The sequence below is a fragment of the Amycolatopsis bullii genome (assembly GCF_014654205.1).
GTDB classification, from domain to species: Bacteria; Actinomycetota; Actinomycetes; order Mycobacteriales; family Pseudonocardiaceae; genus Amycolatopsis; species Amycolatopsis plumensis.
The window spans coordinates 1-115,343 of record NZ_BNAW01000020.1 but is presented as its reverse complement, the minus strand read 5'-3'; the positions used below and the strand labels follow the sequence as shown (position 1 = coordinate 115,343).

General features: G+C 71.0%; 94 protein-coding genes, 1 tRNA gene and 1 pseudogene (1 of these 96 running past the window's edge). 49 read left to right on the top strand and 47 right to left on the bottom strand.

Translation table 11 applies throughout. The features are described 5' to 3' along the window. The 8 genes in view from IE317_RS22700 to IE317_RS22665 are tightly spaced (at most 42 nt apart) and all read left to right on the top strand, a layout consistent with a single transcriptional unit that may run on beyond the window. Positions 1-753: the 3' portion of an amino acid deaminase gene (locus IE317_RS22700; RefSeq protein ID WP_191313222.1), read on the top strand. 546 nt of this gene lie to the left of the window's left edge; only the last 753 of its 1,299 coding nucleotides appear in the window; the start codon falls outside the window, past its left edge; its stop codon occupies positions 751-753. Beyond that, positions 753-2,348, top strand: a complete 1,596-nt coding sequence (locus tag IE317_RS22695; RefSeq protein ID WP_191313220.1) for an N-acyl-D-amino-acid deacylase family protein — start codon at positions 753-755, stop codon at positions 2,346-2,348. Before IE317_RS22700 ends, IE317_RS22695 begins: the two co-directional genes overlap by 1 nt. Then, positions 2,345-3,733: a GntP family permease gene (locus tag IE317_RS22690; protein WP_191313218.1), complete on the top strand. Its 1,389-nt coding sequence runs from the start codon at positions 2,345-2,347 to the stop codon at positions 3,731-3,733. Before IE317_RS22695 ends, IE317_RS22690 begins: the two co-directional genes overlap by 4 nt. 42 nt (positions 3,734-3,775) lie before the next feature. Beyond that, positions 3,776-4,906, top strand: a complete 1,131-nt coding sequence (locus IE317_RS22685) for a lactonase family protein (protein WP_191313217.1) — start codon at positions 3,776-3,778, stop codon at positions 4,904-4,906. A gap of 8 nt (positions 4,907-4,914) precedes the next feature. Beyond that, positions 4,915-6,198 (top strand): extracellular solute-binding protein, encoded by a 1,284-nt coding sequence (locus IE317_RS22680; RefSeq protein WP_191313215.1) that lies wholly within the window; start codon positions 4,915-4,917, stop codon positions 6,196-6,198. After that, complete coding sequence (locus IE317_RS22675; protein WP_373309094.1) at positions 6,198-7,145, top strand: carbohydrate ABC transporter permease; 948 nt, start codon at positions 6,198-6,200, stop codon at positions 7,143-7,145. The genes IE317_RS22680 and IE317_RS22675 overlap by 1 nt, the downstream gene beginning before the upstream one ends. Next, complete coding sequence (locus IE317_RS22670) at positions 7,136-7,984, top strand: carbohydrate ABC transporter permease (protein ID WP_191313205.1); 849 nt, start codon at positions 7,136-7,138, stop codon at positions 7,982-7,984. Before IE317_RS22675 ends, IE317_RS22670 begins: the two co-directional genes overlap by 10 nt. Before the next feature lies 1 nt (position 7,985). Continuing rightward, on the top strand, positions 7,986-9,353 hold the full coding sequence (locus IE317_RS22665; protein WP_191313203.1) for a beta-N-acetylhexosaminidase: 1,368 nt from the start codon (positions 7,986-7,988) through the stop codon (positions 9,351-9,353). Here IE317_RS22665 and erm read toward each other — a convergent pair. From erm to IE317_RS22645, 4 genes are all read right to left on the bottom strand, one after another. Next, positions 9,350-10,081 (bottom strand): 23S ribosomal RNA methyltransferase Erm, encoded by a 732-nt coding sequence (erm, locus tag IE317_RS22660; RefSeq protein WP_191313202.1) that lies wholly within the window; start codon positions 10,079-10,081, stop codon positions 9,350-9,352. The genes IE317_RS22665 and erm overlap by 4 nt on opposite strands. 211 nt (positions 10,082-10,292) lie before the next feature. Beyond that, a complete protein-coding gene (locus tag IE317_RS22655; RefSeq protein ID WP_191313200.1) occupies positions 10,293-12,041 on the bottom strand; it encodes a M64 family metallopeptidase in 1,749 nt (582 codons plus the stop codon). Positions 12,042-12,134: 93 nt separating this feature from the next. After that, positions 12,135-12,803, bottom strand: coding sequence for a response regulator (locus tag IE317_RS22650; protein WP_176171321.1), 669 nt, complete (start codon positions 12,801-12,803; stop codon positions 12,135-12,137). Further along, positions 12,800-14,374 carry an ATP-binding protein gene (locus IE317_RS22645; RefSeq protein WP_191313198.1) on the bottom strand — a complete coding sequence of 525 codons (1,575 nt, stop codon included), beginning with the start codon at positions 14,372-14,374 and terminating at the stop codon, positions 12,800-12,802. Before IE317_RS22645 ends, IE317_RS22650 begins: the two co-directional genes overlap by 4 nt. Positions 14,375-14,530: 156 nt before the next feature. Here IE317_RS22645 and IE317_RS22640 point away from each other — a divergent pair, with 156 nt between their 5' ends. Then, complete coding sequence (locus IE317_RS22640) at positions 14,531-15,874, top strand: cation:dicarboxylate symporter family transporter (RefSeq protein WP_191313196.1); 1,344 nt, start codon at positions 14,531-14,533, stop codon at positions 15,872-15,874. Between the two features lie 133 nt (positions 15,875-16,007). Here the strand turns inward: IE317_RS22640 and IE317_RS22635 are convergent, their stop codons facing one another. After that, positions 16,008-16,406: a winged helix-turn-helix transcriptional regulator gene (locus tag IE317_RS22635; RefSeq protein WP_191313194.1), complete on the bottom strand. Its 399-nt coding sequence runs from the start codon at positions 16,404-16,406 to the stop codon at positions 16,008-16,010. Positions 16,407-16,510: 104 nt separating this feature from the next. Between IE317_RS22635 and IE317_RS22630 the strand changes: the two genes are divergently transcribed. Beyond that, positions 16,511-17,950, top strand: coding sequence for a DHA2 family efflux MFS transporter permease subunit (locus tag IE317_RS22630; RefSeq protein ID WP_191313192.1), 1,440 nt, complete (start codon positions 16,511-16,513; stop codon positions 17,948-17,950). Positions 17,951-17,960: 10 nt separating this feature from the next. Here IE317_RS22630 and IE317_RS22625 read toward each other — a convergent pair whose 3' ends face one another. The 4 genes from IE317_RS22625 to IE317_RS22610 form a co-directional block, all read right to left on the bottom strand. Next, a complete protein-coding gene (locus IE317_RS22625; protein WP_191313190.1) occupies positions 17,961-18,404 on the bottom strand; it encodes an SRPBCC family protein in 444 nt (147 codons plus the stop codon). Between the two features lies 1 nt (position 18,405). Next, the gene (locus IE317_RS22620; RefSeq protein WP_191313188.1) at positions 18,406-19,122 is read right to left on the bottom strand and encodes an anti-sigma factor family protein; all 717 of its coding nucleotides are present in this window, start codon (positions 19,120-19,122) and stop codon (positions 18,406-18,408) included. Continuing rightward, positions 19,119-19,670, bottom strand: a complete 552-nt coding sequence (locus IE317_RS22615) for a sigma-70 family RNA polymerase sigma factor (protein WP_026469270.1) — start codon at positions 19,668-19,670, stop codon at positions 19,119-19,121. Before IE317_RS22615 ends, IE317_RS22620 begins: the two co-directional genes overlap by 4 nt. Positions 19,671-19,829: 159 nt before the next feature. Then, positions 19,830-20,333: a hypothetical protein gene (locus IE317_RS22610; RefSeq protein WP_191313185.1), complete on the bottom strand. Its 504-nt coding sequence runs from the start codon at positions 20,331-20,333 to the stop codon at positions 19,830-19,832. 223 nt (positions 20,334-20,556) lie between these two features. Between IE317_RS22610 and IE317_RS22605 the strand changes: the two genes are divergently transcribed. Continuing rightward, positions 20,557-21,093, top strand: a complete 537-nt coding sequence (locus IE317_RS22605) for a fibronectin type III domain-containing protein (RefSeq protein WP_191313183.1) — start codon at positions 20,557-20,559, stop codon at positions 21,091-21,093. 12 nt (positions 21,094-21,105) lie between these two features. Here the strand turns inward: IE317_RS22605 and uvrA are convergent, their stop codons facing one another. Further along, positions 21,106-23,958, bottom strand: a complete 2,853-nt coding sequence (gene uvrA / locus IE317_RS22600) for an excinuclease ABC subunit UvrA (protein WP_191313181.1) — start codon at positions 23,956-23,958, stop codon at positions 21,106-21,108. 89 nt (positions 23,959-24,047) lie between these two features. Next, positions 24,048-25,253: an acyltransferase family protein gene (locus IE317_RS22595; RefSeq protein ID WP_191313179.1), complete on the bottom strand. Its 1,206-nt coding sequence runs from the start codon at positions 25,251-25,253 to the stop codon at positions 24,048-24,050. 110 nt (positions 25,254-25,363) lie between these two features. On the opposite strand from IE317_RS22595, the gene IE317_RS22590 reads away from it, so the two are divergent. The 3 genes from IE317_RS22590 to IE317_RS22580 all read left to right on the top strand — a co-directional run bounded on the left by IE317_RS22590 (position 25,364) and on the right by IE317_RS22580 (position 27,949). Further along, on the top strand, positions 25,364-26,041 hold the full coding sequence (locus IE317_RS22590; protein ID WP_191313177.1) for an MBL fold metallo-hydrolase: 678 nt from the start codon (positions 25,364-25,366) through the stop codon (positions 26,039-26,041). 61 nt (positions 26,042-26,102) lie between these two features. After that, complete coding sequence (locus IE317_RS22585; RefSeq protein WP_191313175.1) at positions 26,103-27,338, top strand: hypothetical protein; 1,236 nt, start codon at positions 26,103-26,105, stop codon at positions 27,336-27,338. A gap of 125 nt (positions 27,339-27,463) precedes the next feature. Beyond that, positions 27,464-27,949, top strand: coding sequence for an AMIN-like domain-containing (lipo)protein (locus IE317_RS22580; protein WP_191313173.1), 486 nt, complete (start codon positions 27,464-27,466; stop codon positions 27,947-27,949). Between the two features lie 25 nt (positions 27,950-27,974). Here the strand turns inward: IE317_RS22580 and IE317_RS22575 are convergent, their stop codons facing one another. From IE317_RS22575 to IE317_RS22560, 4 genes are all read right to left on the bottom strand, one after another. Next, entirely contained in the window at positions 27,975-28,757 is a 783-nt protein-coding gene (locus IE317_RS22575) for a DUF1684 domain-containing protein (RefSeq protein ID WP_191313171.1), read from the bottom strand. 79 nt (positions 28,758-28,836) lie between these two features. Next, complete coding sequence (locus tag IE317_RS22570) at positions 28,837-29,775, bottom strand: hypothetical protein (RefSeq protein ID WP_191313169.1); 939 nt, start codon at positions 29,773-29,775, stop codon at positions 28,837-28,839. A gap of 231 nt (positions 29,776-30,006) precedes the next feature. Further along, positions 30,007-30,174, bottom strand: coding sequence for a hypothetical protein (locus IE317_RS22565; RefSeq protein ID WP_191313168.1), 168 nt, complete (start codon positions 30,172-30,174; stop codon positions 30,007-30,009). Between the two features lie 110 nt (positions 30,175-30,284). Further along, positions 30,285-30,989 carry a Crp/Fnr family transcriptional regulator gene (locus tag IE317_RS22560; RefSeq protein ID WP_191313166.1) on the bottom strand — a complete coding sequence of 235 codons (705 nt, stop codon included), beginning with the start codon at positions 30,987-30,989 and terminating at the stop codon, positions 30,285-30,287. Between the two features lie 75 nt (positions 30,990-31,064). Between IE317_RS22560 and rnhA the strand changes: the two genes are divergently transcribed. The 6 genes from rnhA (at position 31,065) to IE317_RS22530 (ending at position 37,602) form a co-directional block, all read left to right on the top strand. Further along, a complete protein-coding gene (gene rnhA, locus IE317_RS22555; protein ID WP_191313164.1) occupies positions 31,065-31,526 on the top strand; it encodes a ribonuclease HI in 462 nt (153 codons plus the stop codon). A 106-nt stretch (positions 31,527-31,632) separates the two neighbouring features. After that, positions 31,633-32,289 (top strand): hypothetical protein, encoded by a 657-nt coding sequence (locus IE317_RS22550; protein WP_191313162.1) that lies wholly within the window; start codon positions 31,633-31,635, stop codon positions 32,287-32,289. 48 nt (positions 32,290-32,337) lie between these two features. Beyond that, positions 32,338-32,718, top strand: a complete 381-nt coding sequence (locus tag IE317_RS22545; protein WP_191313160.1) for a YchJ family protein — start codon at positions 32,338-32,340, stop codon at positions 32,716-32,718. Further along, the gene (locus tag IE317_RS22540; protein WP_191313158.1) at positions 32,718-33,137 is read left to right on the top strand and encodes a hypothetical protein; all 420 of its coding nucleotides are present in this window, start codon (positions 32,718-32,720) and stop codon (positions 33,135-33,137) included. Before IE317_RS22545 ends, IE317_RS22540 begins: the two co-directional genes overlap by 1 nt. A gap of 46 nt (positions 33,138-33,183) precedes the next feature. After that, a complete protein-coding gene (locus IE317_RS22535; protein ID WP_191313155.1) occupies positions 33,184-34,413 on the top strand; it encodes a hypothetical protein in 1,230 nt (409 codons plus the stop codon). Between the two features lie 117 nt (positions 34,414-34,530). Continuing rightward, on the top strand, positions 34,531-37,602 hold the full coding sequence (locus IE317_RS22530) for a glycosyl hydrolase 2 galactose-binding domain-containing protein (RefSeq protein WP_191313153.1): 3,072 nt from the start codon (positions 34,531-34,533) through the stop codon (positions 37,600-37,602). Between the two features lie 47 nt (positions 37,603-37,649). Here the strand turns inward: IE317_RS22530 and IE317_RS22525 are convergent, their stop codons facing one another. Beyond that, positions 37,650-39,035 (bottom strand): carboxylesterase/lipase family protein, encoded by a 1,386-nt coding sequence (locus IE317_RS22525; protein WP_191313152.1) that lies wholly within the window; start codon positions 39,033-39,035, stop codon positions 37,650-37,652. Between the two features lie 54 nt (positions 39,036-39,089). On the opposite strand from IE317_RS22525, the gene IE317_RS22520 reads away from it, so the two are divergent. Genes IE317_RS22520 through IE317_RS22510 form a run of 3 tightly spaced genes read left to right on the top strand, consistent with a single transcriptional unit; the run spans position 39,090 to position 42,111 of the window. Continuing rightward, entirely contained in the window at positions 39,090-39,497 is a 408-nt protein-coding gene (locus tag IE317_RS22520; protein WP_191313150.1) for a nuclear transport factor 2 family protein, read from the top strand. A 33-nt stretch (positions 39,498-39,530) separates the two neighbouring features. Further along, positions 39,531-41,414: a Na+/H+ antiporter gene (locus tag IE317_RS22515; protein ID WP_229902855.1), complete on the top strand. Its 1,884-nt coding sequence runs from the start codon at positions 39,531-39,533 to the stop codon at positions 41,412-41,414. Between the two features lie 10 nt (positions 41,415-41,424). Next, positions 41,425-42,111, top strand: coding sequence for a histidine phosphatase family protein (locus IE317_RS22510; protein ID WP_191313147.1), 687 nt, complete (start codon positions 41,425-41,427; stop codon positions 42,109-42,111). Here IE317_RS22510 and IE317_RS22505 read toward each other — a convergent pair. Together IE317_RS22505 and IE317_RS22500 are read right to left on the bottom strand one after the other, a co-directional pair. Continuing rightward, positions 42,095-42,838, bottom strand: coding sequence for an ABC transporter permease (locus IE317_RS22505; protein ID WP_191313146.1), 744 nt, complete (start codon positions 42,836-42,838; stop codon positions 42,095-42,097). The two genes, IE317_RS22510 and IE317_RS22505, sit on opposite strands and share 17 nt — an antisense overlap. Before the next feature lie 17 nt (positions 42,839-42,855). Beyond that, complete coding sequence (locus tag IE317_RS22500) at positions 42,856-43,329, bottom strand: MmpS family transport accessory protein (RefSeq protein WP_191313144.1); 474 nt, start codon at positions 43,327-43,329, stop codon at positions 42,856-42,858. A gap of 155 nt (positions 43,330-43,484) precedes the next feature. On the opposite strand from IE317_RS22500, the gene IE317_RS45155 reads away from it, so the two are divergent. The 4 genes from IE317_RS45155 to IE317_RS22480 all read left to right on the top strand — a co-directional run bounded on the left by IE317_RS45155 (position 43,485) and on the right by IE317_RS22480 (position 47,575). Then, on the top strand, positions 43,485-44,546 hold the full coding sequence (locus IE317_RS45155; protein WP_191313142.1) for a helix-turn-helix domain-containing protein: 1,062 nt from the start codon (positions 43,485-43,487) through the stop codon (positions 44,544-44,546). A 106-nt stretch (positions 44,547-44,652) separates the two neighbouring features. Beyond that, positions 44,653-45,630, top strand: coding sequence for a LacI family DNA-binding transcriptional regulator (locus IE317_RS22490; protein ID WP_191313140.1), 978 nt, complete (start codon positions 44,653-44,655; stop codon positions 45,628-45,630). Positions 45,631-46,285: 655 nt separating this feature from the next. Beyond that, positions 46,286-46,867 (top strand): DNA-binding protein, encoded by a 582-nt coding sequence (locus IE317_RS22485; protein WP_191313138.1) that lies wholly within the window; start codon positions 46,286-46,288, stop codon positions 46,865-46,867. Between the two features lie 51 nt (positions 46,868-46,918). Continuing rightward, positions 46,919-47,575, top strand: coding sequence for an RES family NAD+ phosphorylase (locus IE317_RS22480; protein WP_191313136.1), 657 nt, complete (start codon positions 46,919-46,921; stop codon positions 47,573-47,575). On the opposite strand, the gene IE317_RS22475 is transcribed toward IE317_RS22480, so the two are convergent. Genes IE317_RS22475 through IE317_RS22465 form a run of 3 tightly spaced genes read right to left on the bottom strand, consistent with a single transcriptional unit; the run spans position 47,557 to position 50,909 of the window. Beyond that, on the bottom strand, positions 47,557-47,976 hold the full coding sequence (locus IE317_RS22475; protein ID WP_229902854.1) for an HAD hydrolase family protein: 420 nt from the start codon (positions 47,974-47,976) through the stop codon (positions 47,557-47,559). The two genes, IE317_RS22480 and IE317_RS22475, sit on opposite strands and share 19 nt — an antisense overlap. Next, positions 47,958-49,895 carry a S9 family peptidase gene (locus tag IE317_RS22470; protein WP_191313134.1) on the bottom strand — a complete coding sequence of 646 codons (1,938 nt, stop codon included), beginning with the start codon at positions 49,893-49,895 and terminating at the stop codon, positions 47,958-47,960. Before IE317_RS22470 ends, IE317_RS22475 begins: the two co-directional genes overlap by 19 nt. Positions 49,896-49,946: 51 nt before the next feature. Beyond that, positions 49,947-50,909, bottom strand: a complete 963-nt coding sequence (locus IE317_RS22465) for a TerC family protein (RefSeq protein WP_191313132.1) — start codon at positions 50,907-50,909, stop codon at positions 49,947-49,949. Between the two features lie 305 nt (positions 50,910-51,214). On the opposite strand from IE317_RS22465, the gene IE317_RS22460 reads away from it, so the two are divergent. The 3 genes from IE317_RS22460 to IE317_RS22450 all read left to right on the top strand — a co-directional run bounded on the left by IE317_RS22460 (position 51,215) and on the right by IE317_RS22450 (position 55,877). Next, positions 51,215-54,088 carry an alpha/beta fold hydrolase gene (locus IE317_RS22460; RefSeq protein WP_191313130.1) on the top strand — a complete coding sequence of 958 codons (2,874 nt, stop codon included), beginning with the start codon at positions 51,215-51,217 and terminating at the stop codon, positions 54,086-54,088. Further along, positions 54,085-55,008, top strand: coding sequence for an ABC transporter permease (locus IE317_RS22455; protein ID WP_191313128.1), 924 nt, complete (start codon positions 54,085-54,087; stop codon positions 55,006-55,008). Before IE317_RS22460 ends, IE317_RS22455 begins: the two co-directional genes overlap by 4 nt. Before the next feature lie 128 nt (positions 55,009-55,136). Further along, positions 55,137-55,877: an enoyl-CoA hydratase/isomerase family protein gene (locus IE317_RS22450; protein ID WP_191313126.1), complete on the top strand. Its 741-nt coding sequence runs from the start codon at positions 55,137-55,139 to the stop codon at positions 55,875-55,877. Here the strand turns inward: IE317_RS22450 and IE317_RS22445 are convergent. Further along, positions 55,874-56,374, bottom strand: a complete 501-nt coding sequence (locus IE317_RS22445) for an SRPBCC family protein (protein WP_191313124.1) — start codon at positions 56,372-56,374, stop codon at positions 55,874-55,876. The two genes, IE317_RS22450 and IE317_RS22445, sit on opposite strands and share 4 nt — an antisense overlap. A 225-nt stretch (positions 56,375-56,599) precedes the next feature. Between IE317_RS22445 and IE317_RS22440 the strand changes: the two genes are divergently transcribed. Next, positions 56,600-57,985, top strand: a complete 1,386-nt coding sequence (locus tag IE317_RS22440) for a S28 family serine protease (RefSeq protein WP_191313122.1) — start codon at positions 56,600-56,602, stop codon at positions 57,983-57,985. A gap of 59 nt (positions 57,986-58,044) precedes the next feature. Beyond that, the gene (locus IE317_RS22435) at positions 58,045-58,434 is read left to right on the top strand and encodes a VOC family protein (RefSeq protein WP_191313120.1); all 390 of its coding nucleotides are present in this window, start codon (positions 58,045-58,047) and stop codon (positions 58,432-58,434) included. A 387-nt stretch (positions 58,435-58,821) separates the two neighbouring features. On the opposite strand, the gene uvrB is transcribed toward IE317_RS22435, so the two are convergent. Together uvrB and IE317_RS22425 are read right to left on the bottom strand one after the other, a co-directional pair. Then, positions 58,822-60,978: an excinuclease ABC subunit UvrB gene (gene uvrB / locus IE317_RS22430; RefSeq protein WP_229902853.1), complete on the bottom strand. Its 2,157-nt coding sequence runs from the start codon at positions 60,976-60,978 to the stop codon at positions 58,822-58,824. A gap of 159 nt (positions 60,979-61,137) precedes the next feature. Further along, a complete protein-coding gene (locus IE317_RS22425; protein WP_191313118.1) occupies positions 61,138-62,574 on the bottom strand; it encodes a DUF5685 family protein in 1,437 nt (478 codons plus the stop codon). Positions 62,575-62,679: 105 nt separating this feature from the next. Here IE317_RS22425 and IE317_RS22420 point away from each other — a divergent pair, with 105 nt between their 5' ends. Beyond that, complete coding sequence (locus IE317_RS22420; RefSeq protein WP_191313116.1) at positions 62,680-63,213, top strand: DUF402 domain-containing protein; 534 nt, start codon at positions 62,680-62,682, stop codon at positions 63,211-63,213. Between the two features lie 12 nt (positions 63,214-63,225). Here IE317_RS22420 and coaE read toward each other — a convergent pair whose 3' ends face one another. Beyond that, complete coding sequence (gene coaE, locus IE317_RS22415) at positions 63,226-64,410, bottom strand: dephospho-CoA kinase (protein WP_191313114.1); 1,185 nt, start codon at positions 64,408-64,410, stop codon at positions 63,226-63,228. A 154-nt stretch (positions 64,411-64,564) separates the two neighbouring features. Here coaE and IE317_RS22410 point away from each other — a divergent pair, with 154 nt between their 5' ends. Together IE317_RS22410 and IE317_RS22405 are read left to right on the top strand one after the other, a co-directional pair. Beyond that, positions 64,565-64,807 carry a hypothetical protein gene (locus tag IE317_RS22410; protein ID WP_229902852.1) on the top strand — a complete coding sequence of 81 codons (243 nt, stop codon included), beginning with the start codon at positions 64,565-64,567 and terminating at the stop codon, positions 64,805-64,807. A 120-nt stretch (positions 64,808-64,927) separates the two neighbouring features. Next, positions 64,928-65,176, top strand: a complete 249-nt coding sequence (locus tag IE317_RS22405) for a hypothetical protein (protein ID WP_191313096.1) — start codon at positions 64,928-64,930, stop codon at positions 65,174-65,176. Positions 65,177-65,239: 63 nt separating this feature from the next. Here the strand turns inward: IE317_RS22405 and IE317_RS22400 are convergent, their stop codons facing one another. After that, complete coding sequence (locus IE317_RS22400) at positions 65,240-65,686, bottom strand: OsmC family protein (RefSeq protein WP_191313094.1); 447 nt, start codon at positions 65,684-65,686, stop codon at positions 65,240-65,242. A 164-nt stretch (positions 65,687-65,850) separates the two neighbouring features. On the opposite strand from IE317_RS22400, the gene IE317_RS22395 reads away from it, so the two are divergent. Further along, complete coding sequence (locus IE317_RS22395; protein ID WP_191313282.1) at positions 65,851-66,462, top strand: TetR/AcrR family transcriptional regulator; 612 nt, start codon at positions 65,851-65,853, stop codon at positions 66,460-66,462. 164 nt (positions 66,463-66,626) lie between these two features. Here the strand turns inward: IE317_RS22395 and rpsA are convergent, their stop codons facing one another. Continuing rightward, positions 66,627-68,126, bottom strand: a complete 1,500-nt coding sequence (gene rpsA, locus IE317_RS22390) for a 30S ribosomal protein S1 (RefSeq protein ID WP_003098851.1) — start codon at positions 68,124-68,126, stop codon at positions 66,627-66,629. Between the two features lie 319 nt (positions 68,127-68,445). Between rpsA and IE317_RS22385 the strand changes: the two genes are divergently transcribed. The 6 genes from IE317_RS22385 (at position 68,446) to IE317_RS22360 (ending at position 74,415) form a co-directional block, all read left to right on the top strand. After that, the gene (locus IE317_RS22385; RefSeq protein ID WP_191313092.1) at positions 68,446-69,297 is read left to right on the top strand and encodes a class I SAM-dependent methyltransferase; all 852 of its coding nucleotides are present in this window, start codon (positions 68,446-68,448) and stop codon (positions 69,295-69,297) included. Beyond that, positions 69,294-70,208 carry a GNAT family N-acetyltransferase gene (locus IE317_RS22380; protein WP_191313090.1) on the top strand — a complete coding sequence of 305 codons (915 nt, stop codon included), beginning with the start codon at positions 69,294-69,296 and terminating at the stop codon, positions 70,206-70,208. Before IE317_RS22385 ends, IE317_RS22380 begins: the two co-directional genes overlap by 4 nt. Positions 70,209-70,227: 19 nt before the next feature. Beyond that, positions 70,228-71,148, top strand: coding sequence for a GNAT family N-acetyltransferase (locus IE317_RS22375; protein ID WP_191313088.1), 921 nt, complete (start codon positions 70,228-70,230; stop codon positions 71,146-71,148). A 107-nt stretch (positions 71,149-71,255) separates the two neighbouring features. Beyond that, on the top strand, positions 71,256-71,951 hold the full coding sequence (locus tag IE317_RS22370) for an ABC transporter ATP-binding protein (protein WP_191313086.1): 696 nt from the start codon (positions 71,256-71,258) through the stop codon (positions 71,949-71,951). After that, positions 71,948-73,846, top strand: a complete 1,899-nt coding sequence (locus IE317_RS22365) for a YhgE/Pip family protein (protein ID WP_191313084.1) — start codon at positions 71,948-71,950, stop codon at positions 73,844-73,846. The genes IE317_RS22370 and IE317_RS22365 overlap by 4 nt, the downstream gene beginning before the upstream one ends. Then, entirely contained in the window at positions 73,843-74,415 is a 573-nt protein-coding gene (locus IE317_RS22360) for a TetR/AcrR family transcriptional regulator (protein WP_191313082.1), read from the top strand. The genes IE317_RS22365 and IE317_RS22360 overlap by 4 nt, the downstream gene beginning before the upstream one ends. Here IE317_RS22360 and IE317_RS22355 read toward each other — a convergent pair. Further along, positions 74,412-75,119 (bottom strand): AraC family transcriptional regulator, encoded by a 708-nt coding sequence (locus IE317_RS22355; protein ID WP_191313080.1) that lies wholly within the window; start codon positions 75,117-75,119, stop codon positions 74,412-74,414. The two genes, IE317_RS22360 and IE317_RS22355, sit on opposite strands and share 4 nt — an antisense overlap. An 86-nt stretch (positions 75,120-75,205) precedes the next feature. Here IE317_RS22355 and IE317_RS22350 point away from each other — a divergent pair, with 86 nt between their 5' ends. Next, positions 75,206-76,132 (top strand): NADP-dependent oxidoreductase, encoded by a 927-nt coding sequence (locus IE317_RS22350; protein WP_191313078.1) that lies wholly within the window; start codon positions 75,206-75,208, stop codon positions 76,130-76,132. A 229-nt stretch (positions 76,133-76,361) separates the two neighbouring features. Here the strand turns inward: IE317_RS22350 and IE317_RS22345 are convergent, their stop codons facing one another. From IE317_RS22345 to polA, 3 genes are all read right to left on the bottom strand, one after another. Continuing rightward, the gene (locus IE317_RS22345) at positions 76,362-77,963 is read right to left on the bottom strand and encodes a S1 family peptidase (protein WP_191313076.1); all 1,602 of its coding nucleotides are present in this window, start codon (positions 77,961-77,963) and stop codon (positions 76,362-76,364) included. A 102-nt stretch (positions 77,964-78,065) separates the two neighbouring features. Beyond that, positions 78,066-78,593 (bottom strand): EF-hand domain-containing protein, encoded by a 528-nt coding sequence (locus IE317_RS22340; protein WP_229902851.1) that lies wholly within the window; start codon positions 78,591-78,593, stop codon positions 78,066-78,068. A 102-nt stretch (positions 78,594-78,695) separates the two neighbouring features. Next, positions 78,696-81,437 (bottom strand): DNA polymerase I, encoded by a 2,742-nt coding sequence (polA, locus tag IE317_RS22335; protein WP_191313074.1) that lies wholly within the window; start codon positions 81,435-81,437, stop codon positions 78,696-78,698. A 62-nt stretch (positions 81,438-81,499) separates the two neighbouring features. Between polA and IE317_RS22330 the strand changes: the two genes are divergently transcribed. Continuing rightward, positions 81,500-81,940, top strand: coding sequence for a PaaI family thioesterase (locus tag IE317_RS22330; RefSeq protein WP_191313072.1), 441 nt, complete (start codon positions 81,500-81,502; stop codon positions 81,938-81,940). Positions 81,941-81,945: 5 nt separating this feature from the next. After that, the gene (locus IE317_RS22325) at positions 81,946-82,917 is read left to right on the top strand and encodes a LysR family transcriptional regulator (protein WP_191313070.1); all 972 of its coding nucleotides are present in this window, start codon (positions 81,946-81,948) and stop codon (positions 82,915-82,917) included. Here the strand turns inward: IE317_RS22325 and IE317_RS22320 are convergent. The 7 genes from IE317_RS22320 to IE317_RS22290 all read right to left on the bottom strand — a co-directional run bounded on the left by IE317_RS22320 (position 82,883) and on the right by IE317_RS22290 (position 89,898). Beyond that, positions 82,883-83,644: an alpha/beta hydrolase family protein gene (locus IE317_RS22320; RefSeq protein ID WP_191313068.1), complete on the bottom strand. Its 762-nt coding sequence runs from the start codon at positions 83,642-83,644 to the stop codon at positions 82,883-82,885. The genes IE317_RS22325 and IE317_RS22320 overlap by 35 nt on opposite strands. A gap of 163 nt (positions 83,645-83,807) precedes the next feature. Next, entirely contained in the window at positions 83,808-84,521 is a 714-nt protein-coding gene (locus IE317_RS22315; RefSeq protein ID WP_191313066.1) for an ABC transporter ATP-binding protein, read from the bottom strand. Next, on the bottom strand, positions 84,508-85,434 hold the full coding sequence (locus IE317_RS22310) for an ABC transporter ATP-binding protein (RefSeq protein WP_191313064.1): 927 nt from the start codon (positions 85,432-85,434) through the stop codon (positions 84,508-84,510). The genes IE317_RS22315 and IE317_RS22310 overlap by 14 nt, the downstream gene beginning before the upstream one ends. Next, positions 85,431-86,576 carry a branched-chain amino acid ABC transporter permease gene (locus IE317_RS22305; RefSeq protein ID WP_191313061.1) on the bottom strand — a complete coding sequence of 382 codons (1,146 nt, stop codon included), beginning with the start codon at positions 86,574-86,576 and terminating at the stop codon, positions 85,431-85,433. The genes IE317_RS22310 and IE317_RS22305 overlap by 4 nt, the downstream gene beginning before the upstream one ends. Beyond that, positions 86,573-87,583, bottom strand: a complete 1,011-nt coding sequence (locus IE317_RS22300) for a branched-chain amino acid ABC transporter permease (RefSeq protein WP_229902857.1) — start codon at positions 87,581-87,583, stop codon at positions 86,573-86,575. The genes IE317_RS22305 and IE317_RS22300 overlap by 4 nt, the downstream gene beginning before the upstream one ends. Positions 87,584-87,677: 94 nt before the next feature. After that, positions 87,678-88,859, bottom strand: a complete 1,182-nt coding sequence (locus tag IE317_RS22295) for a branched-chain amino acid ABC transporter substrate-binding protein (RefSeq protein WP_191313276.1) — start codon at positions 88,857-88,859, stop codon at positions 87,678-87,680. Positions 88,860-89,283: 424 nt separating this feature from the next. Next, a complete protein-coding gene (locus IE317_RS22290) occupies positions 89,284-89,898 on the bottom strand; it encodes an ANTAR domain-containing response regulator (RefSeq protein ID WP_086851473.1) in 615 nt (204 codons plus the stop codon). A 190-nt stretch (positions 89,899-90,088) separates the two neighbouring features. Here IE317_RS22290 and IE317_RS22285 point away from each other — a divergent pair. Further along, positions 90,089-90,162 (top strand) — tRNA-Leu (locus IE317_RS22285). Between the two features lie 156 nt (positions 90,163-90,318). On the opposite strand, the pseudogene IE317_RS22280 reads toward IE317_RS22285, so the two are convergent. Then, positions 90,319-91,320, bottom strand: a pseudogene (locus tag IE317_RS22280) (tyrosine-type recombinase/integrase); the annotation flags it as partial. A 35-nt stretch (positions 91,321-91,355) separates the two neighbouring features. Here IE317_RS22280 and IE317_RS22275 point away from each other — a divergent pair. From IE317_RS22275 to IE317_RS22265, 3 genes are all read left to right on the top strand, one after another. Next, the gene (locus IE317_RS22275; RefSeq protein ID WP_191313059.1) at positions 91,356-91,574 is read left to right on the top strand and encodes a hypothetical protein; all 219 of its coding nucleotides are present in this window, start codon (positions 91,356-91,358) and stop codon (positions 91,572-91,574) included. Between the two features lie 799 nt (positions 91,575-92,373). After that, positions 92,374-92,946, top strand: a complete 573-nt coding sequence (locus IE317_RS22270; protein ID WP_191313057.1) for a hypothetical protein — start codon at positions 92,374-92,376, stop codon at positions 92,944-92,946. 193 nt (positions 92,947-93,139) lie between these two features. Next, a complete protein-coding gene (locus IE317_RS22265) occupies positions 93,140-93,529 on the top strand; it encodes a hypothetical protein (protein ID WP_191313056.1) in 390 nt (129 codons plus the stop codon). Positions 93,530-94,560: 1,031 nt separating this feature from the next. Here IE317_RS22265 and IE317_RS22260 read toward each other — a convergent pair. The 8 genes from IE317_RS22260 to IE317_RS22225 form a co-directional block, all read right to left on the bottom strand. After that, positions 94,561-95,484 carry an NADP-dependent oxidoreductase gene (locus IE317_RS22260; protein WP_191313054.1) on the bottom strand — a complete coding sequence of 308 codons (924 nt, stop codon included), beginning with the start codon at positions 95,482-95,484 and terminating at the stop codon, positions 94,561-94,563. Between the two features lie 106 nt (positions 95,485-95,590). Beyond that, the gene (locus IE317_RS22255) at positions 95,591-95,986 is read right to left on the bottom strand and encodes a MerR family transcriptional regulator (protein WP_191313052.1); all 396 of its coding nucleotides are present in this window, start codon (positions 95,984-95,986) and stop codon (positions 95,591-95,593) included. Positions 95,987-95,995: 9 nt separating this feature from the next. After that, positions 95,996-97,045 carry a Dyp-type peroxidase gene (locus tag IE317_RS22250; protein ID WP_191313050.1) on the bottom strand — a complete coding sequence of 350 codons (1,050 nt, stop codon included), beginning with the start codon at positions 97,043-97,045 and terminating at the stop codon, positions 95,996-95,998. After that, positions 97,042-100,749 carry a S8 family serine peptidase gene (locus IE317_RS22245; RefSeq protein ID WP_229902848.1) on the bottom strand — a complete coding sequence of 1,236 codons (3,708 nt, stop codon included), beginning with the start codon at positions 100,747-100,749 and terminating at the stop codon, positions 97,042-97,044. Before IE317_RS22245 ends, IE317_RS22250 begins: the two co-directional genes overlap by 4 nt. Positions 100,750-100,886: 137 nt before the next feature. Beyond that, positions 100,887-101,498 carry a hypothetical protein gene (locus IE317_RS22240; protein ID WP_191313046.1) on the bottom strand — a complete coding sequence of 204 codons (612 nt, stop codon included), beginning with the start codon at positions 101,496-101,498 and terminating at the stop codon, positions 100,887-100,889. A gap of 34 nt (positions 101,499-101,532) precedes the next feature. Beyond that, positions 101,533-113,244: a DNRLRE domain-containing protein gene (locus tag IE317_RS22235; protein ID WP_191313044.1), complete on the bottom strand. Its 11,712-nt coding sequence runs from the start codon at positions 113,242-113,244 to the stop codon at positions 101,533-101,535. A 254-nt stretch (positions 113,245-113,498) separates the two neighbouring features. Then, positions 113,499-113,816 carry a hypothetical protein gene (locus IE317_RS22230; RefSeq protein ID WP_191313042.1) on the bottom strand — a complete coding sequence of 106 codons (318 nt, stop codon included), beginning with the start codon at positions 113,814-113,816 and terminating at the stop codon, positions 113,499-113,501. 54 nt (positions 113,817-113,870) lie between these two features. After that, the coding region (locus tag IE317_RS22225) for a helix-turn-helix transcriptional regulator (RefSeq protein WP_229902847.1) at positions 113,871-115,343 on the bottom strand (1,473 nt) is incomplete at its 5' end.

Below are 115,343 nucleotides of genomic sequence, written 5' to 3'. Positions count from 1 at the left end.
GACGGCGGCCGCACCGGCGTCCGCGACACCGCGACCGCGCTGGCGATCGCCGAAGCGGTCCACGCGAGCCCGGCGCTGCGCCTGCGCGGCACCGGCGGCTACGAAGGCGCGTTGTCGCACGACACCGACGAAGCCGCGCTCGCCAAGATCAGTTCCTATGTGGACGGCCTGCGTGAGCTCGCGATCTCGTTCGCGGACAAGGGACTCCTGAACGGGCAGATCATCGTCACCGCCGGCGGCAGCGCCTACTTCGACCAGGTCGCGAACGAACTGACGAAGCCGTGGCCGGACGGCCTCGACGTGCTGCCGGTGCTGCGCAGCGGCGCCTACCTCACCCACGACGACGGCTTCTACCGCCAGATCTCGCCGCTCGGCGACCACCCGCGCATCGACGGCGTCGACTCCTTCCGGCCCGCGCTGCGGGCGTGGGCGCAGGTGACGTCGAAGCCGTCGGACGAGCTCGCGCTGCTCACCCTCGGCAAGCGGGACGCGTCCTTCGACGAGGGCATGCCCGAGCCGCAGCTGCGCCGGACGCCGGACGGCCCCGCCGAACCCCTCGAAGGCCACGTCGTCGCGAAGATGAACGACCAGCACGCGTTCCTCACGCTGCCGCCGGGCTCGCCGGTCGAGGTCGGCGACTGGATCGGGCTCGGCCTCTCGCACCCGTGCACGGTGTTCGACAAGTGGCCGCTGCTGCCGGTGACCGCGGCCGACGGCGAGACCGTCGTCGACTACGTCCGGACGTGGTTCTGATGGACGTCGTCGTCCGGAACGCGCTGGTCGCCGACGGCACCGGTGCGCCGCTCGCCCGCCACGACGTCGGCATCACCGACGGGAGGATCGCGGACGTCGCGGACCCTGGCTCGCTCACCGGCGGCCGGACCATCGACGCCGACGGGCTCGTGCTCGCACCCGGGTTCATCGACATGCATTCGCACTCCGACCTGCAGCTGCTGGCCAACCCGGAGCACCCGGCGAAGATCACCCAGGGCGTGACGACCGAGGTGCTCGGCCAGGACGGCCTGTCGTACGCGCCGGTCGACGACGTCGTGCTCGACGCCCTGCGGCAGCAGCTCGCAGGCTGGAACGACGACCCGGCGGGGTTCGACTGGAACTGGCGGTCGGTCGGCGAGTACCTCGACCGGCTGGACCGGGGTATCGCCGTCAACGCCGCCTACCTCGTGCCGCAGGGCACGGTCCGGATGCTCGCCGTCGGCTGGGACGACCGCCCGGCCACGGACGCCGAGCTGACCCGGATGAAGGAACTCGTCGCCACCGGCCTGACCGAGGGCGCGATGGGGATGTCCTCGGGTCTCACCTACACGCCGGGGATGTACGCCGAGACGAGCGAGCTGGTCGAGCTGTGCCGGGTGGTCGGCGAGCTGGGCGGGTTCTACAGCCCGCACCACCGCAGCTACGGCAAGGGTGCCCTCGAAGCTTTCGCCGAGATGATCGACGTGTCGCGCCGCTCGGGCTGCCCGCTGCACCTGGCCCACGCGACGATGAACTTCTCGGTCAACAAGGGCAAGGCGCCCGACCTGCTGAAGCTGCTGGACGACGCACTCGACGACGGCTGCGACATCTCGCTGGACACCTACCCGTACCTGCCGGGCGCGACCTACCTGAGCGCGCTGCTGCCGAGCTGGGCGACCGAAGGCGGGCTGGACGCCACCCTCGCCCGCTTGTCCGATGTGGACGAACGTGAGCGGATCCGGTCCGAGATCGAAGAGTCCGGTTCGGACGGTGCGCACGGCGTCCCGATCGACTGGGACGCCATCGAAATCAACGGTGTCCGCAACGAGCACAACGCCCACCTCGTCGGGCACAGCGTTGCCGCGTCGGCGCGCACGCAGGGCATCGAACCGGCGAAGCTGTACTTCGACACCCTGCTCGACGAACGGCTCGGGACGTCGTGCCTGATGCACGTCGGGCACGAGGAGAACGTCCAGGCCATCATGCGGCACCCCACGCACACCGGCGGCAGCGACGGGCTGCTCGTCGGCGCCCGGCCGCACCCGCGGGCGTGGGGCACGTTCCCGCGGTACCTGGCCCGGTACGTGCGCGAGCTCGGCGTCCTGGACCTCGCCGAGTGCGTCGCCCACCTGACCGGGCGGGCCGCGCGGCGGCTGCGGCTGGCCGATCGCGGGCTGGTCCGCGCCGGGTACGCCGCCGACCTGGTGCTGTTCGACCCCGAAACGATCACCGACACCGCCACCTTCGAGGACCCGCGGCAACCGGCCACGGGCCTCACCCACGTCTTCGTCAACGGCGTCGCCGCCCTCGACGACGGAAGCCCCACCGGCGCCCTCGCCGGACACTCCCTGCGCAACCCCCGGAGAGCCGCATGATCCACTGGCTGCAACACACCACGGGCGGGCTGCTGACGCTCGCCGCCGTCTCGATCGCCGTCCTGCTGGTGCTGATCATCAAGCTGAAGCTGGAGCCGTTCATCGCGCTGATCGTCGTTGGCCTGCTGACGGCGCTGGCCGCCGGCCTGCCCGTCGGGACGATCGTCGGCTCGGCCCAGAAGGCGTCGGACTCCCTGCTGGAAAAGGGGTTCGGCAGCATCCTCGGGCACATCACGGCGATCATCGGCCTCGGCACGATCCTCGGCTCGATCCTGGAACGCTCGGGCGGTGCGAAGGTGCTGACGAGCGCGCTGCTGCGGTCGTTCGGCGAGAAGCGGGCGCCGCTGGCCATGGGTGTCGCCGGGTTCGTCTTCGGCATCCCGGTGTTCTTCGACATCGGCATCTTCGTGCTGGCCCCGCTGGTCTACGTCGCCGCGAAGCAGGGCGGCAAGTCGCTGGTGCTGTACGCGATGCCGCTGCTGGCCGGCCTGTCGATCACGCACGCCTTCCTGCCGCCGCACCCCGGTCCGGTGGCCGCCGCCGGGCTGCTGCACGTCGAGCTCGGCTGGATCATCCTCATGGGCCTGGCCTGCGGGATCCCGGCGTTCCTCATCGGTGGCGTGCTCTATTCGACGTGGATCGGCAAGCGCATCACGGTCGAGGTGCCCGAGGACATGGTGTTCGCCGAAGAGGAGGGCGAGCGCGAGGAGAACCCGCCGTCGCTGGGCCTGGTCGCGGCGATCATCGCGGTGCCGCTGGTGCTGATCCTGGCCGGCACGTTCGGCAGCATCTGGCTGCCGAAGGGCTCCGCGCTCGCCGGTGTCGCCGCGTTCATCGGGACGCCCGCGGTCGCGCTGACCGTCGCCGTGCTGCTCGCGTCCTGGCTGCTGGGGCTGCGGCGCGGGTTCACCGGCAAGGACCTCAACGAGCTGGCCGCCAAGTCGCTGCGGCCGGTGGCGATGATCCTGCTGGTCGTCGGCGCGGGCGCGTTCTTCGGCGCGGTGCTGTCGGCGACCGGGATCGGCAAGGCCGTGGCCGACTCGCTGCACGACGCCGGGCTGCCGGTGCTGCTCGCGGCGTACGTCATCAGCTGCGGCATGCGGATCGCGCAGGGCTCGGCCACCGTCGCCATCGTGACCACGAGCGGGATCGTCGCGCCGACCGTGGCCCAGCTCGGCTATTCGCAGATCCAGCTGGCGCTGCTGGTGATGGCGATCTCGGCCGGCTCGATCATCGCCTCGCACGTCAACGACGGCGGCTTCTGGATCGTTTCGCGGTACTTCAATCTCACCGTGCCGCAGACGCTGAAGTCCTGGACCGCGCTGGAAACCGTGCTTTCCCTTTCGGGATTCGGGGTTTCGGCATTGCTCATGGCCGTGGTCTAGACCATACTGGAGCCTATCACCGCCGAAACCCGTTGGGAGACAATGACGATGACCGGACTCACCCGTCGTACGTTCCTCGGCGCTGCGGCCGGCGCGGGCGCCGCCACCGTTCTCGGCAGCCAGGTCGCGTCGGCGGCCACCACGCCGAAAGGCTGCTTCGCCGGAGGAACCGTGTACATCGGCAGTTACACCAGCGGGGCGACCGGGCACGGGCTCGACGTCACGACCCGGTCCGGTGCCGCGCTGAACCCCGTCCGCACGGTGCCCGGCATCACCGACACCTCCTGGTTCGACCGCGGTGCCGACGGCAAGACGCTGTACGTGACCAACGAAGGCGACCCGAACGGGTACGTCTCGGCGCTGAACATCGCCGACCCCGCGAACCCGAGGCTGCTCAACAAGGTTTCGTCGAAGGGCGGCGCACCGACGCACCTCAGCGTGCACTCGAGCGGGAAGTACGTGCTGGCCGCGAACTACAGCTCGGGCAGCGTCGTCGTGCTGCCGATCCTGGCCGGCGGCAAGCTCGGGCCGGCCACGGACCTCGTCACCCACCACGGCGCCGAGCGGGACGCGCACGCGCACCAGGTCGTCAACGACCCGACCGGCCGCTGGGTGCTGGCGGTCGACCTCGGCGCGGACTCGGTGTACGTCTACGGCTTCGCCGCCGGGAAGCTTTCGCTGCACCAGCAGCTGAAGCTGCCGTCGGGTGCCGGGCCGCGGCACCTCGCGTTCGACCGCACCGGGAAGTTCGCCTACATCCTCGGCGAGCTGCGGGCGGAGGTGACGGTGGCGAGCTGGGACGCGGCCGCCGGGAAGCTGACGGCGCTCTCGGTCGTCCCGGCCGTGCCCGCCGGGAGCACCGGCGAGCTGTACCCGGGCGAGATCATCCTGTCGCGGGACGGGAAGTTCGCCTACGCCACCGTCCGCGGCCCCAACACGCTGGCCACCTTCTCCGTTTCCGGCGCCACGCTGAAGCTGGTGTCGACCGTGCCGACCGGCGGCAACTGGCCGCGGCACGTGGCGCTCGACCCGTCCGAAAGCTGGTTCTACGTCTCGAACCAGCGTTCCGGCACCGTCACCTGGCTGCCGCGCGACCCGGCCACCGGCCTGCCCGGCGCGGTCGCCGGGAGCCTCGCCGTCGGCAGCGTCAACTCCGTCTACTTCGCCTCGTGAGGTTCACCATGAGACTGCGCCGCACCCTGCCCGTCGTCGCCGGGCTGGCCCTGCTGGCCGGCTGCGCCCCCACCCAGTCCGCCCCCGCGGGCGGCGGCGGGGACGACAAGACCGGCACCGTCCGAGTCTGGCTGTTCGACGAAGCCAACCGCGCGCCGAAGGAGGCCGCGGTCAAGGAAGCGATCACCGAGTTCAAGGCGGCCCACCAGGGCGTCGAGATCGACGTCCAGTGGGTGCCGGTCGAGGGCCGCGCCGACAAGTTCTCGGGTGCCTTCAACGACCCGGCCAACGCCCCGGACGTCGCCGAGTTCGGCAACACCGACGTCTCCAGCTACGCGGCCACCGGCGCGCTGGCCGACCTGACCGGGGACCTCGCGGCATGGCCCGAGGGCAAGGACCTCATCCCGACCGTGCTGGACACCGCGAAATCCGGCGGCCAGACCTACGGCCTGCCCTGGTACACCGGCATCCGGGCGCTCTACTACCGCACCGACGTCTTCACCGAGCTGGGCCTGAAGCCCCCGGCGACGCTGGCCGAGCTGACCGACACCGCCCGCCGGATCCGGGCCGCCAAGCCGGACCTCTACGGCATCGCCGTCGGCGGCAAGTACACCTACGCGATGCTGCCCTTCCTCTGGGCCAACGGCGGGGAGCTGGCGCAGGAGCAGGGCGGCAAGTGGACGTCGGCGGTCACCGGCGAGCAGGCCAAGGCCGGCGTGACCCAGTACGCGAACCTGCTCAAGGACGACATCTGCCCGCCCGCGCAGTGCGCGAACCTGACCGGCACGCAGAGCGTCACGGCGTTCGCCGGCGGCAAGGCCGGCATGACGATCGGCGGCGACTTCAACCGCAAGGCCGTCGAGCAGGGCGCGGTGAAGGGCAAGTACGCCGTCGTGCCGATCCCGGGAACCACTGCGGGCAGCACCGCGCCCGCGTTCGCCGGCGGCAACCTGCTGGGCGTGTTCAAGGCGACCAAGCACCGCAGCCTGGCGCTGGCGTTCGTCGAGCTGCTCGGCGGCGCGAAGTACCAGGAGAAGATGTACACCGCGATGGGCAACCTGCCGACGCTGGGCAGCGTGCAGCAGAAGCTCGCCGCGAACGACCCGTTCCTCAAGCCGTTCGTCGACACCCTGAAGGCGGGCACGAAGTTCGTCCCGGCGACCCCGGCGTGGTCGAAGATCGACAGCCAGAACGTGCTGCCGACCGCCGTGCAGCAGATCGCCACCGGCGGCAAGGACCCGGCGGCGGCCCTGGCCGACGCGGCCGCCGCGATGAACAAGGCCTTCGGCTAGTGGTGACGCTCCAGGAGTCCCCTTCCGTCACGGCGCCCGCGCGGCGGCCGCGGCGGAAGGGGGACGGCCGGGCCGCCGCGCTCTACCTCGCCCCGGCGGGCATCCTGCTCGCCGCACTGCTGGCCTACCCGATCTACCAGCTCATCCTGATTTCGTTCTACGACTACGGCCAGCCGCAGGCCGCGGGCAACGCACCACTGGTGTTCCTCGGCTTCGCGAACTACGCGGACCTGCTGTCGCAAGCGCAGTTCTGGACCGTGCTCGGCAAGACCGTCGGGTTCGCCGCGGCCTGCGTCGTCGGTTCGCTCATCGTCGGCACCGGACTCGCGGTGCTGGCTTCGCGGGTGCGCTCGCTGCCGCGGATGCTGCTGTTCCTGGCCGCGCTGGGTGCCTGGTCGACACCGGCGATCGCGGGCTCCTACGTCTGGCTGTTCCTTTTCGACACCGATTTCGGCCTGGTCAATGAGGTGCTGTCGGGCCTGGGGCTGCCGCTGCAGCACCACTCGTGGACGTACGGCACGCTCGGCGCGTTCGGGCTGGTCGCGGCCGAGGTGATCTGGTGCTCGTTCCCGTTCGTGCTGGTCACGATGTACGCCGGGATCAAGGGCGTCCCGGACGAGGTGCTCGAGGCCGCGTCGCTCGACGGCGCGTCGGCCTGGCGCACGACGTGGACGATCGTGCTGCCCATGGTGCGGCCGCTGCTGATGATCGCCACGGTCCAGTCGATCATCTGGGACTTCAAGGTGTTCACCCAGATCTACGTGATGACCAACGGCGGCGGCGTGGCCGGCCGCAACCTGGTTCTCAACGTGTATGCGTACCAACAGGCTTTCGCCGGGCAGGAGTACGGCCTCGGCTCGGCGATCGGAGTCGTGATGACGCTGTTGCTGCTGTCGGTCACCGGGCTGTACGTCCGGACGCAACGCCGGAGCGCGGCATGGCTGTGAGGCGTCCCGGGCGGCTGCTCGCCGAAGTCGTCACGGTCGTGATCGCCGGGATCGTCGCGTTCCCGCTGTACTGGATGGTGCTCTCGGCGGTGAAGCCGGCGGGCGAGATCCAGTCGGCTTCACCGAAGCCGTGGACGCTGAGTCCGTCGTTCGACAGCTTTTCGCGCGTGCTCACCGTGTCGGGCTTCGGGCGGTACTTCGTCAACAGCCTGGTCGTGGCCTTGGTCGTCGTGGCGTTGTCGCTGCTGCTGTCGTTCCTGTCGGCGGTGGCTTTGACCCGGTTTCGCTTCCGCGGGCGCACGGTGTTGCTGGTGATGACGCTGGTCGCCCAGATGGTGCCGGTGGAGGCGCTGACCATCCCGCTGTTCTTCCTGATGCGGTCGCTCGGCGGGGCGGTGCCGGCGCTGGGGCTCAACGAGCTGGGTTCGCTGGTGCTGGTCCACCTGGCGTTCAGCCTGCCGTTCGCGATCTGGATGCTGCGCGGGTTCGTCGCCGCGGTGCCGGTGGAACTCGAAGAGGCGGCGAAGCTCGACGGCGCGTCGCGGATGCGGTTCACCTGGCAGATCCTGTTCCCGCTGGTGGCGCCCGGGCTCGTGGCCGTGAGTGTGCTCGCGTTCATCCACGCCTGGAACGACTTCCTGTTCGCCAAGACGTTCATCGTGTCCAAGACCGAGAACCAGACCCTGCCGCAGGCGATCCTGGTGTTCTTCAAACCGGAGGACACCGACTGGGGCGCGGTGATGGCGTCGTCGACGCTGATGACGATCCCGGTGCTGGTGTTCTTCGTCCTCGTCCAACGACGGCTGGTGTCCGGCATGGCCGGCGCCGTGAAGGGCTGACATGGCTTTCGACACCCTGCTCCCCCGTCCGGTCTCGGTGACCTCCGCGCCGGGTTCCTGCCCGTGGCCGTCCACAGTGGACGTCCGGACCGCTTCGCTGCCGCCGGAGGGGTACCGGCTCACGATTTCCCCGTCCGGTGTCGTTCTGGAGGTCGCGGACGCCGCCGGGGAGGTCTACGGGCGGGAGACGGTGCGGCAGCTGGCGGGCCCGGCCGCGTTCCGGGCGGCCGGGTTCACACCGTCGTCGCTGCCCTGCGGGGTCGTCGAGGACCACCCGCGGTTCGGGTGGCGCGGCTGCCTGCTCGACGTCGCCCGGCACTTCCGGACCAAGGCGGAGGTCCTGCGGTTCGTCGACCTGCTGGCCGCGCACAAGCTGAACGTGCTGAACCTGCACCTCACCGACGACCAGGGCTGGCGGTTCGAGGTCCCGGCGTTCCCCCGGCTGACCTCGGTGGGCGGCTGGCGGCCGTCGTCGATGGTCGGCAGCGGGGGCGCGCAGGACGGCCGGCCGCACGGCGGCTTCTACACGGGTGACGACCTGCGGGAGATCGTCGCCTACGCCGCTTCGCGGGCTGTCACGGTGGTGCCGGAGATCGACATTCCGGGGCATGCGCGAGCAGCCCTCGCCGCTTATCCCTCCTTGGGGGACTCTTCGTCCTACGAAGTCTGGGACTCCTGGGGTATCAGCACTTCGCTGCTTTCGCCCAGCTCGTCCACTTTGGACTTCTTCCGGCAGGTGTTCGACCACCTGCTGGAAATCTTCCCGTCCCCGGTGATCGCCCTGGGCGGCGACGAAACGCCGGGCGCCACCGACGAGCACCGCAAGTTCGTCCGCCTGCTGGCCGAGCACCTGGTGGCACGCGGGCGGACGCCGATGGGCTGGGACGAGGTCCTCGACATCGACGGTCTTCCCCCGATGGTGATCGGCGCCTGGCGCAACGAAGACGCGGGCGTGCGGGCGGCTTCGGCGGGGCACGACGTGGTGATGTGCCCGGAGCAGCACGTCTACCTCGACCACCGGCAGTCCGCGGATCCCGGCGAGCCGATCCCGGTGGGGTGGGTCCACACGCTGGAGGACGTGTACGCGTATTCGCCGGCGCTGGAGGGCCCGCGACTGCGCGGCGTTCAGGCCCAGGTGTGGAGCGAGCACCTGGACAGCGTCCGGCGGGTGGACTACATGGCTTTCCCGCGGCTGTCGGCGTTCGCGGAGGTGGCTTGGAGTTCCGGGCCGCGGGACTACGCGGAGTTCCTGCCGCGGCTGCGGGACCACCACCTGCCGCGGCTGGATGCCCTCGGGGTGGAGTACCGGCCGCTGGACGGGCCGCACCCCTGGCAGACCCGGCCCGGGGTGCCTGGCCGGCCGCGCTAACCGTGCCACAGTGCCGCCCACTGGCTGGGGCTGAGGTCGCGGGGCAGCGCCGACGGCGGGATCCCGGCGTCCTTCAGGGCGGCGCGCCGTCGTTTCGGGAGAATCTCACCGATCCCGCGGCCGCGTCCGGTGAAGACCGCGCGGACGAACTGTTCGTAGTCCGCGCGCTCGGCCGGGTCGACGAGCGGTTCACGCCGCCGGACGATGGTCAGGAGTCCGCCGTCGACGCCGGGTTTCGGCCGGAAGGCGTCGGCCGGGACGCGGCCGTGCAGGGCGAAGCCGAACCAGGGCGCGGTCTGGGCGGTCAGCATGGTGTGGCCGCCGACGCCCGCGCTTTTGCGGGCCACCTCCCACTGGGTGAGGAGGATCGCCTCGCTCCAGCTGCCGTCGGTGAGCAGCCGCCGCAGGATCGGGGTGGTGAGGTGGAACGGCAGGTTGCCGACGACGACCGGCCGGTCCAGCGGGATCCGCAGGGCATCGCCCTGCACCACGGACACCGACGGCAGCCGGCGGCGCAGCCGGCGTACGCGGTGCTCGTCGAGGTCGACGGCCCGGACGTCACGGCCGAGCGCCGCGAGCTGCCGGGTGATCGCGCCATCGCCGGCGCCGATCTCGAGGATCGGGCCTTCGGTCCGGCGCACGAGCCGGACGATCGTGTCGACGGTCGGGAGGTGGCGGAGGAAGTTCTGGCCGAGCTCATGGCGGCCGCCATGGACGGAGCGGGACAAGGGAGGCACTCCAGACTTGCGGAATGGAGCACCCGGGGATGGTCACTCGACCGCCTCCGGGTGCCGGGGCATCCGGAAGTACGGCGCGATCGTCAGCGGTGCGCGCCGTCAGGCGCGGCGGTCACGCTGAATCTTTCGCCCGCAGGCGAGCATCCACAAAGTTCCCATGGCCGCGGACCTTACAAGCCCGCGGCCGCACCCGGCGACCGATTTACGGCAGCAGCGTCACCGTGACCGACTTCGTGAGGCCCACGTTGCCCGCCGCATCGATGGACCGGTACTCGATCCGGTGCTTGCCATACCCCGGCTTGCGCTCCGAGAACGGCGACACCGTCAGCCCGCCGTCGCCGAGGTTGCCGTACGCCAGCCCGTCGATCTCCGTGCCCCGCGGCGTGAACAGGTACGGCGCGTTCGGGTCCGTCGGCCAGCCGTAGTACTTGTGCCAGCCGTCGCCGTCGACGCGGAACTCCGGCATTCCGTCGGGCGATGACAGCCGCATCGTGAACGAACCGTGGTACACGGTTCCCGGGGGCAGCTCCGCTGTCGTCGCCGGACCGGTTGCGTCCACCGTCCACGTCACCGTCGTGCCGCCGGTTGTCGCCGTGAGCCGGTGGGAGCCGCGGGGTGCGTCGAGGGCGAAGTCGGGGCCCGTTCCGGCGAAGCGGCCGTCGAGCATCCACCGGACCTGCGGGATCGAGCCGGTCGGCTCGCCGGTCTCGACGTACACCACGTCGTGGCCGCCGACCGGGCGCGAAGTCGGCGTCGAGGCCACCACCGCCGGGCCACTCGCCGGGGGCGTGACCACCGACGTGTCGACCGTCCAGGTGCGGGTCGCGGAGGGCCGGACCGCCGGGTCGCGGACGAACGGCGTCGGGTCGGTCACCGTGGCCGTCAGCGTGTGGCGGCCGGGCCGGACGTGCGCGGACCGCAGGTCGACCGCCTCGCGGCCGGGCAGCACCACGCCGTCGAGGGTCCAGCGGATGTCCAGCCGGTGGCTCACCGGGTGCATCGGCCGCACCCACACGACACGGTCGGCGCCGACCGTCCCCGCCGGGGTGCCACCCGCGATGAGCGGGACCTTCGCCGCGATCCGCTGCGTCATCCGCTCGCGGCCGACCTGGTCGAACGCGTACCCGAGCGTCTTCATCATCGAGTGCTCGCTCGGCCGCCAGACCCCGGTCTGGGTGTACAGGCCGCCTTCGAAACGGCCGATCCGGCCACCGGACTCGCTCGGCTCGCCCAGCCAGCGCCACCACTTCGCGTGCTGGGCACGCATCTGCGGCTCGGTGAGCAAAGTGTGGTGGACGGAGTCGGGCTCGCCTCCTTCGTATGCGCCGCCGGGGACGTTGCGGGCGTAGTAGTCATACTCGTCGTCGAGGCCGCCGAGGGAATGGCCGAGCTCGTGCGGCGAGATCAGCGCGGACAGGGCGTTCCCGCCGGACGCCGTCGCGTAGGTGCCGCCCGCTCCGCCGTACGTGGCGCTGTTGCCCAGCGCGAGGATCTGACGGTTCGCGCGGGTCGTGCCGGGCACGAGATCGGCGTACCGCTGGGCGGCCGCGTCGTCGACGGTCAGCAGCCGCTGGACGCTCTGTGGGTTGCAGCCGCCCCAGAACCCCATGTCCAGCGGGGTGTCCCGCTTCGGCGCGTCGAGGCCGGGGTCACAGTCCACACCGGACTCGGGCGAGGCGATCGAGACGGCGTAGACGTTGAAGTAGCTGCGGTAGGACTTGAACGGCTCGAGCGACCACAGGGTGCTGACGTGCCGCTCGACGTCGGCGAAGAACTTCGGCTGTTCGGCGGCGGTGTAGCCGTCCCCGAGCACGACGAGGTTGAACCGCTGGGCGACCGGTCCGGTGACCTGCACCTCGGTGACGGTGGCCGTGGGCTCTGCCGCCTGCGCCGGGGCGGCCGTCCCCAGGGCAAGCACGAACGCTGCGACGAACCCGGCCCACTTCCGCATGGCGGCACTCCCCTGGTCGGTGATCTTCCCGGTCTACCGCACCGAAAGCGGCACGGGAACCGCCAGAAGTCGTTTGCCGCGACGTATAGGTCGTTATACGCGGGTCAGGCGGTACCAGACCTCCGGCCGCCCGACCTGGCCGTAGTGCGGCTCGCGGTGGGCCATCCCGTTGTCCGCCAGGTACTCCAGGTACCTCCGGGCCGTCACGCGGGAGGCACCGATCGCCGAAGCCGCCGCGCCCGCGGAAAGTCCTTCCGCCGCGCCGGAAAGGGCGTCGGTGATCGCCTCCAACGTCTGCACGCTCATCCCCTTGGGCAACGGCGGCTGCTCGGTCGTGCGCAGCGCGCCGAGGGCGCGGTCGATCTCGGCCTGCCCGGTGACCTCGCCGGACGCGTCGCGGAATTCCGCGTAGCGCTCGAGCTTTTCGCGCAGCGTCGCGAAGGTGAAGGGCTTGAGCAGGTACTGCACCACCCCGACCGACACCGCCGCCTTCACCAGGCCGAGGTCGCGCGCCGACGTCACGGCGATGACGTCGATCGGCAGGCCGGCCGCGCGCAGGGAGCGGCAGACCGCCAGGCCGTGCGTGTCCGGCAGGTAGAAGTCCAGCAGCACCAGGTCGACCGGCTCGCGCTCGCAGAACCGCAGTGCCTCGCCGCCGGAGTGGACCACGCCGGCCACGGCGAACCCGGGGAGCCGCTCGACGTACACGCGGTGGGCCTCGGCGGCCACCGGCTCGTCCTCGACGACCAGCACGCGGATCACCGGGCCACCGCCTGCCGCGGCAGCCGCACGGTGAACACCGCGCCCTCGTCCCGTCCGATGTCGACCGTGCCGCCGTAGCGGCGCACCGCCTGCCCGACGAGCGCGAGACCGAGCCCGTGGCCGTCCTCCGCCTTCGTCGACCACCCACGCCGGAACACGTCGGCGTCCTCGGGCACGCCGGGGCCGTTGTCGGCCACGCGCAGCAGCAGGCCGTCCTCGTCGGAGCGGGCGGTGACGACGACCTTCGGGTGCCCGGTGCCGCGCACGGCCGCGTCGAGGCCGTTGTCGATCAGGTTCCCGAGGATGGTCACCAGGTCCCGGGCCTCGATCCCGAGCGAGACGTCGTCGATGACGGTGTCCGGGGTGACCGTCAGCTCGACCCCGCGCTCGCTCGCCTCGGCCGCCTTGCCCAGCAGCAGCGCGGCGAGCACCGGCTCGGCCACGGCACCGACGACCCGGTCGGTCAGCTCCTGGGCGAACGCCAGCTCCGCCGTGGCGAACTCGACGGCCTGCTCGGGTTTGCCGATCTCCACGAGGGAAACGACCGTGTGCAGCCGGTTCGCCGCCTCGTGCGCCTGCGACCGCAGCGCCTCGGCGAGGCCGCGGGCGGTGGTCAGCTCGCCGGTCAGCGACTGCAGTTCCGTGTGGTCGCGCAGGACGACGACGGTGCCCTGCGCACGCCCGCCCGAGCGGACGGCGTTCGTGCTGACCAGCAGCACGCGGGAGTCCGTCAGGTGCAGTTCCTCCGCCCGGTTCTCCGCCGACGTGAACGCCTCGGCCAGCCCGTCCGGCAGGCCCAGCGTCGCCAGGTCACGGCCGACCGGGTCGGTGTCGATGCCGAGGAGCGTGCGGGCGCCGTCGTTGCAGAGGCCGATCCGCCCGTCGCGGCCGACGAGCAGCACGCCTTCGCGGACCGAATGCAGCACGGCCTCGTGGTACTCGAAGAGGTTGCTCAGCTCGTCCGGCGCGACGCCCCGGGTCTGGCGCCGCAACCGGGCGCTGATCAGCCAGCCGCCCAGCGCCCCGACCAGCAGGACCGCGCCCGCCACGCCGAACAGCGGCCACAGCCGTTCGCGCAGCTCGGCCGAGATCGCCGCGACCTTGATCCCGACCGCGACCAGCGCGACGACCCGGTGGCCGGCGTCGAACACCGGCACGACCGTGCGCACCGACGGGCCGAGCGAGCCGGTGTAGGTCTCGGTGTGGTCGTGGCCCTGCTGGGCCTGGGCGATGGTCCCGATGTAGCGCTGCCCGATCAGCGCCGGGGTCGGGTGGGTGTAGCGGATCCCGTCGGGGCTCATGATCGTGATGAAGTCGACGTCGGTGTCGTCCTGCACGCGCAGCGCGAACGGCTGCAGCGTGGCGCTCGGGTTCGGCGTGGTCACCGCGGCGACGACGGTCGGCGCGTCGGCGACGGTCCGGGCGATCGCGCTCACCTGGTCCTCGGCGTTCTGCTCGACCGCGTGCCGCGCGTCCAGCCAGGCGAAGGTGATCCCGGCGCCGGCCAGCACGCAGAGCACCGCCAGCTGCAGCACGAGCAGCTGGCGCGCCAGGCTCCAACGGGACCGCACGGTCGGGGGCACCTCCTCATACCAGCACACCGCGCGGGCGGCTGTCCGAACGGGACGGTGCGATCATCACACGAACTCAATGAACACAAGTGAGCCGGATCACCGGACTCGGCCTACAGTGTGCCGCAACCCGAACACCCCTAGCTGGAGGCAACGGTGCCTACACCGACCCCCGACGCGGCGCCGCGCCGCCGCGACAAGACCCACTACCTGTACCTGGCCGTGATCGTCGCGGTCCTGCTCGGAATCCTGGTGGGCTTTCTCTTCCCCGGTTTCGCCAAGGGCCTCAAGCCGCTGGGCGACGGGTTCGTCAACCTGATCAAGATGATGATCTCGCCGATCATCTTCTGCACCATCGTGATCGGTGTCGGCTCGGTCGCCAAGGCGGCGAAGGTCGGCAAGGTCGGCATCATGGCGCTGGTCTACTTCATCGTGATGTCGACCTTCGCGCTCGCCATCGGCCTGGTCGTCGGCAACCTGCTGCACCCGGGCGAGGGGCTGCATCTCAACCCGGCCGACGTGAAGAGCGTCCAGAAGTCCGCCACCGGCTCCGAAGGGCCGGTCGACTTCCTGCTCCACATCATCCCGAAGACGTTCGTGTCCGCCTTCACCGAAGGCCAGGTCCTGCAGACGCTGCTCGTCGCGCTGCTCGTCGGCTTCGCGCTGCAGAAGCTGGGTCCGAAGGGCGCGCCGATCCTGCGCGGGGTCGAGCACATCCAGCGCCTGGTCTTCCGGGTCCTGGCGATGATCATGTGGGCCGCGCCGATCGGCGCGTTCGGCGCGATCGCGGCCGTGGTCGGCGCGACCGGCTGGGCCGCGCTGAAGAGCCTCGCGGTGATCATGATCGGCTTCTACGCGACCTGCCTGGTGTTCGTGTTCGTCATCCTCGGCCTGGTGCTGTGGCTCGGCGCCCGGGTGAACATCTGGCACCTGCTGCGCTACCTCGGCCGCGAGTTCCTGCTGATCCTCTCGACGTCGTCGTCGGAATCGGCGCTGCCGCGGCTGATCGCGAAGATGGAGCACCTCGGGGTCGGCAAGTCGGTCGTCGGCATCACCGTGCCCACCGGGTACTCGTTCAACCTGGACGGCACGGCGATCTACCTGACCATGGCGACGCTGTTCATCGCCGCGGCGCAGGACGAGCCGCTGTCGATCGGCGCGCAGATCGGCCTGCTCGTGTTCATGATCATCGCGTCGAAGGGGGCCGCGGGGGTCAGCGGTTCCGGCATCGCGACCCTGGCCAGCGGCCTGCAGTCGCACCGGCCGGAACTGGTCAACGGCGTCGGCTTCATCCTCGGCATCGACCGGTTCATGTCCGAGGCCCGCGCGCTGACCAACTTCGCCGGCAACGCCGTCGCGACCGTCCTCATCGGAAACTGGACGAAGGAGTTCGACCGCGACCAGGCCGAACGGGTGTTCGCCGGGACCGCGCCGTTCGACGAAGCCACGTTGATCGACGAGGAGCGGCAGCCCGAGCCCGAGGAAGTCGCCGCCAAGTAACACGTTCGTGCTCACGCCCCCGCTGAGCACGAGCCACCGCGGGCCGCGGTGCGAGTCTCCCCGACCTCGCACCGCGGCCCGTTCCACGTTCTGCCCAAGAGGGCACTTTCACGTGAAAGTGCCCTCTTGGTGTTCAGCTTGCTTGGGTGTCGTAGGCGACGCGGGCGGCGGCGATGTCGTCGCGGTGCTGCTCCGCCCAGCCGAGCAGGCCGTTCAGCGACTGGTAGAGCTCCTTCGCCATCGCCGTGGCTTCATACTCCACGCGCGGCGGGACGGTCGGGTAGATGGTGCGGACCAGCAGGCCGTCACGCTCCAGGTTGCGCAGGGTCAGCGTCAGCATCCGGCGGCTGATCCCTTCGACCGCGCGCTCCAGCTCGGTGAACCGCACCGGGCCCCGGATGGCCTCCAGCAGGATGCCGATCGCCCACTTGCCGCTGATCCGGTTGATGACCTCCAGCACCGTGCAGACGTCGAGTTTCTCCGGATCGATCTCGGTGACCTGGACAGGTACACCGATGTTCCCCTGGGACATGGAAGTGCCTCCTTACGCGCGTCCACATGGTCACACATGATGGGCACTGTTACAAGAAGTGCCCTGGCGACGACCAGGGGAACTCTCGACTGGAGGGGCCTGACATGGCCGAGAACCCCCCCACCCGCTCCCGCGGCCTCGCGCTGGCGGTGCTGTGCGCCGCCTCGCTGATGGTCGTGCTGGACAGCAGCATCGTCGCGGTGGCGCTGCCGTCGATCCAGGCCGACCTCGGCTTCACGCCCGCCGGGCTCTCGTGGGTCTTCACCGCCTACCTGGTCGCGTTCGGCGGCCTGCTCCTGCTCTCCGGACGGCTCGGCGACCTGGTCGGCCGCCGCCGCGTCTTCCTCGGCGGGCTGGGCCTGTTCACGCTGGCTTCCCTGGTCGCGGGCCTGGCCGCCGACGCGGGCGTTCTGGTCGTGGCGAGGTTCGCCCAGGGTGTCGGCGGCGCCCTGGCGTCGGCCGTGGTGCTCGGGATGATCGTCACGATGTACCCCGAGCCCCGGGCGCGGGCGAAGGCGATCGGCGTCTACAGCTTCACGCAGGCGGCGGGCGCGTCGATCGGGCTCATCGCCGGTGGTGCGCTGACGCAGGCGCTGAACTGGCACTGGACGTTCTACGTCAACCTGCCGATCGGCGTGGCGGCGCTGCTGCTGGCCGTCCAGGTGGTCGCGCCGGACCGCGGGACGGGCCTGCGGGCAGGCTTGGACGTGCTCGGCGCGCTCCTCGTCACCGCCGCGGTGATGCTGGGCGTGTACGGCATTTCGGCGTCGTCCTGGGGCGCGGTGGCCGCGGCGGTCGTCCTGCTCGCGGCGTTCGCGGTGCGGCAGGCGAAGGCGCGGACGCCGTTGCTGCCGCTGCGGCTGTTCCGGATCCGCGCGGTGGCCGGCGCGAACGTGGTGATGGTGCTGATGGTCGCCGGGATGCTCGGCTTCCAGTTCGTCACGGCGTTGTACCTGCAGCAGGTGCTGGGCCTCGACGCGCTGGGGACCGGCGTCGCGTTCCTGCCGGTGCCGCTGGTCATCGCCGTGGCGTCGCTCGGCTTCGCGGACAAGCTCGCGGCGCGGTTCGGCCCGCGCGCGGTGCTGCTGTCGGGCCTCGGCCTGGTGATCGTGGGCCTGCTGCTGCTCACGCAGGTGTCCGGCTCCTACTTCACCGGCGTCCTGCCCCCGCTGCTGCTGATGGGCCTCGGCGCCGGCGCGGCCATCCCGGCGCTGATGGGGCTGGCGATGGCGGACGTCCCGGCGGAGGACGCGGGTGTCGCGTCGGGCCTGATCAACACGACCCAGCAGGTCGGGGCGGCGGTCGGCACGGCGGTGCTGGCCGCGGTGGCCGCCGCCCGCACGGAGAGCCTGAGCGCGCTGGACCACCGCGAAGCCCTGGCGGCGGGGTACCGGCTGGCCTACGGGGTGAGCGCGGGCTTCCTGATCGCGGCGGTCGTGCTCGGCGGGCTGGTGCTGGGCCGCCGCACCCGCAAGGCCGCTTCCGCGGCTCCGGCGGCTCCGGCGGCTCCGGAGCAGGAGGTTTGCGTCGCCGGTCAGGCCTGACCCAAGCGAGTCAGGTCAGGTAGGCGGAAAGCCCACGGTGGCCCCGCCGCATCATCAGCGCGTGGTTCGCGCGGAAGAGCGGCCGGGCCACCGTGTCGAAGCGCCGCAGCAACTCCTTCCGGGCCTGGACGTCCTGGGTGATCTCCAGCAGCGTGCCCGCGCCCGCCGCGCGGACCGCTCCCGCCAGTGTCCCGTCGAGGTCGCCGCTGAGCCTGACCCGCATCAGGCCCCTGCGCTCGTCCTGGAGGTCCCGGTGCATCCGGACGACGATCCGGAACGGCAGCCGGGACCGGCAAACCAGCTCGGCGGTGTCGTCGTCCACGCGATGCACCGCGCGGACGTCCGACCACCACCGCGGGTAGCCGGCGAGGTCGGTGACCACGTCGAACACCCGCCCGGGCGCGCTTGCCGGCAGCAGCCACGTGCTGCGGAACCGGTAGAACGCGCCCGTCACGTCATACCTGGGCCGAGACCAGCTTCCGGCCGTCGACCGTGACGATGTCGATCGACTTCACGTCGTCGGGGGCGACCAGTGCCGACCCGTCGAGCTTGAAGCCCTGGCTTTCCCACTTCTCCGACACCTGCCAGCTGCCCGCGGTGACCGCCTTGCCGTCCTTGGTCACCACCTGGAGCAGGCACTTCTCGCCGGCCTTGACGCCCTTGACGCTGACGTCCGTCTTGACCCAGCCCTGGAACGGGATGATGGACGCGGCCAGCTGCACGCCGGTCGTCGGATCCCGGCCTTCGACGGTCTTCGTCCCGGGCACGTCCGACGGCGGTGGCGCGGGAAGCGCCTGCGACGGGGGCTCGGCCGTCTGACGGCCCACCAGCACGCCGCCACCGAGGGCGGCCACCACCAGCACCGCCGCCGCGACCAGGGCCAGGCCCCGGCGTCCACCGGAACGAGCCGGCGCCACGCGCTCTTCCTCGTCGCGCACCCGGCGCAGGGTCTTCTGCAGCAGCAGGTCCCCGCCCTCGGGCGGCCCGTCGAGGAACGCCTCGGGCGGCACCTCGTCGAGCGAGTCGCGCAGGGCCACGAGCTCGTTCAGGTCGAACCGGCACTGCGCGCAGGTCTGCAGGTGCCGCCGCTCGAAGTCGGCCGCCTCGTGGGGATCGAGCGCGCCGAGGGCGTACGCGCCGAGCTGCGTGTGACTCTCGTCCACCGAGTTCATCGCGCCACCTCCGTTCCGCTCGAAATCATCGCTGCTCTGAGTGCTCGTAGTGCGTAGTAAGACCTTGATTTCACGGTACCCGGTGCGACGCCCAGTGTTCTCGCCGCTTCGGCCACCGTCCGTCCCCGGTAGTAGATCTCCACCAGGACCTCTCGATGCTCGTTGGACAGTCCGTCCATCGCCCCGAGCACGGTCATCGAGTCCACCACCCCCTGGGCGTGGTCGCGTTCGACGGCCGGGGTCGGCACGCCTTCGGCCGGTTCGGCCACCTCCTGTGGCCGGGCCGCCCGTGCTCGTGCCCGGTCGGTGACCAGGTTGCGCGCGACGGTCAGCAACCAGCCGCGCACCGAGCCTTTCCCGTCGTTCTGCAGATCGTCCGCGTGTTTCCAAGCACGGACGAGCGTCTCCTGGACCACGTCCTCGGCTGCCGCCCGATCCCCGGTCAGCCTCGTCGCGTAGGCCAGCAGGCTTCGCCCGTGTTCGGCGTACAGCTGCCGAATGAGGTCTTCGCCTTTGGCCTTCTTAGGCCGCCTGCCTCCTATGGCCACCCTCGTCCTCCCGACGGTGTTCTGAGTCGTCGAGGACAGTAGTGCAACCCTCAGCTCCACCGGCGGTGCGTGCGCCGAGCGCAGCGCGACCATGGTGTTCATCGGCTGCCCGTCCTTCCTCGTTTGCCCGGAAAACCCCGTCGCAGTCAGTACCGTAAGTCAGTACCCGGCGCCGCCGGCCTTGCTCTTCGCGGTGATCTTGCTGCCGTCCGGCGCGACGGCGAACCACATGCCGTTGGCGCCCTGGCCGTTCATGTCACCGGTGACCTTGTCGCTCGCGGACTCGTACAGCGGCCAGCCGTTGAGCGTGATCTGCTTGCTGCCGTCCTTGCGGGTCACCGTGCCGACCTGGGTGTCCTGGATGCCCTTGAGCATCGGCGTCGCCACCCCGGCGAGCATCGGCGGCCAGGACTTCGTGCAGTCGCCGTCGCAGTTGGACGTCGGCGGCGAGGACATGTCCTTGTCGAACCGGTAGAGCGTCTTGCCGTCGGCGTCGGTGACCACCGCGCCCACCCCGTCGACCGTGGCGACCTGGAGCATCTTGTGCCCCGGCTCCCCGTGCTGCGGCCCTTGGGCGCCGTCGGCCATGTCACCGCAGGCGGACAACGAGGCGACGGCGAACAGCGCCACCGCGCTGGCGACCACCGGCCGGATACGGTTCATGACGTTCTCTCCTCGGTGAGGGCGGCTCCACCGTCCGGTGGACCTCGACACCCAGAACACGGAGGCAGGCGCGAAACGGTTCAGCCCGGTTTTCGCGCCATTCGGTGCCGGTTCGCCGCCGGATTGGTGTGTCCCGGTGATCGGCACGATCTTGTCGCCGTGCGGCCGGGTTCCTAAGGTGAGCACGTCCGCACCGCCGCCCCCGCCCGTCCGGGAGGCCGCCGTGCCCGTCAAACTCCTCGTCCTGGTGGCGCTGCTGGCCGCGGGCTGTTCCGCGCCCGCACCTTCTTTCACCGCGACCCTGACTTCGCCGACGGACGTCGTGCTCGGCTGGCCGGACGACGGCGCGGGCCACCGCGTCGAGTACGCCAACGACCCGGCCGGCCCGTGGACGACGCTGCGGTTCCTGCCCGCGCACACGACGAGCTACCACCACCCGGACCTGATCCCGGAGACGCCGTTCTACTACCGGGTGCAGCCGTTCACCGGCCCGGTCTCGACGGACCTGCGCACGGTGGTTTCGGGGGACACGGTGACGTTCACGTGGGCCGACCGCTCGAGCGACGAAGCCGGGTTCCTGCTGGAGATCCGTCGCCCGGGCGCGCCGGAGTTCGACCCGGTCGAAGTGACCGGGCCGGACGTCACGACATGTGCGCTGTCACTCCTGCCCGGCGAAGCGGGCTCGGCCTACCAGCTGCGCGCCCTGCACTACGGCCCGCTCTCCCCCGTGGTCCACCAGAGCACGGGGAAGGAGCGGTAGCCGCGACCGGCCTCAGAGGACCGTCTTCAGGAACTGGCCGGTGTAGCTGTCCTCGATGTCCGCCAAGTGCTCCGGGGTGCCCTCGGCGACCACCGTGCCACCGCCCGAGCCACCCTCGGGGCCCATGTCGATGACCCAGTCGGAGGTCTTGATCACGTCGAGGTTGTGTTCGATCACGATCACCGAGTTGCCCTTGTCGACCAGGCCGTTGATCACGCCGATCAGCTTGTTGATGTCCTCGAAGTGCAGACCCGTGGTCGGCTCGTCGAGGATGTACACCGTCTTGCCGGTCGAGCGCTTCTGCAGCTCGCTGGCCAGCTTGACGCGCTGCGCCTCGCCACCGGACAGCGTCGGCGCCGGCTGGCCGAGCCGGACGTAGCCGAGGCCGACGTCCACCAGCGTCTGCAGGTGGCGGTGGATGGCCTTGATCGGCTCGAAGAACTCCGCGGCCTCCTCGATGGGCATGTCGAGCACGTCCGAGACCGTCTTGCCCTTGTAGTGCACCTCGAGGGTCTCCCGGTTGTACCGGGCGCCCTTGCAGACCTCGCACGGGACGTAGACGTCGGGCAGGAAGTTCATCTCGATCTTGATCGTGCCGTCGCCGGCGCACGCCTCGCAGCGGCCGCCCTTGACGTTGAACGAGAACCGGCCCTGCTGGTAGCCGCGGACCTTCGCCTCGGTGGTCGCCGCGAACAGCTTCCGGACGTGGTCCCAGACCCCCGTGTAGGTGGCCGGGTTGGACCGCGGGGTCCGCCCGATCGGCGACTGGTCGACCCGCACCAGCTTGTCGACGTTGTTCAGGCCGTTGACCCGGGTGTGGCGGCCCGGCACCTGGCGGGCGCCGTTGAGCTTGTTCGCCAGCACGGTCGCGAGGATGTCGTTGACCAGCGTCGACTTGCCCGAGCCGGAGACGCCGGTGACCGAGACCAGGCAGCCGAGCGGGAACGAGACGTCGAGCCCGCGCAGGTTGTGCTCGCGCGCGCCGACGACCGTCAGCTGCCGCTTCTTGTCGACCGGCCGCCGGATGGCGGGCACCTCGATCTTGCGCCGGCCGGACAGGTACTGCCCGGTCAGCGACTCCTTGCTCTTCAGCAGCTTCTTGTACGGTCCACTGTGGACGATGTGGCCGCCGTGCTCGCCCGCGCCGGGGCCGATGTCGACCACCCAGTCGCTGGAGCGGATGGTGTCCTCGTCGTGCTCGACGACGATCAGCGTGTTGCCCAGGTTCCGCAGCCGGGTCAGCGTCTCGATCAGCCGGTGGTTGTCGCGCTGGTGCAGGCCGATCGACGGCTCGTCGAGCACGTACAGCACGCCCACCAGGCCCGAACCGATCTGCGTCGCGAGCCGGATGCGCTGCGCTTCACCACCCGACAGCGTGGCCGACGCGCGGTCGAGCGAGAGGTACGTCAGGCCGACGTCGAGCAGGAAGCGCAGGCGCGCCTGGATCTCCTTGAGCACCGCGCCGGCGATCATCGCCTCGCGCTGGCCCAGCTCCAGCTCGTCGAGAAACTGCGACGCCTCCGCGATGGACAGCGCGCAGACCTCGGCGATGGACATGTCGCCGCGGGTCTTGTGCTCCAGCGTCACCGCGAGGATTTCCGGCTTGAGCCGGGTGCCCTGGCAGGCCGGGCACGGCACCTCGCGCATGTAGCCCTCGTACCGCTCGCGCATGTACTCGGACTCGGTCTGCTCCTGCCGCCGCTCGAGGAAGGGGATGACGCCCTCGAAGTTCGCGTAGTACGAGCGCTGGCGGCCGTAGCGGTTCTTGTAGCGGACGTGGACCTGCTCGTCGACGCCGTGCAGCACCGCCTTCTGGGCGCGCGCCGGCAGCCGCCGCCACGGCGTGTCCATCCGGAACCCGATGGTCTCCGACAGCGACTCGAGCAACCGGACGAAGTAGTCCGCGCTCTGCCCGCCCGACCACGGCGCGATCGCGCCCTCGGCCAGCGACAGCTCGTCGTCCGGGACCACCAGCTCCGGGTCGACCTCCTTGCGGATGCCGATACCGGTGCACTCGGGGCAGGCGCCGTAGGGCGAATTGAAGGAGAACGAGCGGGGCTCGAGGTCCTCGATGGCCAGCGGGTGGCCGTTCGGGCAGGCCAGGTTCTCGGAGAAGCCGCGGATCCGGTGCGGGTCGTTCTCCGGCAGGTCGACGAACTCGAGCTCGATCAGCCCGTCGGCCAGGCGCAGCGCCGTCTCGACCGAATCGGTGAGCCGCTGCCGCGAGCTCGACTTGACGCTCAGCCGGTCGATGACCACGGCGATCTGGTGCTTTTCCTGCTTCTTCAGCTTCGGCGGGTCGGTGAGCGCGTGGACCGTGCCGTCGACGACCACGCGCGCGTAGCCCTGCTGCTGCAGGTTCTCGAACAGGTCGACGTACTCGCCCTTGCGCCCGCGCACCACCGGCGCCAGCACCTGGAAGCGGACGCCTTCGTCCATCTCCAGCACCTGGTCGACGATCTGCTGCGGGGTCTGCTTGCTGATCGCCTCGCCGCACTGGGGGCAGTGCGCCTTGCCGGCGCGGGCGTAGAGCAGGCGCAGGTAGTCGTAGACCTCGGTGATCGTGCCCACGGTCGAACGCGGGTTGCGCGAGGTCGACTTCTGGTCGATCGACACCGCGGGCGAAAGGCCCTCGATGAAGTCGACGTCCGGCTTGTCCATCTGCCCCAGGAACTGGCGGGCGTACGCCGAGAGCGACTCGACGTAGCGGCGCTGCCCTTCGGCGAAGATGGTGTCGAAGGCGAGGCTCGACTTCCCCGACCCGGACAGGCCGGTGAACACGATCAGGCTGTCGCGGGGCAGGTCGAGATCCACGCCGCGGAGGTTGTGCTCGCGGGCACCGCGAACAACGAGGCGATCAGCCACGCCAGGGTCCTCTCAATGTCTTCTTCAGTGCGGTCGCCGACCCGTTCTTTTATGTCCCAGTCAAGCTGCACGGGTGGCCTCGATCCATGCTACGAGCCACCACCGACAAAAACGGGTTCCGCGTCCTTGACCTGCGGTTCTTCGGGCTTCCGGCGTCTGGTGAGCCACCGGTGGGCCGGGCGTTCGACCCCCGCGGTGACCGCCCAGCCGGCCAGCACGGCGGCGCCGACGACCGCGGGGAGCCGCAGCCAGCCGGGGAGGCCGAGGTCGAGCAGGGCGCGGGCCAGGATGTAACCCAGTTCCTGGTGCACCAGATAAAGACCATACGAGATGCCCGCGAGCCAGGTGACGGCCGGGGCGATCCGGGCCAGCCCGGGGAACCGCCAGTCCGCGCCGCGGGCGGCCACGCAGACCAGCAGGAGCAGCACGGCGAACCCGATCGTGGACGGCCAGCGCAGCGCGTCCTGCGGCAGCGCGACGTGGAACGGGAACACCTGCAGGTCCTGGGCGGCGACCGCGGCCACCACGAAGAGTGCGATGTGCCACGTCTTCAGCCGCCACTGCGCCCACAGCCAGATCGCGACACCGATCGCGAAGACGTGCAGGCGGTGCAGCCCCAGGCCGTAGAAGAACGTCTCGACGACCGGGCCGGCCGTCCCCGGCGGGAAGACGAGGAAGCGCAGCGCGAGCGGGACGAGGATCAGCGCCCACAGCAGGGCGACGGTCAGCCGGTGGGTCCGCCACGACCGCGGCCACAGCAGGGCGGCGCCGGTGAAGGCCAGCAGCTGCACCGGCAGCGTCCAGTAGGAGCCGTCGAGGTAGTAGAAGGCGTCCCAGCGGATGCCCCACTCCTGCACCATGCCGAGGTTGGCGACCAGGTCCAGCCAGGTCGGGATGTACCACGGCGACGGGTTCGTCGGCGGCCCCTGCGGAACGCCGAAGAGGAACCCGGTGACGCCCGGCGGGTAGGGCAGGCCGCTGAAGGAGATGGCGGCCCACCGCGTGATGACGTACGTCACCAGGACGGCGACCAGGTACGCCGGCACCAGGCGCGCGACGCGGTTCCACAGCCACCGGCCGGGATTGCCCTTGCGGAGGCTGGCGCAAACGAAGAAGGCGGAGATCACCAGCAGGATCGCGGCGCCGAACTGCGCTGTCACCCTGATGGGGTACCCCGTGAGTTCCGGGTGCAGGAGGGCACCCTGGTGGGTGACGTGCCCGAGGACGACCGCGAAGACGGCGACGACCCGGAGGAGGTCCCAGCTGATCCGGCGCGGCGTCGGGGAGGTGGGCACGGTCGTCCTGAGGTCGGGGCTGGCGGGGTTCGCGATGAGCCTACGTGGCGGGGTGGCCGCGCGCTTGTGCGGGTGGAACCGCTTGGAACGAAACGACTACCGTGTGCACGGTGAACATCGTGGACACCTACACCGGGCACGTCGACCCGGGCGGCGACGCCACCCGGCGCACCCTGGACGCGCTCACCATCACCAAGCTGTCCGTCGGCCCGATGGACAACAACGCGTACCTCCTGGTGTGCCGTTCGTCGAACGAGGCGCTGCTGATCGACGCGGCGAGCGACCCGGAGCGCATCTCGGACCTGATCGGCCACGGCCCGGACCGGCCGTCCTTGAAGACGGTCGTCACCACCCACCAGCACCAGGACCACTGGCAGGCGCTGGGCGCGGTGGCCGGGGCGAACGGCGCGAACACGGCGGCCCACCCGCTGGACGCCGCACCGCTGCCGGTCCCGCCGGACTTCCTGGTCGAGCACGGCGACACGCTGACGGTGGGAGAGGTCACCCTGTCGGTGATCCACCTGCGGGGCCACACCCCGGGCTCGATCGCACTGCTGTACCGCGACCCGGCGGGGCACCCGCACCTGTTCACCGGGGACTCGCTGTTCCCGGGCGGGGTGGGCAAGACGTCGTCGCCTTCGGATTTCGAGTCCCTGCTCGACGACGTGGAGACACGGATCTTCGGGGAGCTGCCGGACGAGACGTGGTTCTACCCGGGCCACGGGGACGACTCGACGCTCGGCGCGGAGCGGCCGAAGCTGAAGGAGTGGCGCGAGCGCGGCTGGTGACCGATCGCGGTGGGTCGCCCCGCGCGGCCCACCGCCTCTGCGGGTTGCGAGGGGGGAGAGAGTGGATCTCGAAGAGGCGCTCCACGTGGTCGACACGCCGGTGCGCTTGTCCGGACGAAGCGACGAAGCCCTGGTTCGGGCGATTCAACAACGAAAGGACTTCAGCCCGCCCCGCAAGGCGTTGTCGCCCGCGATCGGCCTCGAGGACGGTATCGTCCTTCGGCCGATCGAGGCCCTGCACCGGCTCGCCTCGGCGACCCGTCCCCGGTACCAGGACGACGTGCTGGATCGATATCTCTGGTGGGGCCTGCTGCGGTACCTGGGCTTCTTCGCCCGTGAGTACTCCCACCCCGGTGTTCCGAAGCTCGTCTTGAGCGAAGCGGGGCGGCGCATCGTCGGCAACCAGCGGCGGGTGACCTCCGAAGAGATGGGGATCGGCTTCGGGACCGCACTCGCGGCGCGGTGGTTCGAAACCACGAGCCGGGCCGGCCTGCGTTCCGTGGTCGACATCGACGTGGCTTTGGACGCCCGTTTCGTGTTCGGGCCGGACGTCACGGCCCAGCACATCGGTACCCGGCGACCGGACTACCTCCTGATCGGTACCGATCCCCAGGACAGCAGCCGGTACGCGACCCGAGTACTCGAATGCAAGGGGACCAAGAGCACCAGCACCGCCATGGCGCAACTCGCCCGAGGCGTCGGCCAGCTCGACGGAGTCGAGATCGGCGGCCGCGTGCCGGACGGTCTGGCGACGGCCGTTGTCACCGGCGAGAGCGGGACCTCCTATCTCGCTATCGACCCCGGCGAAGACGAGGAACCGTTCTACGAAGTCTCGACGGAGTCGATCCAGAGCGTTCGAGGTTTCCGTCTCGAGTCCGACCAGGCGAACGTCCCTGCGGCGGACATGACCAGTGCCGCCGTCAGTGCTTCGTGGGCCGTGCTCGCAGACTTCGGCGGCAACTTCGAGGCGCTCCAGCAGTGGGCGCCCGAGGTGATGCAGGGTCGGCTCAGGCGACAGCCACGCGAGCGGGTGACGTTCGAGACCCCTGTGGGATCCGCACGCGGCACCAGTATCGATTTCGGGTTCGGGCAGGAACAGCTCACCGTGCAGTACGGCATCGACCAACAGGTCGACCGGGCGCTCGCCGGGGACTTCGCCGAGCCGGTGATGGAAGCCCAGCAGGCGTTCGCCACCCGGCTTCAGCGGTTCCAAACCCAGAACGGGACATCGGGACCACGGACCGTCTACTCCGCGACACCCGACGGGTCGATCTTTTCGCTCACCATGGACGACTGATCACGGACACGTTCGGAGCAGCTGGGTAACGATAGGGGACACGGGGACAACTTCCCGGACGAACCGGGCGTCTTCCACGAATCCAGCGCTGGGACTTCCATCGGTTCGCTCCGCCAGGAGGCCCCATGTCCAGACCCGTCCGACGCGCGCTCGTCGCCGTCACGCTGCTGCTCGCCGGGACGCTCGCCGCCGCGGGGGCGGCCCAGGCCGCCGCCACCACGCCCGCCCTGATCAGCATCCGGACCGGGCTCAACCCCGGGTTCGACCGGATCGTGCTCGACCTGTCCGCCGGGACCGTGCCGGGCAACCTGAACTACCAGCTCGTCGACGAGCTCACCGCCGACCCGTCCGGGGAGATCGTGTGGCTCACCGGCGAGTACTTCATCAACGTCTCCGCCTTCCCGCTCGTCGCGCACGACGCGAACGGGAACCCCACCTACACCGGGCCGCAGAAGTTCCGGACCCGGAACCTCACCAACGTCATGGCCATCGCCCTCACCGGCGACTTCGAGGCGCAGACCTCGATCGGGATCGGGGTGCGGACGCGGACCGCGGTGAACGTCTTCACGCTCACCGGGCCCAACCGCGTCGTCATCGACGTCGCCCACTGAATCCGCTGAACGGCAGGCGGGGGAGTCAGCGGCGCTCGTACGGCGTCTTCTCCCCCGCCTCGACCGCGAACGGCAGGTGGTTGCCCGCCGGGGGCAGCGGGCACGTCGCGAAGTCGGTGAACGCGCACGGCAGGTTCACCGCGCGGTTGAAGTCCAGCGTCACCGAGCCGTCCGCCGCCGGTGCTCCGACCGGCAGCGACCGGTTGGCCGCGTAGGTCGTCACGCCGCTCGTCCCGTCGGTGAACAGGATGCTGAGGCCGCCGTCCTTGCCGTTGAACGCGGTCAGGGTGTGCGACGCCCCTTCGTACTCGAAGCGGACCACGCCCGGTGCCGTGTACACGTGGCTCAAGCCCTCCACCACGGCGCCGACCGTCGTCGGGCGCGGCGCCTCGAACGGCTCGAACCGTCCGGACAGCACCCAGGACGGCGACGGCTCGTACGCCGGGACGCCGCGGAACTCGCGCAGCACCTCGGCCTTGGGGTCGTGGACGCGGATCAGGTACCCCGAACGGCGGGCCACCTCGATCTCGACGTCGCCGGCCAGCACCCGCGTGCCCGCGCCGCTGTTGACCAGCTCGAAGCGCCGGACGCCGGTGATCGGCTCCCCTTCGTGCGCCAGCGACGCGCCGGCCGGGTCGACGTACGCCGCGTCGGCGTCCTGCCACCAGCGGCCCGGGATGCCGGGGTACTCGCGCGGGGCGTCGGTCAGCCAGTCCAGCGACACCAGGGCCAGCCAGCCGTGCGGTTCGGCCAGGTCGGCCTCGCGCCGGGCCTTCCAGTCCTGCCACTCGCTCGTGAACGTGCTCATCGCGGGCCCCTTCCGTCGGCTACGACGGTGCCAACCCGCCGCCGGCGCCGCTATTCCGGGTCCCAGCATCCGGACGGGCTCAGTCCGCCGGCGGGTCGAACGACCACTGCAGCCCGTAGCTCAGGCCCTGGTGCAGGTCGTGGAACTCGAGGCCGACCTCGCCGACCCGGTTGACGATCAGCGCGTCGCCCGAGTCGACGCCGTCGTCGACCACCCGGCCCGGCACGCCGTTGAGGCGCCACACGCGCGACGGCGGTGCCGCCCGGTCGAACCGGACCCGCACCGCGAAGTGCTCGCAGCGGCGCAACGGCGTCATGGCGTAGTACGGCCGCAGTTCCGTGCGCCGCGGCGTGAACCGGATGCCGTACTCGTGCCGCTGGCCGAGCCGCAGCGGGTTCGGCAGCCGCATCACGAACTGGGCGTGACTCGCCGACACCTGGCGCGCTTCGACGATCTCGCCGCCGAACAGCGCGTCGGCGGTGATGTCCGGCACCGGGTCGCTGCCCGGTTCGGCCGGCACGCTGAACGGCAGGACCAGCTCGTCGAGCTCGTCGACCTCGGCGACGATCCGGCGTTCCTCCTGCAGTTCCGGCGGCTCGCGATCGAGCCGGAGCATCGCCTTCATCGACTCGACGTACCAGCCGGCCAGCGGGTGCAGGTCGCTGCCGGGCCCGGGCGCGCCGAGCAGCTCGTCGAGCCGGCGGAACGCCAGGTCGATCCGGCGGCGGGCGGTGCGCGGGTCGCGGTCGAGGACGCTGGCCAGCCACGAGATCCGCCGGTCGAGGAACTCCCCCGCGGCCTCCTCGTGCAGGCCGAGCGCCGCCAGCGCGGCCAGCTTCAGGTCCGGCGGCAGCCGGCCGCACAGCTCGGTCAGCCGCAGCACGAGCTTCTGGCGCGCGGCGACCGGCTGGTCGGTTTCGGTGATCGCGCACGCCGCCCGCAGGCAGGGGCCGATCCGCTGGTGCAGGTCGGCCGCGTCGAGGCCGCGGCCGCGGCGCAGTTCGTTGAGCTCGCGCACGAACGGGAGGGTGTGCTCTTCCGTCGTCCCACCCCCTCGTCCCCGCGCGGAAGATTTGCCCACGTTAGCAGTTTCCGTTCTCCGAAAGCAGGACAAAATCCGGACACCGCCATTCGGCGAATACCCGGCCGGCCGGCCCCCCACGAGCCGGCCGGCCGGGTCTCACCCGCGGCTCAGTTGACCCCGAAGATCAGGGCCCAGATCGAGTGACTCTCCATCAGACACACCTCCTCATCGCTGTACCCAGGCCGAGGCGGAAAGCGGCGCGGAGCCGTGCAACGCCGGCGCGGCGGGCTCCGCCGCGGTTCCGGCGGCCACCGCGAAACCCGCGACGGCACCGACCAGGAACGCGGCGAAGACCGATTTCACCAGGGTCAAAATCCGGCAGTAGACGTTCACGACAAGGACTCCCCGACCTCGCTCGAAATGGAATCCGGCCGGTGGGCATCGCATTCTTTCCGGCCGGGTTCCAGGATCGCCGGGCGGCGGGTTTCCTCAGATGCCCGCTGTCACGGGCGTTGTGTGCCGTTTGGCTCAGAACGGGCGAAGGCCCGCAGGACGCGAGGTTCGCGGATGAGGAACCGGCGACGGCCGGTCTCGACGATCCCGCGCTCCCGCAGCACGCGCAGCGCCCGGGCGACGGTACGCCGGGCCGCGCCGATCTGCGCGGCGATGTCCTCCTGCGACAGCGCGTCGACGACGACGCCGTCCGGCACGGTCCGGCCGTGCTCCTCGGCCAGCCGGACCAGCACCACCGCGACCCGGCGGCTGACGTCGAAGGCGGCCGCGTCGACGCGCGCGGACTCGGCGTTGCGGAGCCGGGCCGCGACCGTCTTGATGGTGGCGATGGCGATCGCGGGCCGAGCGTGCAGGACGTCGACGAAATCGGCGCCCTTCAACTGGAAGACGGTGCAGGGTTCGATCGCGCGGACCGACGCCGACCGCGGCCGCCCGGTGACCGCGGCGAGGTCGCCCAGCACCTCGCCGGGGCCGCGCAGCCCGAAGAGCACTTCGCGGCCGTCCTCGACGATCGTGGAGACGCGCACCCAGCCGGAAACCAGCACGTGGACGTGGTCGGACGGGTCGCCCTCCATGAGCACGACGTCGTTCGCGCGGAACCGGCGGCGGGTGCCCCGGGCGAGCAGGTACTCGCGATCGGCTTCGGCGAGGTAGGCCAGGAGCGCCCCCTCGCCCGCGTCGTCGTGCCCGCTCATCGTTCCCCTCCGGAGGTTCACCGTAACCCGGCGTGGCGGTCTTCGGCGAGGGGCGCGACCGGTAGGGTCGCCGCCGTGGACGTGGAGATCTACACCGACGGAGCGTGCAGCGGGAACCCCGGACCGGGCGGCTGGGGCGCGGTGCTGCGCTACGGCAGGCACGAGCGCGAGCTGTACGGCGGCGAAGCCACGCCGACGACGAACAACCGCATGGAGCTGACGGCGCCGATCCGCGCCTTGGAGAGCCTGACCCGGCCGTCGCAGGTGCGGGTGTACACGGACAGCACGTACGTGCGCAACGGCATCACGCAGTGGCTGCCCCGCTGGAAGAGCAACGGCTGGCAGACGGCGGCGCGCGCCCCGGTGAAGAACGCGGACCTGTGGCAGCGCCTGGACGCGGCGATCGGCGGCCACACGGTCGAATGGCTGTGGGTGAAGGGCCACGCGGGCCACCCGGAAAACGAGCGAGCCGACCGGTTTGCGGTGCGCGGGGCCCAGGAGGCGCGGGAAAGCGGGAAGCCGGTCAACGCGGGTTAGCCCGGACCGGACGGCCGCTGCGCCGTTCGGGCGACGACCATTCCCCTCTTCCGGTTTCCGACGCAGGATCGGACCTTCCGGACCGGGGAGGGAACGGGAGCTCGCGATGGTGCGCATGGTCGGCGGCAAGCCTAGGCCGTTCGGGGCGGACAAACCGAAGAAAGGGCGAGCTGCGGTGCTCGCCGCCGCGGTGGTCGGCGCCGCCGCGGCCGGCGGGACGGCGCTGGGCACCGGCGGTGGCGCGGCTTCGCTCGAATCCGGGGGCGGATCAACCCTGAAAGCCCGCAATTCCAGCAAGGAATCGGCCCGCAAAGGCCGGCACGAAGACGCGATGAAACGACTCGGTCTCAAGACGATCAAAAAGGTCGTCAAGCGCGAACTGAAGTGCGCGCCGTACGCGTTCGGGCAGGTTCAGCAGTTCTTCGTGCACCATCCGTGCAAGGCGCTCTCGCGCATGCTGCTGGCCGTCGGCGACGGCCGGGGGAACACGGTCGTCGTCACGATCGCGTGGGTCCGGATGCCGAAGACCGCCGAGGCCCGCGACCTGCGGGAGCTGGCCGACCGCGACGGCACCGGGAACATCTACGCCGTGCCCGACGCCCTGCTGAAGCGGGCGGGCGTCCGGTTCACCGGCGACCACTACGAGTCCCGGCTCGACGGGCCCCGCCTGGTGATCGCCGAGGCGACGAGCGGTGGCGGCCACCCGGACCCGGCGGTGCTCGAAGACGCCGCGGACGTCGCCGTGGAGTTCCCGGCGCCCTGACGGCCGCGGGCTCCCGGACCCCGCGATCGATCGTGGCAGAATTCCCCGATGCCTCCCGCCTCGTGCCCGTGCGGCCTCGCCGAGTCCTACGCCGCCTGCTGCGGCCGGTTCCACGATGGCGGGCTGGCCGCTCCGACCGCCGAACTGCTGATGCGCTCGCGGTTCAGCGCCTTCGCCGTCGGGGACACCGCTTACCTGCTGCGCACCTGGCACCCCGGCACCCGGCCGCGGCAGCTCCGGCTCGATCCCGGCCAGGAGTGGACGCGGCTCGAGATCCTCGGCCGCACCGGCGGGGGCCTGCTGCAGACCGAGGGCACCGTCGAGTTCCGGGCGCACTACCGCCACCGGGGCCGGGACGGTTTCCTCGAGGAGAACAGCCGCTTCCGGCGTGCGGACGGCCACTGGGTCTACCTCGACGCGGACGCCTGATGGGGACCGCGATCGTCGGCGTCGCGGGGGCGCTCCTCGGCGTCCTCGTCGGCGGTCTGCTCCAGCTGCTGCAGGCGGCGCGCACCCGCCGGTGGCAGCGGGAGGACGCGCTCGGCAAGCTGAAGCAGGCCGTCTACGCCGAGTACCTGCGCGCGATCAGCGCGAGCTACGGGCAGGCGATGGCCGGCGACCGGAGCCGGACCGAGGACGCGCGCCTGCACGCCGCCACGGCCGAGATCGACGTCCTGGCGGACCGGGAGGTGGCCGGGCCGGCGCGGGACCTGGCGGGCGCCGTGATCGAGGTGCACACGAAGATCGCCGCGGCAGGCGGGGTCGAGCAGGCCGTTGTCGAGGCGGTGGACCGGCAGCGGCTCGCGGTGATCGAACTCTTCAAGGCCGACCTGGGGCTTGGGAAGTAGGAAACCCGGCCCGGGCACCGCCGCCGTCGTGCTAAACAGTGCGGCGATGGGAAAACTGACGCGCCGCGCCCGGGCGAAGGCGGACTACCTCGGCTTCATCGGGGCCCGGGAGTGGCCGCTCGCCGCGTCCGGGCTGGGCGTGGCGCTCGGGGTCGTCACCATCCTCCCCAGCGCCGTCGGGGTCGGGCTCTCCGTCGTCGCTCTCGCGCTCGGCATGGCCACCTTCACCCGTGACCTGCGGCTGCTGCGCCGCCGGTGGGCCGGGTTCGAGTTCACCACCATCGCCGCCCCCTTCCCCACCGCGGACCTGCCGCCGCCCGCCTACCCAGACGCGGCCTACCTCGCCGTGCCCGCCCGCGGCACCGCGCTGGTCAGCGCCGCGATCGACCGCGCACTGTGGCAGGAACGGCACACCGTCGACGTCGCCGAGGAGCCCTACCGGCTGCCGCCGTCGCTCAAGGCCACCGCGCCGCACGTGCTGCCGCTGCGGGCGCGCGGCCGGCTGCTGTTCAACGGCCCGATCGTCGGCATGCGCGGCGATCCGCTGCCCGCCGCCGGGGCCCGGCCCGCGCCGATCCGGCTGCACCGGGCGCGGTTCTTCGACGCCGTCTGCTCGAACGAGCTCGCCGCGCTCCGGATCACCCGCACCGACACCGGCGAAGAGTACGACCTGCGCAAGGCCGAGCTCACCGACACCGCCGGCGCGCTCCGGGAGCTGAGCGGCAGCACGCTGGCCGACCTCGTCGGCGTCTCGACGGTCGCGTTCACCACCGACGGGAAGCTGGTCACCGTCCGGCAGTCGCCGCTCAACTCCGTCAGCGGGCTGCTGCTGGCCCCGTCGGGCAGCGGCTCGCTCGAACCGCGCGACCTGCGCACCCCGGACGGCAGCCCGCGCCGGTTCCTGCACACCGCGGTCCGCGCCGGGATGGAACGCGAGCTGTGCGAGGAAAGCGGCCTCACCCCCGGAGACGTCCGCGAGACGAAGCTGGTCGGCTTCGCGCGCTGGATGGAGCGCGGTGCCAAGCCCGAGTTCTTCGGGCTGACCGAGCTCGCGGTCGACAGCACCGAGGTCGCCCGGCGCCGCCCGGTCAGCGGCGAGCGGCTCTACAGCGCCGGCCTGGCGCTCTTCGATGTCGACCTCTCCGCGATCGGCGCCGCGCTGGCCGGCGGTGTCCCGCTCAGCGAGGCACTTCCTCAACGGCTCTGGGAAGACGGTTCCCTGCCGCTCCTGCTGGCCCTGCGGGCCGCCGCGGCGTGGCAGGCGGCCCGGGTCTGACGAAACGGCCTCTGTTCCCGGCGTGACCGGGCCGCTACCATCGTCGCCATTGTTAGGAAAGTTCCCTAACGATGGTCCGCTGTCCCCCGCCGCCGTGGGTGCCTAGGAGGCGCGCTAGTGAGCTATCGGCAGAGAAGAACCCGGACTCTCCTCGCGGCGGCCGTGCTGGCCGTCGCGGTGACCGGGGCGACCGTCCCGGCCGCGACCGGGCAGCAACCGGTGCGAGCGGTGCTCGCGGCCGCGGCCCCGGCCACCGCCGTCCCCGGCTTCCTGATCCAGACGTCGGCGCAGGTCAGCGACGACTCCGCGGTGTCCAAGCCCGGCTACAACACCTCCGGCTGGTACCCGGTCGGCCCGCGCTCGACCGTCTACGCCGGGCTGCTGGCCAACGGCAAGTACGCCGACCCGTTCTACTCGACGAACATGAAGAACGTGCCGACGGCGGACTTCCAGGTCCCCTGGTGGTACCGCACCGACCTCACCGTCGCCGACACCACGCAGCGCACGTACCTCGACTTCAGCGGGGTGCTGTCCAAGGCCGACGTCTGGGTCAACGGGACGCGGATCGCCGACAAGACGCAGGTCAACGGCGCCTACACCCGCCACGACCTGGACATCACCGCGCAGGTGAAGGCCGGCACGAACAGCATCGCGTTCAAGGTCTACCCGAACGACCCGAACAAGGACCTGTCGATGGGCTGGATCGACTGGGCGCAGACCCCGCCGGACCAGAACATGGGCATCGTGCGGGACGTCCTGGTGCGGCGCAGCGGCCCGGTGGCGCTGCGCGGCGGCCACGTCGTCACGAAGCTGACCGGGACGTCGCACGCCGACCTCACGGTGAAGGCCGACGTCCGCAACGACTCCGCGGCCGCCGTCTCCACGACGGTTTCGGGCACGGTCGCCGGGCGCGCCATCAGCCAGACGGTGAACCTGGCGGCCAAGGAGAAGAAGACCGTCACGTTCGGAGTGATCGGGATCGACAACCCGCAGGTCTGGTGGCCGGCCGGGATGGGCGCGCAGCCGCTGCACGACCTCGACCTGACCGCGAGCGTCGGCGGCGCGGCGTCGGACTCCTCGCACTCTACCTTCGGCATCCGCCAGGTGACGGCGAACAAGAACGCCAGCGGCGGCCGGGCGTACACGATCAACGGGCGCCCGCTGCTGATCAAGGGCGGCGGCTACTCGCCGGACCTGTTCCTGCGCTGGAACGAGCAGTTCGCCGCGGACAAGCTCGCCTACGTCAAGGACCTCGGGCTCAACACCGTGCGCCTGGAGGGCCACATCGAGCCGGACGAGTTCTTCGACCTCGCCGACCGGATGGGCGTGCTGACGCTGCCCGGCTGGGAGTGCTGCGACAAGTGGGAAGGCCAGGTCAACGGGGACGAGAAGGGCGACCCCTGGACCGCCGCGGACTACCCGGTCGCCAAGGCGTCGATGACCGCGGAGGCCGAGCGGCTGCGCGACCACCCGAGCGTCATCTCCTTCCTCATCGGCAGTGACTTCGCCCCCGACGCGACGATCGAGAAGAACTACCTCGACGCGCTGTCCGCCGCGGACTGGGCGACGCCGGTGGTCCCGGCCGCGTCGGCGAAGTCGTCGCCGCAGCTGGGGTCGTCCGGGATGAAGATGAACGGGCCGTACGACTACGTCCCGCCGAACTACTGGTACGACAAGGCGCACAGCGACCTCGGCGGTGCGTGGAGCTTCAACTCCGAGACCAGCGCCGGGCCGGACATCCCGACGATGGACACGCTCAAGCGGATGATGTCGCCGAGCGAGCTCGACACGATGTGGAAGAGCCCGTCGACCGCGCAGTACCACCGGTCCTCGTCGTCGACGTTCGCCAACCTGAAGCTCTTCGGCGACGCGCTGACCGGCCGCTACGGCAAGCCGGCCAGCCTCGACGACTTCGTCCGGAAGGCGCAGCTGGCGCAGTACGAGAACGTCCGCGCCGAGTTCGAGTCGCACTCGCGCAACTTCAGCGACAGCTCGAACCCGGCCACCGGGATCATCTACTGGATGCTCAACAGCGGCTGGACGTCGCTGCACTGGCAGCTGTTCGACGCCTACCTCGACCAGAACGGCTCCTACTTCGGGGCGAAGAAGGCGAACGAGCCGCTGCACATCCAGTACTCGTACGACACGAAATCGGTCGTGGTGGTCAACCACAACCACGACGCGGCTTCGGGGCTGACCGCCCGGGTGCAGCTGTTCAACCTGGACGGAACGCCGAAGTTCGACCAGACGAAGAGCGTTTCGGTGGGCGGCGACGGCGCGAAGACGACGGCGCTGACCATCGGTTCGGTGAGCGGGCTGTCGACGACGTACCTGGCGAAGCTGGTCCTGACCGATTCGTCGGGCAAGGAGGTCAGCCGGAACGTGTACTGGCTGTCCACCAAGGCCGACACCCTGGACTGGGGCAACAGCGACTGGTACTACACGCCGCAGTCGGCCTACGCGGACCTTTCGGGGCTGAACTCACTGAGCTCGGTCACGCTCGGGTCTTCGGCGACCTCGACGGCGAACGGCGACGGCACCACGACGACCAAGGTGACGCTGAAGAACGATTCCTCCGGCAAGGTGCCGGCGTTCTTCGTCGACGCGCACGTGGTCGGCGCGGCGGGCGCGCCGGTGCTGCCGGTGCGGTGGACCGACAACCAGGTCACCCTCTGGCCGGGTGAGTCGACCACGCTGACCGCGACGTACCGGACCGCGGACCTGCGCGGAGCGGCGCCATCGGTGCGGATCGCGGGCTGGAACACCGGGACGAAGACGATCCCGGCGAACGGCTCGGCCGGCCCGGGCACCCCGGCCGACTACCAGGCCGAGGACGCGACGATCACGAACGGCGTCGCGGAGTCGAACCACCTCGGCTACACCGGCAGCGGGTTCGTCAACTACGACAACGCGGTCGGCAGCGCGGTGGAGTTCACCGTCAACGCGGCCGCGGCGGGGAGCGCGAACGTCGTCCTGCGGTTCGCCAACGGCACCACGGCGAACCGCCCGATGGACATCACGGTCAACGGCACGAAGGTGGCCTCGGCCGTGGCGTTCGGCGGCACCGGCAACTGGGACACGTGGCAGACCGTCACGCTGCCCGTGCCGCTGGTCGCCGGCGCCAACAAGATCAAGGCGACCGCAACGACCGCCAACGGCGGCCCGAACGTCGACAAGATCACCGTCTAGCTGCGGGCCGGGGGCGGGCACTTTCACGTGAAAGTGCCCGTCCCCGGTCAGTTCCACAGCAGGCGCTGATCGCGGTCCGGGTCGGAGACCGTCGTCGAGACGTCGTCGAACAGGCGCGTGACGCGGTCCGCCGTCGTGTACTTCGGCCAGCCCGGGTCGCCGGTCGTGACGAAGCGGACCCAGGCGCCGAACATCTCCGTCGCCACCGCCTGCATCCGTTCGGCCGGGAACGTCCGGCCGGCGAACAGGAACCGCCAGTTTTTGTTCCGGATGTCGTCGAACACCAGCGGCAGGTCGAGTCCGTGGGCGGCGCCGAGACCGCGGCCGCGCGGGGCGATCCGCCAGTCCAGCCGGTACATCCAGGCGTCCGGCTGCTTCTCGGCGAAGCGGATCGCCGGGATCCACCAGTCCCCCGCCGTCAGCGCGCGGTTGCGGATCTGGTCCGGCGGCCAATCGAGTAGGTCGTCATACAGTGCGACAGCCTTCTCGACCTCGTCTGAGTCCAGCATCGTCGAGCCGACGCCCAGCAGCTTCGCGCCACCCGACTGCAGCCAGCTGAACAGGTCTTCCTCGTCGGCTGTGGTCCCGATGAGCAGCGGGACCTCGCGGACGCCGTCCAGCGGCCGGTGCGGAAGCAGCTCGTCGCCGACGACCACGCGGTAGGTCACCTTGGTGCCCGACACCGCCGAAACCCGTTGCTGTGCCTCGAGAATCCGCGTCACCGGCAGTTTCGCCAGGTCGTCCGGCCCGGCCCCCAGCTCGGCGAGGACCGCCTCGGCCACCGCCGTGCCTTCGGCCGGGGTGTGCACGACTGAGCCGACGCCGGTGCCGCTCTGCACGATCGCCCGGTGGACGAGCCCGCGGGTGGCGGGCACGGCCAGCAGCGTCCCCACCGTGCGGCCGCCGTTGGACTGCCCGGCCAGCGTGACGCGGCCCGGGTCGCCCCCGAACGCGCCGACGTTGTCCCGCACCCACTCGAGTGCGGCGACCTGGTCGCGCAAGGAGAGGTTCGAGTCGGCGACGCCGGGCAGGTGCAGCATCCCGAGCACGCCGAGCCGGTAGGCGACGGTCACGACGACGACCCCTCGCCGCGCGTACGCGGACGCGTCGAACTGGTGCGGCGCGCCCATTACGCCACCGCCGCCGTGGATCCACACCAGCACCGGGTACGAGCCGGGTGCGGCGGGGGCGTAGACGTTGACGTAGAGGCAGTCTTCGTCACCGGTGAAGCCACGCCCGGTGAGCGCGGGCTGCGGCGCCCGCGGGGCCCACTCCGCCGCGTCCCGTACCCCGGCCCACGGCTTCGCGGGCCGCGGCGCGCGGAACCGCAGCTCCCCCACCGGAGGCTCGGCGTACGGCACGCCGAGGAAGGTCCGGACACCGTCTCCTTCGGACCCGCGCAGGGCGCCGGCCGCGATCTCCACCGTCGTCACGACCCCAGCCTAAAAGCTTGCGCTGGAGTGCACTCCAGCGTGTTGACTGGGCCCATGACCGCGTCCGAGAACAAGCAGCTCCTGAAGACGGCGTTCGACGCCTGGGCCACCGGCGACATCCGGCCGCTGCTCGCCGCGATGGCCGACGACGTCACCTGGACGGTCAGCGGCCACAACAGCTGGTCCGGCACCTTCCGCGGCAAGGACGCCGTCCGCCGCGACCTGCTGGGCCCGCTCGGCGCGCAGCTCGACGGCACGTACACGAGCACCGCGAGCCGGTTCGTCGCCGAGGACGACGCCGTCGTGGTCGAGACGCAGGGCAGCGTCGCGACGAAGTCCGGGGCGCGGTACGACAACAAGTACTGCTTCGTCTTCCGCGTCGAAGACGGCCGCATCCGCGAGATCACCGAGTACATGGACACCCAGCTGGTCGCGGAGGTGCTCCCGGAGCTGGCCCGCTGACGCCCGCCAGGGCGCCCGGGTGATGATTACCCCGTGCACATCGCGGCAGAGATAGTGGCGCTGGTCGTGACCGTCCTCGTCGTCAGCGCCGTGGCGCGGCGGCTGGACTGGTCCGCTCCGCTGTGCCTGATCGTCGTCGGCGTCGCCGGCTCGTACGTCCCCGGCGTGCCCGAGGTCCACCTCGATCCCGAGGTGGTGCTGCTCGGCCTGCTGCCCCCGCTGCTGTACTCGGCGGCCATCCAGACGTCGCTGGTCGACTTCCGGAAGAACCGCGGGGCGATCGGGCTGATGTCGGTGGGGCTGGTGGTGTTCACCGCGCTCGGCGTCGGCGTGGTCGCCTGGGCGGTGGTCCCCGGGCTCCCGCTGGCCGGCGGCATCGCGCTCGGCGCCGTCGTCGCGCCGCCGGACGCGGTCGCCGCCAGCGTCGTCGCCCGGCGGGTCGGCATGCCCCGCAAGCTGATCCGGCTCCTGGAGGGCGAGAGCCTCTTCAACGACGCCGCCGCGCTGGTCGCCCTCCGCACGGCCATCGCCGCGTTGGCCGGGTCGGTCAGCCTCTGGCAGGTCGGCGCGGACTTCTTCCGCGCGGCCATCGGCGGGGCCGTGGTCGGGCTGGTCGTCGGGTTCGCGGCGGCCTTCATCCGGGCCCGGATGGACGAGCCGGTGCTCGACACCGCGCTGTCGTTCGCCGTCCCCTTCATCGCCTACATCCCGGCCGAGGCGATCCACGGTTCCGGCGTGCTCGCCGTCGTCATCGCCGGGCTGATCCTCGGGCACAAGGCCCCGCAGATCCTGTCCGGCTCCACCCGGCTGGCGTCCCGGCTGAACTGGCAGACCATCCAGTTCCTCCTGGAGAACATGGTCTTCCTGCTGATCGGCCTGCAGCTGCGGCGGATCCTCGCCGAGGTCGGCGAGAGCGGGCTGTCGCTGCTGACGCTCACCTGGATCTGCGTCGCCGTGCTCGCCGCGACCATCCTCACCCGGGTGCTGTACCTGATCGGCATCGGCACGGTGAAGCGCGTCAAACGGCGCTTCCTGCCCGGCAAGGTCAAGGTGAAGATCTGGCCGTGGCGCTACTCGGCCGTCATCGCGTGGGCGGGCATGCGCGGGGTGGTGACGCTGGCGGCCGCGTTCGTCCTGCCCGCCGACACCCCGCAGCGGGCCGTGCTGGTGCTCGCCGCGTTCGTCGTCGTGGCCGGCACCCTGGCCGTGCAGGGCATGACGCTGCCCCTGCTGATCCGGCGGCTGCGCCTGCCCCGGCCGGACCCCGCGGAGGACGCGCTGCAGGAGGCGGCCGTCCTGCACGACATGACCCGGGCGGCGCTGGCCAAGCTGGAGGAGATCCGGCAGCCCGACGACCCGCCGGAGATCATCCAGCGCCTGCGCGACCGCCTGCAGCACCGCGCCGACTCGGCGTGGGAGCAGCTCGGCAGGCAGAGCGCGCTGGCCGAGACGCCGAGCGACGCCTACCGCCGGCTGCGGCTGGCCCTGCTGGACGTCGAGCGCGACCAGTTCCTCAAGGCCCGCGCCAGCGGCAGCGCCGACGACGACGTCCTGCGCCGGGTCCTGGAGCGGCTCGACATCGAGGAGTCGATGCTCGACCGCGAAGAGGCCGAGCCCGACGTCGAAGGCCGCGAACTGCGCACCCCGGCCGCGACGGCGGGGTCGTGCAAGCACCTGGCCCACGAGTGGGTGGACAAGGAGCCCAGCTCGGCCGCCAGCTGCGCCGCCTGCCTCGAAGAGGGCACGACGTGGGTGCACCTGCGGATGTGCCTGAAGTGCGGCAACGTCGCCTGCTGCGACTCCTCGCCGCGCCGCCACGCGACGCAGCACTTCCACGAATCCCGTCATCCGGTCATGCGCAGCTTCGAGCCGGGCGAGACGTGGCGCTGGTGTTTCGTGGACAAGCAACTCGGCTAACCTCGGGGCCATGAGCACGCCCGAGCAGGAGATCGAGTACCGCCAGTTCCGCTTCAGCCCGCCTTCGGGCGCAACGGAGATCTTCCTGGTCCGGCACGGCGAATCGGCACCGGCCCGCGGCGACGACCCGTTCGACCTGGTCGACGGCCAGGCCGACCCGGACCTGGCGCCGGACGGCCGTGACCACGCCCAGCGCGTCGCCGCCCGGCTCGCCGGGGAACGGATCGACGCGATCTACGTGACGACGCTGCGCCGCACGGTCCAGACGGCCGCGCCGCTGGCGGAGAAGCTGGGGCTGACCCCGGTCGTCGAGCCGGACCTGCGTGAGATCCACCTGGGCGACTGGGAGAACGGCCTGTTCCGGAAGTACACCACCGACGGCCACCCGATCGTCGACCGGTTGTGGGCCGAGCAGCGCTGGGACGTGATCCCCGGCGCGGAGTCCGACGAGGCGTTCGGGGCCCGGCTGCGCGGCGCTTTGACGCGGATCGCCGCGGCGCACCCCGATCAGCGCGTCGCGGTGTTCACCCACGGCGGCGTGATCGGCGAGGTGTTCGCGCAGGCGAGCCGGGCGGTCGAGCGGTTCGCGTTCCTCGGCGCCGACAACGGGTCGATTTCGCACCTGGTGCTGCACGGCGACACCTGGATCGTGCGGCGCTTCAACGACACCGCGCACCTGGCTACCCCGCTCGGCTGAGCTTCCCGGCCGCGACGAGCTGCACGGTCACCAGGATCGAGACGGCCTCCGCGGCCAGCAGCCCGATCAGCACGAGCACCTGCGTCAGCCCGGCCTGGATCGGCCCCGCGCCGCCGAGCAGGACGCCGACGTAGGCACCCGGGAGCGTCACCAGGCCGACCGTGCGGGTCTGGTCGAGCGCCGGGATGAGGGCGTGCCCGGCCGACGGGCGGCAGATCTCCAGCGCCGCCGGCCGCGGCAGGAAGCCCAGCGCCAGCGCGGCTTCGTACTCGCCGTGGCGGGACTCGAGTTCGTCGAGGGCGCGGCGGGCGGCCTGCGACGTCGCGGTCATGGCGCCGCCGATCACGATGCCGGCGATCGGCACGACCGCGATCGGCTCGAGCGGGACGACCCGGGCGCCGAGGACCAGGGCGAGCACGGGCGCGACGCCGGCGGCGATGGCCAGGGCCGTCCACGGGAGGTTCCGGCGCCTTCCGACGCGGCGCGCCGACGTCACCGCGGCGATCCCGAACATCAGCAGCACGAAGAGGCCGGTCAGCGGCGCCGACCGCAGGACCGCGGTGATCACCAGCGACACGACGGCGAGCTGGGCGACCGCGCGTACGGCGGCGATCAGCACCGCGCGCCCGTCGCCGAGGCCGCCGGCCCGGACGACGGCCGCGCCGGCGACGGCGAGCAGGACGAGGACGGCGACCAGGGCGGGGCCGAAGGTGATCGCGGCGTTCACGCCGCCGATCCTGCCGCTCAGACGGCGCAGCTGAAGAGGCGCCCCGGCTCGGTCTCGGTCTTCTCGGCGACGACGACGCCGTCGACGACGATCCGGCACCGCAGCGCGCCGGGGCCGGGGTTGCGGGCGGCGACGCTGTAGAACTCGGTGCGGCCGGCCGGGCCGACCCGGGTGAACTGCGTGGACCACGGCGTCGCGACCTCGGCCTGCTGGGTCAGCGTGGAGCCCGCGGCGGCGTAGGTGACGTTGCGGGCACCGTGCGCGCCGAGCAGTTCGTAGACGACGCTGTGGTTGACCGTGCGCACCGCGGCCGGGGCGACGGGCGCGACGGCGGGCTGTCCGGTGCCGGGGCCGCGCGCGGACCGGGGCACGACGTAGGCGGTCACGGCGAAGGCCGCGGCGAGCACGCCGAGGACGACGACGAAGCTGCCGGCCGACCGAGCCCGCCCGGCGCAGTCGCGCTCGGATCGGATCGCGGTGGGAACGCCCATGGAGAGGTCTTCTCTCGTCGCGCGCACTTCCGTCGAGTGCGTCGACCTATATCTCGCCGTGACCTAACGGCGTGTTAGCAGGTCTTCGCGGGAAGTTCGATGTTCACCCGGACGGGTGTCTCGCTCGGCGCCGGTTTTTGTCGGTGGTCCGGAGGATGATCGGGGTCGTGTACGAGGAGGTGGCGGCGCCGGCGGCGTTGCGGGGCGTGGCGAGGTGCGTGTGGCGGTCGGCTTCGGAGGGTCCGAAGCGGATCGTCCCGGACGGGTGCGTGGACCTCGTGGTGGGCGGCGGTTCGGTGTTCGTGGCCGGCCCGGACACGGCGGCGTGGTCTTCGGAGGCGGCGGGGGTGGTCAGCGGAGTCCGGTTCGTACCGGGCCGCGCGTCGGCGGTCCTGGGCGTGGCGGCGGACGAGCTGCGCGACCGGCGGGTGCCACTGGGCGAGCTGTGGGGGCGGTCGGTGGCGGAGCGGCTGCTGGAGGGATCGCTGTCGCCGGCGGCGGCGGTGGCGGGGCGGCTGGCGGACTTGCCGGCGGAGGATCGGGCGGTCGCGGAGCTGATCGCGCGGCTGGAGGCGGGGGTAGCCCGGGTCGGCGAGGCGGCAGCGGGACTAGTGGGGGTCGGTCAGACAGGAGCGGGACCGGCGCGAGTCGGTCAGGCGGCGGCCGGACTGGCACGGGTCGATCAGGCGGCAACGGGACTGGCGCGAGCCGGCGAGGCGGCGGGGCTGGCCCGAGCCGGCCAGGCGACGGCCGGACCGGGGCGAGTCGATCAGGCGGCAGCCGAGCTGGCCCGAGCCGGCGAGGCGGCCGCGTTGGCCCCGTCTGGCGGTGGAGAGCGGCAGGCCGGCGAGCGGGACGAGACCGCCGGCTCGGCCCGGTCCGGCGGCGGAGGGCAGCCGGCCGAGCCGTCCACCGAAGTGGCGGCGGCGGCGATCGCCGGGCTGGGCGTGGTGAGCGAGCGGCGGCTGCGGCGGCGGTTCGTCCAAGCCGTCGGGTACGGGCCGGCCACCTACCTCCGGGTCAGCCGGTTCCAGCGGGCCGTCGCGCTGGCTCCGCGGATCTCCGGTCTGGCCGCGCTGGCCGCCGCGGCGGGGTATGCCGATCAAGCGCACCTCAGCCGGGAGTGCCGGGCGCTGACCGGCCTCACCCCGCGCGACTACTTCCCTCGGCGCTCCACTGTGGACCTTGCGGTGCGTGATCGACTCCGTTCGGCGTAACCCGTGCGGTCAACCGGAAGTGGGTGTTCACCCAAAAAGGTAAGCGGACGGTAAACGACTACCAAGAGCGCTATCCTCCCCCTCGACGAGTGATCAGGGAGGGCGTGTGGCCACCATCAGCGACGTCGCAGCCAGGGCCGGCGTCTCCACGGCGACCGTGTCGCGCGCGCTCAACGGCAAGTCCACTGTGGACCCCACCTTGGCCGCGCGGGTCCAGGAGGCCGCCGCCGAGCTCGGGTATCACCCGAACGGGCTGGCCCGGAACCTCCGCCGTCAGGAGACCGCGGTGCTCGCGCTGATCATCTCCGACGTCGAAAACCCGTTCTTCACCGCCATCGCGCGGGGCGTCGAGGACCTCGCGCAGCGGTCCGGGTATTCGGTGGTGCTCTGCAACTCCGACGAAAACGAGGACAAGGAGCGGCGCTACATCGAGGTCGCGCTGCAGGAGCGGGTCGCCGGCGTGGTGCTGTCGCCCACCGGCCGGTCGACGAACGTCGAGGGCCTCCGCCGCCAGGGCACGCCGCTGGTGGCGGTGGACCGGCCGCTGCAGGCGGCGGAGGGCGACCAGGTGCTGGTCGACACCCGCCACGCGGCCGCCCAAGCCACCCGGCACCTGCTCGACGGCGGCTACCGGCGCGTCGGCTGCCTGACCGGTCCCCCTAGCGTCCGCACGGCCGAAGACCGCCTGGCGGGATACGCCGACGTCGTCGGCGAAGAGAACGTCCGGTTCCGCCGGGCGGAGTACCGCGCCGAGGGCGCCCGGCTGGCCGCGCTGGAACTCCTCGACGAGCCATCGCCGCCGGACGCGCTTCTGGTCGCGAACAGCACGATGGCGATCGGGGTGCTGGAGGCCCTGTCGGCTCGCGGCCTGCGCCCGGGCAGCGACGTGGGCATCGTGTCGTTCGACGACGCCCCGTGGACGACGCTGGTCGACCCGCCCCTGACGGTGGTCGCCCAGCCGGCGTACGAAGTCGGAAGGGTGGCGGCCCAACTGCTGCTGGCCCGCATTTCGGACAGCAGCCGCGACGCAACCACGACGACGCTCGAGGCCCGGTTGATCGTCCGGCAGAGCTCCCGCCGCTGACCCGCGCACAGGTGACACGCGCCGGCGGCACACGCATCAAGCAGGTCGGGCCGCGCACCTGAAAGGCCGGGCCGCGCCTCTCGCCGGTCGGTTCCGCGCCGGAAAGGTCGGGCGGTCCGCTCCGGAGGACCCGGCGGGCGCACCCCGACGGTCGGGCGGCGTACCGGAAGGGTCGGGCCGCGCACCCGGAGGGCCGGACCGCGCACCTGAAGGGCCGGGCCACGTACCCGGAGGGTCGGCCTGCGTACCCAGAGGGTCGGGCCGCGTACCCAGAGGGTCGGCCTGCGTACCCGGAGGGGTCGGGCGGCGCACCCAGAGGGGCGGCGAGCGACGTGCCTGGGGGCCGGCTCGTGCCGGGCCCCCCAGGCACGCCCCACCCCCTGTGTCCCCCATCGCCGGCGCCGGAACGCCGGGTCCTGTGAGCACGGAGCGGAAATCGTTTACCAGTCCGGAACGTAGGTCCACGGGAAAACCGTGTCAAGCCGGAGCGGGTCTGGACAACTGCGGCCGTTCCGGGGAAACTGACCGGAAGTTGCCTACTCAACGTGTTGGATGATGTGCCCTGAGTGTCAATCTCTGGTGAATTCACCCACAGACAGGGCAAGAAAGCGCACGAACCCGCACATCCGCGCTGTTTCGGGTTAACCTGAGCCACATGTCTGTAGCGCTGGAGAACATCCTCGCCAAGGCGGGCCTGAAGGTCGACGCGAACGAGTTCCTCACTCTCGTCGAAGACGCGGCGCGCAGACTGTCCCCACCGAATCCCGATCCGTCGCACTACTTCTCGGCCGACCAGCGCGCCGCGCTGGCCGATGTCGGGCTGGACCTCTCACCGAGGCGGGAGGACGAACCGGACTTCAGAGCCCGCACCGTCGCCGCCCACGCCGTGCTCGCCGAAGGCGCCCTCAGCGTCAACGAAGCCGCCAAGGCCCTCGGGGTCGACGACAGCCGGATCCGGCATCGCCTCAAGGAAGGGCGGCTGACCGGCTGGAAGGACGGCGGGTGGCGGCTCCCCGCGTGGCAGTTCGCCGGCTCCGGTGCCCTCCCCGGCCTGGAAGTCGTGCTGAAAGCCCTGCCGGACGACCAGCCCGCCCTCGTGGTCGCCGCCTTCATGAGCACTCCGCAGGCCGACCTGGTGATCAACGACCAGCCCGCGACCCCGCGCCAATGGCTCCTCTCCGGTGGTGACCCGGACCACATCGCCCGCCTCATCGCCACGCTCGGCACTCCGCTCTAGGCTGGACCCTCCCGAGCAAGATCACCGACAAGGACGGACCACCCCCGACCCATGGCCCGGCTCCCGCTGCCGCCCGCCCGATCCGTCCTGGTCCGGCAGCTGAACCGCGCCGACGACGTGGTGACGGTCCAGCCCACGACCAGGCTGGTACGGATCTTCACCGCGCACGGCAGACACCCCCAGCAGTGGAACTCCTTCCGCTACACCGGCCCGCTCCCGCACGGCCGCTTCGACCAGCAGTCGCCCGGCCGCGGCGGCGCCCCGGTCACCGATCCCGCCAACGGCGTCCTCTACTTCGGCCTCACCGTGCGCACGTCGGTCGCCGAGGTCTTCCAGACCAGCTCGACGGTCGACCGCCGCACCCGCGGTCCCCGGCTGGTCGTCGTCCGCCCGACGCGCACCCTGCGCCTGCTCGACCTGACCGGCCTCTGGCCGACGCGGGTCGGCGCCTCCCAGGAGATTTCGAGCGGGCCGAAGAAACTCACGCAGGCGTGGGCCCGCGCCATCCGCGGCGCGTTCAGCGACCTCGACGGCCTCTGGTACCGCTCGTCGATGGACTCCGGCGACCCCGCGATCTGCCTGTGGGACCCGCCGGCGGGCGCCGCGCTCCCGATCGCGCCGGACGTCCTGCTGCCGCTGGACCACCCGGGCCTGGACGTCCCGCTGGGCCGGGTCTGCGAAGAGCTGAACTACACGCTGCTGAACTGAGCCGCCAGCACCGGGATGACCGCCCGCAGGTCCCGACCGTCGACGACGTGGGTCGCGACGGCCCGGGCCGCCGGAGTCGCGTTGAGGGCGATGCTCGTCCCGACGGCGGCGAACAGCGGCAGGTCCGACCGGCTGTCCCCGACCGCGGCACACCGCTCCGGCGCGAAGCGACCCGGCCGGTGTAGCAGCCACCCTCGGCCTCCGGCACCGCCGAGCACTTCGACGAGTACGGGAAGCGCGACTTCGCGCTGGCTCAGGGCCGCGTACGCCGCCTCGGCCGCGACGAGCTCGGCCTCGTGCCCCAGCGCGGCGGCCACCCACGCGCACGAGCTGGTGCCCGGGACGAGGGTGCCGTCGACGTCGAAGCAGACCAGCCCGCGCGTCACAGGTGCCGCGACCACCACTCGAGGACCGCTTCGAAGCGCTGGACGCGGTGCCGGGGCCGGCCCGAGCGGCTCAGCTCGTGCCCCTCGCCGGGGAAGATCAGCATCTCCGCCGGGGCGCCGGCGCGGCGCAGGGCCACGAACATCCGCTCCGCCTGCTCCAGCGGGCAGCGCCAGTCCTGCTCCGAATGCACCACCGCGAACGGGATCTTGATCTTGTCCGCGTGGTACAGCGGGGACCGGCGGCGCTGCTCTTCCGGCGAAGACCCGATGTAGGCGTCGACGAAGAAGTAGCCGATGTCGGAGCTGCCGACCATCGAGTCCCACGCGTTGACCGCGCGCTCGCTCCACGCCGCCTTGAAGCGCTCGCCGTGGTGGGCGGCCAGCCAGCTCGTCATGAAGCCGCCGTACGAACCACCCATGATGCCGACGCGGGAGGCGTCCAGGTCCGGCCGCTCCAGCGCCTTGTCGAGCAGGGCCAGGACGTCGTCGACGTCGACCGTGCCGTAGGCGTGCGTGATCGCGTGGCCGTGCGCCTGCCCGTAGCCCGCGGACCCGCGCGGGTTGCCGACCACCACTGCGTAGCCCGCCGCCGCGTACACCTGTGCCTCGTCGAACACCGCCCACTCCTGCTGGGTGAACGGGCCGCCGTGCACCACGCGCAGCACCGGGTGCGGGCCTTCGCCCTCGGGCAGCACCAGCCAGCCGTGCACCGGGTAGCCGTCCGGGGCGGTGGTCTCCAGCTCGATCATCGGCCGGATGCCCTTGTCCCGCAACGGCTTCGAGTAGTCGGTCAGCTCCTGAGGCGCACCGTCGCCGAGCAGCACGACCTCGCCCGCGGTGGACGGCGTCGCGATCACCGCCACCAGCACCGAGCCGTCCAGCGTGAACGACCGGACCGCGGCCTGGCCGGCGTGGACCACCGCGAGGTCGGCCAGCGGGGCCTCGACGGCGTCGACGGCGACCGCGCGCAGCTCCACCGCGCCGCGGTTTCGGACGGCCACGAGGACGTCGTCGCCGCGCGGGGCCGGCGGGCCCGCCGCGGCCTCGCAGTCCACCGTCTCGGCGCCGGTGAGCCGCCGGGCCTTCACCGGGCCCGCGCCGAACTCCGGCGTGGCCGCGTAGAGCCCGGTGGGCGCGGCCTCGTGGTGTTCCTCGAAGGACTGTCCGAAGTAGAACAACGTGCCGTCGGGGCCGAACACCGGCCGCTCCGAGTACCCGTCGCCGCGCACGAGGACCTCGGGCTCGCCACCGCCGGCGGGGATCGCGCAGATGTCGCGGAAGTCGCTTTCGGCCGCGCCCCAGTCCGGCGGCGCGGTGAAGACCACGCGCGTGCCGTCCGGCGTCCAGACCGGGTGGGCCGCGTCGAACCCGTCGCCGGTCAGCGGCTCGGGCTCACCTTGCTCGAGCGTGTCGACGACGAACAGCCGCTGCATGCGGTCCCGGACGAACCCCACGTCGTCGAGCCGGTAGTCCATGCGCGTGATCCGGCGCGGGGCCTCGGCCGCCGGCTCCGGTGTCTCGCCGTCGGCGTCCGGTGTGCCGTAGCGGCCGGCCTCGGGCACGCGGGCGGTGAAGGCGATCCGGCGCGAATCCGGCGCCCACACCGGTTCCCCGGCCCCGAGGGGCAGCGACGTCAGCCGGCGGGCCTCCCCGCCGTCCGACGGCATCACGTGCAGCTGCGGGTGGCCTTCCGCGCCCTTGCCCTCCCCCGCGCGGAGGAACGCCACCCAGCGCCCGTCCGGCGAGATGGCCGGCGCCGAGTCGCGCGGACCGTGGGTCCACGCGGACTCACCGCCGTCGAGCGACACGCGCCGGATCTCGCCGTGCGTGGCGTTCGCCTTCAGATCCGGTCTCTTCAGCGCCGTGAGCAGCAGGTTCCCGCGCAGGGCGGGACGGCCGGGGACGACGAGGGCTTCGATGTCGGCAGGACGCACGTCACCGAAGGTACCGGAAATCCTTAGCGAGACGAACGATTTTGCCGGACGCTAAGCCACGACCTGCTTGCGCTCGTCGCGCCGGGCCTTCGCCAGGCTGACCACCGTGGTCACGGTGAGCACGACGACGATCACCCCGAGGGAGACCCAGTTGTTGATGTCCAGCCAGTCCGGGACGACGTGGTACTCGTGCAGCGCGTGCAGGAACAGCTTCGCGCCGATGAAGGCGAGGATCACCGCGAGGCCGTAGCTGAGGTAGACGAGCTTGGTCACCAGGCCGCCGAGCAGGAAGTACAGCTGCCGCAGGCCCATCAGGGCGAACGCGTTGGCGGTGAAGACGAGGAACGCCTCCTGCGTGATGCCGAAGATCGCCGGGATCGAGTCGACGGCGAACAGGAGGTCGGCCGAGCCGATGGCCACGATCACCAGCAGCATCGGGGTGATCATCCGCTTGCCGTTGATCTTCACCGTGTAGTGGTGGCCGTGGTAGTCGTCGGTCACCGGGGCGAACCGGCGGACCTGCCGGGTGACGGCGTTCTCGTGGTACTCCTCGTCCTCGCCCTTGCCGCGCAGCATGCTGATCGCCGTCCAGATCAGCACCGCCCCGAACAGGAAGAACACCCAGACGAACTGCGCGATCAGCGCGGCCCCGATGGCGATGAAGACGCTCCGCATGGCGAGCGCGAGCAGGATGCCGACCAGCAGCACGCGGTGCTGGTGGATGGCGGGCACCTTGAACGAGCCCATGATGATCATGAAGATGAACAGGTTGTCGACGCTCAGCGAGTACTCGGTGATGTACCCGGTGAAGAACTCGACGCCCGGGTCGTGCCCGGCGAAGATCCACACGCCGATGCCGAAGGCGATCGCGCACGAGACGTAGAAGACGACCCAGCGAGCCGCTTCCCCCGTGGTCACTTCGTGCGGCTTGCGATCGACGATGACCAGGTCCAGCGCGATCAGCGCGAGCAGGCCACCGATCGTGGCGATCCACAGCCACAGGGGGACAGTCATGGAACTCGAACCTCCGGATAGCGCGCAGCAGCAACTAACCGGAGGTCTCTCCCGCCGGTGAACACACCGGCCGACGGTGCCGGGGGCGCAGGGCCACCGTGCTGACGACACCGCCGCGAAGGAATACTCCCCTCACAGCGCGTCCAGTTTGCCGGTTCCCCCCGGCCGAGCGCCAGCCGGGATCGCGCACGTCACCGGGTTGGTCGTGTAATTCCGGTCACTTCGGTCCACCAGGTGGTCCCCGACGTGTGATCACTGTGAGCCGCGGAGGACGCTCTCAGCAAGACTCAAATACGGTTTGCTCCGTGCCCCGACTCCCGCTCCCGCGCACCCGCCGAGCCCGGCTGACGGCGCTCGGCGCCGTCGTGGCGGTGCTCGCCGCCGCGACCGTCCTCTGGGCGACGCGCGACACGGCCCCGCCCGCCGTGCCCACTCAGGACGCCTTGATCGACCTGCCCGCCGCGCCCGGCTCGGCCGAGCAGGTCAAGATCGACACGACCACCTACCTCCCGGCGACCGTGCCCGCGCCGGCCGTCCTGCTCGCGCACGGCTTCGGCGGGGACAAGAACAGCGTCGCCGACGACGCCCGCGAGCTCGCGCGGAAGGGTTTCGTCGTGCTGACGTGGTCCGCTCGCGGCTTCGGCAAGAGCACCGGCAAGATCGGGCTCAACGACCCCGACGGCGAAGTCGCCGACGCGAGCCGGCTGATCGACCGGCTCGTCGCGCAGCACCAGGTGACCCTCGACGCCCATGGCGACCCGAAGGTCGCCGTCACCGGGGCCTCCTACGGCGGTGCGCTGTCGCTGCTGCTGGCGGGCACGGACAAGCGCGTCGACGCGATCGCGCCCGTGATCACCTACAACGACCTGGCCCAGGGCCTGATCCCGAATGCGGCCACACCCGCGTCCGCGGCTCCCGGCACCCCGTCCGCCGGCGCCTTCTCGGCCGACGGCGTCTTCAAGAAGAGCTGGGCCGGCATCTTCTTCTCGGCCGGTTCGGGCGCCGCGGCGAGCGGCTCGCCGTCCGCCGAGGCACCGGAAGCCGGGCAGGAGACCGACACCGGGTCCACCGGCGCCGCCGCCGGGACCGCGGCCGCCGCGGGGGCCGCGCTGCCGGCCGGGCCTCCGGGCGCGGGCGGGCCGCGGACCGCGCCGGCCGACCCCTGTGGCCGGTTCACCGCCGCGGTCTGCCGCGCCTACACCGAACTCGGCACCACCGGGCAGGCGAGCCAGGCCAGCGTCGACCTGCTGCGCCGCGTCTCCCCCGCGTCCGTGACGGACAAGATCACCGTGCCGACGCTGCTGGTGCAGGGCGAGAGCGACACGCTGTTCGGCCTCGACCAGTCCGACGCGAACGCCCGGCAGATCACCGCCGCGGGCGGCAAGGTCAAGACGATCTGGTACACCGGCGGCCACGACGGCGGCAAGCCCGGCCCGCAGCTGCGCGCCAAGATCGCCGACTTCCTGAAGACGGCGCTGGACGGCGGCGACCCGGGCACCGGCTTCAGCTACGACGTCCAGGGCACCTTGCGCGCCAACGGAACGCCGTCGGTCCGCACGGTCGACGCGGTCGCCTACCCCGGGCTGACCGGACCGGCCACGGAACGGCGGCTGCTGGCGCTGAACGGGCCCGCGCAGCCGGTGGTGCGCCCCGCCGGGGCGAACCCGGCGGCCGTAAGCGGGATCCCCGGCCTCAACGGCGTCGCGAGCAGTTCGTCGCGGCTCGGCGCGCTGTTCAGCAACGACCCACCCGGCCAGGCCGCGCAGTTCGCCACCGCGCCCTTCGACGGCCAGGTCGTCATCAGCGGCTCGTCCACCGTCCGGCTGCAGGTCGCGGCGGACCCAGCGCACCCGCAGCCGGACGCGGTCCTGTTCGCGAAGCTCTACGACGTCGGCCAGGACGGCTCGCGCGTGCTGCCGGCCAACGCCATCGCGCCCTTCCGGGTGAGCGGGCTGCCCGCCGACGGCACCCCGGTCGACGTGACCGTGACGCTGCCCGGCATCGTCCGCCCGATCGAGGGCGGCCACTCGCTGCGGCTGGTCGTCGGCACCACCGACCAGGGGTACGCCGCGCCGGCCGCGCCCGCGGTGTTCCGGATCGGCCTCGCCGGCGGCACCGCGCTGGCCGTGCCGGTCGTGCCGGGCAAGTCCGTCGGGTCCCCGGCGCCGATCGGGCAGCTCGTGGGCATCGGCGTCACGCTGGCGATCGGCCTCGCGGCGGTGCTCTTCGCGGCCCTGCGCCGCCGTCGCGCCACCGACGTCGACCCCGGGCTGGCCACCACCCCGCTGGTCATCGAGGGGCTGCGCAAGCAGTACGCGGGCGGGTTCGTGGCGGTGAAGGACCTGTCGTTCCGCGTCGAGCCGGGTCAGGTGCTCGGCCTGCTCGGGCCGAACGGCGCGGGCAAGACGACCACCCTGCGGATGCTGATGGGCCTGATTTCGCCGACTGCGGGCAGCATCCGCGTGTTCGGGCACAAGATCACCCCGGGCGCGCCGGTGCTCTCGCGCATCGGCTCGTTCGTGGAAGGGTCCGGCTTCCTGCCGCACCTGTCCGGCCGGGCGAACCTGGAACTGTACTGGGCCTCGACCGGGCGTCCGGCGGAGAAGGCGCACTTCGCGGAGGCGCTGGAGATCGCCGGGCTCGGCACCGCGGTCGAACGGCGGGTGCGGACCTACAGCCAGGGCATGCGGCAGCGGCTGGCGATCGCGCAGGCGATGCTCGGCCTGCCGGAGCTGATGGTGCTCGACGAACCGACCAACGGGCTCGACCCGCCCCAGATCCACCAGATGCGCGAGGTGCTGAAGCGGTACGCCGCGACCGGCCGCACCGTGGTGGTGTCGAGCCACCTGCTGGCCGAGGTCGAGCAGACCTGCACGCACGTCGTGGTCATGCACCGCGGTTCGCTGGTCGCCTCGGGTGAGGTCGGCGAGCTGGCCGCGGCCGGCGGCGAGGCGACGTTCCGGGTCGACGACCCGGCCGCGGCCGCGGCGGCGCTCAAGGCGCTGAGCGGCGTCACCGACGTCGACGTCGACGTCGAGCTGGTGCACGCGAACCTCGGCGAGCTGCCGCGGGCCGAAGGCGTGGCCGCCCTGGTGCGCGCCGGGGTAGCGGTGGAGCAGGCCGGGCCACGGCGCCGGCTGGAAGACGCGTTCCTGCAACTGGTCGGAGAGGAAGCATGAGCGAGGGTGTGCACACCGATCCGCACGCGCTGGACGAGCTGAGCGACATCGCGTCGGCCGAACACGCGGGTGTCGGCCCGGACGGCGCGGTCGAGGGCTACAGCGCGCGGCGCACGCTCCGGCTCGGCGTCGAGCTGCGGCGCCAGCTCAAGCGGCGGCGCACGCAGTTCCTGCTCGGGTTCGTCGCGCTCCTGCCGTTCATCCTGGTGATCGCGTTCGAGCTCGGGCAGTCGAGCCCGAACCGGCGCAGCGGCGGGTTCGTCGACCTGGCCACGGCGTCCGCGCCGAACTTCGTCGTGCTGGCGCTGTTCGTGTCCGGGACGTTCCTGCTGCCGATGATCGTGGCGCTGTTCTTCGGCGACACGATCGCGAGCGAGGCGTCATGGTCGAGCCTGAAGTACCTGCTGGCCGTGCCGGTGCCGCGGCAGCGAGTGCTGCGGCAGAAGGCGATCGTTTCGGGGCTGCTCTCGGCGTTCGCGCTGGTGCTGCTGCCCTTGGTGTCGCTCGGCGTCGGCGTGCTCTGGTACGGCGCGGGCGACGCGATCAGCCCGACGGGTGACGCGGTGTCCTTCGGCGACAGCCTGGTGGCCATCGCACTGTCCACTGTGTACATCATCCTGCAGCTGGCCTGGGTGGCCGGGCTCGCGCTCGCGCTGAGCGTGTCGACCGACGCCCCGCTCGGCGCGGTCGGCGGCGCGGTGCTGGTGGCGATCCTGTCGCAGATCCTGGACCAGATCACCGCGCTGGAGGGACTCCGGAACTACCTGCCGACGCACTACGCGTTCTCCTGGATGGACCTGATCTCGACCGACGTCGACTGGACCAACCTGGCGAGCGGCATGCTGTCGGCGGCGATCTACGGCACGGTGTTCTTCCTCTTCGCCGGGCGCCGGTTCGCTCGAAAAGACATCACCAGCTGAGCCGCGTGGGCGGCGTACGCTGCCGACGCTGGAGGACGTCGTCGAACTCGCGCGGCGGGAGCACTTCGGTGTCGTCCGGTCGAGCGTCCGGACCTGACCGGCGGGCTCCGCCGCGGTACGGTCGCGCCGTGCCCATCATCCTGGACAGCCACGGCGACGTCGCCGTGCTCCGGATCGACCACGGCGGGGGCAACACCCTCGACGCGGAGTCGTGCCGGGAGCTCGTGCGGCGGCTCGGGGAGGCCGAGCAGGCCCGCGCCGTCGTGCTCACCGGGACCGGCGGCATCTTCTGCGCGGGCGTCGACCTCAAGCGGGTCGACCGGGGCGGCGCGCCGTACGTGACGCAGTTCCTGCCGCTGCTCTCGGACGCGCTCCTGGCGGTGTTCGGCTGCCCGCGTCCGGTGGTCGCCGCGCTGAACGGGCACGCCGTGGCCGGCGGCGCGGTGCTCGCCGCGGCCTGCGACCACCGGGTGCTGGGCACCGGCCGGATCGGCGTGACCGAGCTACTCGTCGGTTTGCCGTTCCCCGTGGCCGCGCTGGAGATCCTGCGCTGCGCCTACGGCACGGCGCCGTTGCCTTCACTCACCTACACGGGTGAAACCTGGGGCGGCGCGGAGGCCCTGGCCCGCGGGCTGGTCGACGAAGTCGCGCCGCCGGAGGACGTGCTCGCGCGGGCCGTCGCGGTGGCGCGCCGGCTCGGCGAGCTGCCCGCCGAACCGTTCGCCCACACCAAGGCCCAGATCCGGCAGCCCTTCCACGAGCGGATCGCCGAAAACCGCCACTCGGACGACCCGCACGTGGAGCGGCTCTGGCGGTCCGCCGAGGCGCTCGCCGCGGTCAAATCCTCTGTGGACAGGGTGCTCCGCTAGGCGTGCACGCCGCTTTCGGCGAGCGCCTTGATGCCCTCGACGGTCTTCTGCATGTTCGCCTGCAGCTCGCCGAGCCGCATCGCGACGATCTCCTCTTCGTGCTCGGGCATCGAGCCGATGATCGTCGTGAGGTTGGACGGGCCGGGACCGATCTGGGCCCACTGGCGCAGGATCGTGCCGTCGCCGTCCGGGACGAGCTCGAAGCGCCACGACGCGGCCGGGTTCGTCACGTCCATCACGGCCCACGCGAACAGCCGCTCGGGCTCGTAGCCGGTGACGGTCGAGACCGTCTCCCACTCCCCGGCGATCGGGTGGGAGTTGCGGCCGCGGAACCGCGCGCCGAGGCCGGGCTCGGCGCCGTCGACCCAGCCGCCGCCCTGGAATTCGGTGGAGAACCGGGCCGGCAGGTCGACGTCCAGCAACCAGGACCAGACCTCGGCCGGCGGCGCTTCGATGCGGATCTCGACCTGCGTCGTAGGGCAGTCGGAAACCTTCATGGCGGACCCCTCGCTCGATGACGGTGTGCCTACGGATTCGGACCGTAGCCCGGCGCCGATCGGCCGGACAACTCGCACGATGCCCGCGGCTGCGCACGCCGGAGGAAGCGGCGCCACCCGCCGAAAGTCGGATCCTGACCGATTCTGCGCCCGGACAGCCGATTGCCGACCGGCGCCGGTTCTGTGAGGGTCCCACCGAGGGTTCCGACGACGGGGTGGTGCTCGATGCGCAGACTTTTCACCGCGGGTGCGGTCCTGCTCGCGCTGGCCGGCCTGGCGCCGGCGGCCGCGGCGGCGCCCGACATCAAGGCGCAGCTGCAGCGGATCCCGGGGCTGACGATCGTGTCCGAGGACGCCGCCCCGGCCGGGTTCCGGTTCTTCAAGCTGACCTACACCCAGCCCGCCGACCACCGGCACCCCGGCACGGGCACGTTCCAGCAGCGGTTCACGTTGCTGCACCGCGACTTCGCGGCTCCGACGGTCGCCTACACGAGCGGCTACAACGTCAGCGGCTCGCCGAACCGCTCGGAGCCGACGCAGATCGTCGACGGCAACCAGCTGTCGATGGAGTACCGCTACTTCACCCCATCCCGGCCGGAGCCGGAGAACTGGGCGAAGCAGCTGACGATCTGGCAGGCGGCCGCGGACGAGCACCGCGCGGTGCAGGCGTTCAAGGCGATCTACCCGGGCAAGTGGCTGGCCACGGGCGGCAGCAAGGGCGGCATGACCGCGACGTACTTCCGGCGCTTCTTCCCGGACGACGTCGACGCGACGATCCCGTACGTCGCGCCCAACGACGTCATCGACCCGGTCGACGTCTACAACCGGTTCCTTTCCCGCGTGGGCAACGACCCGGCGTGCCGCGACGCCCTGAAGGCGATCCAGCGCGACGCGCTGAAGCGGCGTGACGAGCTGGGCGCGATCGCCGCGGCGGACGCGGCGCAGCGCGGGCTGACGTTCTCGATCGTCGGGTCGGCCGACAAGTCCCTCGAGATCTCGGTGATCGACTCGTACTTCGCGTTCTGGCAGTACCAGAAGCAGGCGGACTGCGCGACGGTGCCGGCGCCGGGCGCGCCCGCGGCCGACGTCTACGCCTGGTACGAGAAGGTCGAGAGCCTCAACACCTACTCCGACCAGGACCTGGCGCCCTACATCCCGTACTACTACCAGGCCGCGGTGCAACTGGGCTCGCCCGAGGCGTACGACGGCTACCTCCGCGACCTGCTGCGCTACCCGGGCGCCGACCAGCCGAAGACGTTCGTGCCGGCGTCGATCCGCCTGCCGCGCTTCGACTACCTGGCGATGCCCGACATCGACTTCTGGGTGAAGTCCCGCGGCACCCGCCTGCTGTTCGTGTACGGGTCCAACGACCCGTGGGGCGCGGAGCCGTTCGAATTGGGCTTCGGCAGCCGGGATTCGTACCGCTACTACGTCCAGGGCGGCAACCACGGGTCGAAGATCGCCCAGCTGGCCCCGGCCGAAGCCGCGGCAGCGACGGCGACGGTCCGGCGCTGGGCCGGCCTGCCACCGGTTCCGCCGTCGGCGCTTCGCTCGGCTCCGGCCGGCTTCCCGGACTTCGACAGGGACCTGACGCCCCGGACGCGGCTGTAACTTTTCTCAGGCCGGGCGTACTCTCACCACACCTGACGGCCCGGCCTGAGGAGGCATGCATGCCTCGTCCCGTCCACTTCGAGATCCACGCGGGCGACCCCGAACGCGCGGTGGCGTTCTACACGGCGGTGTTCGGCTGGAAGTTCGAGCGCTGGGGCGAAGTGCCCTACTGGATGATCACGACCGGCGAGGGAGCCGGAATCGACGGCGGGCTGTTGCCTCGCCAAGGCCCGGCACCGGAGGCGTCGGCGCCGATCCACGGATTCGTGAACACGATCGACGTGGCGGACCTGGATGAGGCGCTGGGTGATGTCAACCGGGCTGGGGGGACGCTGGCGCTGCCGAAGAGTCCGGTGCCGGGGGTGGGGTGGCTGGCTTTTTGCAAGGACACGGAGGGGAATGTGTTCGGGATGCTGCAGGCGGATGAGAACGCTCCTGCGCCGGAGTGATCCTCAGGTGAACCGCCCATCGCTCACGGGGTGCTGGTGATCCGCCGGTGGGGAGTTTCCCTTCATCCCGATCGCCCATTGTGACTACGGCCGGTGGCACCGCGTCAAGGCGGGAAAGCGTGCCTTGACCCGGTGCCACCGGCCGTGTTGGGGCTGCGGATCGGGATGCAGGGCGGGATCTGGCTGCCGGTTCTCGCTTGCTCGGTGTGCGCGGCCATTGCCGCCGCTCCGGTCCGCCGGGAACCCTCCCCTCCCCGGGGCGCCCCGCCCGGCCCCCGGCCCGCCCTTGGCCGCCGGGAGCCTCCGGTTCCGGCAACCCCTTGCCGCGGTCCCCGGGAGCTTCCCCTCCCCGGTCCGCACCGCCCGGCCCCCGGCCCGGCCTGACCGCTACTTGATCCCTGCTGCGTCCATTCCCCTCAGCTCCTTCTTCAGGTCCGAGATCTCGTCACGCAACCGGGCCGCCAGCTCGAACTGGAGATCCCGCGCCGCCTGCATCATCTGGTCTGTCATCTGCTGGATCAGGTCGGCCAGCTGGGCACGCGGCATCGCCGAAACGTCCTTGTCGACCAGCATTCCCGAGCTCCGGACCCGGTCGCCCTGCTCGGGCTTCTTGCCGCGCGAGGAGTTGCGGCCCGAGCCGCCGACCGAGACCTGCTCGGTGTCCTCGGCTTCGCTGTACACCCGGTCGAGGATGTCCGCGATCTTCTTCCGCAGCGGCTGCGGGTCGACGCCGCGCTCCTTGTTGTACGCCACCTGCTTTTCGCGGCGGCGGTCCGTCTCCTCGATCGCGTGCCGCATCGAGTCGGTGATCTTGTCCGCGTACATGTGGACCTCGCCGGAGACGTTTCGCGCCGCGCGGCCGATCGTCTGGATCAGCGACGTCCCGCTCCGGAGGAAGCCCTCCTTGTCCGCGTCGAGGATCGCCACCAGCGACACCTCCGGCAGGTCGAGACCCTCGCGCAGCAGGTTGATGCCGACCAGCACGTCGAAGTCGCCCGCCCGCAGCTGCCGCAGCAGCTCGACCCGGCGCAGCGTGTCGACCTCCGAGTGCAGGTAGCGCACCCTGATGCCCAGCTCCAGCAGGTAGTCGGTCAGGTCCTCGGCCATCTTCTTCGTCAGCGTGGTGACCAGGACGCGTTCGTCCTTGTCCGCGCGCTCGCGGATCTCGTGGACCAGGTCGTCGATCTGGCCCTCGGTCGGCTTCACCACGACCTTCGGGTCGACCAGGCCGGTCGGCCGGATCACCTGCTCGACGAACTCGCCGCCCGCCTGGCCCATCTCGTACGGCCCCGGCGTCGCCGAGAGGTACACCGTCTGGCCGATCCGGTCGGAGAACTCCTCCCAGGTCAGCGGCCGGTTGTCGACCGCGCTCGGCAGCCGGAAGCCGTACTCGACCAGGTTCCGCTTGCGGGACATGTCGCCTTCGTACATGCCGCCGATCTGCGGAACCGTCTGATGCGACTCGTCGATCACCAGCAGGAAGTCGTCCGGGAAGTAGTCGATCAGCGTGGCCGGGGCCGAGCCGGGGCCGCGGCCGTCGATGTGGCGCGAGTAGTTCTCGATGCCGGAGCAGAAGCCGACCTGGCGCATCATTTCGATGTCGTAGGACGTGCGCATCCGCAGCCGCTGGGCCTCCAGGAGCTTGCCCTGCCGCTCCAGCTCGGCGAGCCGCTCCTCGAGCTCCTTCTCGATGCCCTGGATCGCCTTTTCCATCCGCTCCGGGCCGGCGACGTAGTGCGTCGCCGGGAAGATGCGGACCTCGTCGACCTCCTTGACGATGTCCCCGGTCAGCGGGTGCAGGTAGTACAGCTTCTCGACCTCGTCGCCGAAGAACTCGACGCGGATCGCGAGCTCCTCGTACGCCGGGATGATCTCGACCGTGTCGCCGCGGGCGCGGAACGTGCCGCGGGCGAAGGCGATGTCGTTGCGGGTGTACTGCACGTCGACCAGCGCCCGCAGGAAGACGTCCCGGTCGAGTTGCATGCCGACCGCGAGCTTCGAGGACCGGTCCAGGTACGACTGCGGTGTGCCCAGGCCGTAGATGCAGGAGACACTGGCGACCACGATGACGTCCCGCCGCGACAGCAGGTTCATCGTCGCCGAGTGCCGCAGCCGCTCGACGTCGTCGTTGATCGACGAGTCCTTCTCGATGTAGGTGTCCGTCTGCGCGATGTACGCCTCGGGCTGGTAGTAGTCGTAGTAGCTGACGAAGTACTCGACCGCGTTGTGCGGGAACAGCTCGCGCAGCTCGTTCGCCAGCTGCGCGGCCAGGGTCTTGTTGGGCGCCATCACCAGCGTCGGCCGCTGGACGCGCTCGATCAGCCACGCGGTGGTGGCCGACTTGCCGGTGCCGGTGGCACCGAGGAGCACGACGTCCTTCTCGCCCGCCTTGATCCGGCGTTCGAGCTCGTCGATGGCCGCCGGCTGGTCGCCGGCGGGCTGGTAGTCACTGACCACCTCGAACCGGCCGCCGGTCCGCGGGATCTCCGAGACGGGCCGGAAGTCGGACTGGGCGAGCACGGGGTGTTCGGTTGCGAAAGCCACGTGGACCAGAGTAGGCCGACCCACCGACAATTTCCGTCCGCCCTGGTCAGCGGGGGCGGAACAGCGTGATGGAGGTGACATCGCCGCCGCCGGCGAGCCTGACGAAGTTCTTGCGGCCGCGGTCGTGGGGGCCGGGCATCGGGTCCGTCACAATGCTCCTCAGCAGCCGCAATCGCAACAGCTGCAACACTCGCAACAGCTGCAGTCGCAGTCGCATCCCCAGGCAACGTGGGGTTTTCCGCTGAAGGGGCCAGGATAGGGATCACGGCAGCAGAACTGGCAGGTGCAGCACATGTAGGGGATCAGGGCGCAGCCAAGAAACGCGTTGCGCTTCTTCGGCGGGACCGCGAATTTCGGGTACCAGAGGCCGCCGCCCTTGCCGTCGTAGGGGCCGGGCTTGCCGTGTTCGGGGTCCTTCGGACCGCCGGGTCCACCTGGACCGCCTGGGCCACCCGGACCACCGGGCCCACCTGGGCCGCCCGGGCCACGGCCACCGGGCGCACCCGGCGGCGGGACCGGCCCCGGAGGCGGGAACCCGTGCGGCTGCGGAGAGCCGTTCCAGCCGGGCGGGACCTGGTGCGGGTGCTGCTGGGGCGCCGGCCCGCGCCCGATCCACCCGGGCGGCGGCTGCTGCCCGGCCGGGCCGCCCGGCCACGAGCTGCACTCGAGTGACGTGCCATCCGCGGAAGGGGAGCTTCCGGTCGCCCCCGAGCCGGGCCCGTCCGGGCCGTGCTCGTGGGACGAGCCGTGGCCGAAGGCGCGCCGGACCGCCTGGCGCAGCTCGTGGACCAGCAACGCGTGCACCAGGGCCGGGCGGGCGAACTCCGCCTCGCGCAGCGCCAGCTCCACCCCCAGCACCGCGTCATCGCACAGCCGCCGGGCCTCCTCCGGGCCCGTCCCCGTCGCCAGCAACGCATTCCACGCCCCCGCCGCCGCGTCCGACGCGTAGTCCTCGACCGCGTCCAGCAAATGCGCCACCCGGCCGAACAACCGGCCCGCCTCGGCCAGTGGCGCCGCGTTGGCCGGCCTGCCCGCCAGCTCCGCCGTCCGCGCGAACGCCGCCGCCGTGGCTCTCTCCGCCGGTTCCGTCGCCAGGAGCGGTGAGTCGCCGAGGCGGATCGAGGACTCCAGTGCTCCCTGGCCCTCGACCGCTTCCGTCAGCACCGTCGTGTCGAACCCCACCTGACCGCCGGTGCGGCGGCCCTGCGCGTTCCAGCGCGTCGCGACCCGGCGTGCGGCCGCCGCCACCGGGCGCTTGCCGAACGCGCCGTCGCCGTCCTCGACGTGGTCGCCGACCTTGGCCGCCGCCAGGACCAGGGACACCGCCGCCGCCAGCCGGGCGCCCTCGCCGTGGGCCACCGACGCCGTCCGCATGCCCCGCAGGGGGCACGGACCCGCTTCGCGCCGGCCGTCCGCGCGCGGTGTCTGTGCTTCGGCCAGCACCGAGATGATCAGCCCGTCGTAGTTGGTGACCACCCGCGCGAGCTGGCCGTGTTCGTCGCGCAGCGTGAGGCACAGACCGCACAGGTGGGCCAGCCAGTCCGCGTGCAGGTCTTCGGCCAACCGGTGCCGGCACGGCCGGATGATCCCGAACATCCCCAGTTCCCCCCTCGTTTCCGAAGCTCGGCGCACCTTAGCCCGAACGCGTGACGCCCGGGGCAGGAGTACGCGTTTCGTGACGGGCCCGGCAGGATGACCCGCATGGCCGCACTGCACCCCCCGAAGGTCGAGGTCTTCGACCCCGCCGCGCGCGTGAACATCGACCCCAAGGGCATCCTGCGGGAGGTGGAGGAGTACCGCGAGGAACCGTTCGGCCTGTACCTCGCCCGCCCGACCCCGGGCCGCGCCCAGTTCCACTACCTCGAGTCGTGGCTGGTGCCCGGGCTGGGCCTGCGCTTCACGGACTTCTGGTTCTCCCCCGGCCACGAACGCGACCAGGACTTCTACCTCGACGTCGTCCGCGTTCACCGCGACGGCCCGCGCTGGGTCGCCACCGACCTCTACATCGACCTGGTGCTCATCGACAAGCTCTCGGTCGAGGTGATCGACACCGACGAGCTGCTGGAGGCCCTCGAAGCCGGCCTGGTCACCGCCGGAGAGGCCGAGTACGCGCTGAAGACGACCTACGCCGCCGTGGAAGGGCTGGCCGCGCACGGCTACGACCTCGCCGGCTGGCTGTCCACGAAGGACATCGCGCTGACCTGGCGCCGCCAGCCCTGGAAGGCCGATGCGTGACGCGGCGGGCGGCTAGGGCGTCCAGCCGGTGGCCGCCGCCCACTTCTCCGCGCGGGCGAACACGCCGTTGACCCACTCCTGCTTCTCGTCGGCGTAGGCGGCGACCGAGCCGTCGGCGGCGTGCGCCTCGGCCAGCCGCAGCTTGACGTCGCGGTAGTCGTCGCGCTCGTCCGGGTTCGCCCGCAGGAAGTCGCGGAAGAGCAGGGCGAGCCGCCACGCCGGCGTCTCCTCCGAGCGGACGTGCAGGTTCACCGCCCGCTTCGGGTCGGCGCCGACGTGCAGGCGCTTGGGCCACGTTCCGATACCGTCCTGGGCGTCGTCGGCCCAGTCGCCGTCCAGCCGCGGGAAGCCGGCGTCGGCCAGCAGCCCGCCCAGCCGGTCCGCGTCATTCAACGTGGACACCGTGAGCTGCAGGTCGAGGATGTCCTTGGCGGGCAGGCCGGGCACGGCCGTCGACCCGATGTGGTCGGCGCGGCGGGCCAGCGCCCCCGCCACGGTGCGGACCCGGGCCAGGACCCGCTCGGCCTGGGCCGGCCAGGTGAGGTCGTACTCGGCTATCTTCGGCGACATCGGCGGCCGCGGCCGGCGCAGCCGGACGTTGGCCTCGAACGGCACCAGCCGGTCCGCCCACAGCGCGTCGACCTCGGCGAGCACGGTGTCTTCGGCGCCGCCGTTGTCCAGCCAGACGTCCGCGACGGCGCGGCGCTGCTCGGTGCTCGCCTGCGCCCGGATCCGCGCGCGTGCGTCCTCCTCGGCCATCCCGCGGGCCGACACCAGCCGCCGCACCCGCACCTCGACCGGCGCGTCGACGACCACGACCAGGTGATAGGCCGTCGCGAGGCCGTTTTCGACCAGCAGCGGGATGTCGTGGACGATGATCGCGTCCGGCTTCGCGGCCGCCATCAGCTCCCCGGTCCGCGCGCCGACCAGCGGGTGCACGATCGCGTTCAGCCGGTGCCGCGACTCGTCGTCGGCGAACGCCTTCGCCGCGAGCGCGGGCCGGTCGAGCGAGCCGTCCCCGGCCAGGATGCCGTCACCGAACTCCGCGACCAGCCGGGCGAGCCCCTCGGTCCCCGGCTCGACCACTTCACGGGCGATCCGGTCGGAGTCCACCAGCACCGCGCCGTGTTCGGCGAGCCGGTTCGCCACGGTCGACTTCCCGGCCCCGATCCCACCCGTCAACCCCACACGCAACATGCCGATCACCCTAGTCACGCGGCGGCCGTCCCTCCGCGGGACACGTTCGGTCAGATCCGCGCCGATTGTGTGACAAGTGGGAAATTGTCGTAACACAGCGCCGGTCTGGCCGATTTACCCGACAAGGGTGGCGTCATCGAGGGGGCTCGTGAGGATGACGAAGATCAGAAGGCCGGTCGCGGCCGTCCTCTGCGCGGGCGGGCTCGCCGTGGCCGTGCCCGAAGCGGCGGCGGCGCCACGCGCGGCCGCGGCGAGCGTGGCCGCGGCGCCGGGGCACTGCCTGTCCGGGATCCGCAAGGTGCAGGTGACGAGCCGGTACACGCCGACCCAGCGGCTGTACGTCGTGCACAGCACGTGGATCCCGTTCACCACGTTGCCATGCCTCAAAAACCGGTGATCCGCAAGTCGATCGTGACGCGTGACTCAACCGATATCCGGACACGCCGTGTTGCTTACCCACCTGGCCCCGCGCCAGTGCGTACGGTGCGCGCGACAGCGTCGCCCACGCGGAGGAACGATGGCGGACAGCAAGCACGCCGGGAGGCACCGGTTCGGCACGCCGGGGCTGGTGCCCTGCACGGTCCACCCCTCGGTGGCCGAGGCGCTGGCCGGCTACCGGCGGACCTGGCTGAGCACGCTGCTGGTCCCGGCCAAGCACAGCTTCGCCGGCCTCCGCCGCAAGGCGCGCGCCGCGGCGCTCGAGCGCATCTGGGTGCCGTCGGTCAGCCCGGCCCGGCCGGCCGCGGTGACCGTGCGCGCCGCCTGACCGGCCTTCGACTGTGCCAACCGAGGGCTGGGGGCTTCGCCACCCGGACCCCCAAGAAGCGGATCAGCGTCCGGTTTCGCGCGTCTCGATCACGATCTCCGACGACAGCGTGCGGTGCACCGGGCACTTGTCGGCGATCAGCATGAGCTTGGCGCGCTGCTCGTCGTCGAGGTCGCCTTCGAGTTGGATCTCGCGGCTGATCCGGCTGAGCAGGCCGCGCTCGGTTTCGCACCGCGCGCAGTCTTCGGCGTGGACGCGGTCGTGCCGCAGCCGGACGGTCACCCGGGCCAGCGGGATGCCCTTCCGGTCGGCGTACATCCGCAGCGTGATGGCCGTGCACGAACCCAGCGACGCGAGCAGCAGTTCGTACGGGTTCGGGCCGGCGTCGGCACCGCCCACCGCAACCGGTTCGTCGACGAGCAGCGTGTGGGTCGCTGTGACGACCTGCTGCGTGTAGGTGCCGTCGCCGCTCGCCGTGACGACGACCGTGCCGGGCGCGGGTTGATCCATCCGCCGGAAATCCTCTCGGGTAGCGGGAGGCGGCCGATCCGGACATCCGGCGCATTCCCAAGACGCGGCGGATATCGTATCTTCTGCTGCGAGTGGGTCACCCGGACGCCGCCTGCGCCCGGCTGCCGCGAAGGGGGTGCGCCGTGGCTACCAGGCACTTGCCGATGCGTCCGGCCGACCAGGGTGGCCGTGAGCGCTACCTCGACGCGGCGTTGTCGGTGCTGGTGGACCGCGGGGTCCCGGGACTGACCGTCCGCGGGGTGGCCGAGGCGGCCGGCGCGTCGACGCTGTCGGTCTACGCCCGCTTCGGCGGCCGCGCGGGCCTGCTCGACGCCTTGTACGAGCGCACGTTCGACTCGCTGCGGGAGCTGCTGGAAGGCCTGCCGCCCTCGAGCCAGGACGGCGTTGCGGACCTGCTGCACCTGGCGCTGGAGTACCGGCGCTTCGCCCGCGAAAGCCCGACCCGCTACGCGCTGATGTTCGAGCGCCCGGTGCCCGGGTTCGATCCGGACCCGGCGTTGCGGTCGGCGGTGCTGCGGACGACGTTCACCCTGTTCATCGCGCGGGTCCAACGGGTCTGCCCGCCGGGAGCGGATGCCCGGTCGGCGGCCTACCAGCTGTGGACGACCATCCACGGCCTGGTCGGCGCGGAACTGCTGATGGCCTCGCGGCGGCCGCTGCCGGACTGGTTCATCCCGCCGACCGACGAAGCCAACGAACAGATGTACCGCCAGGGCGTCACCGCGATGATGACCGGCCTCGGCCTGCGCAACTGACTCGCCTCAACCGGCGCCCCGGCAGCGCAGTGAATGACTCATTCCTTGCGCCTGACGCCAGGAATGAGTCATTCACTGCGTTGGGCCGGGCAGGGCGAGGGAACGCGAAGAGCCCCCGGTCCTCAGTGGACCGGGGGCTCTCGTTCAGCTCAGCGAGCTAGTGCTCACGCACCGCCGGAGAGCTTCTCGCGGAGCGCCGCGAGCTGCTCGTCGGAGGCGAGGGTGCCACCGCTGCTCTTGGAGTCGGCCGGGGCCGAGCCCGAAGTGTAGCTTTCCGCGCCACCCTCGATGCCGGTCGCCGCGTCCGCCGCCGCTTCGGCGTCGGCCTCGACAGCCTTCTGGACCTGCTTCATGTGGGCCTCGTAACGAGTGTGCGCCTCGGCGTACTGGCGCTCCCACTCCTCACGCTGCTTGTCGAAGCCTTCCTGCCACTCCTGGGTGTCCGGGTCGAAGCCTTCGGGGTAGATGTAGTTGCCCTCGGCGTCGTACTCGGCGGCCATGCCGTACTGGGTCGGGTCGAACTCGGTGTCCGGCGTGACACCCTCGTTCGCCTGCTTCAGCGACAGCGAGATGCGACGGCGCTCGAGGTCGATGTCGATGACCTTGACCATGACGTCGCCGTTGACCTGGACGACCTGCTCCGGGATCTCCACGTGGCGCTCGGCCAGCTCGGAGATGTGGACCAGGCCCTCGATGCCCTCTTCGACGCGCACGAACGCACCGAACGGAACCAGCTTGGTGACCTTGCCCGGCACGATCTGGCCGATCGCGTGGGTGCGGGCGAACTGGCGCCACGGGTCTTCCTGGGTCGCCTTCAGCGACAGCGAGACGCGCTCGCGGTCCATGTCGACGTCCAGAACCTCGACCGTGACCTCCTGGCCGACCTCGACGACCTCGGACGGGTGGTCGATGTGCTTCCAGGACAGCTCGGAGACGTGCACGAGGCCGTCGACGCCACCCAGGTCCACGAAGGCACCGAAGTTGACGATGGACGACACGACGCCCTTGCGGACCTGGCCCTTGGCGAGCGCGTTGAGGAACTCGCTGCGCACCTCGGACTGGGTCTGCTCCAGGTAGGCGCGGCGGGACAGGACCACGTTGTTGCGGTTCTTGTCCAGCTCGATGATCTTCGCCTCGAGCTCGCGGCCGACGTACGGCTGCAGGTCGCGCACGCGGCGCATCTCGACCAGGGACGCGGGGAGGAAGCCGCGCAGGCCGATGTCGAGGATGAGGCCGCCCTTGACGACCTCGATGACGGTGCCCTTGACGGGCTCGTCCTTCTCCTTGAGCTCCTCGATCGTGCCCCAGGCGCGCTCGTATTGCGCACGCTTCTTGGACAGGATCAGACGGCCTTCCTTGTCCTCCTTCTGGAGGACCAGGGCTTCGACCTCATCGCCGACGGTGACAACCTCAGCCGGGTCGACATCGTGCTTGATGGAGAGCTCACGCGAGGGGATGACACCCTCGGTCTTGTAGCCGATGTCGAGCAGGACCTCGTCGCGGTCGACCTTGACGATGGTGCCTTCGACGATGTCGCCATCGTTGAAGTACTTGATCGTCTTGTCGATCGCCGCGAGGAAGTCTTCCTCCGACCCGATGTCGTTGATGGCGACCTGCTGGGGCCCGGTGGGGGCGGTCGGGGCGGTGGCGGTGTCGGTGGTCATTAGGCGGGTTGCTCCGGTGGATGGGAATCGAGGGTTGGCAGTTGTCGGCGCGATGGGCGGCATGCGACGACCCTGCAAGCAAACGTCCACCAGTGAACGACCGCGGCATGACCCCGCATACGGTGCGCGACCCGAGTCCCAACCAGAAGCTGAGCGGAAGGCAGCGCGAACCCACTGCGCTAACACTTATCCTACGCGGCAGCCGCTAGGCGGCACAATCAGGGTCCCCCTGGCTCGCTAAGGTCCTCGCGGAAGCAAACCGCACGCACGAGGACGCAGGTGGAGCCGCTCGCGGCCACCGGGACCGGAGACCCCCATCATGCCACCGGAGCAGGCGCCCGCGCCGGGGCGCCACGACGCCGCCGAGCACCGGCTGGGCACCGCGGCGGTCGCCTACCGCGAGGTCGGCGGCGCGGAAGCGGCCGCGGCCAACCTCGCCTGGTGGGACGCCGACGCCGACGACTACCAGGCCGAGCACGGCGGGTTCCTCGGCGACGCCGACTTCGTCTGGTGCCCGGAGGGCGTCCGGGAGGCCGACGCGCGGCTGCTCGGCGACGTCCGGGGCAAGCGCGTGCTGGAGGTCGGCTGCGGGCAGGCCGCCTGCGCCCGCTGGCTGGCCGCCGAGGGCGCCCACGCCGTGGCGACCGACCTGTCCGCCGGCATGCTGCGCCACGCCCGCGACGGCAACGCGCGCACCGGCCTGGCCGTCCCCCTCATCCAGGCGAACGCCGAGCACCTGCCGCTGGCGTCCGGCAGCTTCGACGCGGCCTGCTCGGCCTTCGGCGCGATCCCGTTCGTCGCCTCGGTGGACACGGTCTTCGCCGAGGTCCACCGGGTGCTGCGGCCGGGCGCGCCGTGGGTGTTCTCGGTGACCCACCCGATGCGGTGGATCTTCCCCGACGACCCGGGCCCGCAGGGGCTCACCGTCACCCAGCCGTACTTCGACCGCACGCCCTACGTCGAGGTCGACGACGAGGGCACCGCCACCTACGTCGAGTACCACCACACCCTCGGCGACTACGTGCGTGCGCTGGCCGCGGCCGGGTTCACCCTCACCGACCTGGTCGAGCCCGAGTGGCCGGCCGGGCACACGCGGGTGTGGGGCCAGTGGAGCCCGCTGCGCGGCAAGCTCTTCCCGGGCACCGCGATCTTCCGCACGCACCGCTCGTGAGCACCCTCGAAGAGCAGCAGAACGCGCGGTTCGCCGCGCTCGACCCGCTCCTCCCGCCGATCGCGGCCCCGCCGTCGCCGTCGAACGAGCCGCTGGTCGTGACGGTCGGCGGCCGCAAGGCGGGCGGCCTGCTGACGCAGGTCGTGCACGCGCCGGGGTCCTGGCCCGCGCTCTGGGGGCCCTCGGACCTCCGTGACCTGACCGCGGTGCCGGGCGACAGCGGGGCCGCGGGCCTCGCCGCGCTGCTCGGCGCGTGGCGCGACCGGCTGCGCGGGACGCCGGCCGGCCCGGACTCGGGCTGCTCGGTGACCTGGCCGAGCCGCGACGCCGAGGCCTCGGCGGTGCTCCTGGCGCACGGGTTCGCGCCGATGACGTGCCTGGCCGTGCGCGCCCCGGATCCGCCCGCGGGCCCCGGGCCGGCGCCGGTGACCGTCCGCCGGGCCGGGGAGGGCGACGTCGACGCGCTGACCGAGCTGCGGCTGGCCGAGTGGCGCTACACCTCGCTGGTCGGCACCGCGGTGCCACGGCCGGGCGCGCGGGAGCTGCTGCGCGCCGAAGTCGTCCGCGCGCTGCGCTTCAGCGGGCTGGTCTGGCTCGCGGAGGACGGTGGCGTGCCGGCCGGCCTGGCCTCCTGCGCGCTGGCCTCGGCCTCGCCGGGCAACTCCGTCCACGGACGGCTGCTCCCGGGCCGCTGGGGGTACGTCGACACGCTGTCGGTCGCCCCCGCGGCCCGCGGCGGCGGGGTCGGCCGGGCGCTGATGGCGGTGGCGCACCGCGAGCTGCTCGGCCACGACGTGCGCGGGACGTTCCTGTTCTACCACCCGGCGAACCCGCTTTCGCCGGTGTTCTGGCACCGGCAGGGCTATCGTCCACTGTGGACCATGTGGCTCCGGCGTCCCGCCTGGTCCTGACCGCACGATCGGAGGAACCATGGACATCGCCGAGCCGCTGCTGGCGGCGCACCGGGCGCGCTTCGCCGCCGTCGACGCGCTGCTGCCGCCCGCCGCACCACCGGCCGCCGGCGAACGCCTCGACGCGGCGACGGCGGACGGCACGCAGGTCACCGGGGTGCTGCAGCGGCACCGGCTCGCCCCCGGCGACGTCCCGATGCTGTGGTCGGCCGCCGACACCTGGCAGCTCTTCCCCTACTTCGGCGACACCGGCACCGAAGGCGCGGATCTCCTGCTGCGCGCGCTGAAGGGCCGGCTGTCTTCGGAAGCGATCGGCGACGACTCGGCGTGCGTGGTCGTCTGGCCCAGCCGCGACGCCGAGGCGATCCGCGCCTTCCTCGACCACGGTCTCGTGCCGCTGTCGGCGGTCGGCGTGCGCACCGCTCCCCCGCCTGAGGCCCTGCCGGAGGTCGCGGTCCGGCGTGCCCGGCCGGACGACTACGACACCGCGCTGGAGCTGGCCGAGGCGACGTTCGACTACACCGGGCTCGTCGCCGCGCCGCGCCGCGCCAACACCGCCGCGCTGCTGGGACCGTCCCTGCGGAAGGCCCTGGCCGAGGACGAGCCGCTCGTCTGGCTGGCCGAAGAGGAGGGCGAAACCCGCGCGCTCGCGCACTGCGCGTGGGTGGACGCGACACCGGGAAGCGAGGCGGCCGAATTGCTCCCGCTCGGACGCTGGGGGTACGTGAACAACGTGGTCACGCAGCCGGGCGAACGCGGCGGCGGGTTCGGCCGGGCACTGATGGCGCACGTGCACCGGGAGCTGCGCCGTGGCGGGGCCACCCGCACGTACCTGTACTACAACCCGACCAATCCGCTCTCTTCGGTGTTCTGGCACCGGCAGGGCTATCGTCCACTGTGGACGACGTGGGAGGTGCGGCCGGCGACGGCGCTGCGGTGAGCCACCCACAAGTGTGACGTGCGTCCGGTGATCTTGCCGCGCACTCCCGCCGGGACTAGCTTTTGAACTGACCGGTCAGTTCAAAAGTTCGCGAAGCGGGAGAAACCGTGCACGTCCGAGCCGATCGGGTGTCCCTCGAAGGGCACCACGGCACCTTGTTGCCGCCCACGTCCCTGACCATCGGCGACGGCGACCTGGCGATCGTGCACGGCGAACCCGGCGTCGGCGTCACGGCGTTCGGCCTCGCGCTGGCCGGCCGGCTCAAGCCGACCACCGGCACGGTGCACGCCGAGGGTGTCGACGCGCCCTTGACCGAGCTCGTCGCGGTCGTCGACGCCCCGGGGGTCAGCGAGCCCGACGACGCGCTGCCGCTGCGCGTGGTCGCCGGCGAGGAGCTGGCGCTGGCGCACCGCCCGGCGGGCAAGGAGGACGTCGCCCGCTGGCTCGCCGACCACGGCGCCGCGCCGTTCGCCGGCACCCGCTTCGAAACCCTCGCGCCCGCCCTGCGCACGCGGCTGCTCACCGAGCTGGCCGCCGAGCGCAAGGGCGTGCGCGTGCTCGTGCTCGACACGCCCGACCGGCACACCAGCGACGTCGGCAGCTGGGCCGGGCTGGCCCGGGAACAGGCCGAACGCGGCCTCGCCGTGGTCGTGCTGGCCGCGACGACCCCGCTGTCCGCCCTGCCCTTCACGCCCGCGCTCGTCGGCGCGGCCGAGCAGCCCGCGCCGCAGCACTGCGCGTCCCCCACCACCCCCGAACCGACCGAAGAGCTCACCGAGAGCACTGACGGAGTCCCCGAATGAACGCCTTCCGGATCGCGCGCAACGAGCTGCGCCGCCTCTCCACCGGCACCCTGCCGAAGCTGGCGCTGGTCGCGCTCGTGCTGGTGCCGCTGCTCTACGCGTCCTTCTACCTCTACGCGAACTACGACCCCTACGGCCGGCTCGACAAGCTGCCCGCCGCGGTCTTCACCAGCGATGCCGGCGCGAAGGACTCGAGCGGCCAGCAGCGCAACGTCGGCCGCGAGGTGACCGACGAGCTGGTCAAGTCGGGCACCTTCCAGTGGCACGAGGTGTCCGAGCAGGAGGCTCGCGACGGCGTCCGCGACGACAAGTACTCGTTCGCCATCGGCATCCCGAGCGGGTTCTCCGCGGCGCTGCTTTCGGTCGGCAACTTCCAGCCGCAGCAGGCGACGATCACGCTGACCACCAACGACGCCAACAACTACCTGTCCGGCACGATCGCCAAGCAGGTCGCCGAGCAGGTCCGCAAGACGATCGCGGAGAAGGTCGGCAGCGAGGCCGCGGACCGGTTCCTGGTCGGGTTCTCCACGATCTACGCCAAGATCCAGGAGGCGTCGAACGGCGCGTCGCAGCTCGCCGACGGCGCCACCCAGCTCAAGTCGGGCCAGCAGCAGCTGGCCGACGGCGCGGCGAAGCTCGCGGACGGCTCGTCGACCCTGGCGACCGGCCTCGGCACGCTCAAGAGCGCCACCGCGTCCCTGCCCTCGCAGACCCAGCAGCTCGCCAACGGCGCTTCGCAGGTCGCCGCCGGTGACCAGAAGGTCGCCGACGCGGCTTCGATCGCCGCCACGGCGTCGTCCGACATCCAGGGCAAGCTCGACTCCTACCGCAGCCAGCTGCAGACCGACCTGCGCAGCGCCGGCGTGCCGGACGCGCAGGTCCAGCAGATCCTGGCGCGCGCCGACCAGCTGCGCTCCCCCGTCGACCAGGCGAACAGCAAGATCCAGCAGGCCAACGGCGACCTCGCGAAGCTGGCCGACGGCGCCCGGCAGGTGTCCGACGGCGCGGCCAAGCTCGCCGCGGCGTCGCCACAGCTGGCGAGCGGCATCGCACAGGCGTCGGACGGCGCGAACCAGCTGAAGGACGGGGCGTCGCAGCTGAGCGACGGCGAGAAGACCGCGGTCAACGGCACGAACCAGCTCGCGGACGGCGCGGTGAAGCTGCGCGACGGGCTCGCGGCCGGGCTGCAGCAGATCCCGAACCCGGACGACCCGACCCGCAACGCGACGGCCAGCACGATCGCGGACCCCGTGGCGGTGAACGCCAACGGCGAGGCGTCGGCGGGGACCTACGGCGCCGGCCTCGCGCCGTTCTTCATCTCGCTGGCCACCTGGATCGGCGCGTTCGTGCTGTTCCTGATCCTGCGCCCGCTCTCGACGCGCGCGCTGACCGCGGGCGCGGCCCCGTTCCGGGTCGCCGTCGGCGGCTGGCTGTCCTCGGCGCTGCTGGGCATCGCGCAGGTGGTCGTGCTGTTCGGCGCGGTGACGTGGCTGGTCGGCATCCACATCGCCCACCCGCTGGAGGCGATCGGGTTCGCCGTGCTGGTGTCGCTGACGTTCACGTCGGTGGTGCACGCGCTCAACGCCTTCTTCGGCGCGGTGGGCAAGTTCCTCGGCCTGGTGCTGCTGGTGCTGCAGCTGGTGAGCGCGGGCGGCACGTTCCCCTGGCAGACGATCCCGGACGCGCTCTACCCGCTGCACGTGGTCCTGCCGATGGGCTACGCGATCGACGGCTTCCGCCACCTGTTCTACAGCGGCGCCTCGACGGGACGGCTGCTCGGTGACATCGGCGTGCTGCTGGCCTACCTCGTGGGCGGGATCCTGGTGTCCACGCTGGCCGCCCGCAAGCGTCGCGTTTGGACGGTGTCCGCGCTCAAGCCCGAGCTGAGCCTGTGAGCGGCGCGACGAAGCAGAAGCTCTTCGAGGCGACTCTGGAGCTCTCGAAGAGCCGGGGCCTGGTGGGCCTGACGGTCGACGACATCGCGGCGGCGGCCGGCGTCGCGAAGGGCACGGTGTACTACAACTTCGGCTCGAAGGACGGCTTGGTCGACGCGCTGCTGCGCTACGGCGTGGACATCCTCGCCGTCCGGCTGCGCGACGCGGTTTCCGACGCGGATCCGCTGGACGTGATCGAGGCGCAGGTCGACACGACGCTGGAGTTCATCGCCCAGTACCCGGGGTTCTCGCAGATCCTGGTGAGCGAGCTGTGGCGGACGCCGGGCCAGTGGCACGGGACGCTGTCGCTGCTGCGCGAGGAGATCATCTCGATCGTGAAGCAACAGCTGTCGAGGTTGGAGTCGGAAGGGCGGCTGCCGGAAGGGGTGCAGATCCCGACGGCGGCGGCCGGGTTGTTCGGCACGATGCTGGTGGTCGCGCTGGACTGGCAGGTGTTCGGGCCGCAGCGGACGCGGGCGGAGGTGCGGGACGCGGTGATGGTGCTGATCCGCGGCCTGGGTCGCCGTTAGCCGGTGGCGCGGTAGCGGCCCGGGGTCTGGCCGACGAGGCCGGTGAAGGCGTCGATGAAGCTGCCCGGGTTGGCCCAGCCCAGCCGCGTCGCCGTGTCGGTGACCGAGGTGCCGTCGCCGAGTTCGAGCAGGGCCCGCTGCACCCGCAGCAGCGTGCGCCACTGGGGAAAGCTCATCGACAGCTCGCGGCCGAACAGGCGGCTGAGGGTCCGTTCGCTCGTGCCGGTCCGGCGCCCGAGCCGCGCCAGGGTCGCCGGGCACGCCGGATCGGCGTGCAGCAGGTCGGTGACGGCTTTGAGGCGCGCGTCGCTGGGCTCCGGGAGGCGCAGCGGTTCCCGGGGCGCCCGGGCGAGTTCGGAGAGGACGACCTCGAGCAGCAGCCGGGCCCGGGGACTGCCGTCCGGCTCGGCGGCCGTCGCCAGGTAGGCCTCGCGCAGCAGCGGACTGGCCACGAACACCGAGGGCACGGCCGGCAGGCGCCCGGATTCGGCCGCCGGGACGCCGACGAGCCGGACGACGGTGGCGCCGTGCGCGCGGCTGCTGTGCACGTGGAACGGCGGCACCCAGGTGATCCGGTTCGCCGGCGCCACCCAGGTGCCGGCCCGCGTCGTGGTGACCAGGGCCCCCGAGGCGGCGTACCGGAGCTGACCGAAGTCGTGGGCGTGCGCGGGGACGTCGTCGCCGTGGGCCAGTGGCTCGCACATGCCTCTCACCGTACGTGGCGGGTTTCCGGAATTTCCCGGCGGGACAACGGTGGTGCGCCGGAGGGCGCGGCGGCCATCGTGGCGGCATGCGAATGATCACCCAGCACGAGTTCGGGGGCCCGGAGGTCCTCACCGTCGTGGCCGCGCCCGAGCCCCGCCCGCTGCCGACCGAGGTCCTGGTCCGGGTCGAGGCGATCGGGCTCAACCCTCTGGAGCCGCGCCTGCGCGCGGGCGAGTTCCCGTTGCTCGGGCCGCCGCCGTTCGTCCTCGGCTGGGACATCAGCGGCGTGGTCGAGGAGTCCTTGACGTGGCGGTTCCGTCCCGGCGACGAGGTGTTCGGGATGCCGCTGTTCCCGCGCGCGGCGAGCGCGTACGCCGAATTCGTGGCGGCGCCGGGACTGCACCTGGCGCGCAAACCGGCGTCGCTGTCCCACGTCGAGGCGGCGGCGTTGCCGGTGGCGGGGCTGACGGCTTGGCAGGGTCTGGTGGACGTCGGCGGCGTGCGCGAGGGCGACCGGGTCCTGGTCCACGGTGGCGGCGGCGGAGTCGGGCACGTCGCGATCCAGCTCGCGAAGGCTCTCGGCGCGCACGTGATCACCACGGCGGCCGGCGGCAAGCGCGAATTCGTGGCGGGCTTGGGCGCCGATGAAGTCGTCGACTACACGGTGGCCGACTTCGCGGAGGTGGTGCGCGACGTCGATCTGGTGCTGGACACGCTCGGCGGGGAGGTTGCTTCGCGTTCGCTCGAGGTGCTGCGGACCGGGGGTCATTTCGTGACGGCGGTGGCGGAGGAGGACCAGGCGCTCATCGCGAAGTTCGAGGCGGCCGGGCGGCGGTTCAGCGGCATCGCGGTCGAACCGGATCCGGTGGCGCTGCGCGGGCTGGCCGATCTGGTCGAGCAGGGCCGGCTGCGGGTGAGCGTGCAGGAGACGTTCCCGTTCGAGCGCATCGCCGACGCACACCGGCTGATCGAGCGCGGCCACCTGCGGGGGAAGGTGGTGCTGACCGTCTGACCCACCGGCCCGCGGGGGCGCCCCCGGTTTCCACGCTATCAGCCGGCACCGACAATTCCGGGCGCCGGAAAGCCGCTCGGACGCAGCCTTCGCCCCGCGCGCGGGGGCGCCCCCCGTTTCCTACGCTACCGGCGACCACCGACAATTCCGGCGCAGCAACCTGACCGCCCAGGTACGCAAGCCGACCCACCAAGCACGCGAACCGACGGTCCAGGTACGCGAAGCCCGCTCAGCCGCGGTCCTCGATCCTCGCCCGGACCGCCGCCGCATACGTGTCCACCGCCGTCGCTGCCGCGGTCAGCTCGCAGGGGCCGTCGATCAGCAGCCGCTTCGCCGGGATGTACGCCTGCTCGATCTCCGGGTCGCCGACCAGGCCGTGCTCGCGGGCCAGCTCGAGGTCGCCCGCCAAGCGGGTGCGCAGCTCCTCGCGGCGGGCGACCAGGCCGTCGAGGACCGCGCGCTGGCGGCGGCCGTCCTCGACCGCCGGGGCCACCGCGTGCTCGTGGCTGTCGATGTGGCGCTCGACCCACTCGGCGTCGCCGTCCACCTCGGCCGACCGCAGCTGCTTCAGCGCGCCCTTCAGCCGCTGTGCCCGAGCCGGCAGCATCGCGACACCCGTGAAGCGCGTTGCCACGCGCAGCTGGTACGCCTCGATCTCCGCCAGCTCCGCCACCGCCTGGGTGAGCACCTCCAGGCGACCCGCGAGGTCGTCCGGGGCCGGGCGGGCCTGGCCCGTGCTCGCCCGCACCGCCGCCACGCCCGGCGAGGTCTCCTCGCGGAAACCGAGCAGCAGGCGGAGACCCAGCTCGGCCGCGCGGCCGGCGAGCGGGGCGAGCACCTCGCCGACGAGCCGGTCGGGTTCCGCCGAGTCGTCGATCGCGTCGACGACCAGGGTGCGGCCCGCGACGCCGGTCGTGAGCCGGTCGGCGATGCGGTGGCGGACCGCGTCCGCCGTGCGGCCGGTCGCGTCGACCGCGAGGTCCACGCTGCCCGCCGGTGGCATCTGGCCGAACGACGGCGGCAGGCCGGGCACGCCGAGGGAACGTTCCCGGTCGGCGAGCACGATCCCGAACCGCAAGGCCGCGGCGACGGGCGAGCCGGCCTCGCCGGTGTCGACGACCCAGACCGTCCCCGGCTCGGCCTTCGCGAACCAGTCGGCGACGCGCTGCACGAAGGAGACGTCGACGGCCTCGCCGACCGGACGCGAGAAGCTGGCGTCGACGGCCGGGCTGCCGGACGTCCAGATGCTCAGCTGGGGCAGGTGCCCGAGCATGGTCTCCACCGGCACCATCCACGTGCCGGTGTCCTTGCCGACGACCATGCCGACGACGTGGCCGGTCGCCTCGTCGATCACCGCCGTGCCGCCGAAACCGGGGCCGAGCGGTTCGGCTTCGGCCGTGCGGAAGAGGCGGACCCACTCGCCGCCGGTCTGCTCCGGGCCGCCGAGCCGGGCGTGCGTCCAGCGGCCGACCGAGCCCGGCGGGAACCCGAACGCGCGGACGAGCTGGTGCTCACCGAGGGGCATGCGGTGCAGCGGGGCGCGGAACACGCGGGATTCGGGACGCTCCAGGCGAAGCAGGGCGAGATCGCCGTGGCCGCCGCCGTCGGAGGGCACCCAGCAGCCTTCGACGACGGTCGCGGCGCCGGGCAAGGCTTCGGCCAGGCCGACGAAGTCGACGCTCAGCGCGGCTCGTGGCCCACCCGCGGTCTCGACGACGTGCGCGCTCGTGAGCACGTGGTACTCGTCCAGTACCGTGCCCGCACCGCACACCCGGCCGAGTTCGTCGTGCAACCGGACCCGCCAGCGTCGTCGCTCACGCTCGAACCCCATTCGGCGGACCCTACGCCGTGATCGCCGCGCGCCGCCGCCGACCTCCCTACCCAGGGGTAATGGCTCACCCGAACGGAGTCATCCGTTCGACGCAACGTCGGATCACACTGGTCCGAACACGCGGCTGCCGGGCGCGGCCGGGTCGTCGCCGGCCCAGAACTCGAACCAGTGCCCGGCGAACTCGTCGCGGGACAGCCCGCCGTCGCCGTCGGAGTCGAGGAGGGCGAAGATTTCGCCGGACGGCGTGCCGACCCCGTTCCAGGCCGCGATGAGCCGGTCGTACTCGGCGGCGGAGATGACGCCGTCGCCGTTTTCGTCGACGGCCTCGAACATCGCCTCGGCCGTGCCGGTGACCGCGTCCGGCATCGCCGGCAAGGCGTCGACGACCTGGAGCACCTGGTCGAGACCGACCCGGCCGCCACCGCCCGCGGCCGTGTCGAGCGTGCTCCACCAGCCCATCATGACCGCGGCGAGCCGCTGCCCGTCGGGCGTGCCCGCGTCGGTGCCGCGCAGCTCGAGCCACCGGGCGGTGAGCGCGCGGAAGTCGGCCTCCGTCAGGAACCCGTCGCCGTCGGCGTCCATGGCGCCGAAGACGCCGAAGATCTTGCGCCGCTGGAAGTCACTGGCCATGGCGCCCAGCATCGTCGCCGCACCGGACGCCCGACGACGTCCGCCCGAGTACATCCGCGTCACGACCCGGTGATCCGAGCCGTGACGCCGAGTGACCGAAAGCTAGTGGGCGGCTTCGTTCCACGACCGGCCGTAGCCGACCGAGACCTCGAGCGGCACCGCCAGCGCGTACGCCGAGCCCATGCCCTCGCGCACCAGCTTCTCCAGCTGCTCCTTCTCCCCCTCCGCGACTTCCAGCACCAGTTCGTCGTGGACCTGCAGCAGGATCCGGCTCTTGAGCTTCGCCTCGACCAGCGCGCGGTGGACGTTGAGCATCGCGACCTTGATGATGTCGGCCGCGCTGCCCTGGATCGGGGCGTTGAGCGCCATCCGCTCGGCCATCTCGCGGCGCTGGCGGTTGTCGCTGTTGAGGTCCGGCAGGTAGCGGCGGCGACCGAAGATCGTCTCCGTGTACCCGCACTTCGCCGCTTCGCCGACCACCGAGTGGAGGTAGTCGCTGATGCCGCCGAAGCGGGCGAAGTACGCCTCCATCTGCTCCTTGGCTTCTTCGGTGGAAATCCGCAGCTGCTGCGAAAGTCCGTACGCCGACAGCCCGTACGCGAGGCCGTACGACATCGCCTTGACGCGGTAGCGCAGCTCTGGCGTGATCTCCTCCGGCGGCATCGAGAACGCCCGCGACGCGACGAACGTGTGCAGGTCCTCGCCGGAGTTGAACGCCTCGATCAGGCCCTCGTCCTTCGAGAGGTGCGCCATGATCCGCATTTCGATCTGGCTGTAGTCCGCGGTCATGAGCTCGGTGAAGCCATCGCCGACGACGAAGGCGTCGCGGATGCGGCGGCCCTCTTCGGTGCGGACCGGGATGTTCTGCAGGTTCGGCTCGGTCGAGGACAGCCGCCCGGTGGCCGCGATCGTCTGCAGCAGCGTGGTGTGGATGCGCCCGTCGTCGGCGACGGCCTTGATCAGGCCTTCGACCGTGGTGCGCAGCTTCGTCGCGTCCCGGTGCTCCAGCATGTGCTGCAGGAACGGGTGCTCGGTCTTCTCGAACAGGCCCTGCAGCGCCTCGGCGTCGGTGGTGTAGCCGGTCTTGGTGCGCTTGGTCTTCGGCATGCCGAGCTCGTCGAACAGCACGACTTGCAGCTGCTTCGGCGACCCGAGGTTGATCTGCTTGCCGATCACCGCGTACGCCTCTTCAGCGGCCTGCGTGACCCGCGAGAGGTAGTGCGCCTCCAGCGAAGTCAGCTGCTCGAGGTCGACGGCGACGCCGGCGATCTCCACCTCGGTGATCACTTCCAGCAGCGGCAGCTCCAGCTCGGCGAGCAGCTTCGCGCCGCCGATCTGCTCGAGCTCCTTCTCGAGCGCGCCGGCCAGCTCGAAGATCGCGCGGGCCTTGACCAGCTCGTCCTGGATCTCCTTCTGCTCCAGGCCTTCGGCGCCGCCGTCGAGCAGGGACAGCTGCCCGTCGCCGCCGTCGGTCTCCGAACGCAGCTCGCGGTGCAGGTAGCGCAGCGCGAGGTCGTCGAGCTCGAACGTGCGCTGCCCGGGCCGCACCAGGTAGGCGGCGAGCGCGGTGTCCATGGCGAGCCCGGCGAGGGCCCAGCCGCGGGCGCGGATCGCGTGCAGCGGGACCTTGAGGTCGTGGCCGACCTTGCGGATGCCGCTGTCGGCGAGCCAGGCGGCGAGGGCCGCGTCGTCGGCCTGGTCCATCGCCGTGACGTCGACATACGCCCCTTCGCCGTCGGCCGTGGCGAAGGCGACCGCGCGCAGGTCGGACCGGACGGACGTGCCCACCGCGCGGAAGGACAGGGCCACCGGCTCGCCCGTGCCCGCGTGCTCGGTCAGCCACGCGCCCAGCGCACCGGGCGCGAGCGCGGACCCGGAAACCTCGAAGCCCTCGTCGGCCTCCGGCTCGGCGCTCTGCAGCGTTGCGAAGAGCCGATCGCGCAGCACGCGGAACTCCAGCTCGTCGAAGAGCGCGTGGACCGCTTCGCGATCCCACGGGCGCAGCTCCAGCCCGGACGGCGCGACCTCCAGCTCGACGTCGCGGATCAGCTCGGTGAGCTGCCGGTTGAGCTGGACGGAGGACAGGTGCGCCCGCAGCGCGTCGCCGACCTTGCCCTTGACCTCGTCCACCCGGTCGATCAGGTCGGCGAGCGAGCCGAACTGCTTGATCCACTTGGCCGCGGTCTTCTCGCCGACGCCCGGGATGCTCGGCAGGTTGTCCGACGGGTCGCCGCGCAGCGCGGCGAAGTCCGGGTACTGCTGCGGGGTGAGCCCGTACTTCTCCTCGACGGCGTCCGGGGTGAACCGGGTCATCTCCGAGACGCCGCGCTTCGGGTACAGCACGGTGACCTGGTCGGTGACCAGCTGCAGCGCGTCGCGGTCGCCGGTACAGATGAGCACGTCGAAGCCGTCCGCCGTCGCCTGCGAGGTGAGCGTGGCGATGATGTCGTCGGCTTCGAAGTTCTCCTTGACCAGCGACGGGATGCCGAGCACCCGGAGGACGTCCTTGACCAGGTCCACCTGGCCGCGGAACTCGTCCGGCGTGGTGCTGCGGTTCGCCTTGTAGTCGGCGTAGGTCTCCGAGCGGAACGTCTTGCGCGAGAGGTCGAACGCCACCGCGAGGTGGGTCGGCGCTTCGTCGCGCAGGAGGTTGATGAGCATCGAGGTGAAGCCGAAGACCGCGTTCGTGACCTGGCCGGTCTTCGTCTTGAAGTTCTCCGCGGGCAGGGCGAAGAACGCGCGGTAGGCCATCGAATGGCCGTCGATCAGCAGCAGCTTCGGCCGGTCGGCGAGGCTGGTGGATCCTGTGGCGTTGGCAACGGTCGTCTTCTCACTCGGGCTCACGAAGCCGAGTCTAGGCTGAGGGTCCGACACTCTTACGTGTCGCATAGGAAGAGGAGCTTTGCGTGACCGAACGCGCCGCAGACGTCGCGGTCGAGAACTACGCCGGGATCGATCCGGCCGCCGCGGACCAGCAGCTGAACGACAAGGTCGGCATGAAGCTCCTGGAAGCCACCGCCGAACGCGTGGTCGGCAGCATCCCGGTCGAGGGCAACCTCCAGCCGTACGGGCTGCTGCACGGCGGCGCCAACGCCGTGCTCGCCGAGGCGCTGGGCTCGACGGTAGCCGCGCTGAACGCGGGCCCGGACCGCGCGGCGATGGGCCTGGAGCTGTCCTGCACGCACCACCGGGCCGTCCGCTCGGGCACGGTCACCGGCGTGGCCACCCCGCTGCACGTCGGCCGCGGCACGATCACCGCGGAGATCGTGCTGACCGACGACGAGGGCCGCCGCACCTGCACCGCGCGGCTCACCTGCGTGGTCCGGGACCGCCCGCCGGGCGCCTGAGCCCCGTGGACCTCGACCTCGCCCAGGTCCGGGCGTTCGTGGTGACCGCGGAGCACCGGCACTTCGGGCGGGCCGCCCAGGCCCTGTTCCTCACCCAGCAGGCGCTGTCGAAGCGGATCAAGAAGCTCGAAGACGCCCTGGGCACACCGTTGTTCCTGCGCACGCCCCGCGCGGTCGAGCTGACCGCCGACGCCGAGCGGTTCCTCCCGCACGCGCGCGAGTTGGTGCGGGTGGCCGACGCCGCGGTGGCCGCGATGGGTGCCGAGGACCGGCCGCTGCGGCTGGACCTCGTCGACCACCGGCTCTCCCCGATGTCCCTGCTCCGCCGGCTGGCCGTGCACGAACCGGACCTGCGCATCGACCGGGTCGCCGGCCGCGGGTTCGCCAACGCGATCGACCCGCTGCTGTCCGGGGAACTCGACGCCGCCTTCGGCCGGGTGTCCGGCTGCGGGCGGCCGCTGCCGGACGAGCTGGAGCACCGGCCCGTCCGGCTCGAGCCGCTGGTCGCCCTGCTCGCGCCGGAGCATCCCCTGGCCGTACAGGACGTTATACGCCTCGACGAGCTGCGCGCCGACGGGATCTGGCTGCCCGGGCTCGGCGGCCCCGCCGAATGGCTGTCCTACCTGCACGAGCTGTGCGAGGAGTTCGGCGTGCCGATCGACGACTCCGGCGTCAGCTACGACCTGCGGCACACCCTGGAGCAGACGCGGTACGGCAAGCGGCGCGTCACCCTGGCCGGCGCCGACATGGAACTGGCGCCCGACCTGAACCTGAAGGTGCTGCCGTTCGAGCCGTCGCCGCTGTTCCCGTGGTCGCTGGTCTGGCGGCGCGGCAGGGCGAGCCCGGCGCTGCGGCGGCTCCTGGCCGTCGCCGGGCGCACCAGCCGCGAGGAGGACTGGTGCGCCTACGACCCGGAGCACGCCTGGCTGCCGTCCGGGGACGTCAGCCTCGCAGCCGCCGCGCGAACCACTCCGTGAACGCCGCGTCGACCGCGTTCGCTTCCGCGGTCCCCGGCGGGAACTCGTGCGCCATCCCCTCGACCGTCACCAGCTCGCCCCCCAGCTTCGCGTGCAGCGCCTCGGCGGGCTCGCGCACGGCGACGTCGTCGTCCGCGCCGGCGGCCAGCAGCAGCGGCGCGGTCAGCTCGGCGGCCCGGTCCACGAAGTCGTAGCGCGCCGCCACGGCGCGGGAGCGCTCGGTCCACGGGTAGGCCAGCCCGAAGCGCCGCTCGTTGGCGGCGATCATCGGCGCGAGCTGGACGACCGGGCTCACCACCGCGGCGGCCGCGATTTCGGCGTCACCCCGCGCCAGGACCTCCAGGGCCACGAGCGCACCCGCCGAACCGCCGAACACGCCGAGCGGCCCGGTCGCGCCCGGCAGCCGGTCGCGCAGCTCGGCCAGCGCGGCCGGGAACTCGCCCGCCGCCTGCTCGGTCACCGGCTCGAACACGTTCAGCACGGCGTCCTCGCTCGCCCGCCGGAAGACCTCCTCGGGACCGCCTTCGGGCAGCCGCGCACCGGACAGCGGGAGTCCGAAGTAGACGCGCCACGCCTGCAGGGCGGCCATCGGGACGGCTTCGGCCATCGCCTGCTCACTGGACGGCTCGTCCATCAGGTGCCAGCCCGCGACCAGCGCCGCCGGAGCGTCCTGGTCCGCCGGCGGCACCGCCACGAACGGCACCCCGGCGGCAACACCCTCGATCATCTTGCTCTCCTTCGTTCTTCGGTTCACCGCAAGCAAACCGCCGGAGAGCGGGGCAGGTCCAACAGCCGTTCCGGCGTCACCGACAACCGATGGTTGTGGTGCCGGGCGCACACCGGCCCCGCACGCCGGAGCGCGCGGGGCCGGTGCGAAGCCGTCCCGGACGTCAGCCGACGCCCAGGTAGGCCTCCTTGATGCTGTTGTCCGCGAGCAGCTCCTTGCCGGTGCCGGACTTGGTGATCCGGCCGGTCTCGAGCACGTACGCGCGGTGGGCGCGCGACAGCGCCTGCTGCGCGTTCTGCTCCACGAGCAGCACCGTGGTGCCCTGCTTGTTGATCTCCGTGATGATCCGGAAGATCTGCTGGATGAACTGCGGCGCGAGGCCCATCGACGGCTCGTCCAGCAGCAGCAGCTTCGGCTTCGCCATCAGGGCGCGGCCGATGGCGAGCATCTGCTGCTCGCCGCCGGACATCGTGCCGCCCATCTGCGTCTTGCGCTCCGCCAGCCGCGGGAACAGCTCGAACACCCGCTCCAGGTCCTCGCTGAGGTCCTTGCGGTCCTTACGGGCGTACGCGCCCATGTCGAGGTTCTCCATCACCGTCATGCCGGGGAAGATGCCCCGGCCTTCCGGCGCCTGGGAGATCCCGCGGACCACCCGCAGGTCACCGCGCAGCTTGGAGATGTCCTCGCCGGCGAAGGTGATCTTGCCCGACGAGATGGGCCGGATCCCGGAGATGGCCCGCATGGTCGTCGACTTGCCGGCGCCGTTCGCGCCGATGAGCGTGACGATCTCACCCTCGTTCACCGTGATGGACAGCCCGGAGACCGCCTGGATCCGTCCGTAGTGGACGGACACGTCCGACAACTCAAGCAACGTCATCGTCAGGCACCCCCAGGTAGGCCGCGATCACCGCGGGGTTCTCGCGAATCTCGGCCGGCAGTCCTTCGGCGATCTTCTTGCCGAACTCCAGCACCACGATCCGGTCGGTCACGCCCATGACGAGCTTCATGTCGTGTTCGATCAGCAGGACGGTGTAGCCGTCGTCGCGGATGGTCCGGATCAGACCCATGAGGTCTTCCTTCTCCGCCGGGTTGAAGCCCGCCGCGGGCTCGTCCAGGCAGAGCAGCTTCGGCTCGGTGGCCAGCGCCCGCGCGATCTCCAGACGCCGCTGGTAGCCGTAGGGCAGGTTCTTCGCCCGGTCGGCCGCCCGGTCGGCGATGCCGACGAACTCCAGCAGGGCCATCGCCTTCTCGACGGCGGCCTTCTCCTCGCGGTGGTGGCGCGGGGAGCGCACCAGCGCGCCGAGCAGGCTGGTCTTGTGCCGCGCGTCGGTGCCGACGACGACGTTCTCCAGCGCGGTCATCTCGCTGAACAGGCGGATGTTCTGGAACGTCCGCGCGATGCCCAGCTGGGTGATGCCGTGGCGCGACGTCTTGCCCAGCGCCTTGCCCTCCAGCCGGACCTCGCCCGAGGTCGGCCGGTAGACACCGGTCATCGCGTTGAAGCACGTCGTCTTGCCCGCGCCGTTCGGCCCGATCAGGCCGAGGATCTCGCCGCGGCGGATGCCGAAGGAGATCTGGTCGAGCGCGACGAGACCACCGAAGCGCATGGTCACGTCGTCGACCTCGAGCAGCGTCTGCCCGACCTCGACCTCCATGTCGCGGTCCGTGGCGACGACCTCGGCGACCTCGGCGTCGTGCTCGGCCCGCTCCTCGGCCGTCATGTGCTGCAGCTCGGCGACGAGGCCGCCCTCCGCGGCGACCTCGGGCCCGCCGTTCTGGGGGTCGGTCATGGCTTGCTCCCCGGGGTCGGTTCGGTCTGCAGCGCACCGTCACTGCTGATCTGCTCGCCCCGGCCCAGCAGCCGCTGGTAGGCCTGCCTGCCATAGGCGAGCAGGCGCTGGCGGGCGCCGAGCAGGCCCTGCGGGCGGAAGATCATCAGGATGATCAGCGCCAGACCGAAGATCAGGTACTTGTACTCCGCGATCGCCTGGAAGCGCAGCGGGACGTAGGCGACTACGCACGCGCCCAGCAGGACGCCGACCTTGTTGCCCGAGCCGCCGAGGATCACCGCGGCGAGGAACAGCATCGACGTGACGACGTCGAACTTCTGGTTGTTCACGAAGCCGAGCTGGCCGGCGTAGAGCGCGCCGGAGAGACCGCCGATCGCCGCGCCGCTGATGAACGCCCAGATCTTGAACTTGAACGTCGGCACGCCCATGATCTCCGCCGCGTCCTCGTCGTCCCGGATGGCGACCCACGCGCGGCCGACCCGGCTGCGCTCCAGGTTCCCGACCAGGAACAGGACGGCGATGATCAGCGTGACGCACAGCCAGTACCAGGGGATGCCGTTCGAGTTGTTGAACAGCGCGGACCCGTCGGCGTTCGTGCCCGGCGGGTGCCCGACCTCCTTGAACCCGGAGTTGCCGCGCAGCGGGCCGACGTTGTCGGCGAGCAGGCGGACGATCTCGCCGAACCCGAGCGTCACGATCGCCAGGTAGTCCCCGCGCAACCGCAGTGTCGGTGTCCCGAGGATCACCCCGAAGATCATCGTGACCACCATCGCGATGGGGAGCACGACCAGGAACGGCAGGTGCGACAGCGAGGAGTCGGGGCTGGTGAACAGCGCCATCACGTACGCGCCGATGGCGAAGAACCCGACGTAACCGAGGTCCAGCAGGCCCGCCTGGCCGACCACGACGTTGAGGCCGATGGCGACCAGCGCGTAGCGGGCCACCTCGAACATCGCGATCGGGAAGTCGTACCCGGGCTGGGTGCTGATGATCGGCGGGTTCAGCACCGGCAGGAAGTAGATGAGCACCACCAGCGGGATGAGGATCACCCACTGCTGCACGCGGCTGAGGTTGTTCCAGCGCTCGCGGAGTGAGTGCTTGCGGGCGGTCGCCGCCGCCGCCGGAGTCGTGGTCGTCGTCATACCCGGGCCTTTCCGAGCGACTCACCGAGGATGCCGGTGGGACGGATCATCAGGACCAGCACCAGCAGCGCGAACGCGACGATGTCGCGCCAGCCGCCACCGAACAGCGACTGCCCGTAGTTCTCGGCGACACCGAGCAGCAGGCCGCCGAGCAGCGCGCCGCGCAGGTTGCCGATGCCGCCGAGCACCGCCGCCGTGAACGCCTTGATGCCGAGGAGGAAGCCGCCCTGGTACCACGCGCCCTGCGGGATCTTCATCATGTAGAACAGTGCTGCCGCACCGGCGAGCAGACCGCCGATGAGGAAGGTCAGCATGATGACGCGTTCCTTGTTCACGCCCATCAGCGTCGCGGTGTCCGGGTCCTGCGCCACGGCGCGGATGCCGCGGCCGAACTTGGTCTTGTTGACGAAGTAGTTGGCGCCCAGCATCAGCACGATCGAGGCGATCACCGTGATGATCGTGACGTTGGTGACGCTGCCGCCGAAGATCGTGAAAACCTCTTCGTTGCGCATCAGGCGGATGCCGAGTTCGGGGTTGCCGCCGCGCCAGATGAAGATGAGCTGCTGCAGCACGAAGGACGCGCCGATCGCGGTGATCAGGAAGACCAGCTTGGGCGCCCCGCGTTTTCTCAGCGGCCGATAGGCCACGCGTTCCAGCACCACCGCCGTGCCGCCGGATATCGCCATCGACGCCAGCAACGCCAGCAACAGGAAGCCGACGAGCTCGATCACCGTCAGCGTGGGCGTCTTGCCGGGCCGGAAGCCGAGGCCGTAGAAGGTGAACCACGTCGCGTAGACGCCGTAGATGAACACTTCGGAGTGGGCGAAGTTGATGAGCTTGAGGACGCCGTAGACGAGGGTGTACCCCAGCGCCACGAGCGCGTAGATGCTGCCGTAGGCGAGCCCGTCGAACGTGTTGTTCCAGAACTGGTCGAGGAACGCGTCCACGTTGAACGTGATCCAGCTGTCGCTGTGGACCAGCACGGCCGAGCTCAGGTCATGAGTCAATGACACACTAGTTCTCCATGTGGGACCGGGGTGCAGGCCCGGCGGGATCCAGCCGCCGGACGTGCACCCCGGTAATCAGAACGGAAGCGTTGCGCTACTTGATCTCGGTGTTGCGGACGATCTTCCCGCCCTCGACCTTGTAGGTCCACACGGTCGTGCTGGCCAGCTCGCCCTTGTCGTCCCACTTGAAGTGCTTCGTGATGCCCTGGCCGTCGTAGCTCTTGACGAAGTCGAGCAGGCCCGCGCGGTCCTTCTTGCCCGCGTCGATGCCCTTGAGCAGGATCGTCGCCAGGTCGTAGGCCTCGGGCGAGTAGGTGCCCGGGTCCTTGCCGACCGCGGCCTTGTAGGCGTCGGTGAACTTGGTGAACTGGTCAGCCGGGACACACGGGCAGGTGAAGTACGCGTTCGCGGCCGCCTCGCCGGCACCCTTGACGAACTCGTCGTCCTTCACGCCGTCCGGGCCGACGAACTTGGCCGTGACGCCGGCGTCGTTCAGCTGCTGCGCGAACGGCGCGGCTTCCTGGTAGTACCCGGAGTAGAAGACGGCGTCCGGCTTCTCGCTCTTGATCTTGTTGACCACGGCCGAGAAGTCGGTCTGCTTGGTCTTGACGCTGTCCTGGCAGGTGCCCTTGTCGCCGAGCGCCTGGACGGTCGAAGCCGCGAGGCCGGTGCCGTAGTCGGAGTCGTCCTTGATGACGCACACCTTGGCGGCCTTGAGCTCGCCGGTCATGAACTTCGCGGCGGCCGGGCCCTGGGTGTTGTCGTTGCCCAGACCGCGGAAGAAGGTCTTCCAGCCGTTCTGGGACAGGGTCGGGTTGGTGGCCGACGGGGTGACCGTGACCAGGCCCGCGCCGTTGAAGATGTTGCCGGCGGCCTTCGACTCACCCGAGAACGGCAGGCCGACGACACCGATGATCGCCGGCGTGTTGACGATCTGGGTCACGATGCCGGGCGCCTTGTCCGGGGTGCCCTCGGTGTCGAACTGCTCCAGCTTGACGTGGCAGCCCGGGTTGGCCTTGTTGTGCTGGTCCACGGCGAGCTTCGCGCCGTTCAGGATGTTGACGCCCAGCGCGGCGTTGGCGCCGTTGATGGTGCCCGCGTACGCGATGGAGGTCGGGGCACACTGGGCCTTGCCGTCACCGGCCGGGTCGGCCGCGTCGGCGGCGGCGGACGGCGCCGCGGCCTGGGACTGCGAGCTCGAGCCGTTGTTGTTCGAACCGCTGTCGGTCCGTGCCGAACACGCGCTGAGGGCGATGGCCCCGACACTGGCCAGCACGATGACCCTCGCAAGTCGTGCTTTCTGCACTCGTTCCTCCAAATGCCACCTGGCCGCCCGGTCGGGCGGCTGTCCCGGCGTGGGACCTGACTGGCCGCTGAAAGTAGCCGCCCCGGGAGCCGTTGCACAGAGTCACACGTGCTCTTGTAGCCACATCGTGACGGTCGTCACGAGTATTAACATATGATTTACACCCGCTCGTCGTAATCAGACCAGCGGGTCGTGACTCTCGGTGTGCATCAGCCCGCAGAGAGCCTCTTGACGCCCGGTTCAAGGTGTGCAGACTCTACGGGTTCCGATGTCGATCATCCCGCCCGGCCACGCCGGGAAGGCTCGCAAAGGTACCAAGTACGCCCTTTCGGGCACCCGGAGCGTCACGAAAAAGGGGGTAGCCGTGCTGACGGCCACCCCCTTTTCGAGTGGATCAGCTGCCGATGCTCTCCACAACGGCCTCGGCGACGGCCTTCATCGTGGTCCGGCGGTCCATGGCGGTGCGCTGGATCCACCGGAAGGCATCGGGCTCGGTGAGCCCCTGGCGGCTCATGAGCAGGCCCTTGGCGCGGTCGATGACCTTCCGCGTCTCGAGCCGGTCGGTGAGCCCGGCCACCTCGGCCTCGAGCGCCTGCAGCTCCGAGAACCGGCTGACGGCGAGCTCGATGGCGGGAACGAGGTCCCGCTTGGCGAAGGGCTTGACGAGGTAGGCCATGGTGCCGGCATCCCGCGCCCGTTCGACGAGGTCACGCTGGCTGAAGGCGGTGAGGATGACCACGGGAGCGATCCGGTCCCCGGTGATCTTGGCCGCGGCCTCGATGCCGTCCAGCTTGGGCATCTTGACGTCGAGGATGACGAGATCGGGCTTCAGATCCGTGGCGAGGGAGATGGCCTGCTCACCATCCCCGGCTTCCCCGACGACCTCATAGCCCTCTTCGCGCAGCATTTCGACGAGGTCGAGCCGGATGAGAGCCTCGTCTTCCGCAACGAGCACCCGACGCTGCGGAACGGTGTCGGCACCATTGGCCTCGGTAGCCTGATCGGTCACCGGGGTCCTCCTGAAGACTCGGCGGGGCATGGTCGACTCGCGGCGGTCCGCGAACCTGAAGCCTACCGGGAACGATCCAGATGCAGAGATGGCGTTCACCACGTAGTGGCGGGCATGACACTTGCTTGCCGGCGGTGGTCAGACCCGGAAGTCGGCGGGGTCCGGTGATCCCGTAGAGTCACCACGTCGCGCCCCCGTAGCCCAACTGGCAGAGGCAACGGATTCAAAACCCGTCCAGTGTGAGTTCGAATCTCACCGGGGGCACCCAAGATGACCAGCCCAAACCGGCTCCGCGACCAGGCAAAACAGGTGCGGAGCCGGTCGCATGTTGTCCGACTGTGTCCGGCCAGATCTGGTTATGAACGGTTGTTCACCCCCAATACGCCCCCGAGTTTTGCTCCGGCAGGGGACGCTTGCGGCCTACTCGTCGGACTCGCCATGCCAGTCGAGCGCCCGCTCGATCCGCTGGTGTGCCGCAGACTCCAGACCGGCAATGACCTTGGCGTAGATCTGGTGCAGGACCGCGACGGAGTGCCCGGCCCACTCCGCGCACTGCGTGGACGGGACGCCAGCCGCCAGCCAGGTCGACACACACGCGTGCCGGAGGTCGTAGGGCCGCCGTGCCAGCGGCGACGCGTACTCCTCTCCTGTCAGCGCCGCCCGGCGCGCGTTGTCCCACACGCGCGCGATGGTCGACTCCGCGATGTCTCCGCCGGTGAGGTTGCGGAACAGCCGGCCGTCCGCGGCCGTCCCGATGTTGTTCAGGTGCTCGTGGAGGATCGCCGTCAGCGGCGGCGGGGTCGGCACTGCCCGCACCTCCCCCTTGCCGCGCTGCTTGAGCTGGCGACGGTCGCGTCGCTCCCCCGAGTCCGTCCACGCCGCGCCCGTGACCGGCGCCGTCTCCGAGAGCAGCAGCTCACCCCATCCGCTCTCCGGCAACTGCAAGTCGCGCTTGCACAGCATGGCGGCCTCTTCGGGACGCAGAGCCGCGTAGTACATCACCGCGAAGAACGCCTTGAGCATCGGTCCGGACGATCGTCGCGGTGCCGTGTCCACCTTCTGCGCCGCGACGGCCGCCAGCAGCTTCCTGCCCTGCGCGGGATTGATGACCACGCGCTTGTCGATCGCCCGCACGGACTTCGGTGCTGTCCACTTCACTTCGGACAGACGGTTGGCCCTAAGTAGCTTCAGTTCCACGGCATACTCCAGCGCGTTGTAGATCACCGCGCGCTTTCGGTTGACCGTTTTTGCTGCCGCTTGCTTCCCGTCGAGTTTGAGGGAGATCTGGTCCAGGACCTCCCGAAGCTTGGCCGTGTCGTCCATCCGCGACACGGGAAGCGTGTTGGCCTGTAGCCACTTCAAGGCCCGGTCGATCTCGGCCGGCGGCCGGGCGGGACTTCGCCGCCGCGTACGGCGCGGCCAGCTGCGAGCACGCCATCAACGCACTGTCCGCGCAGGTGCCTAACGGCATCGCCTACCAAAACGCGGCAATTCTGCCGCTGCCCGGCGCGGCGACCGACTACGGGCCGGGCGGGACATGGCTGCGGGCGGACGCGTGCGACCTCTCGATCGATCCGCCGACCACGGGGCCGACCTCGCTCGGGGTTTTCCGGCTAGAACTGGCCAAGGGCGGGGGCGGCGGCTACCAGGCCACCGCGTTCACGAGGTGCCAGTAGAACGGCGTTCCCGGCAGTTGGCGACAGGCTCGGTTTCCCAGTGCCTTCCCAACCGCTACGCCAACGACCACCAGCGGCGACCGTTTCCGCAGGTCAGCGACCATGCCGTGTCTGCACCGCTTCTAACCCTCCGGAGGCAGGTGTCGCAGGTTCGAATCCTGCCGAGGGCACCCCTACGGGAGCGGGAAAAACCGCTCCTCGCCAGCGCTTATGCGCTCGAAGCGGTTCTTCCCGTCCTCCGGCTGGCTACGGCCATTCACGGCCAAACACGGGTGTCTCTTCCCATTGCGTTCCCACGGGAACGAGCCGGACGCCGTCGATCAGCCTTCCAAGTCGTTCCGCGGCTTGTGCCCGAGGATCTTCTCGATCCGGGCCCGGTTGGCCCTTCTCCCCCGTCGAGGAACGCGGCGTAGACCTCGAACAGCACGCCGACGGAGTGGCCGGCCCACTCGGCCACGCTTGCCGGGTCGACGCCCGCCACCAGCTGGGTGCTCACCGCGGCGTGTCGCAGGTCGTACGGCCGGGCGGCCAGCGGGCGACCTGGACCAGTTCGGCCCGCAGGTCCGCCATGCCGCCGCGAGGTTAGCGACCCCGAAGCGCGTTCAGCAGCGAATTCAGCAACCGCAACCCACCTTCGGTGACTGCGCCAGGCCGCTCACAGCGGTGCATCCTGATCCACCTCGACAAGGGCCGCCGCTAAGACCGGGAAGCCGAGAGGGTAGCGATCTCTGCCCTTGCGGACGCTGTGGCACCGCGCCTGGTGTCGCATCCTAGTGATCGAGATTGTGACGGAGGCGATATGTTCGACCACGAACAGCAACGCCCGCCCGAGCGGCGGGTCCACCCGTTGGTTCCGCAGGCCGCAGTGGGACTACAGCAGGCAATCGGCAATGCGGCCTTCTCACGCCTGGTCGGAGGCCAGTCCGCGAGGCCCGTCCAGCGGACGGTCGAAGTCGGTTCGGAGCAAATTACACTAGAGAACGGCGTGCCCCCGAGTAAGTACGTGCCGGAGTTCTTCGACTTTCCGGGAAGGAGTCAAGAAAACCAGAAGAAGATATTCAAGAGCCACGATGGCTGGAGAAAGAAGCGCAAAAGTCGTCAGGTGAAGCTGTACAATCTCCTGATAGCGATGATTAAGTCGACGGAGCGACATTGTTTTAATTCTGACGACCACCTCAAGAAGAAGGTCGAAGAATACTACAACGAGCAGAAGACGAAGCGGCAGCAGTCGGCGGCGGCAACCTCCGCAGCCGGGCCATCGTCGGATACGGGCGGATATTCCACGAAGGTGACTGAACTGCACAAGATCCTGCTGGACAGCGGTCGGGTCTTCTCGAAAAAAAAATTTAGACGAATTAGCTTCGAAGGCTAAGCGCGGCGGCGGCCACATTTATGAACTCGAAATTGCAGTCAAGGCGATCACCGACAACAAGAGCGCCCTGGTCCAAGTCGGGACCCTCAATCAGACCGATCTCACCGCGTGCCTCGGGGGGAAACCGAGCAAATATACAACGACCGAAAAAGAAGGGCAGACTGCACTTCAAGATGGCAAGATCGGCGCCGACGTGGTCATCTGGAAACCGCAGGAAATGCACGGGAACAGCAATGGGAAGGCCGAGCCGACGAGCGGAAAGGAAGAAGTCGGTCAGACAGGCAGGAAGTTCGATGGCACGTTCATTCAGGCCAAAGACTGCGAATTCCGCAATGCCCAAGAACACATACGTGCAGCGCGCCACCAGCTGGAAGGAAATTGCGCGAGTGGTAACGGCGCTCCGAAGGATCGAGAAAGAAGCCTGATCGGTCCCGGCCACACGGGCATCATCCAGGTACGGCTCTGGAACGGCGGCGACATGAGGATAGTGGAGAACGCCGCGCGGGAGGCGCTCACAAGCCCCTATGTGAAACTGGTCCAGGTCCACGACCTGAATAGCAACGAGGTCTACAAGTACACCTAGGCGTCCCCGCCGATAGTCCGTATCGCGAAGGTGGGCAATCGATACCCAAGCTCCACAGCCAGCCAGAGGCGCTCCTACGGAGCCTGCTGAGACTCGACAGCGAGCCGAGTCGCCCCGAGGGCGCCGCCCGGTGAGCCCAATCCCCTCGGTACGCGAACCACAGCAGTTATGGGCGTGTCGTGGATGTCACCTGATCGGCGCCGCCGCTGATACCGACACTTCAAGGTATCTAACCCTCCGGAGGCAGGGTCAGAGGTTCTCAACCACGGGTACCCGGATGTCGAGATGCTTGCACACGGACCTCCGCTGGTAACCGCCAGCAGCTTCGCCGGCGATGGCCAGCCAGAAGCCACGGGAGTCCGACATGTGTCCACCGAGCGTGTGCCAGGCCAACCCGGGTTGCTCATCGCGCAGTGCCGCAAGTCCTACCCGCGCTAGTCCGCGTCGCTGGTACGTCGGCGATGTGAAGGGCTGCTCAACCAAGCCGAGGCGGAAGTAGGCGCATCTGACGTAGTCGACGGCGAAGATCGGCTCCCCGCGGACAGTGGCAGACCGCTCCCGCCATCCCGATCGCTCAGGAGACGGACCATCGCACCAGGCGGTGTCCGCGCCCGCCTCGATCGGCCGTCCGCGGACGTGATCGAAGAGCGTCAACCACCAAGGCCGTCGTTCATCCTGGCGCCGGACATTAGTGGCGGTCGCCACGAGACGCGCCACGATTCGCGCAACATCTTGTGGTGTCTCTCCGGGTGTCATGCGTCGATCTTGCACGCGTCGACTGCCTAACCGCCGGGGGACACCCCCAATACACCCCCAAAAATGCTCTGAACTGGGCCGATACGCAGGTTAAGGCCAACTTTCAAGATCCGTTCAAAACCCGTCCAGTGTGAGTTCGAATCTCACCGGGGGCACCCGTAGCAATCACATCAGCCTCGACCTTTTGATTTCGCCATCCGGGCGACTTCCACGTCCGCTGCGGTGTTCTCGTCCCGGCGGCCCTCAGCGTGCTGCTCGTGGCAGCCAGGATCTCCTCATGCCACCTTGATGACGACCTTGCCCGAAGTGTGACCGTTCTCGACGACGGCGAGCGCAGCCGGGGCGTCGGAGAGCGGGTAGACCTCCGTAATCACCGGTGCGAGGACTCCGTCGAGGGCCAGCCGGGCGGATCGCTCCAGGTTGGAGCGGTCGAGGCGACGCTCCACGAAACGGCCGCCGACTTCGGGGACCGACTGATCGCCCACCGCGATGACGTTGCGGGGATCGCGGGCCAGCGGTGCGACCGTGCGCAGCGAGGTGCCTCCGACCAAGTCGACGATTCCGTCGAAACCGCGAGGGGCCAGCTCGCGTGCCACAGCGACCACGTCCTCGGCGGTGTAGTCGATGAACCGCACCCCGACAGCTTCGGCGTGCTCGCGCTTGGCGGTGCTCCCGGTGCCGATCACCCGCAGCTCGCGCGCAGCCGCCAGCCGGGCGACGGCGAGGCCGACGCCGCCGCCGACGCCGTTGATCAGGAGGGTGGCTCCGGCTGGGAGGCCGAGCTGGTCGAGCGCGTCCACCGCGGTTGTCCCGGCCACCGGCAGCGTTGCCGCCACCGTTGCGGACAGGCCCGGTGGGATGCGCGCGGTGTTCGGTGCCGACAGCACCGTCGTCTCGGCGTACGTGCCGCCGCCCGTGAGGGCGAAGCCGAAGACCGCGTCGCCCACCTCGAGCCCTTCGACGTCCTCGCCCAGGGCGAGGACGATTCCGGCTGCCTCCATGCCCAGCACTCGGGGAAACGGACGGCCGCCGTCGAGGCCGGGGACCAGGCCCGCACGCAGGAGGTGGTCGAGGGGATTCACGCCGGCCACCGTGACCCGGATCAGCACCTCACCACGACCGGGGGCGGGATCCGGACGGTCGAAGAACTCCTGCACCTCGGGCCCGCCGTACCTGCCGAAACCCCATGCCTGCCCCATTTTCTGCCGCCTCCTTGATGACCGGCCCGGTGGTTCCGGGCGCTGTCGCCATCGTCACCTCTGACACTGATGTCAGAGGCAAGTGGCTGAGGTGCAAGTCACAGCGTCAGGCCGACCGCGTCACCGGTTCCGGGGCCCTGGACAGCTCCGCCCGGTGCCGGCTGTTGGCCCGGAGCAGCACGTCGAGCGCATCCCGGGTCTCGATCAGGTGCGCGATTTCGGTGTCGATCCGGTCGCGCTCCCGCGTCATCGCCGTGAACGTCTCCTCGGCGACGTCCAGGTCACCGGGGATGTCCACACACGGCAGCACGGTCGCGATCACGCGGCTGGACAGACCCGCGTCGAACAGCTGCCGGATCAGCGCCACGCGCTGGACCGCGGCCTCGGAATAGTGACGCTGCCCGGCGTCGGAGCGTGAGCTGGTCAGCAGGCCCTGCTCTTCGTAGTACCGCAGTGAGCGCTGACTCACGCCCGTGCGCTTGGACAGCTCGCCGATCCGCATGCAGCCAGCTTACGTGGCCAGCATGGCGCGGCCCGGGTAGTCGCCGGCCGTTGCGGTGCTCCCGGGGAGGACGAAGAAGTAGCCGCCGCCGAAGGGGAGGGTGTACTTCTCCAGGGCCTCTCCGGCGAGCCTTCGCTGGATCGTGGCGAAGCCCTTCTCCAGGTCGCGCTGGTAGCAGACGAAGATCTGGCCGACGTCCTCGTCCGACAGGCGGTACGAGTGGCCGCGGCGCAGGATGCGGTGTTCTTCGCTGCCCGCCGCCCGGCGGATGTGTGCGTCGAGGGCGATGACGCGGCCCTGGGGGTCGCCTGCGAAGTCGGGCTTCGCGTGTTCGTCCGCCTGCCCCAACGGCGCGCCGGAGTCCCTGTGGCGGCCGAACACGCGCTCCTGGACCGGCACCGGCTCCGCGTCCCAGATCGGCATCGCGAGCCGGATGAGGCGGACGGCCTGGTAGGTCCCGCCCGTGCACCAGGCGGGTTCGTCGTCGCCCGGCTGGACCCACACGTACTGGTCCATGGCGCGCGCGTCCGCGGTGTCGGGGTTTCCCGCCCCCTCGCGGAAACCGAACAGGTTGCGGGACTCGCCGTCGGGGTGGAAGCCGGTCAGCTGCCAGCGCGGCGCCGCACCCGGAATGCGGCGGGCCAGCGCGGCGTCGATCGCCTCCTGGCTGTCCGCACTGACTTGAACGAGCAGATCCCCGTGGCACCACTCGGGATCCAGCACGTCGTTGCGGAACGACGGCATCGGCGTCAGGCGCCGCGGGCGCTCGAGGCCGAACCGGCCGTCGAACAGCGACGCGCCCACGGCGACCGTCACCGTCGCGTCCGGGACCGGCGAGCCGCACGCCCGCAGGGTTTCGGCCAGGCCGTTGCGGTCCCGCGCGGTCACGTCGAACGCGGCGAGCGCCGTCTTCGGCCGTGCGGGCGTCACCACGCCGGGTTGGCCCGGCACGCGCCGGGGTGCCGGCTGCGGCGGCGGAGGCTGGCCCGCGCAGCCGGCGAGGCCCGCCACCCCCACCGCGGCCAGGAACGACCGGCGGCCGAGGCGGTGGGCCGTCACGGCGTCCTGACCAGGCCGACCGCGATCGAACCGGTCCCCGCGGACACCGGGTCGAGCAGCACCCGGTAACTGCCCGCCGTGGGAAGCGCGGGCAGGTCGTACGGGCTCTGGTCGGTTCTGTACGCCCGGTCCACGAGGGTCGTCCCGTCCGGTTTGAGCACCGTGAGCAGGAACGTCTTGCTCACGAACGTGCTGCCGCTGAACGTCAGCCGGAGCTTGTCGCCCGCGGCGCCGGTGAACGCGACCTGACCGTCCTGGCCGGCCCGCGTGACCGAAACCGTCGCCGCGGCGCCGCCGATCGTGATCGTCCCCGCGTCGGCGGGACCGGACAAGGTCAAGGTGACCGTGCCGGTGGCGCTGTTGGTGGGCGCCGCCACGAGCTCGTAGGTGCCCGTCACCGGCAGCGCGCCGAACGCGGCACTGTCCGCGCCCGTGGTGCTGTACCCGTAGTCCATCGCCGTGCCGTCCGGTTTGAACACCCGGAAGAACTGCTGGTCGAAGCCCGCCGTCGCGTTGGTCACGCCGAGGCTGAGGCGTTGCCCCGCCGTGCCGTCGAACGTCAACCGCGTGTGCTGCCCGATCCGGCCGGCGCTGATCGACTTCGCGGCGCCGCCGACGGCGAGCGTGCCCGCCGCGATCTCTTCGGACAGCCAGGTGGTCACCGTCCCGGTTCCGGAGCCGCCGTTGATGAGCAGGTTGTAGCTGCCGCTTTGGCTCAGTGCGGGGAAGAACGCCCCGGTCCCGTAGTTTTCCGCGTTCAGCAGTGCGCCGCCCGGGCCGACGAGAGCCGCCTTCGGCGAGCCGTTGGACAACGCCGCGCCGGCGAACCCCACCCCGAGCCGCTGCCCGTGGGTTCCGTCGAACCTGAGGCGCGCCTGCTGCCCAGGCCTGCTCAGGGTCAGCGTCTTGCCCGCGCCGGTCGCGCTGATGTCCCCCGCGGCCACCTCCGTCGAAAGCCACAGCTTCCCGCTGCCGGTGCTTTCGCCGAAGTACTGGCCGACGACCAGCCGGTACCTGCCGGCCACGGGAATGCGGAGCCGGTCCGCTGAACCGGCGGTGATCACCAGCGGGTTCCCCACCCGGGCGCCGCTCGGGTCGAACACGTACACCATGAGGTAGGTGAAGCCGGGTTGATCCGTGACGCCGATGTCGTACCAAGTGTCCTGTGCGCCGTCGAAGCCGAGATCCACGAATTGGCCGGAGCGAATCCGGCTGTAGGCGAATCCCGCCGAAGCGGTGTCGGTGGTCCCGACGATGCTCTTCGACAACTGCACGGTCACCGCACCGGTCCCCGCGCCGTCCGGATCGACGAACACCTGGTACGTCCCCGTGGTCCGCAGCGCGGGAAGCGTCACGTCACGCCCGAGGCCACCGACGAGGTACGTAGGTCCGTTGTTCGTCTCGACGGTGAACGACCGGCCACCCGGATCGACCAGCCAGAGCCGTGCCGAAGTGGTGAGCGAATTCGACGGAACGCCGATGCCGACCTTGTCCCCCGCCGTCGCGTCGAACTTGAGCCGCAGCACCTTGTCCGCTGGGATCGCCGGACTGACCGGCGCGCCGTCCGCCACGATCGTGCCACCGTCGACGACGTCCGCCGCCCCCGCGACCGTGAACGTGTACGTGGCCGCCGCGGATTGCAGGCCACCCCGCACGGACCGGACGGTCAGCGTGCGCACGCCGGCCGAATTCGGCGTGACGCCCACGGAGACCTCACCGGTGCCGGTCACCTCGACCGGCACGGCGTCGGAATCGAGCTGGTAAACGTATTTGTCGACCGGCTCGGTGCCTCCCGGTTTGAAGGTGAACGTGCCCGGCAAACCGGTGCCACCGTTGGGATGCCCGTCGGCGGGGTAGTCGAAGGAGGACACCAGGGGCGTGGCCGGAGGTGGCACGTCGGCGACGACGAAGGCGTACAGGACCGGTGCGGACGGCTCGCCGACGGCGTTGAACGCGCGCACGGTCAACGTCCGGCGCCCGGCCGAGCCCGGCGTCACGGTCACCGACGCCTCGCCGTTGACCGCGGTCACCTCCTTCGGCTGCGCCTCGGTGTCCAGCTGGTACGAGTACTTCGCGACCGGGACCGAGCTGCCGGGCTTGAACGTGAAGGTGCCGCCGACTCCGGCGCCGCCGTGCGGCTGGTCGTCCGGGGGGTACGCCGTCGAGGATACGACGGGCAGCGCCACGGCGGGCTCGGCCAGCACCAGGTTCCAGCCGGCCAACGCGCCCTCGTCGAAGCCGAAGTTGTCGCGGACGACGAGCTTCCAGACGCCGTTGGCGTCCTTTGTGGTCAGATCGGGCAGCGGGTAGGTCTGGTCGAGATCGGCGGCGGTGTCCGTGCCGTCGGCGTTCTTCACCGGCAGCTCGGTGCCGTCCGGCGTGACGAGGCGGATCGAGAGGTCACCGCGCGCCGGATGCTCGGCCCGGACGCGCACCCGCGCGGTGGCGGCCACCTTCCGCCCGCAGGCGGTCACTTCGATCGTGCTGGTGACGCTGCCCAGGTCCGGGATCGGCTGGCGGGTGTCGTTCGCGACCGTGCAGACCTGCTGCGGCGGCACGCCGGTGTAGAGCAGCTTGTTCGGTGAGCCGGTCTTCAGGGTGTCCTGTTTGAGGACGCCGGCCGTGGCCCGCCCGAGCAGGGCGTTGGTCACTTCGGCCGGGCTCAGGCCGGGAGACTGGGACAACAGCAGCGCGACCGCGCCGGCGACGTGCGGGGACGCCATCGACGTCCCGCGGAGGGTGACCGTCGCGGTGTCGGTGGCGTTGTGCGCGGATTTGACCGACTCCCCCGGCGCGAACAGGTCAAGGCAGGATCCGTAGTTCGAACCCTGGGTGACGCCGCCCGGCTCCTTCCAGTCGCGGGCCCGTTCGTCGACGGGGTTGCTCGCGCCGACGGTGATCGCCGTGGGCACGTCCGCCGGGCTGGCGAAGCAGGCGTCCCGGTCGTCGTTCCCCGCGGCCACGGCATAGGTGATGCCGGACGCGATGGAGTTCTTGACCGCGAGGTCTTCGGCGGCCGACTGGCCACCGCCCAGGCTCATGTTGACCACCGCCGGGCGCTGCGCGTGCTGGGTCACCCAGTCGACACCGGCGATGATCTGGCTGACCGCGCCGACGTTCTCGCAGCTGAGCACCCGAACCGAGACGAGCTTGGCCTTCTTCGCCACCCCGTACGTCTTGCCGCCGACCGTGGCGGCGACGTGCGTGCCGTGCCCGGAAGTGCTGCAGTCCTGGCCGTTCCAGCCGTCGTTGATGGCGTCGAAGCCGACGCTGGCGCGCCCCTCGAACTCCGAGTGGGAAGTCCGGACGCCGGTGTCCATGATGTACGCGGTCACGCCCGCCCCCGCCCCGTCCGGGTAGGTGAACGCGTCATCCAGCACGGTGCCCCGCTGATCGACCCGGTCCAGGTTCCACGGCGGCAGCGGCTGGGTGGCCTGACCCGCCACGACGGAGTCGGCCTCGACCCGTTCGACGAGCGGATCGGCGGCCAGCTTCTTGGCCTGCTCCGCCGACCCGGTGAAGGTGAACCCGTGCAGAGCGGCCTGGTAGGTTCGCCCGGCTTTACCGCCGTAGTGGCTCGTGAGCACGCCGGCCGCAGCTGTGGCCGACATCTGGCTCGGCTTGGTGAGGACGATGTAGCTGCCGTCGATCAGCTGGGCTCCGGGCGGTTCCAGCACCTGTCCCACGGCCGCCTGCGCGGGCACGGCAGCACCGGCCAGCAGCCCCGCGAAGACGGCCGCAACAGCAACCGCGGCAAACGACCGGCCCCCTCTTACCCACCCGCGCATTTCGCCAGTCCCCCATCCTTACCGGTCAGCTATGCCAAGTTCTTCTCATGTGCTCAGTCGACGGCACCGAACAGTTTCTCCCGGCGAGAAAGCTTCGCCGCCGCGGTTTCTTCGATGCGAGAACCGGAATTCCCGAACACGGCGTACTCGTCCTCGGCCAGCTCGCGCACGGTTTCGACCTGGTCTTCCTCGGTGAGGTCGACTCGAGTCGCCTGTCCGAACCTGCTGGATCGGACGTCGCCGGGCAACGCAGGGAAAAGCTGGGCGAACAGCTCGTCGAACACCGTCGGGTCACCGCGCTCACCGAGCCGGACGAGGACCTGATCGGCCAGCACCCGGAGCAACCACAGCCGGCGCTTCGGCTCGGTGGTGTACTCGACCAACCGGACCGGAAGCGGCCAATCCGAACGGGTCACGAAGTCGGTGTCCGGGTAGAGTTCCGGTGGCTCCAGACCAGGGCACAGCCAGATGCCCGCATCATCCTCCGCCGCATCGAACGCCTCTTCGTCCAGCGCGACCAACTGCTCGATTTCGCCGGCCGGGACCTCGAGACCGTTTCGCGCGCGCAGCAGGCTCGCCAGTTCGGTCGACGACAGCGGGCAGTAGAACTCGTGCAGCGTCGCGAGAACCGATTCCCGCACAGCCGCGGATTGCCGCTCGTCCATGACAGTCCTTCCGACCTGGTCCGCCGGCGCCGACTCAGTAGGAGGTCGTGCCGCGTTTGACGTCCTGGATGCCACTCTGCCAGTCGCGTGTCGTCGGGACGGAACCAGCCCACTTTTCGTAGTTGTTCGGCCCGGGCCAGCGTTCGGTGAGATAACGTTCATTGGACAGGGCATCCATGCGGTCGTCGTAGTTCTTGATGATCTGCATACGGCTGCCGTCCTCGTAGTCGCGAGCCGGATAGCGGCCGATCGGATTCTTCGAGATGCCCCATTTGTAGATCTCGCCGGTCATCGGGTTGTAGCGGGCGTAAAGCGAGGTCTGACCGTAGTCGGGCAACGGCCCGTCGATGTAACTCGACTTCGGCTTTTCCCCGTCCGGGTCAGTGTGTGTGGTCGGCTGGTTGCCGACATAGCCGTACAGGTTGTTCCCACCGGCGAACGAGATCGGGTCCTCACTCAAGAACCGCTGCAAACCCGGGCTGTAATAGCGGGCTCGGTTGTAGTACAGACCGGTGCCGTCGTCCTCGCGCCCCGTGTACCGGTAGGCATTCCCGCCGTCGTTGCCGGTGACGTAGGTGCGGCCGAACGGCTCATAGGTGTACGTCGCACCCGCACCGGTGCTGTCGACCAGTCCGAGGGTGCTCCCCACGCCGTCCGTCAGGTACCGGCGGGTCACCCCGCCGGCGTCGCGGAGCTGGTACCCGTCCACACCGGACGACGTGATCGTCGCCGTGACGGTGCCGTTGACCTTCTCCTGCACCGGGTTCTTCCCGTCGTACAGGAAGGCGGTGGTGACCCCGTTGATCGTCTTGGACTGGCGGCGGCCGTCCGCCTGGTAGCCGAAGGCCGCCGTCGTGCCCGGGCCGGACTGCGCGGCCAGCTGGCCACGGGCGTTCCAGGTGTAGGTGGCCACTCCGTCGGAGATCAGGTTGCCGTCCGGGTCGTGGCCGACCGGGGTGGCGCCGATGCTGCGGATCCGGTTCGCCTGGTCGTAGACGGCCAGGCCGAACTGCTCCGGCAGCATCGCCCTCGAGTAACTGCCGCCGGTCCGGATCGGCTGTCCCGCCGGGTCGTAGTCGTAGGCGAGATCACCGAGCACGGTCTGGCCCGCACGGTAGGTGATCGTCTTGACTTCGCCGGCGTCGTCGTAGCCGTAGGTCTGGGAGACGCCGCCGCCGGGCGCACCGATCCGCTGCACGCGCCCCACCGCGTCGCGGCTGACGGTCGTGACCGCGGTGCCGCCCTGCTGGACCTCGGACAACGCACCCACGGCGTCGTAGACGTACCGCACCGGAGCCCGGCCGGGCACGTTCAGCACCCGGTCCCGCCCGGCGGTGTCGTAGTCGTACGACACACTGCCCTGCGCGGTGGTCTCGGCCTTGACGCGGTCGAGGTTGTCGTACTCGGTGGTCGCCAACCCGGCGGCCGAATCTTCGGTCCGCTTCAGGCGGTTGCCCAGGTCGTAGCCGAACTTCGTGCTGCTTTCGGTGCCGAACCGGCTTTCGGATCGGCGGTCCAGGTCGTCGTAGTCGTTTTCGGTGACGATGCCGCGCCGGCTGGTGTGCTTCTTCAGGTTGCCGTTCTGGTCGTACTCCGCCTGCTCGAACCGGCCGAGCGGGTCGGTGACCTTCGCGACGTGGTCCATGTTGTCGTGGTCGAAGACCGTTTGGCCGCCGCGGGCGTCGGTGACCTTGTGGCGGTTGCCGTTCGGGTCGTACTCGTAGGCCATGGTCCGGCCGAGCGGATCGGTCACCGAGGCGACCTCGTTCGCCGCGGTGTACGCGGTTTCGGTGACGCCGCCCCGTGGATCGGTGGTCAGCACCGTCCGGCCGAGCGAGTCGAAGCCCGCTTTGCTCACCCGGCCCAGCTGGTCGGTGACCTGGACCGGATCGGCACCCGCGTAGTCGGTGGTGGCGAACTTGCCCGCCGGATCGGTGACCTTGGTGACCAGGCCCTTTTCGTTGGTGTCGTAGGTCTTGACGCGCTGCGCCGCGTCCGTGACCGACTGCACCGCCCCACGCGGGTCGAGCCCGTACACCGTGTCCTTGCCGTAGAAGTCGGTGTACTTGGTCAGCTCGTGGTGCGGCCCGTTGCGCTCGAACTTCTCCGTGCGCGCCTCCGGCGTGCCCGCCAGCACCGTCTTTTCCTTGACCTGGCCCAGATCGTCGTAGACGTAGGCGGTCTTGCGCTGCAACGCGTCCGTGCTGGTCTTCAGCCGGACACCGCCCGTGTCGTACTCGCTGGTCGTCGTCTCGGCGACGTCGGTGCCGAACGCCTTGGTGTCGGTGAGCACCGATCCCTTGTCGTTGAAGGTCATCCGCCGGACGTGCCCGCGAGGATCGGTGATCCGGGTCTCGACGATCGCCTCGCCCGAGGTGACGTACTCGAACTGGGTGATCCCGCCGTCCGCGGCCGTCTGGGTCTTCACCCGGCCCTTGTCGTCGTACTCGTTGAGCAGGTACCGGGTGCCTCTGGCGTCGGTGATGGTCTTGAGCCGGCCCTTGTCGTCCCAGGTGTACCGGGTGAGGCCACCCCGGACGTCGGTCACCGTCTCCAGGTGCCCGGTCGCGTCGTAGGTATAGCCGACGCGCCGGCCCAGGTTGTCCTCGACGGACTTGACGCGCGGCGGGTTCGACTCGTCGTAGGCGAACTTCACCCACCGTCCGTTCGGCGAGGTGATCTGCGTGACCGGTCCGTTGGCGCGGACCTTGCCGTCGGTCCCCGGCGGCGCGGTCGCCCGCGTGATCGTGGTGGTGTTGCCGAACTTGTCCCGGATCTCCTGCAGCGGCGCCTCTTCGCCGATCACCATCACGGTGCCGTCGCGAAGCGTCACGTCCCATCCGCTGTCGATCCACTTCACGACCGAGCCGTCGAACCGCGTCGGCGTCGGATCGGCCTTGAACACCGCGCCCGCGTAGTCCTGTCCCGGCGAGGTGCGGCGGTAGTGGATCCTGCTGCCGTCGGGCTGCACCAGGTCGAACTCCTGGAACGTGAACTGCCCGATGACGCCGGGAGACCACGGGTAGAGGCCGTAGTTGAAGCTCGTGCCGACGCCGAAGGCGCGGATGTCGGTGTCGCCCTGCTGGTAGCTGCGTTTGATCTCGATCGGCGCGATGTCGTCGACGACCATGTCGGTCGTCTCGTCCACCAGCAGCCCGGTCGAGGGGTCCACCGGGTCCCCGACGCGGGGCACGCCGGCCGTCGGCGCGGACCGCGGCGGGTTCATCCCCGGCACGGCGGTCATCGCGCCGGTCAGCCGGTAGAACTTGACATCCGCGTCGGGCACGATCTGCTTGCCGTCCGGCGAAACCGTGCCGTAGCCGTAGATGTGCCAGCCCTGGCCGTCCGGGTCGTAGTTCCAGAACTGGGTCCGGGTGCCCGGCCGCTCCTTCGTGTAGTTCGGGTAGACGATCGTGGCGCCCTCGGGGAAGAGGTAGCTGCCGCCCGGCTGGACCGTGAAGTACACCGGGACCTTCGTGGGTGGCAGCGGGAACGGCGGCCGGTCGATCGGGATCGGGGTGAGGCTCAGTTCGGTCGCCACGTTCCCGTCGGCGTCGCGGACGACGGTCCCCGCCGGCAGCCGGACTTCCAGGCCGGGGATGGCCTTCGTGGTGAGGACGGTCTCGGCCGTGGTCGGACTGGGCACGTGCACCGTCGCGGCGGCGTCGATCTCCGGCAGGAACACCGTGTACGGCAGGACGAGCACCTGGCCGCCCTTGAGGTCCACGCCGATGTCGAACGAGCCGAACGGGCGGCCGGAGGTGTTGGTGCGGCCGTCCACCCGCACCACGACGTGGCCGCCGGGCAGCCCGGTCAGCACGAACTTGCCCTGGTCGTCGGTCGTGACGCGGCTGCCGCCGGCGCTCACGGTGACGCCGGACAGGGACTGGCCCGCCGTGGACTGGATCTTGCCGACCAGGCCGGTGAAGCCGACGCCGAACTGCAGCGGCCGGTCCCGCACCGGCGCCGGGTCGTAGCGGGTGCTCCAGTCGGTGCCGTTCAGGTTGGCGGTGTCCGGCTGCCAGCCGCCGGGCGACCCGCAGGTCGACGACGACGGCGGGGCGGGCGCGGGTTCCGGTGCGACCGGCGGCTGCGCCGACCCCTCGGGCGCCTTGCCGGGCTTGGCCGGAGCCGGGACCGGTTCGGCGGGGACGCACTTCGGCGTGACCGGCTTGGGCGGATCGATCCGCTGCTGCGGGGCCGCCGTCGCGGCCGCGGCGGGCTTGCTGAGCGCCACGGTCATCGAGCCGGTGAACTGGCCACCCGGGTCGAACACCATGGTGTAGGTGCCCGTTATCTTCAGCGCGGGCAGCTTGAACAGGCTGAACGAAATCCAGGAGTGGTTCGGCGAGACCGTGCCGTCCGGCGCGATCAGGCTGTAGTAGGCCCCGCCGTTGTTCGGGAACCCGAACGTGAAGTCCGCCTGCAGGACGTCGTTCGCGGTGCCGTCGAAGGTCACCTTCCCGTTCTGCGCGGTCCGCCCGATGGTGATCGTGGTGGCGGGGCCGCCGACGACGACCTTCCCCCCGTCCACTTCGGACGAAAGCAGGACGGTCAGGTCACCCGTGGCGGGCCCGGCCCCGTCCTCGAGCGGTTCGAGCACGATCCGGTAGTCGCCCGTCACCGGCAGCGTGGTCAGGTCGAAGCCCCACGGCAGGCCGAAGTTGAACGGCGAGTCCAGCGTGGTGCCGTCCGGCTTGGACACCGTCGGCTTGAGGAACGGGATGTTCGGCGACGTGAAGCCGAGGCTCAGGCGCTGCCCGGCCTGCCCGGCGAACGTCGCGACGACACGCTGGCCCGGCACGGTGACCGAAGCCGTCGGCGGCGGCCCGTCGATGGCGATCCGGCCGAGGTCCAGCGGCTCGGACGCGGCGATCGTGACGTCGCCCGTGGTGGCGAACGCCGGATCGAGCTCGATGCGGTACTTCCCGGTCTCGGGCAGCGCCGGGATGTCCAGCTTGCCGTCGATCGAGCTGGTCACCAGCTTGTTCCCGGTCGGCTGGAAGACCCGCAGGGTGACGTAGCCGGGCAGGCTCTTGTTCCGGGTCTGCAGGTGCAGCGGCCTGCCCTGGACACCGTTGTAGTCGAACCACACCTCCCGGGCCGGCCGGTCGACGGTGACCTTGGTCTGCGCGTTGATCGGCAGCTGGCCGGCCTCGGTCGCGGAGCTCAGCCAGCCCCGGGCGCTGCCGACGGCCTCCCACCCGCTCATGAACAGGCTGTGCTGGCCGCTCTTGCGGATCGGGACGCTGCGGATCTCCTGGGTGCCGGTCCGCAGCTCGACCTGGTTGTCGTCCGGCTCCACCAGGATTCCGCCCGGGTAACCGGGGCGGCCGTTCTCGCGCAGCGTGTTCTCGGTGACGCCGAACCGCAGGTTCTTGCCCGCGACCCCGGTGAACGGCATCCGCACGGACTGGCCGGGCCGGTTGATCTTGAACTGCGTGCCAGCCCCGTCGACCGCGAGCTGGCCCGCCTCGAGCACCCCGGACAACCAGACCTTCCCGGCGCCGAGCTCGTTCGCGCCGAAGGTGACCCCGACGGTGAACGTGCCGGTCTGGCGCGCCTTGAACACCATCGTCGGGGTGTAGAGGGTGAGCGAGGCCTTCCAGGTGTTCTTGTAGCCGTCCGGCTGGGTCACCAGGACGTCGAAGGTGTTGGCCGGCATGCTCAGGTCGGTCAGGCCGAAGCTGAGCCACTCGCCCGCGGTGGCGGTGAAGGTCATTTCGGCGCGCTGCTGCGCCACGCTGACGGTGAACGGCACGCCGGTGCCGTCGCGGGTCAGCTTGTCGCCGGTCAGGGTGTGCGACGCGGTGATCCGCACCTTGCCGGACTCGTCGTCGTCCGGCGCGACCACGATCGTGTAGGTGCCGTTGGCGCCGAACACCGGGATGTCCTGGCGCAGCGTGCTGCCCGCCCACAGGTCGAGCGGGTCGCCCATGGTGCGGCGCGCGAAGTCGCCGCCGTGCGGGGAGAACATCCACATCGCCGAGCGGACCGGGACGGTGTTGTTCTCCAGGTCCAGGTGCACCCGCTCGCCGGCGTGGCCGTCGATCAGGACGACCGCTTCCTTGCCGGCCGGGATGTCGAGTTCCATCGGCTTGCCGAGCTCGATCCGGCCGCCGTAGACCAGCTGGCCGATCTTGAACCCGCGCGGGGCCACCAGGAAGTCGGCGCCGCTGGTCGCGATGCCGCCCGGCGTGCGCACGCTGATCCGGCCGGACGCCGCCGCGGCGGGCACCTCGACGGTCAGGCTGGTCGGGCCGGCCTGCTTGACCCGGGCGGTGGTCTGGTGGAACAGCACGACGTCCCGCGTGGCGTCGGGATCGAAGCCGGTACCGGTGATGGTGATCGTGTCCCCGGAGTCGCCCCGGTCGGCCGACACGCCGGTGATCGTCGGCGCCGGCACTCCCTTGGTCACTGCGAACGGGCTGCGGGCGGCCGCGGTCTTGCCGTTCGCGGTCACCTTGACCGCGCCACCGCCGGTGCCCGCGGGGACGACCACGGTGAGCCGGTTCGCCGTCGCGGCGGTGACCTGCGCGGCGATGCCGTCGAAGCTCACCTGGTTGCCGGACGGCTGCGTGGCGAATCCGGTGCCGCTGATCTCCACCGTGCTGCCGATCGGGCCGCGGGCGGGCACCAGCGCGAAGATCGACGCGGTGTCCGTGCGGTAGCGGTCGGTCGCCTCGAGGTTGCCGGCGGCGTCGTACCGGTAGGCCGCGGCCTCACCGGAGTTGTTCGTGACGCCCGCCAGCTGTCCGGCGGCGTCGTAGAAGTAGTCGCGCGGGCCGGAGGGCGCACCGACGGCGAAGGTGTACTTCGCCGGTGCCGAAAGCACGCCGCTCGAGGTGGCCTTCGCCCAGACGGTCAGCGTGCGCTGGCCGGAGCGGACCGGGGTGAGGCTGATCGTCGCGGTGCCGGTGCCGGCGGGCACCTCGGCGGGTGCGGCGTCGGTGTCCAGCTGGTACCGCACGGCGTCCGCGGCGACGGCACCCTGGCTGCGCACGGTGAACGTGCCCGCCTGGCCGAGGCTGCCGTGCAGCTGCCCGTCCGCGGGGTAGTCGGTGGAGGACACCAGCGGCGTGGCCGGAGCCGGCGCGGCGCCCGCGACCAGGAAGGTGTAGCTGACCGGCGCGGACGCGCTGCCCGCGCTGCCGATCGCCCAGACGACCAGGGTGTGCGGGCCACCGGTCGGCGGCGTGATCCGCACTCCGACGTCGCCGGTGCCCGGAACGTCCGTGGTCGGTCCTTCGTCGAGCTTCCAGCGGAAGCCGGCGACGGCCGTGGTCCCGTTGGGGCGGAAGGTGAAGCCGCCTTCCTGGCCGGCGTTCCCGTGGGGCTGCCCGTCCGCCGGGTAGTCCGCGGAGAACACGCTCGGCGCGTCCGGCGGCGGCAGCGGCGCCACCTCGAACAGGTAGTTCGCCGGTGCCGAAACCGCGCCGGCGGCGGTGAACGTCCGCACGGTGAGTGTCTGCGAACCCGCGGTGACCGGCGTGATCTTCACCGCCACCTTGCCGGTCCCGGCCACCTCGGTGACCGGGCCGCCGTTGAGCTGCCAGCGGTAGCCCGCGATCGCCGTCGACCCGGTGGGCCGGAAGGTGAACGTGCCTTCCTTCCCGGGCGCGCCGTACGGGGCTCCGCCGGACGGGTAGTCCAGCGAAAGCACCTGCGGGGCACCGGGTCCGTTCGGCGCGTCGGCCACGACGAAGGTGTACGTGGCCGGCGGCGAGATCAGGTTCTCGACGCCGAGCGCGCGCACGGTCAGCGTGTGCTGCCCCGGGGTCGGCGGCGTCGCGCGCACCTGGACCTCACCGGTGCCGGGCACGTCCGCGGGACCGCCGTCGTCGAGCTGCCACCGGTACCCGGTGACCGCGACCGTGCTGCCCGCCTTGAGCGTGAAGACGCCTTCCCGGCCGGGGGAACCGTGCGGCTGCCCGTCCGCGGGGTAGTCCGCCGAGGACACGAGCGGGGTGGCGGGTGCCTGCGGAGGCGTCGCGACGACGAACGCGTAGGTGGCCGGCGGCGAAGCCAAGCCACCGGCGGTGACCGCGCGGACGGTCAAGGTCCGGCTGCCCGCGGCGAGCGGCGTCACGGTCACCGAGGTCTGCCCGGTGGCCGCCACCTCCGTCGGCTGCGAGTCGGAGTCCAGCTGGTAGATGAACTTCGCGATCGACACGGCGTCGCCGGGCTTCAGGACGAACGTGCCGGGCTGGCCGGGACGGCCGTGCGGCTGTCCGTCCGCCGGGTAGTCCACAGAGGACACCAGCGGTGCGGCGGGCGGCACCGGTGCCGGGGTGCCCGGACCGGCGGCGAACACGCTGGGCCGCGGAACTTCGGTCCCCATCGCGAAATGGCCGTGCCACTGGACGCCCGCGCCGAAGCGTGCGCCGTCCGAAGCGCCGACGTAGACCTTGCCGGTGGTGCCGCGGGTGAAGGTGGCGATGTCGAACTTGCCGTCGCCGGTGAAGTCGCCGACGCCGGGGAGCTCGTCGCCGGGGGCGAAGTTCGCGTTCCACTGCCGTGCGGCGCCGAACGCCGAGCCGGTCGAGGTCGCGGCGTTCACCTGGCCGTTCGAGAACGAGACGACGTCGTCCTTGCCGTCACCGTCGATGTCGCCGACCGCGGCCCGGCTCGCGTCCGGGGCGAAGTCGTCGTGCCACTTGGCCGAGGCGCCGAACTTCGTGCCGTCGGAAAGGGCCACGAAGACGTCCGCCGCTTCACCTCCGGAGAACGCGACGATGTCGTCCTTGTCGTCGCCGTTCACGTCGCCGGCCGCCGGCATCGCGGTGCCCGGGGCGAACGAGCTGTGCCACTTCACCGGGGTACCGAACTTGGCACCGTCGGACAGCGCGACGGACACGCCGCCGTCCGTGCCACGGGCGAAGGCCGCGATGTCGTCCCGGCCGTCGCCGTTGAAGTCGCCCACCACCGGGATGTCGGTGCCCGCCGCGAAACCGCCCAGCCACTTCGCCGCGGTGGCCGCGAACTTCGTCCCGTCGGAGAGCGCCACGTAGACACTCGCGTCGGTGCCGCGGGTGAACGTGGCGACGTCGGCCTTGCCGTCGCCGTTGAAGTCACCGGTCAGCGGGATTTCGTTCTGCGCCGCGAAGTTGTCGTGCCACTTCCAGCCGTCCTGCACGAACTTCGTGCCGTCGGACAGGGAGACGTAGACCGCCGGGGCACTGCCCCGGGTGAAGGTGACGACGTCGTCCTTGCCGTCGCCGTCGAAGTCCGACTTCCGCTTGTGATGGGTCGGTGGCTCCGCGACGGAGTAGGTGTACGCCGTCGCGCCCGAGGACACCCCGTTGGCATCGATCGCCCACACGGTCAGTGTCCGGCGGCCCGCCGCGGCGGGTGCCAGGTTCACCGTGACCTGGCCGGTCGCGGGCACCTCCGTGGGACGCGGATCGGAGTCCTGCTGGTAGGCGAACTTGGCGATCGGAACGGTGTTGCCGGGCTTGAACACGAACGCACCCGGCTGCCCCGGCGCGCCGTGCGAGCCGTCCTGCGGGTAGTCCACCGACGACACGAGCGGCGCGGCGGGCGGAGCCGGCGGGGTGCCCAGGTAGGACACCGCGAGGGTGGGCCGCAGTGCGGGTTCCGGCGCCTCGTCGGACAGGAAGAGCACCCGCTGGGCGGCACCCGCTTCGTCGTGCAGCTTGATCTCGAAGCCGTTGTTGGACGCCGGGTTGTTCACCCAGCCCTGCGCCATGCTCGCGCTTTCCCAGATGTGCCAGGTCGGGCGGTCGGGAACGCCCGAGATGAAGTCCGACCGGGTCGCCGCGATGTCACCGCCCGGCGCGGTCCACGCGGTGGCCGCGGACGCGCGGTTCCAGGTCGCCTCGCCTTCCACGAAGGGCCTGCTGAGCGTGTGGCCGTCGAAGGTCGCGCCGGACCCGTTGGAGTAGAACCCCCACACCGACACGTCGGCGTCGACGATCGTGGTCCCCACCGGGAGCGCGCTCAGACCGCCGAACTTCAGCAGGGCCCGGCTCTTGCCGAGGGTGGCGCCGTTGTTGCCGACCTGCAGCCACGGCTGGCCGGTGAGCACGTTGAAGTTGGTGTTCGGCTGGCTGGCGGACAGCGTCGTGTCGGCGGTGGCCGGGAAGATCTGCCGGACCTGCCCCGCCTTCGGCGTCCGGGTCAGCTGCGTGGCGCCCGGGATGAGCTCGCCGCTGCGGGTCTGGACGACGATCATGTAGTAGTAGGCGTTCCAGCCCAGGTCCGGTGCGCTGTCCGGGGTGACCGGTGCGGTGGTGTCGACGAACCGGGTCGCCTGCGGCCCCACCGAAGTGACCAGCGTCGCGGCCGAAGGGGTGTACACCTGCGACACCGAACGGTGCACCTGATACCCGACGATGTCGTCGGGACCGTTGCCGGGGCCCGGGTTGGTGTACGGGGTCCAGGTCAGCTCGGCGCCGGTGGCGTAGGCCTTCGTGATCGGCTGCAGGGCGGCGCCCGGCTTCCCGTAGGTCAGCACCAGCTTCGGGAACGTTGCCGTGTCGCCGTTGTAGTCGGACTCGGCGCCGTGGTGGATCGCGCCGCCTCGCTTGAGCGTCTCGTCGGTCGCCTTGACGAGGAGCCCGTTGTTGCCCGCGGAGCCGGAAACCCACGACTGCGCGATGTTGCGGACGTCCCATTCGGACCAGGTCTGCGTGACGTTGGCGCGCTTGACCGCGGTCGCCAGGCCGGCCTCGGCGAAGGCCCCGTTGAAGCTGTTCCAGGTGACCGTGTTCTCGGCCCACGCGGCGGTGACCCGCCGCGCCTCCATGGTGACGTCGTTGACGCCGGTGTAAAGCTCGTTGTCGTAGTACATCCGCAGCTTCGCCGACGTCAGGCTGGTGCCGGCGGGCACCACGGACGTGTCGAACTTGACCAGGCTGCGCGCGATCCCGGAGCCGTCGGTGCCCACCGAGAGCTGGTAGCTCGACCCGTCGTTGCGATCCGGGGTGTCCGACCAGATCTGGCTGTCCTGACCGGAGTTCGACGTCGGCTCGACCTTGATCGTCGGGTCGATCACGACCGGGTACTTGCGCTGTGGGGCGGCCAGCCAGTCGTGGTCCGCTTTCACCACCACGGTGATGTCCGGCCCGTGCTGTTCGACCGTCTGGGAAACCTTGTCACTGAAGGAATCCGTGCGTGAACCCGCGGCGTCGACCATGAACGGCTTGGGCATCACGTACCGCGGCGGACCGTCCGCGCCGGTGCCGAAGAACGCGATCGAGCCGTCCGGCTGCGCTTGGGCGGACACGCCGGACAGGTGCACCTTGAAGCGGTACGTGGCGTCGCGGGGCGGTGCGGCGAGGACGATCCGTTCCTTGAGGGCATCGCGCGTGACCTGGTAGTTCAGCTCGGCGCCGTCGAACGCGCCCGGGTAGCTGACGGTGTCTCGGTCAACCCGGGGATCGACCGGCCTGCTCGCGCCGTCGAGCCCCAGCTCGACCCGCGTGCCGTCCACGGCGAACCGGGCCAGCCGATCCGTCCGGTCCCCGAAGGAGGTGCGGAACCCGTTGGTGTCATTGGCGAACCGGTAGCCGTCGCCCGCCTGCTCGCGCACCGTCGTGTCGATCGGCTGCCAGGTTCCGTGCTCGTCGCGGAAATGCTGCGGGCGGGCGGAAAGCTCCGCTTCGAACTGGCCGTTCGACAGCTCGAACACCCGCATGTCCGCGGTCCGGCGCTCGGCCAGCTCGCGCACGCGCACCGGTGGCCCGGCGGGCTGCTGACGTGCTTCGGTTTGCCTGTCCCCCAAGAAAACCGGCAATGACGCGGGCAGCCCGACGGCGACCACCGCAAGGACCAAAGCCAGGAGCAGAACGCGCGCGAGCACACCAGAGCGACGTCTACCGTGCACTGATCCCCCCAGATCGTGGCCGCCGGAAACCCATCCCCCCCTTGACGATGGTCACAGCGGCCGCTGCTGATCCTCAGCGTAGCGAGCTTCGGATCATGCGCCATCGCCCAAACAGCGTCATCTTCGGACGAGCATGCGCAAGCCGGACGACCTCACCGGTCGTCGGCGGCGGCCTTCAAGCAGTCGAGCATGACGGACCTGGCCTGCGGATCCGCGGCGACCTGATCGAGCGGGCGATCCCCCGCTTCGCCTTCCACGAAGGCCGAAACCTGTTCCGGCGTAGCGTATTTCAGGTACCACTCAGCGAGACACCCGGCCGTGCGGTCCGACGCGCCCCGGGTCTGCGGATCGGACTTGATCTTGGCGATGATCGCCTCTTTGGCCGGTGGTTCGCCGCCACTGCAGGCGGTGAGGAATCCGAGGAACACCAAGGCTGCACAACCACCGGCGAGGCGCACATGGCGAGTCATGGCGCCCAGCGTAAGGCAAAACGAGGTGAGCACGCCCGGACGACGAAGCCCGGCTCAGGCTCCCACCGCGTCGAAGGCCGTGTCGCGCAGCTGACGTCGTGAGCTGATCCCGAGCTTGCCGAACACCTTGCGCAGGTGCCATTCCACGGTGCGCGGGCTCAGGAAGAGCCGCGTGCCGATCTCCGGGTTGGACAGCCCTTCGCGGACCAGGCGCGCGATCTGGAACTCCTGCGCGGTCAGCTCCTCCGTGGTCCCGGCGGTGCGTTTGCGGGCCGTTTCGCCGGTGGCCAGCAGTTCGCGGCGAGCACGGTCCGCGAAGGCTTCGAGGCCCATCGCGGAGGTCATGGTGTGCGCGGTGCGCAGGTGCTCCCGTGCGTCGGCACGACGTCCTTCGCGCCGGAGCCATTCGCCGAACAGCAGGTGGCTCCGGGCCAGCTCCACCCGCAACGGCGTGCCGGTGAGCAACGCGATCGATGCCGCGTAGCACTCGTCCGGAGTCTCGCCCGCCAGCGCCCGCAGGCGGGCCTCGAGCGCCCGCGTCCACGGCGTCGGGGTGGCCCGCGCCCGTTCGGACATCCGGTCCAGCGCGGCCGTGACGAGGTCGCCGTCGCCGGTGCGCGACGCGGCTTCCGCCAGTTCCGCGGTCGCCAGGGCCTGGTGGCCGACGGTGTCGTGCTCGAACACCCGGCGCGCCGCATCGCGGGCGAGGTCGTGGCGGCCGAGGCCGTTGGCGAGCACGGCGGTGGCGTAGTCGGCGAACCGCACGACCCGGCCCTGGCCCCGTTCGGCCGCCTCCGCCGCCGCGGCCGCGATTTCCGTGGCCGCGGTGTCCCGGCCGCGCAGGGCGGCGAGCAGGATCGCGCTGTACCCGACCGGCCGGCCGCCGGTGACCTCGGCGAGCAGCCGGTCCTCGTCGACGAGCGCCTGGGCCGCCGTCAGGTCGCCGGCGACCAGCTCGTGGTTGGCCAGGAAGTTGAGGGCGAACTGCAGCTGGACGAGCGCGCCGGTCTCGCGGGCCAGCCCGGCCTGCCGTTCGGCGAGCGCGCGGCCGGCGGCGTAGTCCAGCACCTCGGTCGCGAGGGTGCCGCCGGCCCGGTTGCCCAGCAGCCACAGCACCCGCCCGACGTTCTCGCCGCCGGTGCCCAGCGCCCGGACGGCGTCCACCGCCTTCGTCATCAGCGGGGCCGCTGCCGCGTAGCCGTCGGTGAGCCGGGTGGCGAGCGCGTCCAGCACGAGGTCGACGGCGGTCGGCGGTCCCTGGGCGGCGGGCGCCGCGAGCGCCCGCGTCGCGGCTTCGACGACGCCGGATCCGGCCCACACGGCGGCGCCGAGCGCCTCCAGGTACGTCTCGCGAGCCCGGTCACCGTCGAGACGTCCGGCCGCACGCAGGAGCAGCTCCGCCGCGTCAGCACCGCGCCGCTGGTCGAACGCGATCTGCCCGCGCAGCCGTTCGGCCTCGGCGTCCCGCACCGGATCCGGCGGCCCCGCCTCGGCCGCGCCCAGCAGGCTCAGCGCCGCTTCCAGCGC

What these genes read in the sequence shown, in the direction of transcription:
- IE317_RS22385 (WP_191313092.1), top strand. Translation starts at nt 68,446, where the DNA reads ATGCCACCGGAGCAGGCGCCCGCGCCGGGGCGCCACGACGCCGCCGAG.
- IE317_RS22260 (WP_191313054.1), bottom strand. Translation starts at nt 95,484, where the DNA reads ATGGGGCAGGCATGGGGTTTCGGCAGGTACGGCGGGCCCGAGGTGCAG.
- IE317_RS22340 (WP_229902851.1), bottom strand. Translation starts at nt 78,593, where the DNA reads ATGGCCAGTGACTTCCAGCGGCGCAAGATCTTCGGCGTCTTCGGCGCC.
- IE317_RS22350 (WP_191313078.1), top strand. Translation starts at nt 75,206, where the DNA reads ATGCGAATGATCACCCAGCACGAGTTCGGGGGCCCGGAGGTCCTCACC.
- IE317_RS22230 (WP_191313042.1), bottom strand. Translation starts at nt 113,816, where the DNA reads ATGACTCGCCATGTGCGCCTCGCCGGTGGTTGTGCAGCCTTGGTGTTC.
- IE317_RS22580 (WP_191313173.1), top strand. Translation starts at nt 27,464, where the DNA reads ATGTCCAGACCCGTCCGACGCGCGCTCGTCGCCGTCACGCTGCTGCTC.
- IE317_RS22355 (WP_191313080.1), bottom strand. Translation starts at nt 75,119, where the DNA reads ATGTGCGAGCCACTGGCCCACGGCGACGACGTCCCCGCGCACGCCCAC.
- IE317_RS22560 (WP_191313166.1), bottom strand. Translation starts at nt 30,989, where the DNA reads ATGAGCGGGCACGACGACGCGGGCGAGGGGGCGCTCCTGGCCTACCTC.
- IE317_RS45155 (WP_191313142.1), top strand. Translation starts at nt 43,485, where the DNA reads ATGATCGGGGTCGTGTACGAGGAGGTGGCGGCGCCGGCGGCGTTGCGG.
- IE317_RS22635 (WP_191313194.1), bottom strand. Translation starts at nt 16,406, where the DNA reads ATGTCCCAGGGGAACATCGGTGTACCTGTCCAGGTCACCGAGATCGAT.
- IE317_RS22685 (WP_191313217.1), top strand. Translation starts at nt 3,776, where the DNA reads ATGACGATGACCGGACTCACCCGTCGTACGTTCCTCGGCGCTGCGGCC.
- IE317_RS22575 (WP_191313171.1), bottom strand. Translation starts at nt 28,757, where the DNA reads ATGAGCACGTTCACGAGCGAGTGGCAGGACTGGAAGGCCCGGCGCGAG.
- IE317_RS22440 (WP_191313122.1), top strand. Translation starts at nt 56,600, where the DNA reads ATGCGCAGACTTTTCACCGCGGGTGCGGTCCTGCTCGCGCTGGCCGGC.
- IE317_RS22310 (WP_191313064.1), bottom strand. Translation starts at nt 85,434, where the DNA reads ATGACCGACCCCCAGAACGGCGGGCCCGAGGTCGCCGCGGAGGGCGGC.
- IE317_RS22655 (WP_191313200.1), bottom strand. Translation starts at nt 12,041, where the DNA reads ATGCGGAAGTGGGCCGGGTTCGTCGCAGCGTTCGTGCTTGCCCTGGGG.
- IE317_RS22535 (WP_191313155.1), top strand. Translation starts at nt 33,184, where the DNA reads ATGGGAAAACTGACGCGCCGCGCCCGGGCGAAGGCGGACTACCTCGGC.
- IE317_RS22540 (WP_191313158.1), top strand. Translation starts at nt 32,718, where the DNA reads ATGGGGACCGCGATCGTCGGCGTCGCGGGGGCGCTCCTCGGCGTCCTC.
- IE317_RS22465 (WP_191313132.1), bottom strand. Translation starts at nt 50,909, where the DNA reads ATGACTGTCCCCCTGTGGCTGTGGATCGCCACGATCGGTGGCCTGCTC.
- IE317_RS22695 (WP_191313220.1), top strand. Translation starts at nt 753, where the DNA reads ATGGACGTCGTCGTCCGGAACGCGCTGGTCGCCGACGGCACCGGTGCG.
- IE317_RS22315 (WP_191313066.1), bottom strand. Translation starts at nt 84,521, where the DNA reads ATGACGTTGCTTGAGTTGTCGGACGTGTCCGTCCACTACGGACGGATC.
- IE317_RS22270 (WP_191313057.1), top strand. Translation starts at nt 92,374, where the DNA reads ATGTTCGACCACGAACAGCAACGCCCGCCCGAGCGGCGGGTCCACCCG.
- IE317_RS22405 (WP_191313096.1), top strand. Translation starts at nt 64,928, where the DNA reads ATGGCGGACAGCAAGCACGCCGGGAGGCACCGGTTCGGCACGCCGGGG.
- coaE (WP_191313114.1), bottom strand. Translation starts at nt 64,410, where the DNA reads ATGTTGCGTGTGGGGTTGACGGGTGGGATCGGGGCCGGGAAGTCGACC.
- IE317_RS22665 (WP_191313203.1), top strand. Translation starts at nt 7,986, where the DNA reads ATGGCTTTCGACACCCTGCTCCCCCGTCCGGTCTCGGTGACCTCCGCG.
- IE317_RS22425 (WP_191313118.1), bottom strand. Translation starts at nt 62,574, where the DNA reads ATGTTCGGGATCATCCGGCCGTGCCGGCACCGGTTGGCCGAAGACCTG.
- IE317_RS22445 (WP_191313124.1), bottom strand. Translation starts at nt 56,374, where the DNA reads ATGAAGGTTTCCGACTGCCCTACGACGCAGGTCGAGATCCGCATCGAA.
- IE317_RS22510 (WP_191313147.1), top strand. Translation starts at nt 41,425, where the DNA reads ATGAGCACGCCCGAGCAGGAGATCGAGTACCGCCAGTTCCGCTTCAGC.
- IE317_RS22500 (WP_191313144.1), bottom strand. Translation starts at nt 43,329, where the DNA reads ATGGGCGTTCCCACCGCGATCCGATCCGAGCGCGACTGCGCCGGGCGG.
- IE317_RS22365 (WP_191313084.1), top strand. Translation starts at nt 71,948, where the DNA reads ATGAACGCCTTCCGGATCGCGCGCAACGAGCTGCGCCGCCTCTCCACC.
- IE317_RS22420 (WP_191313116.1), top strand. Translation starts at nt 62,680, where the DNA reads ATGGCCGCACTGCACCCCCCGAAGGTCGAGGTCTTCGACCCCGCCGCG.
- IE317_RS22550 (WP_191313162.1), top strand. Translation starts at nt 31,633, where the DNA reads ATGGTGCGCATGGTCGGCGGCAAGCCTAGGCCGTTCGGGGCGGACAAA.
- IE317_RS22520 (WP_191313150.1), top strand. Translation starts at nt 39,090, where the DNA reads ATGACCGCGTCCGAGAACAAGCAGCTCCTGAAGACGGCGTTCGACGCC.
- IE317_RS22435 (WP_191313120.1), top strand. Translation starts at nt 58,045, where the DNA reads ATGCCTCGTCCCGTCCACTTCGAGATCCACGCGGGCGACCCCGAACGC.
- IE317_RS22240 (WP_191313046.1), bottom strand. Translation starts at nt 101,498, where the DNA reads ATGGACGAGCGGCAATCCGCGGCTGTGCGGGAATCGGTTCTCGCGACG.
- IE317_RS22485 (WP_191313138.1), top strand. Translation starts at nt 46,286, where the DNA reads ATGTCTGTAGCGCTGGAGAACATCCTCGCCAAGGCGGGCCTGAAGGTC.
- IE317_RS22255 (WP_191313052.1), bottom strand. Translation starts at nt 95,986, where the DNA reads ATGCGGATCGGCGAGCTGTCCAAGCGCACGGGCGTGAGTCAGCGCTCA.
- IE317_RS22410 (WP_229902852.1), top strand. Translation starts at nt 64,565, where the DNA reads ATGACGAAGATCAGAAGGCCGGTCGCGGCCGTCCTCTGCGCGGGCGGG.
- IE317_RS22320 (WP_191313068.1), bottom strand. Translation starts at nt 83,644, where the DNA reads ATGATCGAGGGTGTTGCCGCCGGGGTGCCGTTCGTGGCGGTGCCGCCG.
- rpsA (WP_003098851.1), bottom strand. Translation starts at nt 68,126, where the DNA reads ATGACCACCGACACCGCCACCGCCCCGACCGCCCCCACCGGGCCCCAG.
- IE317_RS22455 (WP_191313128.1), top strand. Translation starts at nt 54,085, where the DNA reads ATGAGCGAGGGTGTGCACACCGATCCGCACGCGCTGGACGAGCTGAGC.
- IE317_RS22305 (WP_191313061.1), bottom strand. Translation starts at nt 86,576, where the DNA reads ATGACGACGACCACGACTCCGGCGGCGGCGGCGACCGCCCGCAAGCAC.
- IE317_RS22610 (WP_191313185.1), bottom strand. Translation starts at nt 20,333, where the DNA reads ATGAACCGTATCCGGCCGGTGGTCGCCAGCGCGGTGGCGCTGTTCGCC.
- IE317_RS22375 (WP_191313088.1), top strand. Translation starts at nt 70,228, where the DNA reads ATGGACATCGCCGAGCCGCTGCTGGCGGCGCACCGGGCGCGCTTCGCC.
- IE317_RS22545 (WP_191313160.1), top strand. Translation starts at nt 32,338, where the DNA reads ATGCCTCCCGCCTCGTGCCCGTGCGGCCTCGCCGAGTCCTACGCCGCC.
- IE317_RS22400 (WP_191313094.1), bottom strand. Translation starts at nt 65,686, where the DNA reads ATGGATCAACCCGCGCCCGGCACGGTCGTCGTCACGGCGAGCGGCGAC.
- IE317_RS22395 (WP_191313282.1), top strand. Translation starts at nt 65,851, where the DNA reads ATGCGTCCGGCCGACCAGGGTGGCCGTGAGCGCTACCTCGACGCGGCG.
- IE317_RS22620 (WP_191313188.1), bottom strand. Translation starts at nt 19,122, where the DNA reads ATGAACTCGGTGGACGAGAGTCACACGCAGCTCGGCGCGTACGCCCTC.
- IE317_RS22345 (WP_191313076.1), bottom strand. Translation starts at nt 77,963, where the DNA reads ATGGGGTTCGAGCGTGAGCGACGACGCTGGCGGGTCCGGTTGCACGAC.
- IE317_RS22670 (WP_191313205.1), top strand. Translation starts at nt 7,136, where the DNA reads ATGGCTGTGAGGCGTCCCGGGCGGCTGCTCGCCGAAGTCGTCACGGTC.
- IE317_RS22480 (WP_191313136.1), top strand. Translation starts at nt 46,919, where the DNA reads ATGGCCCGGCTCCCGCTGCCGCCCGCCCGATCCGTCCTGGTCCGGCAG.
- IE317_RS22630 (WP_191313192.1), top strand. Translation starts at nt 16,511, where the DNA reads ATGGCCGAGAACCCCCCCACCCGCTCCCGCGGCCTCGCGCTGGCGGTG.
- IE317_RS22680 (WP_191313215.1), top strand. Translation starts at nt 4,915, where the DNA reads ATGAGACTGCGCCGCACCCTGCCCGTCGTCGCCGGGCTGGCCCTGCTG.
- IE317_RS22690 (WP_191313218.1), top strand. Translation starts at nt 2,345, where the DNA reads ATGATCCACTGGCTGCAACACACCACGGGCGGGCTGCTGACGCTCGCC.